Here is a 115,343-nt window from a genome sequence, read left to right on the forward strand (position 1 = left end):
CATAACGGGTGCTCGGGCTAACCTCTCGAAAACAATACGAAGCATAATCCGTGAATTATCATTCGTTCTTCAAAAGGGACTACAAGTCTCGCCTCGGCAGGGCGCCGGACCGGGGTTCGCCCCACTGGCCGCTGAGGGGGCTGGCGCTGGCCGCCGGCGTCGTGCTGCTCGGGGTGGTCCTGGCAAAAAATCAGGAGCATGGCGCGAACGCTCCCACGCAGCCGGTCGAGATCGCCCTGCCGGCCAGTGAAGCTCCGCATGATACCGAAAAGCAGGCCGCAGGCACACGCGTCCAGATGGCGCTCGCCTTGCCGGTCCCGGTCCGGGAGATCGATGCGCCCGCCCCGGCCATCGACGTGGAAGAGGCGCTGCAAGCCGAAGCGGCGGAGTGGGACGAGGTGGAAGTGCGCCGGGGCGATACGCTGTCGTCCATCTTCAGCCGGCTTGAGGTTCACAGCCAGCTCAATCCGATTCTGTCCCTGGGTGATGACGTGGCCATGCTGCGGTCCATCCATCCCGGTGAAAGGATCCGAGCGCTCAAGGACGACGGCCGGCTCAAGGAACTGGTCTATGAGCCGAATCGGACATTGCGTCTTCACGTGACCCGCGGCGAGGAAGGCTATGAGGCCCATGTGGTTGAGCGGGAGATGGAGATCCGGGTCACCCAGGGCATGGGCAAGATACGGAGTTCCCTTTTCCAGGCGGGCCTGGACGCGGGCATGTCGGACAACCTGATCATGTCCATGGCCAACATCTTCGGCTGGGACATCGACTTTGCGCTGGACCTGCGCGAGGGCGACCATTTCACGGTCATCTACCAGCAGCTCTACCAGGACGGGGAATACGTGCGCGACGGCGCGATCCTGGCGGCCGAATTCATCAATCGCGGCAGTTCCTTTCAGGCCCTGCGCTACACCACTCCTGAAGGCGACACCGATTACTATTCCCCGGACGGGCGGAGCATGCGCAAGGCCTTCCTGCGCACGCCGGTGGAGTTCGCGCGCATCAGCTCCCGCTTCGGCACGCGCCGTCACCCGATATTGCACACCATGCGCCAGCATCGCGGCGTGGACTACGCGGCGCCCACCGGCACGCCCATCCGCGCATCCGGCGACGGCCGAATCGTGCATCGGGGCACCCGGGGCGGCTACGGCAAGACCATCATCATCCAGCACGGCCAGCAATACCGCACCCTGTATGCCCACATGAACGGCTACGCCCGGAATACCGGGGTGGGCAACCGCGTACGCCAGGGGCAGGTGATCGGCTATATCGGCATGACCGGCATGGCCACGGGTCCGCACCTGCACTACGAATTCCTGGTCAATGGCGTCCATCGCGATCCGCTCACCGTCAAACTGCCGGATGCGGATCCCCTGCCGGAGAAGTATCTGGCCGACTTCAAGGCCAAGACCGCGCCGCTGCTGTCCCAGATGGACATGTACCGCCGCCTGACCCTGGCCCAGGTCGAGCAATGACCCCACCGGGTGACGCCCCGTTCGTGGGGCTCATCTCCGGCACCAGCATGGATGCCGTGGATGCAGTGGCGGTGGACCTTGGCGAGCGTCGCCGCCCCAGCCTCCTGGCCAGCCTGAGCCATCCCATCCCCGAAGCGCTTCGTGCCGGGCTGCGCCATCTGGCCGACCCGCAGGCCGCCGCCACGGTTGACGAACTGGGCACCATGGACGTGCAGGTGGGAGAGCTGTTTGCGGAGGCGGCACTCCATGTGATCTCGGTAGCCGGGCTTGAGCCCGCCGCGATCGTTGCCATCGGCAGCCATGGCCAGACGGTGCGCCACCGGCCGGACTCGACCCCCCCCTTCACCCTGCAGATCGGCGATCCCCAGCACATCGCTCAGCGCACCGGCATCACCACGGTTGCGGAGTTCCGGCGACGCGACATGGCTGCCGGCGGACAGGGTGCACCCCTGGTACCTGCATTCCACCGCGCCGTGTTCGCTGCACCGGAGGAGGACCGCGCGGTGATCAACATCGGCGGAATCGCCAACCTGACGCATCTGCCGGCCCGGGGCACGATCACCGGGTTCGACACCGGCCCGGGCAACACCCTGATGGACCACTGGATACGCCGGCACCGACACCTGCCCTACGACAACCAGGGTGACTGGGCCCGCCAGGGCAAGGTCTCGAAGGCCCTGCTGGACGCACTGATGGCGGACGCCTATCTGCGACAGCCGCCGCCCAAGAGCACGGGTCCGGAACACTTCAGCCCCGCCTGGCTGGATGCGATCCTTTCCGGTGTAAAGGAACACCTCGCTCCGCACGACGTGCAGCGCACCCTTCTGGAATTTACGGCGCAGAGCATCACTGCGGCGCTGGCGTCCCACGCCAGCCCCGGTGCCCGCGCCCTGGTATGCGGCGGCGGTGCGCGAAACCGCTTGCTGATGGAGCGCCTGACGGCGCTGATGGCCGGACGCCGGGTCTCGGATACAGGGGATTTCGGTGTCGAGCCGGACTGGGTGGAGGCCGCGGCGTTCGCGTGGCTCGCCCGGGAGACGCTGGCGGGGAGGCCGGGGAATGTACCGGAGGTTACGGGCGCCCGTGAGGCGGTTGTCCTGGGGGGAATCTATCCGGGGAGATGCCAGGTGCAGGATACGGGATACAAGAAATGAAAAAGGGGGCTTTCGCCCCCTCTTTCGTCCCGCATCTTGTCACTGGCATCTGCGCCTGCTTACGCAGAGAACGACGAGCCGCAGCCGCAGGTGGTGGTGGCATTGGGGTTGCGGATCACAAACTGGGCGCCTTCCAGGCCCTCGGTGTAATCGATCTCGGCGCCCACCAGGTACTGGAAACTCATGGGATCGATCAGCAGGGTCACGCCACCGTTCTCCACCACGGTATCACCATCGTTGATGCTCTCGTCGAAGGTAAAACCGTACTGGAAGCCGGAACAGCCACCGCCGCTGACGAACACCCGCAGCTTCAGGGCACTGTTGTTTTCCTCCTCGATCAGAGTCTTGACCTTGGAGGCCGCCGAATCCGTGAAGATCAGCGGGCTGGGCATGGTTTCGTTTGCGGTTTCAGTTGCACTCATGGGCATACTCTCCGAACGCGGTTCTGTTCGATGTCTGATGACCTAAATTAGCATTTGTTGACCGAGACAGTCAAGAATTCGCCCGGGACACATCGGGATCGTCGGGGCCCGGTTCACCCGGCTCAGACGCCTTATCCGCGGACCGGATGTACTCCAGACGCGGCTTCTCGTTGGAGCGTTTGATTAGGCTCCCGTTCACCTCGGCACCCATGGCCATCTCGATCAGGTGGTAGTAGACACTGCCTGTGATTCGCGCCTTGGAAGCAAGTTCCATCCGATCCGACGCATGCACGTCGCCCTCAACCGTACCGTTGATGACCACCCGGGGCACATTCACCTCGCCCTCGATCCGGCCGGTTTCATTGAGGATGAGGATCGAGGAACGCTCGGCGTCGTCCGCATAGACATCGCCGCGAATCGTCCCTTCCACGTGCAGACCGCCCGAGAAACGCACATTGCCCTCCACGGCGGTGTACTGTCCCACCAGCGTATCCACCTGTGCGGACCCGGATTTTCTTCGTCTTCTCAACAAGATACACCCCCCGTTTTACCTATTGAGCGCGGTATCCCACGCATAATCCTGCTCGACCTGGCGGGGAGAATCCCCCTCCGTGCGCACGACCACCCGCACGGAACGCGGCGTCACGCCCGCCGGTACCCGTATGCGGCCCTCCAGGTTCTGGAAATACCGGAACCCGAATCCCTGACTGCCCTGGAGCCCCTCTCCCAGATCGGCGCCCCGCAACTCCACCCGGGACGCACCCTGACGGCCCACCAGAGCCAGTTCCAGCGTGCCTTCCACAGTACCGCTGCCGCGGATCTGTGTGAGGACCACCCGATAGACATACTCCCCGTCCCACCCGACGGGCTCAAGGTCGAGACTGTAAATATGCAGACCCGATTCCATGTCCTCCGGCGATACGATGCTGCGGTAGAAGGTGAGTTCCTCCTGCATGGCCCGGTACCGCGTCTCCATGTCGCCCACGGACTCCCGTACCCGCCGGGCCGTCTCCTCGGCGATCAGCTGATCCCGTTCCAGCCGGGCATTGCGCTGCAGCAACTCACGGTGGCTTCGTTCCAGGGCCGAGAGACGCCGCTGGAGATCCCGGGCTTCATCACGGGCCGTGGACCCTCCATCGCTGCCCATGGTGTAACCCGCCTGGTAAAGTGCCCAGCCCCCGGCGGCCAGCAGCGGCACCAGCACGAGCCAGAGCAGGATCCGCCGGAAGGGACGGTGATAGTGAACCCGATATGCCCCGGACCGGCCTCTCATCGCGTCAGGGCAGTACGGCGATACCGTCCAGGCCCGTCGTCTCCGCCAGCCCGAACATGAGGTTCAGGTTCTGAATGGCCTGGCCCGAGGCACCCTTGACCAGATTATCGATCACGGAGAGCACGACCACGGTATCACCGTCCCCGGGCCGGTGGACCGCCACACGGCAACGGTTGGTGCCGCGCACGCTCCGGGTTTCCGGGTGACTGCCTGCCGGCATCACATCCACGAAGGGTTCATCCCGGTAGCGTTGCTCATAGACCGCCTGAAGGTCCGCCCCGGAATCGGACAGGGTGGCATAGAGCGTGGCATGGATACCCCGGATCATGGGGACCAGATGGGGCACGAAGGTCAGGCGAGGCGCCGCACCCGCCACCTCGGCGAGCGCCTGGAGAATCTCCGGCAGGTGGCGGTGACCGGCCACCCCGTAGGCCTTGAAGCTCTCGCTCGCCTCGCACAGCAACGTGCCGACCTGGGCCTTGCGTCCGGCACCGCTGACCCCGGACTTGGCATCCGCCACCAGCCGCCCGGCGTCCACCAGCCCCCCCTCGAGAAGCGGGACGAAGCCCAGGATGACCGCAGTCGGATAACAACCCGGCACGGCGATCAGACGGGCGTCGGGAATGTGCGCCCGGTTGATCTCCGGCAACCCGTAGACGGCCAGATCCAGCAATTCCGGGGCACCATGGGACTGGCCGTACCAGTGTGCCCAAAGATCCGGATCCCGGAGGCGGAAGTCGGCGGACAGATCGATGACCCGGGTCCCCCGGGAGAGCAGTTCCCCGGCCAATCCGTGGGCCACCCCGTGAGGCGTGGCGAAAAACACCACGTCGCACTCGCTCAGGCGGCCCGCATTCGGCTCGGTAAAGGCGAGCGATGTGTGCCCCCTCAGATTCGGAAACAGGGTGTCCAGGGCCTCGCCCGCGTTGCCCCGGGAAGTGACCACCACCGGTTCCACCTCCGGATGGGTGAACAACAGGCGCAGCAGTTCCACGCCCGTGTAGCCCGTCGCACCTACGATACCTGCCCTGATCACTTCAATGTCTCCGCCAGCTGTTCCGGATATGCATCAATGATGCAGGCTGTGGAATATACCCCGATTGCACGGCCTCGCGAAATCCACCCGCCCCTGCCGGAGGCCGCAACTCGCCGTTCACGGAACGTGTGCCCCTTGATCCTGCAACGAACTTTCCTTAACGGCGCCCGCTCCAACGGGTATGATTCCCCGCTGATCGTCAGCCCGGCCCAGGAAACCTGGAAGCAATGAAGACCCGCGACATCCTTGCAATCGCCATCGTGGCGGCCCTGATCGGCGGGGGGCTGTATCTTTGGCTTGCCCCGGAGGGTATGCGCACCGCGCCTGAGGTCAGCCTCGGCACACTGGACGGGGACACGGTCTCCATCCACGGTCTGCGCGGTCAGCCGATTCTGCTCACGTTCTGGGCCACCACCTGCGTGAGCTGCATACGCGAAATGCCGCACCTGGTGGAGTTGTACGAGCGCTACAACGCGCGGGGACTCGAGGTCATCGGCGTGGCCATGTCCTACGACCGCCCGGACCACGTGATGGAGGTGGCCCGCGCCCGCGCCCTGCCATACACCATTGCTCTGGATACGGAAGACAAGGCCGCCCGGGCCTTCGGCAATATCCGTCTGACCCCCACCTCGTTCCTCATCTCGCCGGACGGTCGCATTGTCTACCAGAAGCTGGGGGACATCGACTGGGCCGCGGTGGAACGCAATCTCGAGCGCTGGCTCTGAGATCGGCCGGCATGAGTACCCGACCATGACCGCTTACCTATGGGCCAAGTCCCTGCATGTGATCTTCATGGTGACGTGGTTCGCCGGCCTGTTCTATCTGCCGCGCCTGTTCGTCTATCACGCCGAAACCCCGGACGCCGCCGGAAACGAGCGCTTCAAGGTCATGGAGCGCAAGCTCTTCTGGGGCATCATGACCCCCGGCGCCGTGATCACCACCCTGTTCGGGCTGTGGCTGATCGCCATGAACCCCCAGGCCTACCTCGCCGGCTGGATGCACCTGAAGCTCCTTCTGGTGCTCCTGCTGATTGCCTATCACGTCTGGTGCGGCCTGCTGGTGCGCGACTTCAGGCTGGACGCCAACCGCCACACCCACCAGTGGTACCGGTGGTTCAACGAGATTCCCGTGTTCATGCTGGTGGGTATTGTCGTGCTGGTGATCGGCAAGCAGGTCATCCCCGGACTGATCGCCATGGGGGTGGTGCTGGGAATATTCGCGGTGTTCGCGCTGATGCAGCGGCTCAAGTCGTAGGAGCGGCGACCCCGCCGCGAACAGCGGTGCCTCTCCCCACAACGGCGTTCGGCCCGGGGTCGGGCCTCCTACAGGTCAGGTTTTGCCTGCCCGCACCAGGCCGCCCAGTCCGGCCTGCACCAGCGCATTGTTGAGCAGGGCACGGATCGCCTCCGGCTCCTCCATCTCCATGCACTGGGCCAGCAGTTCCCGGGCCCGCTCCCGGGAGAAGCTTCGGATCACCCATTTCACCCGCGCCAGAGAGGCCACGTTCACGCTGAGTGAGTCGATGCCCATGCCGATGAGCAGAATGGCGGCTGCCGGATCGGCGGCCATCTCCCCGCAGATGCTCACCGGCTTGCCAGCCTTGCGGGCGCCGTCAGTCACCTGCTGCAAGGCACGCAGCACCGACGGATGCAGGGCGATGTAGAGTTCCGCCACCCGGGCATTGTTGCGGTCCACCGCCAGCAGATACTGGATCAGGTCGTTGGTGCCCACGGAGAGAAAATCCACCCGCCGGGCCAGGGCCTCGGCCAGATACACGGCCGAGGGGACTTCAACCATGACGCCCACCCGGGGAAGGGGGATGACGTAATGTTCGTCCAGCAACTCCTCCCGGGCACGCTGCAGCAGACGCTGGGCGGCCTTGAGTTCGCCCAGGGAACTGATCATCGGGAACAGGATATTGAGATTGTTCATACCCTGGCTGGCACGCAGCATGGCGCGCAGCTGCGTGAGGAAGATCTCCGGGTGATCCAAAGTGATTCGGATGCCGCGCCAACCCAGGAAAGGGTTGTCCTCCTTGACCGGAAAGTACGGCAGGGCCTTGTCACCGCCGACATCCAGGGTGCGCAGCGTCACGGGTCGCGGGTCGAAAGAGGCCAGGATCTGGCGGTAGATGCCGATCTGCTCCTCCTCGCTGGGGAATCGGTCGCGCACCATGAACGGCACTTCGGTGCGATACAGTCCGATACCGTCGGCGCCGGACTGCTTGGAGGGGTTGATATCCGCCAGCAGACCGCTGTTGGCATAGACCGGGATGATGATCCCGTCCTGGGTCGTGGCCGGTTCCAGGGCCAGGTTGCGCAGGCCCTCGGTGAGTTCGCGCTCCTCATCCACCAGGCGCTGGAACTCCTCGCGCAGTTCCCGGCTCGGCTGGATGAAGATCTGGCCGCGGTAGCCATCGACCACAACCTCGCGGCCCTCCAGCCGGCCCACCGGCAGGTCTGACACGCCCATCACCGCCGGGATACCCATGGCCCGAGCCAGAATCGCCACGTGGGAGGAGCCCGTGCCGCGCGCCGAGACCAGGCCCGCCAGTCGCTCCACGGGCACCTCGGCCAACTGCGTGGCGGTCAGATCCTCGCCGATCAGGATGGTCCGCTCGGGGAACTCGTCGGGCGTGCGGTGGCTGGATTCGAGATGGGTGAGGATGCGCCGGCCGATATCGCGCAGATCCGAGGCCCGCTCCCGCAGGTACGGATCATCCATCTCCTCGAAGGTACGGGAATTCTCCCGGATGGTGTCGCGCAGCGCGGCGGGCCCCCAGCTGCCCTCCTGGATGCGCTCCACGGTACGCGTGAGGAGGCTGTCACTGTTGAGCATCATCACGTAGGCATCGAACAGCAGGCGCTCCTCTGCCGGCAGCACCCCCGCCATGCGCTCCTTGATCTCCCCCATCTCCTCCTGAACCCGGCTCACCGCCGCCTTGAAGGCCTTGATTTCCGCCTCCGCCGAGACCACCGGTTCCCGATCCGGCACGGCTTCCAGATCCGCCGCCATGTAGGCCACCACTGCCATGCCAAGCGCCACGCCGGATGCGCCGGGGATGCCGGTGATCTGCAGATTGGACTGGCGCTGGCGCCCGCGTCCGTGACCCACCTCGCCGGTGAGCTCCGCGTGGCTGATGGCGCCGGACAACTGTGCGGCGAGGGTGATGAGAAAGGCCACATGCTGGTCATCGAAACGCCGCCGCTCGCCCTGCTGCACCACCAGCACACCCAGTAGCCGCCGGTGATGGATGATGGGCACGCCCAGAAAGGCGTGGTAGCGCTCCTCGCCGGTCTCCGGGAAGTAGCGAAACAGGGGATGGTCCGTAGCGTTGTCCAGGTTGACCGGTTCGGCCCGCTCGGCCACCAGACCCACCAGACCCTCACCCAGGCCCAGGCGCACATGGCCCACGGAATCGGGATTGAGGCCCTCCGAGGCCATGAGGAGCAGGTGCTGCCGGTCGGGCAGCATCAGGTAGACGGAACACACATCGATGGACATCGCCTGCTTGACCCGCTGGACGATGATATCCAGTGCCTGGGTCAGATCCTCGGCGGCGCTGACTTCCTGAACGATGCGTCTGAGTATGTCAAGCATGAGGACCCGCCCGCCCGGACCGGCCCGGAGACACTATGGATGCGGGCTCCCCCCGGCAGGGAACCCGCAATGCTGCAAGCGGTTCGGTCAAACGCCCTCCCCCCGGCGGGAATCGTTCCAGCGTTGCCGGCCCGGGACACCCTCCGGAAACAGCAGAGGGGCCAGTTCGTGCAGGGCCCTGCGGTATACATGACGCTTGAAAAACACCACCTCGCGCATGGGGCGCCAGTAATCGACCCAGCGCCACGAGTCAAACTCCGGCGTCGGCACCGCATCGAGCCGCACGCAGGTCTCGTCGCCGACCAGACGCAGCATGAACCATATCTGCTTCTGGCCAATGCAGACCGGATTGGAACGGCGTCGGATCAGGTGCTTGGGAAGGCGATAACGCAACCAATCCTGGGTGCTGCCGATGACCTCCACGTGCTCCCGCTGCAGGCCGGTTTCCTCGGCCAACTCGCGATACATGGCATCCAGCGGCCGTTCATCGCAACGGATACCTCCCTGCGGGAACTGCCAGGCCTGCTGGCCGATACGCTTCCCCCAGAAAAGGCGTCTGTCCCGATTGCTCAGGATGATGCCCACATTCGGTCTATATCCATCACAATCAATCACTTACAAAAGCCACCCATGACCCCCGGTATGTTTTGCATTGTTCCACAACCCCGCAGCGCGGGCAAATCTCCCGACCTCACCCGGCAGGCACGATCCGATACAATGCCCCGCGTCCCCGATACACAGACACAGGAGACCCCGGTGACACTGGCCATCTTCGACCTGGACAACACCCTCATCGCCGGCGACAGCGACTACGAATGGGGCCGCTTTCTGACAGACATCGGTGTCGTGGACGCCGATACCTACCAGGCCACCAACCGGGTGTTCTACGAGCAGTACAAGGCCGGCACGCTGGATATCCATGAATTCTGCCGCTTTGCCTTCAGGCCCCTGGCCGAACATGACGTCGAGACCCTCCATGGCTGGCGGAACCGGTTCCTGACCGAGCGCATCGAGCCTCTGATCCTGCCGGCGGCCGAAGCGCTCCTGGCAAGGCACCGCCAGGCCGGCGACACGCTGCTCATCATCACTGCCACGAACCTGTTCATTACCGAGCCCATCGCCGAACGCCTGGGGGTGAACGACCTCCTGGCCACGGAACCCGCCTTCCGGGACGGGCGCTATACGGGGGAACTTCAGGGGGTGCCCTGCTTCCAGGGAGGCAAGGTGACGCGGCTCGAGGCCTGGCTCCGGGAGCACGGGGAGAACCTGGATGGCAGCTGGTTCTACAGCGACTCCCACAACGACATCCCTTTGCTGGAGCGTGTGGACAACCCGGTCGCGGTGGACCCCGACGAGGCCCTGGCCGACCACGCGGCGGCGCGGGACTGGCCCATTATCTCGCTGCGCGAGAAGTAGCAAGTAGCAAGTAGCAAGTGGCAAGTGGCAAGTGGCAAGTGGCAAGTCCCGTAGGATGGGTCAAGCGAAGCGGACCCATGCTGAACGGACGGTGACGAGTAGCATGGGACGAGCCCCTGTCACTTGTCACTCGCTACAGACCCTCTCACTCCTGACGCCGCCGTCCGCATGGGTACGCTTCGCTTTGCCCATCCTACGGTCTGGCCCATTATCTCACGGCGCGAGAAGTGGCAAGTGGCAAGGATAAGGCATCCTCACCACTTGCCACTTGCCACTGTTCCTACGCCCTGCGGGCGTAGAAGTTCACACCCTGAATGAACAGATCCTTCGCCACCTTGGCCTCAGCGGAGGTATCGCGGAAGCAGTCGAAACGCTGCACCACCCGTCCGTCCACCAGGCCCGCCTCAGAGGCCAGAGTTGCGATCTCGCTCTCCACCATGGCGCCGGCCACGCAGGCGGCCCACAGGTCCGGATTCTCCCGGGCGTCCAGGGTCAGTTCACGCTGCACCACCACGTCGGCCAGGAACAGCCGTCCGCCCGGCCGCAGCACCCTGGCGATCTCGCGAAACACGCGGGTCTTGTCCGGCGCGAGATTGACGACACCGTTGGAGATCACCAGGTCCACGCTCCCGTCGTCCACCGGCAGGCTCTCCATGTAACCGGCACGGATCTGCACACGGCCGGAAAGCCCGGCCAGTTCCGCAGAGGCCTGCGCACAGGCACGCATCGCCGGGGTCATGTCGACGCCGATGGCGCGCCCCCTGGGGCCCACCTGGCGTGCCGCGAGCAGCAGATCCATACCGGCACCGCAGGCGTGATCAAGCACCGTCTCCCCCGGGCAGGGACCGGCATGTTCCCGGCGCATCCCCGGCACGGCGGCAATCACCTTACCGATCTGCAGCGGGTTGCCCACGCCCGCGAAACGCGCGGTGCAGGATTCAGGCAGTTCCGCCAGTTCCGCCGGGTCATAGCCCAGGTACTCGCTGGCATACCGGGCTCCGCGGTGAAAGTGAAAGTCGCCGCGAGGATCACGGGCCACGCGATCGTAGGTACGAAGCACTTCCTCGCGCAGATGTTCAACGTCGAAATGGATGGGGCTTGTGGCAGCCATGGTTGCAGTCCTCTTTCAAGTGAGAAGTACGAATCGGGAAGTAGGAATGGGGGCCGGCCGGGGGCCGGCCCCGTACGTCGTCAGGCCGTCTCGACGGCCGGATCCTGCGGCTTGCGCCGCCCGCGGATGCGCGGGATCAGCATGGGCACCCGGCGCCGGTAACCGGCGTACTCCGGATGCGCGTCCATCAGGTCACGCTCCTCCAGTTGAATGGCGATCAGGATGTAGGCGGTGGTCATGACCGCGAACACCAGATGCGCCGCCGTCATGACGGGCGTGGCCCAGAAGGCGAACAGCCAGCCCACATAAAGGGGATGACGCACCATCCGATAGAGCGCCGGGGTCTTGAAGGTCAGCGGGGTGTAAGGACGGCCGACCAGGTACAGCCACACCTGGCGCAGACCGAACAGATCGAAGTGGTTGATCAGGAACGTGGCGAGCAGCACCAGCAGCCACCCGAAGGCATAGGCGCCGTACAGCAGCCCCTGGCCGACCGGGTTATCCACCTGCCAGATCACGCCGCCCATGGGCTCCCAGTTCAGGAACAGCACGATCAGTGCAATGCTCGAGATCAGCACGTAGGTGCTGCGTTCCGCCGCCTTCGGAATGTAGCGGGTGATCCAGCGCTTGAAGGCCGGCCGCGCCATGACGCTGTGCTGCACGGCGAACAGGCCCAGCAGGGACAGGTTCACCACCAATGCGATCCACAACGGCACGGTTGGCGTTCCGTCGATGGTGCGCGGCACGACCAGATCGCCCACGAAGCCGATCGCGTACAGGAAGGTGGCAAAAAAGATGGCATAACAGGTCACCCCGTAGCCGAATACGAGAATGCGCTTAAGCATGATTGAATCCTCCATCACCTGGTTTTCCGGAACCGCGGGGAATCCACGCTCCGTTGATGGAGAGTCTGGGCCACGGGTGTATCGGCCCTGTTGCGGAAGTGTCGGAGGATTGTTGCCGGAATGTCGTTTGCTGTGAGGAGACAGGAGGAAAGTGCCAACCGGTAGGATGGGTCAAGCGCAGCGGACCCATGCGGAAGAGGCCGTGACAGGAGACAGAAGATCGTGACGAGTGACCTGTCAGCCCGTCACTTGTCACTCGTCACCGTGCGCTCAGCATGGGTCCGCTTCGCTTGACCCATCCTACTGCCACTGGCCACTCGTGACCGTGCGCTCAGCATGGGTCCGCTTCGCTTGACCCATCCTACGGTCACTGATGGTGACGACGGGTGAAGGCAAGGGGCGCCCCTTCTATTCGCTCGTCACTGGTCACTGACCTCCCTGGGCATCGCCCAGCACATCCCGCAACACCCGCCACAGCACATGGATATCCACGGGCTTGTGCACCAGAGCGCGGATGCCGGCCCCTTCGAGCGTATGCCGGGGCAGATCCTCGCTGTAGCCGGTGTAGAGCACCACGGGCAGGTCGGGACGATGGTCCCGTGCCCAGGCCGCCACCTCGAGCCCCGACAGGCCCGGCATGGCACGATCGAGCAGTGCGGCATCGAAGGCTTCGCCTGCCTCCAGCATCTCGCGCGCCTCGACCCCGTCATGGGCCCGCGCCACCGTGAGCCCCCAGCCGCGCAGCAGCTCCTCCACGAATGCCCCGGCGGTGTCGTCATCGTCGGCCAGCAGCATCCTGCCCCGCAGGCGGGGAGGTGTACGGCCGGCCATCGGCGCAGCATCCGCCATTGCCACACTGCCCGCCCGCGTCTCCGGTGCCAGCGCGGGCAGCAGGACCCTGAACTCGGCCCCTCTCCCCGGCGCTGTGATCAGTTCCACGTGACCACCGTGCTCGTGCACGATCCCGTGGACCGTGGCAAGCCCCATGCCGCTGCCCTGCCCCACGCCCTTGGTGGTGTAGAAAGGGTCGAAGATCCGATCCAGATGTGCGGGTGCCACACCGGGACCCTCGTCACCCACGGACAGTTCCACGAAATCCCCCGAGACAGGCTCCCGGCATGACGCGCACACGCCTTGCGCAGCGTCGCGACCGCGTAACCGCACACGGATTGCGCCGTGCCCCTGCATGGCGTCCCGGGCGTTGATGCACAGGTTCATGAGCACCTGTTCCACCTGAACGGGGTCCACCCGCACCGGCGGTACGTCGTCAGCCAGTTGCGTGTTGAGGGACACCGTGGCGGGCAGAGTGGAGCGCAGCAGTTTCACGGCTTCCCTGACCAGGGGGTTCGGATCCAGGGGACGCGGATCACCCCGTTGGCCACGGCTGAACGTCAGCATCTGCTGGATCAGGTCGCGGGCGCGCAGCGCAGACTCCGAGGCCCGTTCGAGATACTGGACCAGACGGTCATCACCGGCGCACGCGGCACGCTCCTGGGCCAGGACAACGTATCCCATGACGCCCGTAAGAATGTTGTTGAAATCGTGGGCGATACCGCCGGTCAGATGGCCGATGGCCTCCATCTTCTGTGCCTGACGGAGCTGCGCCTCCAGTTGTGCCCTTCCCTCCTCCGCCAGGCGCCGCTCGGTAATATCGCGCAGGTAGCCGATGAACAGATCGCCTTCGGCGGAACGCACCACGTCGATGGCCAGTTCCGCGGGAAATTCCGTGCCGTCCGCACGTTGGGCCGTGATCTCCACGCGTCGCCCCAGGTAAGGCCCCTCGCCGGTTTCGCGAAAGCGCATCAGGCCCGCTTGATGTTCCGCACGGAATCTTTGCGGGATGATCAGTTCGGCAAGCACCTGCCCCATCACGTCGTCGCGGCGCAGCCCGAAGCACTGCTCCGCGGCCGGATTGAACTCGGTGATGCGGCCCTCGACGTCCATGCCGATGATGCAGTCCAGGGAGGCCTCCACCGTCGCCCGCAGCCGGTCCTCGCTGCGTCTGAGGGCCACCTCTCGCTCCTTGCGTTGGGTGATCTCGCGGGTGATGGCCACAATGCGGTCCACGCCACCCAGGTGGATGCGCTTGAGCCAGACCTCATCCCAGTGCAGCGAACCATCGCGATTGCGCCGGTGCCATTCGAAGCACATCGGCTCCCCCTGCCGCGCCCGGTCCATCAGGCGTGCCGCCTCCACGCCCGTGTAGGGCGGGACACCGGAACTGAGTTGATCCACGCTGATCCGGAGCATCTCCCCGCGGCTGTAGCCCAGCGCCTCACACGCCTTTGGGTTGACGTCGACGATGGCACCGGTATCCATGTCGTGGACATAGATGGCATCCTCGCTGGCTTCGATGATGGCCCGGTAGCTGGATTCGGAGGCGCGGCGCGCCTCCTCTGCCGCGATACGCTCCAGTTCCGCCCCTGCCCGCACGGAGAAGATGCGCAGGATGGATTCCGTGAACGCCGCATCCGGCAGGGGCCCCCGGTGGAGCACGGCGACGAGCCCGGTGGGATCCCCCGAGGAATCGAACAACGGATAGCCCGCGTAGCTCTCCAGCCCGAACTCCCCCAGCAGGCCGTCCCCCGGGAAGCGTGTCTGCAGGTCGTCCGGGATGTATTGGAAGCTGCGCCCCACCACGTGGGCGCAGGGCGTACCCTCGAGCGGGTATTCCAGGGGGCCCACCTGCTCACCTTCCAGGCAGGCCGCGAGCGCCTGGATGCGCACCGGTTCACCCGGCAGGCGCTTGCCCACCAGGGCCATGTCCACGCCCAGGGTCTCGGTCAGCGAACAGGCGATCTCGGCGAGCACGTCGCCGCTGCCGGCAGCGGACACGTCCAGGGCCACCTTGCGCAGGGCCTCTTCGATGCGCTTGCGGGCCGTGATCTCGGTGGACATGCCGCAGACGGCATAGACCCGGCCGTCGGCATCACGCATGGGGAACTTCAGGGAGATGAAACTGTGCGCCCCGTCGGGAAGCTCGTAGGTCTCCTCGAACTCCACCGGCTCGCCGCTCGCCAGCACACGCAGGTCGTTCTCCCGGAAATCGGCCGCCATGGCCTCGGGCACCACTTCGGATTCCAGGCGCCCGAGGACGTCCGAGGCAGGCCGGCCGACGATCTGCAGGAACCGGCGGTTGACCAGCAGATAGCGGCCCTCGCGGTCCTTGACGAAGATCACCGCCGTGCTGTTATCCAGGATCTCCTGGAACGGCGTTCCCTGTTCAATCAGGGAACGGAACCCGGCATGGGGATCGGAGACGGCCATGCGCTCATCCTGTTCGGTTCGGTATGCCCATGGCCGGAGTCTATCAGCGGCTTCGCGGCCCGCACGCCGGGGCTACAATTGCGCAACATTTGAAACAGGCGGTTTACGCGGGTGGCCCGGCCGGTTCCGGTACGAACATGTAACCCACACCGCGCACCGTGCGCAGCACCCGCGGATGCTCCGGGTCCTGCTCCAGCTTGCGCCGCAGACGGGTCATATGGATGTCGATGCTGCGGTCGGCAGGATCCCATTCCCGGTTGCGGGTCAGTTGCATCAGCTGGTCGCGTGACAGCGGCCGGTTGGGACGCCCGGCGAACACGCTCAGCAGATCGAACTCCATGGCGGTCAGCGGAAGCTCGGCGCCTTCGGCGTCGAGCAGTTGGCGGGTGTCAAGGTCCAGCCGGCAGCGGCCCATGACCACGCGTCGCGTGGACCCGGCGCCCGGCGAAACCGCGGACGACACCACCCCGCGCTGATAGCGCCGCACCACGCTCTTCAGCCGCGCGCGCAATTCCCGGGGATCAAAGGGTTTGGTGATGTAGTCGTCGGCGCCCACTTCCAGGCCGACGACCCGGTCCACGGTCTCACCGGCCCCCGACACCATGATGATGCCCAGATCGAACTGCTCACGCAGGTAACGGGCCAGGGACAGGCCGTCCTCCCCCGGCAGCCCCACGTCCAGCAGCACCACCTGGGGCCGCTGTTCCAGCATGAAGCGCCGCAAGGCGGTACCGCTGTCGGCCTCGAACACCGCATATCCGTGCGCCGACAGATAGTCGTTCAGCAGGGCGCGCACGTGGGGATCGTCGTCCACGACGAGGACGGTCACCGTGTCTTCGGACACCTCGAATACCTGCCTGGGGTCTGGGGAATATGCTGAAATATAGCAAGGAAATCCGCGGCAGGTCCCGATCAGCCAGGCGGACCGGAAGGTCCGGGTTCTTCCCGGCAGCCCGCCGCCGCGGTCAGGCAAGCGCCCGGGCGATCTCCAGCACACGGCGCCCCGCCGGCGTATCCGCCACGCCGGCCGCTTCGAGTGCCGCGGCATAGCCTTGAAAGAACACCGGCAGGACGGCCAGAAGCTGCCGCTTGCGCAGGCGGCCGACACCCCGGAGGGACCACATGGGACGCAGATCGTTGTTGTCCAGGGCGTCGCAGACCCTTACTCCCCACCCGGCGGTGGTGGTGTCCCACACGTGATGACGCACCACCAGGCGATAGACATGCTCCGCGTTCATATCGGCCATGCCGACCCCGGGGCCCAGGTATTCGATCTGCAATGCCCCGGCCAGCCGCGTCATTTCCATATCCAGGGCTTCCAGGGCCTCGTCCAGTTCCCGGGTGACGGATACACCGGGGTCGCGGACCAGCCGGGCGAGGGTCTCCAGGGGATCACGGCGCAGTCGCTCGGGCTGCGCCCCTGCACTCACAGTTCCACCATCTCGAAGTCGTCCTTGCTGGCACCGCATTCCGGGCAGGTCCAGTCATCGGGCACATCGTGCCATCGGGTCCCCGGCGGAATGCCCTCGTCGGGCCAGCCCTTGGATTCGTCGTAGATGAACCCGCAGATGACACATTGATAAGTCTTCACGGAAACGCTTCTCCCTGTTGACTGGCGGCAGAGGATCAGTGCGGCCGATGATACACTTGAACAATAGCAGGACCCGGAGCTTAGCATGAACCAGAACGACGCTGTCCCGGTGGTCATGACGCTGGCCGGCAACGACCCTACCGGCGGAGCGGGCATCCAGGCGGACATCGAATCCATCATCAGCATGGGCTGCCACGCGGCGCCGGTGATCACCGCGCTGACGGTTCAGGATACCGGACAGGTGATCGGTTTCGCCCCCGTGGAAGCAGAGCTGATCATCCAGCAGGCGCGCGCTGTGCTGGAAGACATGCCGGTGGCGGCGGTGAAGATCGGCATGGTGGGCTCCATCGAGGCAGTTCAGGCCATCCACACCATTCTCGTGGACTACCCGGACCTGCCCGTGGTGCTGGATCCGGTGCTGGCCTCGGGAGGCGGCGCGGAACTGGCCGACGAGGAAGTGATCGGCGGCATGCGCAGCCTGCTGCTTCCCCTGACCACGGTACTCACCCCCAACAGCCTGGAAGCCCGCCGTCTCGCACCGGAATCCGACAACCTGGACGCCTGCGGCATGTCACTGCTGGATCAGGGCGCGGAGTTCGTGCTGCTCACCGGCACCCACGAGAACACGCCCCAGGTACGGAACGTGCTCTACGGCAATCACCGCAAGCTCGAAACCTTTTCCTGGCCCCGCCTGGAGGGCAGCTATCACGGATCCGGCTGCACCCTCGCCTCCGCCATCTCGGGCCTGATGGCACAGGGCACCGAACCGCTCTCGGCCATTCACGAGGCCCAGGAATTTACGTGGCAGGCACTCAACCACGGCTACCGTATCGGCATGGGCCAGCGCCAGCCCAATCGCCTGTTCTGGGCGAGTCCCCGAGAGGGCAATGACCACTCGAACTGATCCGCTGCACGGCCTGTATGTCGTCACTCCCGACCATCATCCGGAACCCGGGTGGCTGGAGAGCAGGGTGGATGCGGCGCTGCGCGGCGGAGCCCGTCTGATCCAGTACCGGGACAAATCCGGCGACAGGCGGCGCCGGGAGCGGGAAGCCGGCGCGTTGCGTGCATTGTGCACAAGGCATGGTGCCTGGCTGATCGTCAACGACGACGTGGAACTGGCACTTGCCGCGGGCGCCCATGGTGTGCATCTGGGCCAGGACGACATGCCGCTCAACGAGGCCCGCCGCCAGCTCGGGGACCGGGCCATCATCGGCATCACGTGCCACGACCGCCTGGATCTGGCCATCGCCGCGCAACTGGACGGCGCCGATTACGTGGCATTCGGCGCCATCTACCCCTCCCCCACGAAGTCCGCCGCCGTACGGGCTCCGCTTGCGCTCATCGCCCAGGCGCATGAAACCCTGGACATCCCGATATGCGCCATCGGCGGCATCGACGCAGACAACGCCCGGGCCGTGATCCGTGCCGGAGCGGATATGGTCGCGGTGATCAGCGGGGTGTTCGCCCGGCCGGATCCTGAGGCCGAGGCAAGGAGGCTTGCGGCCGCTTTCGGAACTTAGAGGCCAAAGGCAGGATCCGCCCCTGGTTTTCACTTGTATCTTGTATCTTGTATCTTTGTCTCTGGTATCCGATCTCAAAACCTTCACAGAAGCTTCCCCAATGACCCGTTCCCACGACCTCTTCAAGGCCGCCCTGACACACATCCCCGGCGGCGTGAACTCACCCGTGCGCGCCTTCAAGGGCGTGGGCGGCGACCCGTTGTTCATCGAGCGCGCCGAGGGCGCGTATCTCTATGATGCCGACGGCAAGCGCTATATCGATTACGTGGGCTCCTGGGGCCCCATGATCGCCGGTCATGCCCATCCCGAGGTACTGGAGGCGGTGCGCGAGACCATCGCCCACGGGCTCTCCTTCGGTGCCCCCACGGAGATCGAGATCCGCATGGCGGACCGGGTGTGCGAGCTGGTGCCCTCCATGGACATGGTGCGCATGGTGAACTCGGGTACCGAGGCCACCATGAGCGCCATTCGCCTGGCCCGCGGCTTCACCGGCCGCGACAAGATCATCAAGTTCGAGGGCTGCTACCACGGTCACGGGGACTCCCTGCTGGTCAAGGCCGGTTCCGGCGCCCTCACCCTGGGCGTGCCCAGCTCCCCGGGCGTGCCCGCGGCACTCGCCGAACACACCCTGACACTGGCCTACAACGACCTGGACCAGGTGCGCGACACCTTCTCCCACGTGGGCGGCCAGGTGGCCTGCGTCATCGTCGAACCCGTGGCCGGCAACATGAACTGCATTCCACCGGAGCCCGGCTTTCTGGAGGGGCTGCGGGCATTGTGCGACGAGTACGGCGCGCTGCTGATCTTCGACGAGGTGATGACCGGCTTTCGGGTGGCGCTGGGCGGCGTCCAGGCGCTCTACAACGTGAAACCGGACCTGACCACGCTGGGCAAGGTGATCGGCGGCGGCATGCCGGTGGGGGCCTTCGGCGGGCGGCGCGAGGTCATGGAACAGCTTGCCCCGCTCGGTCCCGTCTACCAGGCGGGTACCCTTTCCGGCAACCCGGTGGCCATGGCCGCGGGCCTGAAGACCCTGGAACTCGTCTCAAGCCCCGGTTTCTACGACCTGCTGGGCGAGAAGGTGAACACCCTCGTCGACGGCATCCTGGCCGCAGCCCGGGATACGGGTATCCCGATGACCGCGAACCGGGTGGGCGGCATGTTCGGGCTGTTCTTCACCGACCAGCCGCGGGTGAGCAACTTCTACCAGGCCACCCAGTGCAACCTTGACCGCTTCCGCCTGTTCTTCCACGAGATGCTGGAGCGGGGCGTGTACCTCGCGCCATCCGCCTACGAGGCCGGTTTCGTCTCCAGCGCCCACAGCCAGGGCGACCTGGATCAGACCATCGAGGCGGCCGCGCGCTCGCTGAACGAACTGGCGGGTTGAAGGCAAAGCCTTGACGCAAAGACGCGAAGACGCAAAGGGTTCGCAAAGAAGACTTTTGATTTGACTTCTGAACCTTTGCGTCTTCGCGTCTTTGCGTCGCGGTTTTGCAGTTTCCAACAACACGTCGTCCATCACTACAACGGGAGCAACGCGTGGAAGCATGGCTGGCCTACCTGGCGCTGGGGGCGGTGGCGGGCGTAATGGCCGGCCTGCTGGGCGTGGGGGGTGGACTGCTCATCGTACCGGTGCTGGTGTGGCTGTTTATCCGTCAGGGCGTGGATCCGGCGGCGATCACCCACCTGGCCATCGGCACGTCTCTGGCCACCATCGTGCCCACGGCCATCGCCTCTGCCCGGGCACATCACCAGCACGGCGCGGTGCGCTGGGATCTTGTCACCCGTCTGGCACCGGGTGTGATGCTGGGCGCCCTGGCCGGCGCCACCCTGGCGGAGATCCTGAGCTCGGACGCCCTGCGCCGGGTGTTCGGTGCCTTCGAAATCGTCCTGGCCGTCTACATGCTGATGAACATCCGCCCGGCGCCGCACCGGCCCCTGCCAGGCACCGCGGCACTCACCGGCGGCGGCGGCGTCATCGGCCTCGTCTCCGCACTCCTGGGCATCGGCGGAGGCTCGCTCACCGTGCCCTATCTGGTGTGGTTCAACGTGGCGGTGCGTCACGCCATCGGCACCGCGGCCGCCGTCGGTCTGCCCATCGCCCTGGCCGGGGCCGGGGGCTTCATGATCCACGGCTGGCAAACTCAGGGCCTGCCGGCCTGGACCGCCGGCTACATCCACGGACCTGCCCTGGCAGGCATCGCGCTGGCCAGTTTCCTCACCGCCCCCATCGGCGCCCGGCTCACGCACACGCTGCCGGTACCGCTGGTGCGCAGGCTGTTCGCGCTGCTGCTGATGGTGCTGGGAATCAGGATGCTGGTTTGAAGGCGAACTCATAGGTCAAGGTTCAAGGTTCAAAGTTCAAGGTTCAAAGGGGAAGGCGCTGACCCTCCCACTGCGACAAGTCGAAGCCACCGTCTCGCCTTTGAACTTTGAACTTTGAACTTTGAACTCGTGAACCTTGAACTTTGAACCTTGAACTCGCCTCACCCCACCCACCCGTACCACAGCGGCAAAGTCACCAGCGACAGCGCCGTGGTGACGGTCACCGCCGCGGCATAGACCGAGGTGTCCAGCCGGTAGCGGTCGCAGAACACCAGACCCAGCACCATGCTGGGCATGGCCGCCTCGAGCACGGTGGCCACCCGCATGTCCCCTTCCAGGCCCAGGGTGTGGGACAGGCCCAGGGCCCAGAGGGGCATGGCGAACAACTGGACGACCACCACCGGCAGCAGCATCGCCGCATAACCCACGCGCCAGGATCGGAACGACAGGGCCAAGCCCAGGGAGAAGAGCATCAGGGGCGTGACGCCGTTGGCGAGCATGGAGAACAGGGTCTCGAACCAGGGCGTGAGCGGCACCTCGGCCAGATTGAGGCCGATGCCCGCCAGCGCGGCCCAGACGGCCGGCACGCGCGACAGCGTGGCCAGCGGATGGACCGGCAGGTCACCGGGCTCACCGTAATGGCGCGCCACCAGCAGGCCCACCGTCATCAGCAGCGGCAGACAGCCGAACAGGTCGTACTGGATGGCCACGGATCGGCCCAGATCGCCGAACAGGCTCTCCAGCACCGGCAGGCCCAGGTAGACCGCGTTGGGAAACGAGGCCGTGAGGATCATGGCCCCGGTGACTGCGCGATCCTGCCCGCATGCGCGACAGATCGTCCAGATGAGCGAGATCGACACCAGGATTGCGCTGGCGGCCACCGCCGCGATGCGCAGCGAATCCAGCCCCAGCGGCGCCCGCCACATGACCATGAGCACCAGCGCCGGCAGCAACAGGTGATAGACCACGTTGGTGAGCACCCGCCGGGTGGCGTCGGCATCCAGCCCGGCCGGTTGCACCAGGCGCCAGATCACGCCGCATACGATAAGCGCCGCCATCTGGCTGGTCACGAACAGCATGGTTCAGGCCCCGTCGTCGAGAGTACCGCGGCCACCGACTTTCGACCGGGAAGGCCCCGAAAGCAAGGTCAGGAGCCCGACCGCACAGGTCGCCAGGGTATGCGCCAGGAGCACAAAGGGAATCTTCAGAGAAAGAACCCCGCGCTCTTCGCGGTCGGCTTTCCGGGTGTGGCGCCCGCTACGATCAGCCCTGGCCTTCGCGCTTCTGTGCCTGCTGCTGCCTGATCTCCTCGTGCACCTTGGCCATGTCGAGTTCCCGCACCTTGCCGATCAGGTCCTCGAGCTGGGAGGCCGACAACATGCCGGGCTGGGCGAAGATGACCACCTGTTCCCGGAAGACCATGAGCGTGGGAATGGACCGGATCTGGAAATGACCGGCCAGGGCCTGTTCCTCTTCCGTGTTGATCTTGGCGAATACCACGTCGGGGTGATTCTCGGAAGCCGCCTCGAAGATCGGGGCGAAGGCGCGGCAGGGCGCGCACCAGGGCGCCCAGAAATCCACGATGACGATGTCGTTGCCGGTGATGGTGGACTCGAAGTCCGCCTGGGTCAGTTCAATAACGGCCATGAATTTTTCCGGTGGGGATGAATGTGGGCGTCAGCCGGGTCAGACACCCGTCTGAGCGAACATGATACCTTACCAGCCCACCACCTTGCCCTGTCAAACCTCGGAACCAGGCAGCGCGTCACGCCAGGTTGAGCATGGCGTCCCGCAGAATGAACAACCGTGACAGCGGGTCGTCGCTTTCCAGCATGCGCTGCTTGGCCTCGAGATTGACGGGCAGCAGTTCACCCAGGCGCGCGCCCACCCAGGCCGCGTTGCCGGCATCCCGGGGAAGATCGGCGTAGGGCGGGCCCAGTTCGGAAAGCAGTCGATCCAGCAGGGTGACCAGATCCAGGAACTCCTCGGGGATCGCCGCCGCGGACGGCTCCGGCAGATACTCCACCTCGGCCATGAGCAACCGGTCGGGCTGTACCCAGGTGCGCAGAATGCGAAAGCGCTCCTCGCCCCGGGCGGTAATCCCCAGCAATCCGTCGGCGCGGCCCTCCCAGTCGGCGATCACTGCGCGCGTACCCACCGGATGGACCTCGGCCGCGGGGCCCACTTCGCCCCCCTCGCGAATGGCACACACCCCGAAGCCGGTGTCCGTGCGCAGACAGTTGCGCACCATGTCGATGTAGCGCGTCTCGAAGATGCGAAGCGGCAGAACACCACCGGGGAACAGCACCGTGTTCAGCGGAAACAGCGGGAGCGTGCTCACTCGCGCGTATCCTCCGCCCCGCCCCAGCGCCGGATCAGATCATTGGGCACCTGCAGATGATCCAGTACGCGGGACACCATGAAATCCACCAGATCGTCCACGCTTTGCGGCTTGTGATAGAAGGCCGGGTTGGCGGGCATGACCACCGCGCCCATGCGGGAAAGCCTGAGCATATTCTCCAGATGGATCTCGGTGAACGGCGTCTCGCGCACCACCATGATCAGGGGACGGCGCTCCTTGAGCACCACATCCGCCGCACGTTCCATCAGGCTGCGGCTGGCCCCGGAAGCCACCGCGGAGAGGGTCGCGGTGGTGCAGGGGCAGATCACCATGGCATCGGGTGGCGAGGAGCCACTGGCCAGGGGCGCCGTCCACTGTTCCCGGTCATAGACCCGCAGACGGCCCTCCGGGACCTCGTAACGCCCGGTGAAATAGCGCTCGATCTCCGCCACCCGGCCCGGCAGTGAGAGTTCGGTCTCCATGCCGATCACCACCTGCGCCGGGCGCGAGAGCATCAGCGACACGCGCACGTCCGCTTTCAGGAGACATTCCAGCAGGCGCAGGCCGTACTGGGCCCCGGAGGCGCCGGTCATGGCCAGGGCAACGGATTGTGGGGGACTCGCTTTCGGAGGCATGAAGGTTCCCTGGTTCACGGGCCGCGAAAGGCCCGCCGCTCTCAAAGATAGGCAATCAGGCGCCCGCTGACCAGCACGCCCAGCCAGCCGAGCATCGACACAGCCGCCACCGCCCTGGCGCGCCGTGGCGCCGGCGCCAGACGGTTCCAGCGGTACAGATGCCGCAGGCACCATCCGTGGAACAGCAGCGCGTTCGCGCCGGCCAGCAGCACCAGCCCCATCTTGACCCAGAACACCGTCTGCATGCCGATGCTCGCGGCCTGGGTGGCCAGCAGCATGACGCCGGTGACCACCGCCAGGCCCATGCCCAGCCACGCGGCGGGCAGCAGCAGGCGGCCCGCGTCATCCACCGCCAGGTCGCGCTGGCGGCCCAGGACCCGCGCGTCGAACAACAGCACGGAGATCAACACCAGGGCAAAGCCCAGGATGTGCACAACCTCCACGGCGGGGTAGAGCCACAGGGATTGACGCATCAACTGGCCGAGACCGCTTTCCTCCAGCCGGATGAGTACCTCGGGCGCGTGTGCCTCCATCAACGCAGCTCGATGGTGTCGTCACCCACGATGACGCGTTCCACGCGAATCTCCTCCTCATCCTGTCGATGGGGATGTCCCACGACGGTCACCTGCGTGCCCTCCGTGACCCGCTCCGGGGAAAGGCCGCGGTTGCGCGTGCGCGTGGGCGGCGCCAGCACCACGCGCCACTGCTTGTCGCCAGTATCCAGCACAAGCTCGGCATGAGGCCATTCGAAGACCGCCGAGACCACCGCGCCGGTCAGAGTCAATTCCCGGTCGCCGTCGTAGCTGCTCCAGCCATGATGGGCCAGTGCCTGGGAGGCTCCCAACAAACCCAGGACCACCAGAAGTCGAAATGCATGCCGTGTCATCAGATCACCTCCCGTCCACGCTCCCGCGGCTTCCGGCGCCACGCCATCCGACCGCAGCGACGACCGACCGATTCTGCGCCGGGACCACCGCCAACATGGGAAATGTAACACGCAGGCATCTTATGGCTGAACGTCAACCGCCCGCGCGGGCATGTCGGCGCACACGTCGGTGGGTAGCACGAGGCGGCCATGGGTGCGGGAACCCATACCCGTGTCTTACGCCAGGCACGATCGACGCATTACCTCGCAGAACGGGCTCAGCAACGCCGGATCGTAGCAGCGGGCGTCATTCTCCATGAGCCGCAGGGCTTCATCGGGGGACACGCTCTGATGGTACGGCCTGTCCATCGTCATCGCATCGAAGGAATCCAGGATGCGCACGATCCTGGCAAACAGGGGAATGGCTTCCCCCTTGAGGCCCTCGGGATACCCCGATCCATCAAAGTTCTCGTGATGAAAGCACACGATCTCGGTGATGCGGGGATCCAGATCCAGCGGCGCCAGCAGATCACGGCCAAGCCGGGGGTGCTCCATGACCAGGGAAAACTCTACGGCGGTCAGCCGGGCGGGCTTGTTCAGGATGTGGTCGCTCAGGGACAACTTGCCGACATCATGCACCCGCGCGCCGAAGCACAGCAGGTCCGTCTCCCTGGACGAATACCCCAGGTGCTGTGCCAGGAGCGCGGCACTCTCTCCCAGATTATCGTGGTGTTCCGCCAAGGCGGGATCACGGCCTTCCACCATGCCCGCCACAAACTGAATGATCTTCTTCATAGCCAATTCCATTCCCTTTTTGTTGTTTTATAGGGAATAGTGCCATATTTCGGACGGCCAAAACGATGTCCGGTGCGGCTGCGGCGATCGGTGGTCTCCCGGGACCAATCGGCTGCCACCGCCCGGAAGGACCAGTGCACCCGTAGGAGCCCGGTCCTCCGGGCGATCGGGGTTCAGCTTCGGCAGGATCGCCCAGGGGACTGGGCTCCTACGGGGCGGGGCGTCCGGTAGGAGCCCGGTCCTCCGGGCGAAAGGGTTCAGCCCGGGCAGGTGGTCATCGGCTGATGAGGGTCCGGTAGTTGGAAACCTGTTCACTCAATCGGTTGACGGCCTCACCATGCTCATCGGCCCGGATCTTGATCTCCATGCCCACGGCCTGGCCCATGGCTTGTCCACCGTGTGTTGCGGCCGCCGCACACATGGACGACACAACGGCTTCCGGCCAGGCCAGCGCAGGATTGTACGTAATCCCTTCCGCAACGCAGGCACCCAGCGCCCCGACAGCGGTTGTTCGACATCCGAGCAGGACGCCATAGTTCTGGGTCGTGCCGTCACCGGAACAAACACAACTGGCGCTGACGGGTATGGACCCTCCGGGGCAAACCGCTTCCGCGATCCCGATATCGAATTCAGCCCCGTCCACCGGAAAGATCGCCAACTGCGTGATGGACTGGTCGGTTTTCTGTTTCAGGTGCTGGAAGTTCTGGTTCACATCCGCCGCCCGTGCCGGCTGGCCGGACTGGAAGATATGCGGGACTTCAGCGTACGCGGCCCCCGCCAGACAGAGCAGTGTGATAAACATCAATTTCCTCATGATTGCATTCCTCCGATTCAGTGCCAATTGTGCTGATCCCACGCCCCCTGATCCCATACCAGGGATTCGGCACCGGGGTCGGGGGGCATCGGGTCAGAGCCGCCGCTGCCGCCGCCGCCGCATGCGACGAAAAGCAGCGCGATCGACAGCAACAGGAAACATCGGACTTTCATGATGGTCGCTCCTCCATTCAGGCGTTCGCCCTCGCGGCACCGGAAGCCCTCCACGGGGAGATCGCTGGACGATGATTGCCCGGGACGCGGCCCTGGCGAAGACGGGCACGCCAGTACACGCAAGACCCTGCCGAGCCTTGCGGGCGAACTTGCGCTGGATGCCGGTGATCGGTTCAGGTGCCACGTGTTCCCTCCCTGGGCAGTTGTCGTTCAAGCGGCGCCCGTGGGGACCTGTGGGAACACATCAGCCTGCCGGGTGGTTCGCCGCTTTCCAGGCAGGTTGTAACACCCCCGGTGGCTCAGAGATTGAGCCTGCACGAAACGGAGATGTGAATCGGGGGGAGATAGTGATGGGAAACGGGTATCCTTGTTACGCGCTGGATTCGGGAGGTATCCGAACCGCTGTCCTATGCCACGCCCGGCCGCATCCTCAAGGTCCGGGTCATGTCGGATGATCTGGATGAGGAGATCCGTCTGCCGGTGCAGACATACGCCTGAGAGCGCCCCTGATGGGCCGAGCCACTGCGTCTCATCTACTTCCAGTCCAGCAGCGGAAGCCCGGCACCGATTCGAAAGTCCATGTGTCGGCTTTCCCTGATAACACCTGCCTCCACAAGAAAGGTGCGCTCTTCCTCATACCAAGGGTTGTATCCATCCCGAAAATCGATCAATTCGCCGGCATGGGCCCTGATCGTGCCCGTATACCAAGCGGCATGAATGGGATCATCGCAGGTCATTCGACACATGCCCTCGAGACCCAGCAGATAGAGCAGTGAATCCCGTATCTCCCAGGTGCCGAGATATCTCCGCCAGCACGCGGTAGTAAATACGGCGCCGGGTGCACCTTGGCTGCGTGCGAGGTCCCAATCAATACGTTCGATCCAGGGATGATTCTCGGGGATCACGAGCTCGTCCATGCGCATGGTTCTGCCCGCAATGATAAGCGTCTCACGGTGCTGGATCGTCATGACGAACCCTCACATCAGGCCTATGCACAAAGATCGGGGAATAGTGAAAGCTGGTTCCGACCCTTTCCCGCTCCTGCCAAGAGTGAAACAACCTCGCTTCCGGACATGATCGGGGTGCGGGTCAGGGCTTCGGCCAGGATCGTGACGTAATGCCATACATTCGGTGACATGAGGTAGTCACTCACATCATCAACCAGGGACTGATAGTGGATCGCGTTATGAGATAAGGCCGCCTCCATATAGGTCAGGAGCGCCGCCACCTTGTCGAGATCAGCAGAGCCCCCGGCCTCAAAGAGATCCCGTGCGCGCGAGTACTCCTGATCGGCGATCGGCCCGGCCAGAAGAATCCGGATGGTATCCAGCAAACGACGAATCACATGCGGATCCTTGCGTTCTCCCTGAGCCGAGAGCCAGACAGGAGGCCCGGACCGTTCCTCACGCGTATTGCCGGAACGTGGTGAAGTCACCGCCACTTCCTTCAATCGCCGTCCAACCAGGAGTGTCATGACGGCGTGACCGGACTCATGGAACGCTACTTGCTCGACGGAGCGCCTGTCCTCCCACCCAATCGAGGCCAGCCATCGGGTCTCGGATCGCGCACGGAAATCTTGCGCTACCCCGCGGTAAGTCATTCTCCCGCCCGCCGAATATCTGGATTGACGTCCACAGATCATCCCTCAGTCCGCGACATCCCACGGCCAGGGCGTTTACCTGGTCTGGATCTTCCCCAGACTTGCGTAATAGCAGGTAAACCTCCGGCGGCAGCTCCGCCCGAAGCTGCCTGGTCAGTCAGCCGATCCATGTCAGTCGGAATCGGATATCTGTTGACCCCTCGGCTCCGACCGCCATATGACCCATCCATCGCACCGCCCCTTCCACTGCCTGCATGCTCAGTCGTCCGAGCCGCCTTCTCCCCTGCGCATCGCCAGCCTGGCCATGCGGAGTTCACCGTAAAGATGCCTCATCAATGCCTCCCTGACGTACTCGCTCAAGGTCATCCCGTGAACAACCGCCAATGCGGTGAGCTGCTCCTTGACTTCCTCGGGCACGGACGTCTTGACCTCATGCGTACATTTGCCGAGCGGATTCGAGTTTCCTCCACGTGAGAAGCGGATATCCGGATCATCCATATCTTGCCTTCCATTGTGACTGCCCATCGACCCTTGGGCAGATTGCTTTCCTATCACCCGTCCGACCTTAGCCAAGGCAAGCCAGAAAGCCGAGGGCGAGAATAGGGCCTGAAAACGTCGTATCGACGACAACCATACCATCAGTAACCCAGAGAGAATCTCCTCGACGTCCCCGGTGGCTTCGATCATCACATAGGTTCCATGGATATCCGCGCGATAATCTCGGCTCATGTAGGAGCCCGGTCCTCCGGGCGATCCTGCCCAAAACCAAACCCCGGTCGTCCGGGCGAACCGATTATTGTCGACGCACGCTTTCCATTCGAGACGTTCAAGAATCAGAGAACCTCCTGGGCAGCTTCGCATCCTCTGTGCCCTCAATATGCTTTCGCCGGCACTAAGCCTTCCACAAGGTCTTGCCTTCATCCGCGAGCCGGTGCATACGCAACGGCGACGCCATGATGTTGCCAATGCAGGTCAGGCCGTCCAGATGGTCCAAGGGCAGCGGGAGTCATGATGTAGAGGGTATTGGGTAGCGTATACATGGCAAGGCGCATACCAAGGGGTGCTTCAATGAGGCCGTGGCGTTCTGCCACGGAACACACCAAGCCCAACTAATCCGGCACCCCTACGGACACGCTTCAATGAGGCCGTGGCGTTCTGCCACGGAACACCGGGCCGGTGGCCGGTGACCTGCATGGGGTCGACGCGGCTTCAATGAGGCCGTGGCGTTCTGCCACGGAACACTGTAAATCCTTGCTCCATCTCGGCTCTGACGATCATGCTTCAATGAGGCCGTGGCGTTCTGCCACGGAACACGGTGGAGGTGGCATTTATGGAAGTCTCCGGCCGCCGGGCTTCAATGAGGCCGTGGCGTTCTGCCACGGAACACGCTGCCGGACGCCGGCCCGCGGGATGCCCTTGCCCTCGCTTCAATGAGGCCGTGGCGTTCTGCCACGGAACACGCCTGCAGCTATCAGATCGCATCTGGCGCCTGGACCGGCTTCAATGAGGCCGTGGCGTTCTGCCACGGAACACCGGACAGGCTTCCGCCTGGGTCGTTCAGCCGTGTCGGGCTTCAATGAGGCCGTGGCGTTCTGCCACGGAACACCCGGAAGCCTGGCCCGCGCCATCAAGGGCTTCTGCCACGCTTCAATGAGGCCGTGGCGTTCTGCCACGGAACACAAACTCGCCCAGTACGGGCTGCATGTGACACAGCCGGCTTCAATGAGGCCGTGGCGTTCTGCCACGGAACACTGGGCTGGGGGCACGAAGATAAATATTTCAGCCGGCCCGGCTTCAATGAGGCCGTGGCGTTCTGCCACGGAACACAAATCGTGTTCACTGACTGGACCCGGAACTACATCTTGCTTCAATGAGGCCGTGGCGTTCTGCCACGGAACACCTGCTGTCCCGGTATTCCACCGACAAGACCATCGCGCTTCAATGAGGCCGTGGCGTTCTGCCACGGAACACGATGACTTACTACAACCCCACGGCCGAGGATCTCGCGCTTCAATGAGGCCGTGGCGTTCTGCCACGGAACACGTTCAAGTCACTCAACCACATGCACGTGGACTTCTTTGCTTCAATGAGGCCGTGGCGTTCTGCCACGGAACACGACGTTGGTGTTCGCATCGTCGGGCTCCTCCACCGCGACGCTTCAATGAGGCCGTGGCGTTCTGCCACGGAACACCGGGCGCTTGCAGTGGGGGCATTTCGGTGGCCCGGAGGCTTCAATGAGGCCGTGGCGTTCTGCCACGGAACACACCACCAGATCCCGACGCGACGTAGTTGCTGTGCGTGGCTTCAATGAGGCCGTGGCGTTCTGCCACGGAACACCTTGGGCTTGGGCCTCTGATCTGCTTCTACGCCACGGCTTCAATGAGGCCGTGGCGTTCTGCCACGGAAGACCCCGCCGGAGGAACCGATGCCGAAGCCTGATGATCCGCTTCAATGAGGCCGTGGCGTTCTGCCACGGAAGACACGTTTCGCCTGATTAAAGCACCGGTCTGGCGCCGCGTGCTTCAATGAGGCCGTGGCGTTCTGCCACGGAAGACCACCCCGCACCATGCGGGCATGAGCCGATTCCGCCCCGCTTCAATGAGGCCGTGGCGTTCTGCCACGGAAGACGAGCCGGTAGACCGGCCGTGGGTCCGCGGCCCGCAGCTTCAATGAGGCCGTGGCGTTCTGCCACGGAAGACGTCATCCTCCCGCTGCGCCTCTGCTATCCGTGTTACGCTTCAATGAGGCCGTGGCGTTCTGCCACGGAAGACGCTACCACGACGCCGAATCCGCCCGCGCCCACTCCCTGCTTCAATGAGGCCGTGGCGTTCTGCCACGGAAGACGTCGTCCAGGTAGGGCAGCACCGCGCGCCGGTTGTAGAGCTTCAATGAGGCCGTGGCGTTCTGCCACGGAAGACGGGGATGCGCACCGTGCGCCGGGCCGGCGCGGCCGTGCTTCAATGAGGCCGTGGCGTTCTGCCACGGAAGACACCACGCAGCCACCTCAATGGCGTCCACGTCGCCGCTTCAATGAGGCCGTGGCGTTCTGCCACGGAAGACGCCGTAGCCGTCTGCGCAGTTGCCGTGATAGATGCGCTTCAATGAGGCCGTGGCGTTCTGCCACGGAAGACCCAGACCCACCGGGGCATGGGCGCCAGCCTGCCGGCGCTTCAATGAGGCCGTGGCGTTCTGCCACGGAAGACGAAGCAACGAGAGCCAGGAGGACCAAGGCATGAACGGCTTCAATGAGGCCGTGGCGTTCTGCCACGGAAGACGTGGAGTGGACGGAATACGGCCTCGAGGCCGTGCGGCTTCAATGAGGCCGTGGCGTTCTGCCACGGAAGACGCGCTGTCGGTGCGCAGGATGAGGCCGATGTCGTCGCTTCAATGAGGCCGTGGCGTTCTGCCACGGAAGACGTGGAGATCCGGTAGATGAATGCCTTGACCAGCAGGCTTCAATGAGGCCGTGGCGTTCTGCCACGGAAGACGCGGGTCGAGTGGGTTTTTCATCCTTTGACGGTCTGGCTTCAATGAGGCCGTGGCGTTCTGCCACGGAAGACGGTACGTCATCGTGGGGATTTGGTTGTTGTTGAGCGCGCTTCAATGAGGCCGTGGCGTTCTGCCACGGAAGACATGGTATCCGGCTGACGCCCGACAACGCGGTTGATCTCGCTTCAATGAGGCCGTGGCGTTCTGCCACGGAAGACAAGGGCGGCGCGCGCGCTGGAGTAGTTGGTCTTGGAGCTTCAATGAGGCCGTGGCGTTCTGCCACGGAAGACCACACCGCGGACTCCATCCGCGAGGGTCTGCGCGCGCTTCAATGAGGCCGTGGCGTTCTGCCACGGAAGACTCCGCGGTCGATGGGCTGGATCTGTCGGGGGGCACGGTGCTTCAATGAGGCCGTGGCGTTCTGCCACGGAAGACAGCATGATCCGGGGTCTTTCAATTGGCTAAGATCGGAACGCTTCAATGAGGCCGTGGCGTTCTGCCACGGAAGACTATTCGGGCGGACTGATCCGTCGTCGCCAACGGAAGGCTTCAATGAGGCCGTGGCGTTCTGCCACGGAAGACGCGAGGTGGTCCAGAGGCCGGTGACCGTCTGGAGCGGGCTTCAATGAGGCCGTGGCGTTCTGCCACGGAAGACGATGCCCTGCTCAGTCACATAGTCGCCACCGCCGGCGGCTTCAATGAGGCCGTGGCGTTCTGCCACGGAAGACGAGTAAGCAAGCCGCCTACCGCGCCACAGACGGCACGCTTCAATGAGGCCGTGGCGTTCTGCCACGGAAGACCTCGAAGCGCTGGCCGGTTTCCGGGTCCATCACTTCGCTTCAATGAGGCCGTGGCGTTCTGCCACGGAAGACGTGTCAAGATGCGTGCGTGCCGCATTCAGTCGCCCATAAGCTTCAATGAGGCCGTGGCGTTCTGCCACGGAAGACCTGATGGCTTCGGCAAGCTGTTCGCGAAACTCGTCGTTGCTTCAATGAGGCCGTGGCGTTCTGCCACGGAAGACCACTGCCATTACTGCGATTCCCCGCACTTGGCCGGCGCTTCAATGAGGCCGTGGCGTTCTGCCACGGAAGACGTAGGCCCCCCCGACCCACGTCGTCGTCGGCATGGCCAGGCTTCAATGAGGCCGTGGCGTTCTGCCACGGAAGACGTCTCGACCGGAGAGGAGTCGATCACCTGCTACATGCTTCAATGAGGCCGTGGCGTTCTGCCACGGAAGACAGCGCACCCGCACGGGCCTGGGGGCTGCCCCGGAAGGCTTCAATGAGGCCGTGGCGTTCTGCCACGGAAGACGGAGGGTGACGTAAGTCATTGAAAAATGGCGCGCCCGGCTTCAATGAGGCCGTGGCGTTCTGCCACGGAAGACGCCGTGGTGTTCCGCGCCCGCTTCTCCATCCCCAGTGCTTCAATGAGGCCGTGGCGTTCTGCCACGGAAGACCAGACGCTCGGAACGGAATGGGGCAGGGACCTCGTGCTTCAATGAGGCCGTGGCGTTCTGCCACGGAAGACACGCAGCGCGTACTATCATATGACCACGGTCGGGGAGCTTCAATGAGGCCGTGGCGTTCTGCCACGGAAGACCCGCGGCTGTCGGCGTGATGCTGATCATCGAGGGGATCAAGCTTCAATGAGGCCGTGGCGTTCTGCCACGGAAGACCGCGCTCGTCGGTGGGTACCAGGAGAGCTGCGTAAAGCTTCAATGAGGCCGTGGCGTTCTGCCACGGAAGACCGCGCTCGTCGGTGGGTACCAGGAGAGCTGCGTAAAGCTTCAATGAGGCCGTGGCGTTCTGCCACGGAAGACGTCAGCGCCCGGGGCCTGGACAAGATACTCCAGACCCTGCTTCAATGAGGCCGTGGCGTTCTGCCACGGAAGACGCGTGTCCCAGGGTTTCATCGGGTGTTTCCTCCTACGTGCTTCAATGAGGCCGTGGCGTTCTGCCACGGAAGACAATAATCATCAGAACCACCTCCCAATAGCAACCAGCCGCTTCAATGAGGCCGTGGCGTTCTGCCACGGAAGACCCGCCTGTGGCCTCGGGGAATGCCTCTGCCTCGTAGAGCTTCAATGAGGCCGTGGCGTTCTGCCACGGAAGACGCACCGACACATCACGCCGGTTTCCGGGTCGGTCCAGGCTTCAATGAGGCCGTGGCGTTCTGCCACGGAAGACGCCACGGACGGCGCCAGACAGGAGGATACAGATATGGCTTCAATGAGGCCGTGGTGTTCTGCCACGGAAGACCCGATGAAGTCGTGGCGCGAGCTGAACTGTTCCATGTGCTTCAATGAGGCCGTGGCGTTCTGCCACGGAAGACTCGGTTGTCAGCGCCGACCATGTGGGTGCAGTCGAACGCTTCAATGAGGCCGTGGCGTTCTGCCACGGAAGACAGGTGCTGAACGGCGCGGGGCTGGTACGGGCGGGGGCTGCTTCAATGAGGCCGTGGCGTTCTGCCACGGAAGACGGCGCCCAACGGGGAGTCCGACAACTCTGTGCGCGTGCTTCAATGAGGCCGTGGCGTTCTGCCACGGAAGACAAGTCGGCCAGACGCCGAGCGATCTCGTGGCGATCACGGCTTCAATGAGGCCGTGGCGTTCTGCCACGGAAGACCCTATATCCTTGCTGCCGACTATGTCGCCGACCCCGCTTCAATGAGGCCGTGGCGTTCTGCCACGGAAGACTCTCTGGTGGACGCAGGCTGGCGAGCGCCACAACACGCTTCAATGAGGCCGTGGCGTTCTGCCACGGAAGACGCGGACTCCGTCGGACTGGTTGGGCAGCTCAACGTCGCTTCAATGAGGCCGTGGCGTTCTGCCACGGAAGACACCGATCGTGGACGGAGATTGATCTGGAGCATGCCGCGCTTCAATGAGGCCGTGGCGTTCTGCCACGGAAGACCATGAACCCCAGCGATTGGGGTGAGATCGAGCGGCTGCTTCAATGAGGCCGTGGCGTTCTGCCACGGAAGACACAGACCACCCAACAGGGCACCACCGATCCCGCCCAGCTTCAATGAGGCCGTGGCGTTCTGCCACGGAAGACGGTATCTCAAGGATCGAGGTTTTGACGACAAGGAAGTGCTTCAATGAGGCCGTGGCGTTCTGCCACGGAAGACCCAGAGGCTTGGCGGGTCCCCTTTCTCCAGGGGGCAAGCTTCAATGAGGCCGTGGCGTTCTGCCACGGAAGACGAGACAATCGGGGATGTCACTGGTTCCGCATATCACGCTTCAATGAGGCCGTGGCGTTCTGCCACGGAAGACGTTTCAGATCGACCTCGATCCCGATGGCGAGAAAGGCTTCAATGAGGCCGTGGCGTTCTGCCACGGAAGACGACGGCGCCGGACGATTACGAGCATATCTGGGGCGGGCTTCAATGAGGCCGTGGCGTTCTGCCACGGAAGACCCTCGCTGTACCACTTGACCACGCCGTCGGGGCCGAAGCTTCAATGAGGCCGTGGCGTTCTGCCACGGAAGACCCTTGTGATCTGCGATGCGCGCCTTGACCGCGGCCTCGCTTCAATGAGGCCGTGGCGTTCTGCCACGGAAGACACCGACAGTCGCGCCCCTTTTCCCGCCGATCATGCCACGCTTCAATGAGGCCGTGGCGTTCTGCCACGGAAGACGCCGCGTTCGATCACGAGATCAGCGGTCGGGCGCCGACGCTTCAATGAGGCCGTGGCGTTCTGCCACGGAAGACCTCGCAGTGCGCGCGCTCGTATTCGAGTTCCGGGGTGCTTCAATGAGGCCGTGGCGTTCTGCCACGGAAGACCGCGGATCTCGCCTGGCGGGACTGGCCGCGGGACAGGGCTTCAATGAGGCCGTGGCGTTCTGCCACGGAAGACGACCTGATTCGGCGGCGCATCAATGCGGCCAGGGAGGCGCTTCAATGAGGCCGTGGCGTTCTGCCACGGAAGACTCATTAACATTTTCCAATAATCAAGAAGTTGCCGTAGCTTCAATGAGGCCGTGGCGTTCTGCCACGGAAGACGACACGAGAGCAGGCGCAGCGGCAGGCGGATGTGCTGCTTCAATGAGGCCGTGGCGTTCTGCCACGGAAGACAGCCCTCGCAGAGGTGCAAACGAAACGGGGCCCAGAGGGGCGATTTTCGAGCACTCCCGACTTCCACACGAATCCATACATCGTCGGGCTCCTGCAAGGACCGGACAACCAGCATTTTAGTCCGAGTTTTCAAAGAGCTGAAGCGCTTCGAGCGCTGCCCGGGGTTACTCGAACCACAGCAGCACTCGAATGGCTTCGGCGCGCGCCACCATGACTCACGCCATCCACAAGCCTAGATGATGACAGGCTCTCTGGGAACCGGTGCGAAATCCTTTCCCAGGCTGACCACTCGGGGCGCAACCTTGTCCGCCAACCCCACGTCAAGGATCACGATGTGATCCTGCTCATGGTGGATGATTCCGTCCAGAAGAGCGATCAGTTCTGCATGGCGCTGCCGGCTCATGCGGCACTGGAAGACCGATAGCTGAACCCATTCACCGTAACCGCGCATCAAACGGAACACCCGGCGCCAACGCTTCTGGTCGCTGATGTCGTAGGTGACGATATAGAGGTGTTCGTCCATGGACGTCACCGGGTCGTGAAGTTCGGGTAGTCCGGCAGCTCGCCGAGAAGGTAGCGGGCGAGCAACCTCCCTTGCACTTCCAGAAGACGGCGATAACTGACACGGTACCCGAACAACGGGTGCGTGATCTCGTGGCTCATGCGCCGCTCGAAGGTTGCAATGAAACGCTTGCGTCCATCGTTGGTGAGGGAGACGCTGCCAGCGACGCTCTGGAAATCCGATGGGCGCACTTCACCGTTGTTGATCGCCTGAATGACACAGGAGTCCGCGATCAAGGGCCTGAACGGTTCCATCATGTCCAGTGCCAGGGCAGGACGCCCATAACGCGGCTGGTGATAGAAGCCGCGATACGGATCGAGGCCTACAGCGGAAAGCGACGCCGTCCAGGCGCGTGTCAACAGGGCATAAGCATAGGACAGCAGCGCATTGACCGGATCCGTGGGCGGGCGCCGGTTGCGTGTGGTGAAATCGAAGGACAACCCGGGGTCCGCGTCGTTGGGCTTCAGGAGTTGAGAGAAGGCCCCGAAATATCGCGATGCTGCCGCCCCCTCGATACCAAGCAACTCGGAAATGCCGGATACACGACGCGCCTTGCGAAGATCCACCTGAAGTCCGTCCATCAGATCCACGGGCTTCTCCTCCCCCTTCCAGTTGCGGCGCAGCAACGTTCGGCAGTTCTGAATCTTTGCCTCCACCAGCCCCTTGGCGATGTGCAGGCACTGGTGTTCCTCGAAACTTGCCTTGTACTGGGCGGAGCGGATCTCCACATTCTTGTGGCCGGTGCCCACCGTATGCCCCATGAACCAACCGCCGTAGGAATGCCAACTGACGGGAATCTCCCGCTGCATCAATTCCTGAAGGCACGGGGTAGTGATGTACACGTTGCCCATGACAATGACCTGGGATACGTCGAGCAACCGCACCGACTGCACCTTCTCGTCGTCCACCGTGACTTCCAGTGTCTCGCCCCGTTTGGCCAGCTTGGCCCCACGGGCCTGGATGTAAAGCGGCAGGGCCTCGTCCCTGGCCACGGCCAGGGGGCGGGGCGGTGTCTGCTCGTGGCGAATATAGTTGACCTCGTCGGGCAGACAGATGCCCACCAACGAGCAGCGCGGGCATTTCGGGCTGTCCTCCAGGGGGGTCGGGATCTGTCCGCCCGCGGCGACGAAGCGCAGACCGTTGATGGCGTTGAGCGTCAGCCCGCGCAACTCCTCGTCGAAGGGCACACGCACACGCTCACGGGATTCGGCAAAGTACAACTCACCTTCCTCGCAGGTGTAACCATGCTCCTCCAGGATCATGCCCTGCACGCAGAGTTGCACGCGTTCCGGCTCGTAGGCCCCCTTGGCCACATGAGGACGCTTGCCCCGCTTGTAATCCACCGGCGTGACGCGGTCGCCTTCGCCTTCCAACAGATCCATCCGGGCGATCAGGCCCAGACGGTTGGACGACAACGTGATTGAACGGGCGTGGTAGCGCTCACCCTCCTCCGCCACGGCAGCCGGAGGAAGGTCCCCGGCACGCTTGTCCACCCTGCGGTGCCGATAGCGCCCCTCCACGGTATCGGCCGACTCGGACCACTCCCCCTGCACCCATTCCAGATACGCCAGACGCGGACAGTACTGGTATTCATTGACCATGCGCGCCGGCAGCATGGGCATGTCCCCCGACAACTCCGGGAACGGAAGCGGCAGATCGGGCTGCTGCTGATCCTCCATAGCGGCTGGCCTCCCAGTTGCGAGCATCACAAGAACAAACTACATTATGTAATACATTTGGTAATACGAGATAAAGCACATGCCTGCAATCAGTCTCCGCCTCCCGGAAGAGATCGAGGCACGCCTCGCCGAGGAGGCCCGTATCGAAGGTCGGCCCCGCTCCGAAGTGGTGCGCGAGGCGATCGCCGAGTACATCACCCGCCGGGAACGGGAGCGGTTCATGGCGGACATGGTGGCCGCTGCCAATGCCCTCGCCGGAGATCCCGATGCCCTCGAAGAAATGCGAACCCTGGCGGAGGACTCCATCGAAGCAAGCAACGAGGCGCTGGACATCGCCGAGGAACGCAAGCCCGGCGAACCCTGGCCCGAGGAAACCGGCGATAAGTGGTGGCGCTGATGCGCCGCGGCGAGGTCTGGATCGCCAACCTCAACCCCAACAAGGGGGCAGAGATCGGCAAGGCCCGCCCCGTGATCATCCTGCAGGACAATGCGCTCCTCGACAGCCGGTTGCGCACCGTCGTGATCGTTCCGCTGACCACCCAGTTCCGTCCGGCATCGGCCCCCATACGCATCGCAATCAACGCCCGCGACCGCCTGCGCAAGGACTGCTATGCCATGACCGAACATCCGAGGACCATCGACCGCAGCCGCTTCAGTGAAGGGCCCTTGACCACACTCACAGCGGATGAGTTGGCCGGCGTCGAAAAGAGCCTCAAGGCGGTTATGGGGATGTGGTAGTCAGACGACACAGCCCCGATCCGCGTTCACCACATAAGGGCTCGCGCGCTCCTCCACGGTCCAGCGGATACAACGGGCGGTGCGCGGCCCGATACCATCCACCTCCTTCAACTCCGCGTCACCTGCCCGGATGACGGCCTCGACGGAACCGAACCGATCGAGCAACCGTGCCGCGCGCTCTGCCCCGACCCGGGGCAGGTAATGATGATTTCATGCCATGTTGGCGTTCATACAGCGCGATCCGTCACGGTGGAACAAGGCACGAAAACGCCCAGCCCGAAGTGGCAGGCGAAGCCGAGGGCCAGCGGGCCTTGCACCGGTTCTGGAAACGTCAGGCGCCAGAAGCTGCCGAGGCGATCGGGTTGCGTGAGCCCACGGCGGCTGCGGAAGCGCCGGAAATGTATGGGGCGACGTTTCCGGTTCTTTCCCACCCCAACCTCGTTAAACGGTTCCAGAATTATCGGCTCGGGCAAGTCGCGTTCGCGGCATTCGCGTTTGATCTGCGCCGGGATATCCAAACGCTTCTTTACATGCCAGGGATGGAGATACGGTGTGATGGATTCCCAAACCTCGCTGGGTTGTGTCAGGACGCTCGCGATTTCAGGGCGACCGATGCTTTCAATCACGAGGCGCCACTCGCCGCCGTCGCGGCTCCAGAGTTTTCTGACGCCTTCGACGATCCGCTGCGCTTCAGGCCGCATGCCGTCGGGAACATGCAGCAGTACGCGATCGATGTGGCCGTCGCGGTTGCTGTCCCAGGGAAGGTAAAACGCATGGCGATGGCGATTGCCTTCGGGCATGTCGTGACCGGAGAAAATGGCGGGCACCTTGTCTTCACCGCATGCGCGCTTGGCCTGACTCATGACGGCCATGCGCATCAGTTCGCCGATGCGTAACGCGTCCTCCACTTTAGGCAGGGGCTTGCCAACCAAGATGAAGCTTGCGCTGGTGGCGTCGGGAACCTCGATATGGGGCGTGGCGTAACGTGGCCGCAGCGCATCGATGGGGCGCAGGTAGCTCGTTTTACGCGCTGCGGGCGGCTGGTTCCAGCCCTGCTTGCGCAGGTCGGCCGTGTCCAGGCTGAGCGCGTCAAGCAATTTGTCAGGAAGCGTCCCGGCCAGCTTCTTCGCCGACCTTTTGTCGGCAAGAAACCCCTGGCGCTGCGACTGGTATTCGGCCGGCGGCAAGGGGGCATAGAGGGTGACCATCTCGCCCTTGAGTTCGCCGGTCTCGGTATCCAGCTCCGGTGTGCCCGGTGTGCAGTTAATCACCGGCGCTTCGGTGAGGCGCTTGGCCTCCACCCAGGACTCGGCACGCCCGAGGTAGCCCATGACGGACAATAGCTCATCGAGTAGCTCACGCTGGTCGTCGGGTAGTTCGACATTCGGCCAAACCACGGTCAGCGGCTCATCGCGGTTGACGGCCGTGAAGGCATCGAAGACCAGCGACGTCTTACCGGCGGCAAACTGCGGCATGTAATGGCGGGTATGGCTGTGGCTTGCCGCGGGCAGGGCGTATTCCGGCAATTCCTGCGCCAGCGATTCAATCAGGCCCAGCAGCGTGGATTCGCCATGCTTTCCGCTGTGCTTGACCTTGTGATGCCAAGTGGCGATCAGCCCGCGCAGGATGCGCCACGGTTCCGGCGGCCAAGCCACGGCGCCTTCGTTGACATGCCGGTCCCAGGGCGTGGCGTGGTAGCGCCCGGCGGGAAAGGTGAAGGATAGTGCAAGCATGGTTCAATCCTCGCCGTCTTCGTTCTCGTTGCTTCCTTAGTCAGCGCGATCTTCCGCTTTCTTGCCCTTCTTCGCCCTGCCGCCGCCGGTGTACGTTACCGTCGTGACTTCAAACCTAGAATCGGGTTTGGCGGCGTTGATCAGGCCTGGAAGCGCTTGTTCCAGGTCGGACAGAGAGGGGAGATCGAAGCCTGCCGGACGTTGAATCTCAATTCCTTTGCACTCCAGATCGCAGGCCGTGCGCAGGCGCAGGCCGTATTCGAGGAATGCACGCATCTTATAGAGTGCGAGTGTGACCAATAAAGTGTAGACCGACTCAGCTAACCCGTACCCACGCAGTTGAGCGAGGTCGAGATTGAAATAAGCGCAAATCTCGGGCGAGACGAATTCGTCGCGGGCGAAGGGCACGTTGCCATAACCCTCCTTTGCACTCTTACCCTCGCCTTGGCTCCCAGGCTGCACGATGTCATTTTTCACTCCACCGCTTGAAGCAACTTTGGTGTTGCTAGCCTCGATGAATGCGGACAACGCGCGTGGTAGCCGTAGCCGACCGCCTGCAAGATCGCTTTTCGCCATAAACACGCCATGCAAGAGAGCGTTGACGTCCAGCGTGAGCAACACCGAAGCCAACTTGCGGAGATCGACTATTCCCTTGTCCATTGCCGCAAGCTCAGTTTTGAGTTTGTCGAAAACTGGAGTGTCTTTACCATTCTCCCCAACTGCCTCTAGGACATAAGGAGAATTAATCCGGTGCGCCTCCAGTACAGAGTTGGTCAGCGGCTTGCCGTCCTTGTCGTTGACCTTGATGACGGACAGGCCCTTGAGCGGCTTAACCCAGTCGTTGGCCACCTTGTCCCAGCACACGGCCTCCATACGGTTGGCCATGCTCTGGGCGGATTCCACCAGCAGCATGGGCGTACCGTCAGGACCTTCGTACTGGGCGGCACCGATTTCGGGAAAACCAGTGGGCTGGAAGCGCGTCCCCTGCAGGGGCTTCAACTTGGCGCGAAACAACAGGCGGGGGGCATTCTCGAGCGCGGAAAGATCGAAGCTCATAATGTGTCTCCTTAGTAGTTTTGTTTCAAGCTGTTTCCGTTTCTCGCACCCGTTTGTTGAGAACACTGTCCGCTAGGGCACCAATAGCGCCATAACGCAGTGGAATCAGCAACGCGGCGCTGGCACGCAGCGGCAGAATGCTGTCCTCGCTAGGGAGGGCGTCGAGGCCGACGAGAGGTGGGATCCCTGAAGTGCGCAATCGACGCCATGCGGTCTGTACCGCCCGATTGCCGTGGTTGCCCGCGGCGAGCTGCGCCAGCATGCCGGCGGGCACATTCAGGCGCATGTTGTCGGGCAGCAGGCCCAGCGATCGCAGGATGCGATCGGGCGTCAGGCTCAGTTTCAGCAGGGCGAAGGCTGCGGGAACGGCGCCCGCGCCTGCCCCGCGCTCCAGATCCTGCGGGATCTCGCAGAGCGAAAGCCCCGGCAGCAGCGCCGCAATCCGCTCATCCATGGCGTCATCGCGCAAGAAGGTGCTGACGTCTTCCAGCGTGACGCCGGCAGCACTGTCGAGCGGTTTGTCCTGCATTTCCAGTTTTTCAGCGAGCCATAAACGGCGTTCAAGCAGGGAGCACAGGGTGTCGATCAATCGGCCCTTCTGCCCAGTGTAGATGCGGACTTTCTCCTTGACTTCAGAGTTCATCCATTGGTTGTACCTGCGCTGTACCGGAAAAATCTGGGCACGCAGCGGCAATGGCTCTTCACCCACGCCACGCAGCCCGGCCAACGCCTTGGCAATACGAAAGGAGGGCGTGCCGTCGTCAGCGGCTGTGACCCATTGTTCGGAAAGCCTGGGAATGGGCAGCACAGCTTCATGCGCCTTGGATCTGCTCGACAGGGCAAACTGGATCCTTCCAAGCAGAACCAGCAGCGATTGCGCCCCTGCCTTGTCCGGTTCGCGGCCCGAGAGAGCGAAAAGCCTGTCTTCCAGTCTCTTACGCAACATCAGGAAGCGGTTGGCGGTGTTGTCGCCTTGCGCAAAATTGCGAAATGCATCGAGCCAGCCGTAACGATTCAGATCGGTCATGACCCAGTTGTCATGGGCCACTTTTGGCACCTCGAACCGGCCCAAGTGCGTTGCCACGTAATAACCTTGTCCCCGCCGCTCATAGAATCCAAAGCGGTTAAAAGCGGATATGCCGCGCTCAGTGCCGAGTGACGATACGGCTTGTAGCATGTCGATGCCGCTATGTGCCTGACGTCTGCCCTTGGTGACGCGGCCTTCTGCAAGTAACGTGACCACCTCGGCAATCGTTGCTGCACCATTCCAAAGGGGCAACCAGAGTTCTGGTCGCGCGCTCTCTCTCGACGCCAGGCTTCCGCTGCCCGCGAAGCTTGGTGCCACGGCAAAAGGAAAGCTCGGTCGGCCGGATGCCGTTGATTCGAGTCTTTTGGTCGTGAGCGAAGCAAACAGAATCGCGCCTTCAATGGCAAGCACGCTGTCCCAGATATTTCCGCTTGATCCACCCTCGAAGCCCACGCTCATGTTTGCACCGCCCGTTGCGAACGTGTCGAGAAATCCAATGTTCGACGAAGACTTGCGTGGGACGGTGTCTGCAAACAGGCTATTGCCAAGTAGGCGGGTGGCCAGCGATGTTGGCTCGTCCGTATTCTCGTCGATCAATTCAAGCAGGTAGCCGACGTGATTAATGGAAAAATCCATGCTGCCTTCGTTCCCGCCGGAGCCGAGCAGCGGGCCAGGTGTTCGCTCATCGCCCGCCAAGGCAAAGCATGCGTCGATCCATGGCAGTACGGCGTCGTCGAGTTCGTTGCGAAGTGCGCGCAACAACGCGTTTTTGAAATCGGCTTCCTGGCGCTTGATCGCGGACAGATGGTCGGTGCCTGCCTGATCCAGCTTATTCGCCTTCTTGAGTGCCTCCAAGCGTTTGCGATCCGTGCGGGCCTGATCCAGCTGTTGGATCATCGATACGTTCCGGATCGCAGAAAAAATCTGTTGATACAACTCGAAGCGTTTTCCGACAGCATTCTCGATGCGCCCGAGGATGATGGCGCCTTTGCGCTTTGAGTCTTGTCCGTCATCACCCTCAAGGAAGCCTGCTCGGCCGCTCCAAGGTGAGATGATCGGCGTCGGAGCATACTCGTGCAGGAAGAACCGTTCGATAGCTGTACGATCCAGTGCAGTGCGTATCACAAGGCGGTCGCCGCGCCAGAAGCCACGCGCCTGTGGATCGCGGGCCGACAGCAGGCGCAGAACGCCCAGGGCCTTGAGGTAGTTGGCCAGCGGCGTGGGTGTGCAGCCGTCGAGCACGATGTCGTGAGGCGAGGTATCGGTGCGGTAATCTGCCCGTGGTTCGTGTACACCTGCGGCTGCGCCATGTACTGCTGCCTGTCGCGGCATGGTTTGCAGGCGTTCGGACAGTACCGTCAGTTGGTCCAGCGCTTCCAGGCGCTGGCGGACGTTTATGCGTTTCGCCTGCCGGAGTTGCTCGCGGCGGGCGCCATCGAACGTGGTCTTGCTCCAGTCGATGGGGCGTTCGTTGTCACTCATCGGGGTTCTCCTGCAGCCACTGGAGGTGCTGGATGTCGTCAAGGTCGCGAGGGCGGCCGGCCGCCTGTTTCATGCGGATAAGTGTGGGGATGGACACGAATCGAACATTGATGCCCGGCAGCAGTTCGCCTCGCATGGCGATGTCATACTCATGTGCGAAGTCGAACGGTTCGTACACGAACACGTCCACCGAAGTACCGGGGAAGGCATCGCTCTGGAAATTTAGCACTTGCATGCCTTTGTCTTCTCGCCAGCGTTGGCGTTGCTCGGGCTGCGCGAAGGCCTCCGCATCGATCGGTACGGTCGGTCGATAGCCGGTCCCGGCCAGGGCGTTGAAAGCCTGGCGGATATTGCCGGCATCAAGCGCGATCACCAGGTCGATATCCATGGTGAGGCGGATGTAACCGTGCGCGTTGACGGCGAGTCCGCCGGCCACGAGGTAGCGTACTCGCGCGGCATCCAACGCCTTGGCGACCGCATCGAAGGCGGCAAGCTTCATGGTTTCTGCTCCTCGGCCGAGGCGCGCCAGTCGGCCAGCCGCACCAAAGTTTCCAGCCAAGCCAGCCGGAAGGGGCCGTGGTGGTCCAACAGTTTCAGGGTGCGCTCGGTCCACGATGGTCCCTGTTCGCCCTCGCCGATCTCCATCAACGTCAGTTTGAGCGTGGTCTCGCGGCTGTGCTCGCCGTCGAAATCGAGTGCGGGTAGGGTATCGCCTTCCCAGACACCGCGGGCGAAGCGCTTGACGCCATCGGCCGCTTCCTCTGTGGGCATGGCACGCAGGCTCATGCGTACCTTGCCGTGGTGAGCAGCGATCAGATAGGCGACGAGGTCGGCACGCTCATCGCCGTCCTGTTGATCGAGCCAGGCGAGCATGGAGGCTAGCTCGTGACGAAAGTACGGACGTTTATGGCGCATCGGTCCTGGACAGTCAGATTTAGCCAGCAGTTCATCGTCGATGGTTCCCTTGCAGCGATACATAGACTTTTGGAATATCGCGTGTGCCTTACCCAAATCGTGCCAACGACCGGCTATGACGACCACTTCTGTGTGCGCCGTCTCGTTCACCTTCGCGCACAGTTCGGCGGCATGCCGAGCGACATGACCGAGGTGCTCGGGTAGCGCTACGGGCTTGGGTTGTTGCGAGCGCCAATCCTCGCTCATGGCGTCGTGTGGCGAGCGTGTTTCAACCGATATTACAGGGACTGGCGGCTTCTTGAGCGCGCCGTCGAAGCCGATCGCCTCGTCGTAACCCCCGTCGGCGGCGCGGAGCAACAACACCATGCCGGGGCGCGGATCGCGGGCCAGCTTGGTCCAGTGCTCGTCGAGCGCGTCCCAGCGCCAAAGCATGGTGTCCTTGCGTTTAGTGAACTCCATCGCCTGTCCAATAGATACCGGGCACAGCTCTCGGCGATCCGCCCTTCCCTGGATGTCCGGGGTATTGGGATCGTCTTTGAAGTCGCGCCAGAACACTTGCACGCCGGGCGTACCGGTGTCGCGGATGTAGTCGGACACGTCCACGTCGAAACCGGACAGGTCGGGGTCGGTATTGAATAGATCCAGCAGATCCTTACGACGCGGCACAGAGGTCAGTGGACGGGTTTCCTCAACGGCCGGCAAGTCCTGCGGACTGGCGCTGGCCAAACCATTCAATTTGCCACGTGCAGTCGCCAGTGCCTCATGTGTGTAGGGCAGTACATCGGCCTCATCCTCGATATCCAGCCACAGGATGCGTGCACCGTCCTGATTGTTCTCGCCATAACGATTGCAGCGTCCGAAGCGTTGCACCATGGAAGCCCAGGGCGCCAGTTCTGTCACCAGGGTCTTCGAAGAAATGTCCACGCCGGCTTCGATGGCCTGGGTGGCAACGATAATGCGGTCGGCGCCATTCTCATCGTGCAGACGACGCGCCTGCTCAGTGCGCTCAGCGGCACGGAAACGGGCATGGATCAGCAGATCAGCCTTGTCCGGACGGCTGTCGCACAACAACCGGAATAGTTGCTGCGCCCGTTCGACACGATTCAGGATGACCAGCGTCTGCGCCCTTGTGTCGTGGGCTTCCAGCACCAGATTGCAGAGATTTTCAAGATAGGTTTGCAGCCCCGCCTTGTTGCCGGCATCTTTCGACAGCGAAACCGGTGCTTTAGCAATCGATTTCACCGCGCGCAGCCGGTCACCAGCCTGCCTCCGGTCTTCATTACCGATCGCGCGCGTGGTGAGCGAATCCATGTGGCGATGAAGGTCCACCGTGTCCAGCCAGTCGCGATTCAGAGTAGCGGATACCCAGAGCGTGCGACTGTTCTTGGCGAGCGGGAAATCACGGCGAAATGCTTCCAGTTGTGCCGACGTGGCCAGCCCCGCACCCATCAACTGCACTTCGTCGAACACCCAGCATGCATCGTTGTGCAGCAGCGCGAAGTGGATCGGCCATTGATAGCGGCTCATGCCGTAGCCTCGCATCAGGGCGCGCGAAAGCAGCATGTCCTGTGTGCCGACGAGAATGGCGTCATCTTCGGGATAGCTTGTCCATTCTGCCTTGCGGATATCCTCTTCGCCTCCCATCAGGACGTTGACGCTGACCTTGCCTTCACCCGGCCTGCCGGAGAGATCGAGCGCCTTCAGCCAGCCTTCGATATTGGCGACCGTCTGCTCTACCAGCACGCGCATCGGCAGGCACCAGATCAGGCGGCGGGGAGTTGCCTCGTCACGCAGTTCGCGGCGTTTATAAAGCCAGGCCAGCGTGACGGCGGCGGTCTTGCCCAACCCGGTGGGCACATTGAGGGTGTCGGGCCACGAGGCCTCGGCGAGCCTGGCCTGATATGGGAAGGGCTCGAAGCCGGCTGCCTTGCTGAAAAATTCACTGTAATCCATGGCCGAGTCCTGATTGCAATGAGGCCGGGGATAGATCCCGGACAAAATACAACTATTTCAATGAATTAATAAACGACTCACATGCTTCAATGGGGACTCGCCAACGTCTCGGGCCCAGCCAGATCATGTGAAGCAGTTGCGTTCCCGAGGACTTTGCCCACGCCATCGGGCGCGGGACTGATTCACGGACTCACCTCCAGATACACGTCCAACCCCACACGCTCCCACGGCCAAGGCCCTTCACCCAGATGCGCGATGCGCCCCGTGAGCCGCTCTCCCCGATCCATCATCTGACTGACCGCCGCGTTCTCCCGGCGCGGCAGATAGCCGAGCTTCTCTCCCCGCCAGTCCACCCGTACGGCACTCGGGTCGAAGCGATTGCCGGGCTCGCGCACGAGCTTGACGGGCTGGCCCGGGCGCAGTCGCGGCCACAGGCGTTCGCCTTCGTGGAACTGGAACCCGGCGAGCGGGGAGCGCTGAACGAGGATTTCCCAGGGTGCGGCCTTGCCGATCACCGGGACGCCCGCTCCCGCAAGACCCAGCAGGGCCTTGAGGAAGCATCGGCGCGACGCCACGGTTGTCGGTTCAGATGTCACGTGTTCCCTCCCTGGGTCAGGTGTTGTTGAAGCGGCGCCCACGGGGCGCCCTATGGGGGTGTGGGGCAACGGCCTGCCGGGCTCTCTCCCGTTGTCTCGGCAGGTTGTACCACCCCCGGTGGCTCAGAGATTGAGCCTGTGCCCCGTCGGGCCCCTTGCATCGCGGCGGGGGCGCCTCATGGCGCGTTTCCGTAACGCATGACGGCCTGGCGCAGGCGCCCCGCCACTTCGGCACGCAATGACTCGGGGGCCACCACCTCCACCTCGGGTCCGTACTTGAGGATGTCCATCATCAGTTCCCTGGGGTCGGAGTACGGCACCTGGAGTTCGTAGGTCTCGCCGTCCCAGCGGCCGATCTGGTCGGGGTGCCAGGTCTCGTCGGCCACCCAGCGGGCCCGCTCGGGGGTGAAGCGCAGCACGGCCCAGTGGCGGGCGCTGCCCGTGAAGATACCGAAGCTGGCGCCCAGGTAGCGGTCCAGTTCGGCGGGATCGATGTGGCGCAGCGTGCCCTGCCCCGGCGTGGCCTCTCGGATGCGGTCCAGGGAGAAGGTGCGCAGCGCCCCGGCCTGCCCGCACCAGGCGATCAGGTACCAGTTGTCCCGGTAGTGCAGCAGGCGGTAGGGGTGAACGGCTCTTCGGGTGGGCTCGTCACGTTCCCGGCCGTGGTAATGGATGCCGAGCGGCAGGCCCTCCAGGACGGCCGCCGACACCTGGCCGAACAGCCGGTCATCCACCCGGCGGGGTGCCATGGGCTGGAGACGGACCCGCTGGCTGACGGTCTCGGCCGGGTGGCCGCCCTCCTCCAGCAGCTTGCGGATACGCGCCTTGAGGGGTCCGAGGCTGGGGCCCAGCAGGCCCGGCTGGACGGCCTCCAGCAACTGTTCGGAGGCCAGCAGGGCATACAGCTCGGAGGCATTGAACCACAGGCCCGGGAGCTCGAATTCGGGGGCGTCGGGATCGTATCGGTAGCCGTTGAGGTCGCGGTCGTAGGGCAGCGGCGCACCCATGAAGTCGCGCATGTAGGCGATGTCGCGGATCACGGTGGCCCGGGATGCGCCCAGGTCCTCCATCAGGCCCGCCAGCGGCACGGGCCTTCGGCTACCCTTGAGCAGTCCGTGAATCCGGTAGATGCGCTCCGCGCGGTTCATGCGTCCTGCCTCCCCATCGACCACCTTTCTGCAGGGCGGTCGTGACCACAATGACTGTGAGGATAACACCGGGATTGGGGAAGGGCATCCCCGGGGATCGGTGCACCGGGGGAAGAACGAAGGCCGGGTGAAGAAAGTGGCCGGATTGAACCCCGGGCGCGGGGCGCGACCCTGACTCAGTCGCCCAGGGCCGCCAGCAGACGTTCGTGCAACCCCCCGAAACCGCCGTTGCTCATGATCAGTACATGGTCGCCGGGCCGGGTTTGTGCCAGCAGCGCGGTCAGCAGGTGATCCGTATCGGGGCAGGCGATTCCATGATCCAGGACGCCCAGCACCTCCGCGCTGTCCCAGCCCAGGTTGTCGGGGGCATGCAGGAACACCCGGTCGGCGGCCTGCAGCGCGCCCGCCAGGCGGTCCCGATGCACACCCATGCGCATGGTGTTGGAACGCGGGTCCAGCACCGCGAGAATGCGCGCGCTGCCCACGCGGGCACGAAGGGCCTCGAGGGTGGCGGCTATGGCCGTGGGGTGATGGGCGAAATCGTCGTAGACGCGGATGCCGCCCCGCTCGCCAAGCAGCTGCATGCGGCGCTTGACGTTGTGGAATTCGGTCAGGGCACGAATGCCGACGTCCACCGGCACGCCCGCGTGGCGCGCCGCCGCCAGCGCCGCCAGGGCATTGGCCGCGTTGTGCCGTCCGATCAGGTCCCAGACCACCTCGCCCAGGGGCTCGCCCCCCAGGCGCACCTGGAAACGGCCGGCGTCGGGTTCCACGAGCGCTGCCTGCCAGTCGGCCGCGCCCGTGACCGAAAAACCCTCCCGCGGTGTCCAGCAGCCCAGGCCCAGCATGCGCTCCAGATTGTCGTCGTCGGCGTTGTGGATGATGAGCCCTTCCCCGGGGACGGTGCGCACGAAATGGTGGAACTGCCGCTCGATGGCGGCCAGGTCAGGGAAGATGTCCGCGTGGTCGTATTCGAGATTGTTCAGCACGGCGGTACGGGGCCGGTAGTGGACGAACTTGGAGCGCTTGTCGAAGAAGGCGGTGTCGTACTCATCCGCCTCCACCACGAAGAACGGGCCGCCGCCGAGGCGCGCGGAGACACCGAAATTCTCGGGCACGCCGCCGATCAGGAAACCGGGCTCCAGCCCCGCGTAATCCAGGATCCAGGCGAGCATGCTGGCAGTGGTGGTCTTGCCATGGGTGCCGGCCACCGCCAGGACCCAGCGGCCGCGCAGCACGTGCTCGGCCAGCCACTGGGGTCCGGACGTGTAGGCAAGGCCGCGGTTGAGCACATGCTCCACCACCGGATTGCCCCGGCTCATCACGTTGCCGATGACCACCTCGTCGGGCCCGGGGTCCAGATGTGCCGGGTCGTAGCCCTGGTGGACGCGGATGCCCTGCTCGGCCAGCAGCGTGCTCATGGGCGGATAGACGTTCTCATCGCAACCGGTGACCCGGTAGCCGGCGGCGCGCGCCAGCAACGCGATGCCGCCCATGAAGGTGCCGCAGATGCCGAGGATGTGAATGTGTGTCATGACAGCAGACCCGCGCCCAGAACCAGTTCGACGATGGCGGTGGAAAGCACCAGGTAGATCATGGCCAGCACCACTCCGAAACTCAGGCGATGCAGCGACAGCGCATGCCTCAGCACGTTGCCGTAGGCGGCCAGCAACCAGCCCAGCACCAGCAGGTAGGCGAGCCCCGCCAGCGCCGGGGTTTCGCCGGAAGGCGGGGCGCCCCGGGCCACCGCATGCACCAGGGGCAGAACCACGATCCCCAGCACGGCACTGATCCCCACCAGACCCGTATAGGTCTGCAGGAAGCGCTCCGGGTGGCCGCGCACGTGGAGGGCGAGATGCACCGCCACCCCGAGCACGGCCAGCTCCGCCAGCGTCTGCATCACGGCATTGCCGGGCGGATAGAAGGACAGGCCCACCAGGGTGCCGACCACGCCGTAGAGCGCCGCCACCATGAACAGCAGCGCCCGGGAGGCCGGCAGGTCCTGGGGCCCGATCTGCAGCAGGGTGAGTTGCAGGAAGGGTCGAATGGTGGCGTACATGAACGGGATTCCGTGAACCGGTCCGGAATTGCGGCCGGGCGTCCGGCCGCGATGGTTTGCGGCCCGAGGGATTCGTGCAAGCATATCATGAAGCCTGCTGCCCAGAGCCCCGCATGCGCCGCCCGTCACTGCTCAGGAAATACCGCCCGCCCTTCCCGGAACGGGGTCCGCACCAATACCGCCTGCTTATGGACGGCGAGACCTTCCTCCCCGCGATGCTGGAGGCGATCGACGGGGCCCGGCTCTACCTGATGCTGGAGCTTTATCTGGTCGAGGACGGGCAGTGCGCGGGGCGTTTCGTGAACGCGCTGAGCGGCGCGGCCGCGCGCGGTGTGGACGTATACATCCTGCTGGACGGCTACGCCGGCCGCGGTCTGTCATCGGCGCACCGCCGGCAACTGGCGGATGCCGGTGCGCGGCTGGCATTTCACAACCCGCTCGAGTTGCGCCGCTGGCGCCTGGCCCTCTGGCGGGATCACCGCAAGCTCCTGCTGGTGGACGGCGAGACCGCCTACGTGGGCGGCATGGGCATTACCGATGATTTCGACCCGCAGGTACGGGGGGACGCGGCGTGGCATGACTGCATGCTGGCCGTGGAAGGTCCCTGCGTGGCCGACTGGCAGCAGCTTTTCGCATCGGAGTGGCGGCGCTGGGCCGGCCATTGCGAACCGCTGCCGCCCACGCCCGCGCCCGGCGATAGCGGCATGACGGACGGACAGGTGGCGGGGGCGCTGCGCCACGGCGGAAGGACGGTCATGAGTTCGGTACTCGCCGCCATCGTCCGTTCCCGCCGGCGGGTGTGGATCGCCACGGGCTATTTCGTCCCCACCCGGCGCCTTCGGCGCGCGCTCGTGCGTGCCGCCCGGCAGGGGGTGGACGTCAGCCTGCTGCTGCCCGGCCCCGCCACCGATCACCCCGCCGTCTGGCATGCCGGCCGGCGATTCTACGGGCGCCTGCTGCGCGCCGGGGTCCGCATCCACGAGTATGCACCGCGTTTCATGCACGCCAAGATGGTGCTGTGCGACGACTGGGCCAGCGTCGGCTCCAGCAACCTGGACCACTGGACCCTGCGCTGGAACATGGAGGCCAATCAAAACGTGATGCGCGCGGACTTCGCGGCCGAACTGGCCCGGGTGTTCGAGGCGGATTTCGCCCAAAGCACCCTCTGGACCCGGGAGCAGTGGAGCGCGCGCGGACGATGGCAACGGTTCAAGGAATGGCTGTTCGGCACCCTGGACGACTGGCTGGTGCAGATCAGTTACCGCTACAGGCTCAGGATGAAGGACGAATGAAGTGGGAAGTGTGAATTGGGAAGGGCGAATAAAACCACCCTCTCCCTCGCTTGCGGGGGAGGATCAGGGAGGGGCCTTCCCACTTCCCAATTCACACTTCCCACTTCAAAAGCGCCTCACTGCCGCTCCTCTTCCCGGCGTTCCTCCGCCTCCATCGCCTCCATTTCCTCCAGCTCATCGAACAGATCGGCGCCCCAGTCCCGGCCCGGGACTTCGCCGTCGTGGATCAGGTACTCCCGGCGATCCAGGTAGAAATTGCGCAGGGCGATGTATCGGTCGGGGGCGATGTCCTCAAGAACGCGTTCGGTACTGAGGAATCCGGCACGGGTGTCCACGATCGACACACCGGCCGCGATATTCCGGCGCCCCCGGTTGTTGTGGTAGTAGAGCGGATTGGTTCGCGCGTCCACGTAACGGGTGGGGGTGTCGCGTACCGTGCTCGGCCCCAGGAACGGGAGCACCACGTAGGGGCCCGGGGGCACGCCCCAGTAGCCCAGGGTCTGGCCGAAATCCTGGTTGCTCTTGGGGAGGTCCATGTGAGTCGCCACGTCGATGGCACCCAACAGCCCGAAGGTGGTGTTGAACGCCAGGCGGCCGAAATCGTTGGCCGCGGCATCGAACTTGAACTGCAGCAGATTGTTGAACAGGTTGGTGACGTCACCCAGGTTGGCGAAGAAGTTGCCCACGCTGTTGCGCACGGGTCTCGGGGTCACGCGTACGTAACCCACCGCCAGCGGACGGATCACCGCCTTGTCGGCCGCCTCGTTGAACTCGAAGACAGCCCGGTTGAAACCCTCCCACGGATCACGCGGATCCCCGGGCTCCTGGGTCGTGGCACAGCCCGGGAGAACGCCCATCACGACCAGCACGAGCGTGACGGCTGCAGAGGATCTGAAGAAGTTCATGGAAGGACATTTCCTTGTGGCCGGTTTGCGGAAGGGCCGGTCTATTGTGAATGGATCTGCGTACGGTTACGACCCCCCTGCTTGGCGGCGTAACAGGCATCGTCCGCCGCCTTGAGCACCGCCTCCAGGCCGCCACTGTGACGATCGACGGCCACCAGCCCGATGCTGAGGCCGATGCGGAATTCACGGCCTCCGTCCCGGTAGACATAGGCGCGCACGGCCTCCTGAAGCTTGTCCGCCAACTCGACTCCGTCCTGCAGACTGCAGTTCAGGGCGAGAACGCCGAACTCGTCGCCGCCCAGACGCGCCACCGTGTCGGTCGAGCGCACCTGGCCTTCCAGGATATCGGCGATCTCCTTGAGCACGTGGTCTCCGGCCATGTGGCCCAGACTGTCGTTGATGGCCTTGAACCAGTCCAGATCCATGTACATCAGTATGTGGGTCTGACCGCCACGGGCGCTGCCCTCAACCGCCCGGGACAGGCGCGCCTCGAACTCCCGGCGATTGACGAGCCCCGTGAGGGAATCATGGGCCGCCTGATACCTGAGCTGGCGCGTCAGCGTGCGCAGCTCGGTGACATCGTGAATCACCAGGGCGCAGCCGGACACCCGGGATTTGCCGGCACGGATGCTGGACGTGGTGACCTTGACGGCGTACTCCTTGCCGCCCGGGGCGATCAGCAGTCCCTCCACCGTACGGGGTCTCACCTCGCGCATGGACGCACTGTGACGCGCCAGATTGACCAGCTCGCGCCGATCCGACTCCCGAACCAGTTGAAAGACCTGCCGGTAGTCCCGGCCGACGACGTCCTTCAACCGGCATCTCCCCATCTGCTCAGCCACCGGATTCATGTACTCGATCAGGCCCCGGGTATCCGTGGTCACCACGGCGTCGCCGATGGACTGCAGGGTATTGGAGAGGCTCGAACGCGATACCGCCAGCCGCGCGTTGAGCCGGAGCACGAACGTCAGGAAGGCGAGCAGGAGCAACAGGACCATGGCGCCGAACCAGGGTCCGTAGACCGACATCACCTGCCGCAGGGTCAGGTCCCCGTCGCTTTCGTACATGCCCACCTGGAGTTCCCGCATCAGGGCGTGGACCGGCTCGTAATCCAGGGGAATGGTCCAGCCCATGAGGCCGGCCGCATCGGCGGCAGGGTGTTCGACCGGCAGTTCCAGGAGCGCCAGAAGGACCTGCCTGGCAAGACGCTCATCCACGTGATGATGGACGGCAAGCGGCCATTCCGGGTAGAGCCGTGTGCTGTGAAGAAACGGGAAACCCGCGGTCTCGCGGGCACCCACCACGCGAAACTCACCGGGCTCGACGAGACCTTCCGCGATCCACTGCTCCAGCAGTTCCGTGCGGAACGTACCCGCGTCCGCATCGCCGCTGCGTACCGCCTCCAGGATCAGGTGCACGGGAAATCCGGTGAACGAAAGGTGCTCGAGATCCTGCCATGGGTCGATTCCCTGGGTGCGCAGTTCGCGCCAGGCCATCCACCAGCCGCCGAAGGCCTCCGGATGAACGGCGGCAAGACGCCTGCCGCGCAGGTCCTCCAGGGTGACGAGATCATCGCGATCGGCGCGGGTGATGATCACCGCGCCGAACCGGGTCGAGGGGCCGGTGGGCCTGCGGGTGACCATGGTGGCGATACGGGTGATCCCGTAGCGCTGATTGAGCGCCACGTAGGACCCTGGCGTCGTGATGACGAACTCCACCGCGCCGCGGGCGGCGGCCTGGTCGATGGTGTCGTGGGTCAGCGGCAGGATCCGAAAACGGGTCCGCGGTATCCGCTCGCCCAGGTAGTCGGCCGTGGGCGCCCACATGCGCTCGGTCTCCTCGAAACCCCGGAAGGCCAGCACGCCGATGCTCACCTCGCGGACACCTTCGCCGGCGTCGGCAGGCACCGGCGGCACGAGCCCGGCAAGGACGATTACGGCCATGACGCCGGCGTGCAGCAGCGCCCTCAAGCGATGGCCCTCCGGATGTCCATGCCGCCGGGGTCAGCGCCCCCGTTGTGCCGCGATGCGCATGCGCAGGGCGTTGAGCTTGATGAAGCCTTCGGCATCCTTCTGGTCGTAGGCCCCGGCATCGTCCTCGAAGGTGGCAATTGAGGCGTCGAAAAGGTTGTCGCGTTCGGACTTCCGACCGGCCACGATGACGTTGCCCTTGTAGAGCTTGAGCCGCACCACCCCGTTGACGCGGGTCTGGGAGGCATCGATCAGCGCCTGCATCATGCTGCGTTCCGGGCTCCACCAGTAACCGTTATAGATGAGGCTCGCATAGCGCGGCATGATCTCGTCCTTGAGGTGGGCGGCCTCCCGGTCCATGGTGATGGACTCGATGGCCCTGTGGGCCTTGAGGAGGATGGTGCCGCCGGGCGTCTCGTAACAGCCGCGCGACTTCATGCCCACGTAGCGGTTCTCGACGAGATCCAGGCGGCCGATGCCGTTGGCACCGCCCAGTTCGTTGAGCTTCGCCAGCAGCGTGGCGGGGCTCATGGCCTCGCCGTCCAGGGCCACCGGGTCGCCGCGCTCGTAGGTGATCTCCACGTAGGTGGGCTTGTCGGGCGCCTTCTCCGGGGAGACACTCCAGCGCCACATGTCCTCCTCGGCCTCGAACCACGGGTCCTCCAGCGGGCCGCCCTCATAGGAGATGTGCAGCAGGTTGGCATCCATGGAATAAGGCGATTTCTTTCCGCGCTTCATTTCCACGGGAATGCCGTGCTGCTCCGCGTAGGCCATGAGCCTGTCGCGGGAATTCAGGTCCCACTCGCGCCAGGGGGCTATCACCTTCACACCGGGCTTCAGCGCGTAGGCACCCAGTTCGAAGCGCACCTGGTCGTTGCCCTTGCCGGTGGCACCGTGGGAGATGGCGTCCGCGCCGGTCTCGTTGGCGATCTCCACCAGGCGCCTGGCGATCAGCGGGCGGGCGATGGAAGTGCCCAGCAGGTACTCGCCCTCGTAGACCGTGTTGGCGCGGAACATGGGAAACACGAAGTCGCGCACGAACTCCTCGCGCAGGTCCTCGATGTAGATCTCCTTCACGCCCATGGCCTGTGCCTTGGCGCGGGCCGGCTCCACCTCCTCGCCCTGGCCGATGTCGGCGGTAAAGGTGACCACCTCGCAGCCGTAGGTGTCCTCCAGCCACTTGAGGATCACGGACGTATCCAGCCCGCCGGAATAGGCAAGCACCACTTTCTTCACGCCATTGGACATGGGGAGACCTTCAGGGAATGTTGGGGACAAGGGGCGAAATTATACGGAAACGGGCGCCGCAGATTAAGGATGCGCCGTGGCCGGGCGGATGGGGGGCACGGGAGCGTTCTATTGCCCGGCAGGATGGACAGGCAAAAAGCACTTTAGAATCATGCGAATCCTGTCATTGCTGCCCAAGATTCCTTTAGTCCCCGGTGTGGCCCGATGATCCATTCAGGGTCTCGATCGGGCGGGGACGATCCAGCACATAGCCCTGGGCGAAGTCGATGCCCAGCGTCTTCAGCTGCTCGATCAGGGCATCTGACTCGGTGCATTCCGCCACCGTGCTGATGGACATGGCACCGGCAACGAGATGGATCGCCTCGGCCACGGTGCGGTTGACAGTGTCGTCGGTCAGGGACCGGATGAGCGCGCCGTCCAGCTTCACGAAGTCCACCGGCAGGGACCTGAGATTCGAGAACGCCAGCGCCCCCCTGGCGAACTGATCCAGGGCGACCCGGCATCCGAGTTGCTTGAACTGCGCAATCTGTTCACCGGCCATCCTGATGTTCGCCATGGCGGCCGATTCGGGAACCTCCAGGCAGATCATCCCGCCCGGTACCCCATGGCGGGCGAGCAGATCCTGCAGGTACCCGGGCAGCAGCTCGTCGAAAAAGGATATGGCCGAGAGGTTCACGGAGAACAGGGGCGCTTCTGCCGCCGTTTCCCCGCGCGCGGCGATCGTGGCGATCACCTCGCGCAGCACCCAGCGATCGATGGTGGGCATGAGATTGCACCGCTCGGCCACCGGAACGAACGTCGCCGCCTCAAGAAGCCCTTCTTCCGGATCCTCCAGGCGCAGGAGGATCTCGTAGTGGTGTCTCGCATGCTCTGCCTCGACCAGGGGCACAACGCTCTGGTAATAAAGACGAAAGCGCCCCTCGTCCAGGGCGCGGGTGAGGCGCGACATCCAACGCATCTCGTCGTGATGCCTGGTCAAGCCGGTGTCCTCGGCATCAAACAGTTCCACGCGATTGCGCCCCCGCTCCTTGGCCAGATAGCAGGCGGCGTCCGCGGCGTTCAGGGCCGCATCTGCGCTCTCCATGGCCGCGGTGAGGGGAACGACGCCGATGCTGGCCCCCACCGAGAAACTCTGCCCCTTCCACAGGAACTGATAATCGCTGACCGCATCGCGCAACTCCAGGGCGATGCGAACGGCCTGCTCCGACGGACAGTGCTCGAGCAGCACGCCGAACTCATCGCCGCCCAGACGTCCCAGGGTGTCGCGCTGGCGCATGTGCCCCTGCAGCAGCCTGCTCAGCCGGCGCAGCAGCTCGTCGCCCGCGGCGTGGCCGCAGGTGTCGTTCACCACCTTGAACCAGTCCAGGTCCATGTAGCACAGGGCATGCTCTCCGCCGCCTGCGTTCACCCCGCGCAGACTCTGACCAAGGCGGCGTTCGAACTCCTGGCGGTTGACCAGACCGGTCAATGCGTCGTGGGTGGCCTGCCAGGTGAGCTTCTTCGCCATCTCGTGGTGTTCCGTGACGTCGCGGAACACCAGCACGGCCCCACTGATGCACTCGCCCTCGCGCAAGGGGTAGGACGAGACATCCGTCGTGAACGTGGTGCCATCCTTGCGCACGAGCGGCTCGATCATCCCGCGCCGGATCACGCCGGAACGCACGGCGGCATCGATGGGACATTGCGAACCCTCGCAGGCCTCGGCTGCCGGACTGCCCGGCTCCCCGCAGATGCGCAGCGGCCGGCCGATCAGTTCTTCTTCGGCGTAGCCAAACAACTCGAGCGCCGCTCCGTTGACGAATGTGCAATTCCCATCCATGTCCACACCCAGGATGCCGTCGCCGGCGGATTCCAGCAGCAGGCGGAAACGCGCCTCACTGGCACGCAGGGCCAGCTCGACCTCCCTGCGCTCACCGATCTCGTCGACCAGATTGGCATTGGCGGACCTGAGCAGTTCCGTCTGCTTCTCGAGATCCCCGGTGCGCCTGGCCACCAGTTCCTCCAGGCGTTGGTGGTGGTAACGCAGCTCTTCTTCCGTGCGCTTCTTCTCGGTGATGTCGATCAGCACCCCCTGCAGGAACAGCGACTTGCCGTTTCCATCCTGGACGATGCGCGCCTCGTCCAGCATCCAGCGCGTCTGCCCTTCGCGGGTCACGATGCGGTATTCGCAGCGCAGCGGGATGCCCTGTTCGTAGCTTGCGGCGTATGCCTCATGCACCGTGCTCCGGTCCTCGGGGTGGATCAGCTTGAGCAACCCCTCGGTGTCTTCCAGCCATTCCTCGGGCGAGTAGCCCAGGCGTCTGACCTGCGGACTGATGTAGAGCAGCCGCCCCGGCACATCCAGGGCGGCGATGTAGGTGATCGCCGGGATCTGCTCCACCAGGGTGCGGAACTTGGCCTCGGCCGCGCGCTTCTCGGTACGCAGGCGCTGCTCGCGCAGCACTCTCTCGATGACGGCGGGCAGCAGTTCCAGGTACTGACGCTCGCTGTCCTTGACCAGATAGTCATGGGCGCCGCCTCGCATGGCCTCCACCGCCACGCCCACGTTGTCGGTCCCGGTGAGCATCATCACCGGCACGGGCGGCTCGCCGGCCTCGCGCCCGAGTTCGGCGAGAAACTCCAGACCGCTCATGTCCGGCAGGTGGTAGTCCAGCAGGATCAGGTCCGGAGTCTGTCGCAGCGCGAGCTGCAACCCCTGGCGGGCGGTCTCGGCTTCGATGAGTTTGAAGTCGTAGTCGGGATGGTTCACCAGCGCCCGCCGGCAGGCCAGGCGATCGACTTGGTCATCCTCCACCAGCAGGATATGTACGGGGGCTCTGTTCATGACTCACTCCGGCAGCTCGCTGATGGTCCAGTAGGCATCGATGGTGCGCATCATGTCGACGAACTGGCCGTAGTCCACCGGCTTTCGCATGTACCCGGCGACCCCGAGATCAAAGCTCTCGACCTTGTCACGCTGCTCCTCGGAGGTGGTCAGTACCACCACCGGGATACGCCTGAGGTGCATGCCGTCGCCCTTGATCTCGCGCAGGAACTCGATGCCGCCCATGACGGGCATGTTGAGATCGAGCAGGATCAGGCACGGCCGGGTCGAGGCGGGATCCTTCAGCCAGGCCAGCGCCTGCTCGCCGTTCTCCATATGCTCGACGGGATTGGCCACGTGCAGCTCCCTGAGCGCCCGTGTCACGGTCATGGCGTCGATGCGGTCGTCCTCGACCAGCAGGATTGGCCTGGCATTGCTCTTCATGGGTGCTGCGCTCCTGCGCGATCGGGCGGTCCGGACTTGGACAGGGTGAAGAAGAATGTGGCGCCCTCGCCCGGTGTGGACTCAACCCACACCCGACCGCCGTGCAGTTCGACGATCTTCCTGACCAGAGCGAGACCCACGCCGGTACTCTCCTTGCGGTCACGCGGCGTGAGCACCTGGAAAAGCTGGAAGATGCGCTCCTGATGACGGGGCTCGATGCCCGGGCCGTTGTCGGTCACACTGAACCGCCAGTGGTCCCCGTCGTCCGCACAGGCGACACGGATGCTGCCCTCCGGTTTGTCCAGATGCTTGAGCGCGTTGCCGATCAGATTCTGAAAGACCTGCTGGAGGCGTACGCGCTCTCCGATCACGCTAGGCAGCGGCCCCTCCACCGTGACCTGCACACCGGCGGGCGGCGCAAGCAGGTGTACCACCTCGGCGGCGAGGGCGTCGAGATCCACATCTGTGCGCATCTCATGGACGCGCCCCACCCGCGAGTATTCGAGGATGCCGTCAATCAGCGCATCCATGCGCGTGACACGGCTCTTCATCAGGTCAAGATACTCCCGCCCCTGGTCATCGAGCCTTTCCGCGTAGTCGCTGGCGAGCCAGTCGGCCAGCGAACCCACGCCACGCAGCGGCGCCTTGAGATCGTGCGAGACCACGTAAGCGAAGTTCCTGAGTTCCTCGTTGGCGTCGTGCAGTTCGCCGATCAGCCGGGCCTGGCGTTGCTCGGCGCGCTTGCGCTCCGTGAGGTCGTGGAGGATCCCGGTGAACAGACGCCGCGCGCCGAGTCTCACCTCGCTGACGGCAAGGCTGATCGGGATGGTGCTGCCATCCTTGCGCAGGGCGGTCACCTCGCGCCCGCTACCGATGATGCGGGCTTCGCCCGTATCCAGGTAACGCCTCAGATAGCCGTCGTGCCGGCTGCACTCCGGCTCCGGCATGAGCCGCGAGACATTGCCGCCGATCACCTCTGCCGCCGGATAGCCGAACAGCCGCTCGGCGGCCCGGTTGAAGCTCTCGATGCGGCCCTGCGTGTCGATGGTGACGATGCCGTCAGCGGCGGTATCCACGACCGCGCGCAGCCGCTCCTCGCTGTCGCGCCTTTCACTGCTCTCGCGGCGGATCTGCAGGTGCAGGGCCGTCAGGCTGGCAGCCACCAGTACGAGCAGCAGGCCGAGCATGGTGAGCGTACTGTGCGCACCTGCCTGTGCCGCCTGCTGGCGCTGCTGCAGGCGAGCGCTCAGCTCGCCCTGCATGAACACCACGTGTTCGCTGACTCTGTGCATCTCCTCGCGCCCCGGACTTGCGGCGAGCTGGCGCTGCCCCGCCTGAAAGCCGCGGGTCCGGCGCACCTCCAGCACGTGGTCCAGCAGGGCCATCCGGACGTCGATGCGCCGCTCCAGCTCGTCCAGGTGAGCGCTCAGGTCGGCATCATCGCCCAGCAGTTCCCTCAACCCTGTCACCTGCGCATGCATCCGGGCCATGGCCTCATGGCGCAGCTCGAGGTACTCGGGGAGCCCCAGCAACAGGTAGATGCGCTGATGACTTTCCGCCTGGTTCATCAGGGAGTAGACCGCTTCCAGGGTCGTCAGGGCCTTCTGGGAACGGGCCACGGCATCGCTGGTGTCAATGAAACCGACCGTGGTGCGGTACAGGCCGGCACCCACCACCGCCAATACCGCGACGGAGAGCGCAAACCCGGCAAGCACTTTGGATTCGATCTGCCACTGCCTCATCAGACACCGTGTTCCGTTTCAGGCCCGGAGACGCATGGCACCGCGCCGCCCACCGGACACACCCCGTGCACACGCGGCGCGACGCCGCCTGGCCGAGGCGGAAGATGGGGCGACAGAAAAGGAGTGAACGGGCGATACGGGCCATCACCGGAGCGACGGTTCGCCGGGGGTCCCCGCCGGAATCGAGCGATCAGACGTACCCGTCTCTGGCCCCTCGCCGGGGCCTCGCGGGCGTGGCATTGCGTCATGCTTGAGTCCTGAGCTTCTAATAGCCGGATGAGCCCTCTCAAAGGCAGTATTGCAGGGCGAGCGCCCCCCGGCAACCTGCGCGCACCGGACCGATCGCCCGCGGGAGCGGGCTCCTACAAGGGAGCGCATCCTCCGCCGTGGGGGCCCGGTCCTCCGGGCGATGGGCCACGTGCGCTGATCGCCCGCGGGAGCGGGCTCCTACAGGGGGGCGCATCGCCGACCGTGGGGGGGCGGTCTTCCGGGCGATGGTCGACGTGCGCTGATCGCACTCGGCGCCATCAAACCGCGGCCAGCAAGGCTACTTACGCCTGGGCGCAATGATGTCCGTGACGCTGCCGTGGGCCACCTCGGCGGCAAAGCACAGGGTCTCGGAGAGCGTCGGATGCGGGTGGACCGTCAGGCCGATGTCTTCCATGTCCGCGCCCATCTCCAAGGCAAGCACCGCCTCGGCGATCAGCTCACCGGCGTTGGGGCCGACGATGCCGGCACCGATGACACGGCCGTGCTCGTCGAACAGCAGCTTGGTCAGCCCGCTTTCGCCGCCCACGCTGATGGCCCGGCCGCTGGCGGCCCAGGGGAACACGCCCTTGGTGTACTCGATGCCCTGGTCCTTCGCCTCGGTCTCGGTGAGCCCCATCCAGGCCACTTCCGGATGCGTGTAGGCCACCGACGGGATGGCCCGGGCGTCGAAGTGGGACTTCTCCCCCGCGGCCACCTCGGCCGCCACCTTGCCCTCGTGGGCGGCCTTGTGGGCCAGCATGGGCTGGCCGACGATGTCGCCGATGGCGAAGATGTGCGACACGTTGGTGCGCAGTTGTTTGTCCACCTTGATGAAGCCGCGCTCGTCCACCTCCACGCCGGCGGCCCCGGCGTTGATATTCCCGCCGTTCGCGCTGCGGCCCACGGCCACCAGCACGCGATCGAAGGTATCCGTCTCCGGAGCCTTGCCGCCCTCGAAACTCACCTTGATGCCCGACTTTGTCGCCTCGGCCTTCGCAACCTTGGTGCCCGTGTAGATGGCCTCGTAGCGGCCCTTGATGCGCTTCTCCAACGGCTTGACCAGGTCCCGGTCGGCGCCCGGCATGAGATCGTCGAGGAGTTCACACACGGTCACCTTCGACCCCAGCGCATCGTAGACGCAGGCCATCTCCAGGCCGATGATGCCCCCGCCCACCACCAGCAGGCGCTTGGGCACATCCTTGAGCATCAGCGCGTCGGTGGAATCCATGATGCGTTCGTCGTCCCAGGGGAACCCCGGCAGCTTCACCGCCTGTGAACCGGCCGCGATGATGGCCTGCTCGAAGCCGATCACCTGTTTGCCGCCCTCGCCTTCGACCTCGAGGCTGTTGGGCGAACTGAATTTCCCGACACCCTGCACGACGCGCACCTTGCGCTTCTTCGCCAGCTGCTTGAGACCGCCGGTGAGCTTGCCCACCACGCCGTCCTTGAAGGCGGCCAGTTTCGGCAGGTCGATCTTCGGCTTGCCGAAGTCGATGCCGTGCCCGGCGAAGGCCTCGGCCTCCTCGATCACCTGTCCCGCGTGCAGCAGTGCCTTGGAGGGGATGCAGCCCACGTTGAGGCATACGCCACCGATCTCCGGGTAGCGCTCCACCATGATCACGTCGAGGCCGAGATCGGCGGCCCGGAAGGCCGCCGTGTAGCCGCCGGGTCCGGAGCCGAGCACCAGCAGCTGGCAGCTCATGTCCGTGTCGGCGGGCGCGGCCGCAGGCGTCGGGGCGGCTTTCTTCTTCTCCGCGGCCGGGGCGGCCTCTGACTTCCCGGCGGGTGTCTCCTGGCTGCTTTCGTCCTTCCCTTCGCCCTTGCCACCCTCATCCGCATCCATGTCCAGAATCGGATCGCCTTCGGACACCTTGTCGCCCTTCTTGACCTTGAGCGCCTTGACGGTGCCACCCCGGGGCGCAGGGATGTCGATGCTGGCCTTGTCGGATTCCAGGGTGATGAGCGGGTCCTCCGGTTTGACCGTGTCACCCGCCTTCACCAGGACGTCGATGATCTCCACGTCCTTGAAGTCACCGATGTCCGGTACCTTGATCTCAACCACCTTGCCCATGGAAAACTCCAATTGTTCGTTTGATGTGCCCCGGCCCTTGGGCCGTCGACATATCCCGTAGGAGCGGCGACCCCGCCGCGAACGCCCATGCCGCGGGGCGCCGCCTCCTTTCGGCCCGGGGTCGGGCCTCCTACATCCGCCATCCCAGGCACCGTAGGAGCAGCGACCCCGCCGCGAACGCCCATGCCGCGGGGCGCCGCCTCCTTTCGGCCCGAGGTCGGGCCTCCTACATCCGCCATCCCCGGCACCGTAGGAGCGGCGACCCAGCCGCGAACCGTCCTTGCCTGGGGCGCCGCCTCCTTTCGGCCCGGGGTCGGGCCTCCTACATCCGCCATCCCAGGCACCGCAGGAGCGGCGACCCCGCCGCGAACGCCCATGCCGCGAAGCGCCGCCTCCTTTCGGCCCGAGGTCGGGCCTCCTACATCCGCCATCCCCGGCACCGTAGGAGCGGCGACCCCGCCGCGAACGCCCATGCCGCGGGGCGCCGCCTCCTTTCGGCCTGAGGTCGGGCCTCCTACATCCGCCATCCCCGGCACCGTAGGAGCGGCGACCCCGCCGCGAACACCCATGCCGCGGGGCGCCGCCTCCTTTCGGCCCGAGGTCGGGCCTCCTACATCCGCCATCCCCGGCACCGTAGGAGCAGCGACCCCGCCATGCCGCGGGGCGCCGCCTCCTTTCGGCCCGGGGTCGGGCCTCCTACATCCGCCATCCCAGGCACCGTAGGAGCGGCGACCCCGCCGCGAACGCCCATGCCGCGAAGCGCCGCCTCCTTTCGGCCCGGGGTCGGGCCTCCTACATCCGCCATCGCCGGCACCGTAGGAGCGGCGACCCCGCCGCGAACCGTCCTTGCCTGGGGTGCCTCCTCCATTCGGCTTCTTGTCTCTTGCCTCTTGTATCCTGCATCTTGCGCCTTCCTACAAAAGCATCCTGCGCATGTCCGAAAGCCGGCTGCTCAGGAATGTCATGAAACGCGCCCCCAGGGCGCCGTCGACCACCCGGTGGTCGTAGGACAGCGCCAGCGGCAGGATCATGCGCGGATTGAACGCCTTGCCGTCCCACACGGGCTGCATCTTGGCCCGGGAGACACCCAGAATGGCCACTTCGGGCGCGTTGATGATGGGCGTGAACGAAGTGCCGCCGATGCCGCCGAGACTGGAGATGGTGAAGCATCCGCCCTGCATGTCGCCGGGCTTGAGCTTCTTGTCACGGGCCTTGGCGGACATTTCCTGCAGGGCCCGGGCGATGTCCACCAGACTCATGCGGTCCACGTCGCGGATCACCGGCACCACCAGACCGTCCGGCGTGTCCACCGCCACGCCGATATGGTAGTACTGCTTGAGGATCAGGTGCTCGCCGGTCGAATCCAGCGATGCGTTGACCCGGGGGTATTCCTTGAGCGCCGCGACCACGGCCTTCATGAGGAAGGCAAGAAAGGTGATCTTGACCCCTTTCTCCTTGTATTCCTCGCTCAGGGATTTGCGAAATTCCTCCAGTTCGGAGATGTCCGCCTCGTCGAACTGCGTCACGTGGGGGATCGTCACCCAGTTGCGGTGCAGGTTCTGCCCCGTGAGCTTGTTGATCCTGGTGAGCGCCAGGGATTCCACCGGTCCGAACTCGCCAAAATCGATCTCCGGCATGGGCGCCACGCCCAGGCCGCCGCCCTGGACCAGGGCACGCTTGACGTAGCCCTGCACATCCTCCTTGAGCACCCGCCCCTTGGGACCGCTGCCGTCCACCTGCCCCAGGTCCACACCCAGCTCGCGGGCAAATCGACGGACCGCCGGCGAGGCGTGGGCCTTGCGGAAGCCCTCCTCGTTGACGATGGATGCGGTGGGGGAGGGGCGCGGGCCGCCCGGCGCCGGGCCGGGCTTGCCGGCCGGTGCCGCTGGTTCGGGGGGCGCCTGCCGGTCCGTTGCCTGTTCGGATGCGGGCTCGGGTTCTTTGCCGGACGCCTCCGGTGCTTCAGATTCGGCATCGCCGGCCTCACCATCCTGCCGGCCTTCTGCGGCCTCCATGTCCAGCACCGGATCGCCCTCGGAGACCCGGTCGCCCTTCTTGACCTTGAGCGCCTTGACGACCCCCGAGCCCGGGGAAGGGATATCGATGGAGGCCTTGTCGGACTCCAGGGTGATGAGCGGGTCCTCGGCCTTGACCGCATCGCCCGCCTTCACCAGGACGTCGATGATCTCCACGTCCTTGAAGTCCCCGATATCCGGGACCTTCACCTCAACCACGTTGCCCATTTCGCAACTCCAGTGTCTTGTATTCTGTCCACGCGCGGTGCCCGTGCCGTAACCGGGGCCGCGCCCATGAACGGGCTCAGGCCCTCAGCGGGTTGGGCCGGCTCACGTCGACCTTGTACTTGCGGATGGCGTCGGCCACCTTGGAATCGGGGATCGCCCCCTCGTCGGCCAGCGCCTTGAGGGCGGCCACGGCCACGAAGTGCCGGTCCACCTCGAAATGGCGTCGAAGCGCCGAACGCAGATCCGAGCGGCCGAATCCATCGGTGCCCAGAACCACGTAACGACCCGGCACCCAGGCCCTGATCTGGTCGGCATAGCCCTTCACGTAGTCGGTGGCCGCCACCACGGGGCCCTGCCGGTCCTTGAGGCACCGGGTGACGTAGGGCTCCCGCGGACTGGCGTCCGGGTTGAGCATGTTGTGGCGGTCACAGTCGCGCCCTTCCCGGGCCAGTTCGGTGAAACTGGTGGCACTCCAGATATCGGACTCCACGCCGAAGTCCTTCCTGAGCAGTTCGGCGGCGGCGATGACCTCCTGCAGGATGGTGCCGGAACCCATGAGCTGCACGCGCAGCTTCTTGGGGCCGCCCTTGCGCAACAGATACATGCCCTTGATGATCCCGTCCTCGACGCCCTCGGGCAGGGCCGGGTGGGCGTAATTCTCGTTCATGGTGGTGATGTAATAGAAGACGCTCTGCTGCTCGGCGTACATGCGCCGCAGTCCGTCGTGAACGATCACCGCCAGTTCGTAGGCGAAGGTGGGGTCGTAGCTGATGCAGTTGGGCACGTTGGCGGCCATCATCAGGCTGTGACCGTCCTGATGCTGCAGGCCCTCGCCCGCCAAGGTGGTCCGCCCGGCGGTGGCGCCGATCAGAAAGCCCCGCGCCTGCATGTCGCCGGCGGCCCAGATGAGGTCTCCCACCCGCTGGAAACCGAACATGGAGTAGAAGATGTAGAACGGGATCATGTTCACGCCGTGGGTGGAATAGGCGGTCGCCGCCGCAAGCCACGAGCACGTGGAACCCGCCTCCGTAATCCCCTCCTCCAGGATCTGGCCCTGCTTGTCCTCCTTGTAATACATCACCTGGTCGCGATCCTGAGGCTGATAGAGCTGACCCACGGAGGAATAGATACCCAGCTGTCGGAACATGCCCTCCATGCCGAAGGTGCGCGCCTCGTCCGGCACGATGGGCACCACGTGACGCCCGATCTTCTTGTCGCGGGCAAGCAGGGTGATCATGCGCACGAAGGCCATGGTGGTGGAAAGCTCGCGATCACCGCTGGACTCGAGCATGCCCTCGAACACGGACAGCTCCGGCGTGGCCAGCGGCGCCGCCGAGTGCTTGCGCACCGGCAGAAACCCGCCCAGGGCCTTTCGCCGGGCATGCATGTACTGCATCTCCGGCGCATCGTCGTCCGGCTTGATGTACTCGCCGTTTTCCACCTGCTCGTCGGTGAGCGGGATATTGAAGCGGTCGCGAAACGCCTTCATGTCGTCCACGTCCATCTTCTTCTGGCTGTGGGTGCGCATCTGGCCCTCGCCGGCGGCGCCCATGCCATAGCCCTTGACCGTATGCGCCAGGATCACCGTGGGGCCGTCCGTGTACTCCACGGCGGCCTTGTAGGCGGCGTAGACCTTGTAGGGGTCGTGCCCGCCCCGGTTCAGACGCCAGATGTCCTCGTCGGTCATCTTGGCCACCATGGCCTTGAGCTCCGGGTACTTGCCGAAGAAGTGCTCGCGCACATAGGCGCCGTCCTTGGACTTGTAGTTCTGGTAGTCGCCGTCCACGGCCTCCATCATGCGCTGTTGCAGCAGCCCCTTGGTGTCGCGGGCCAGCAGCGGATCCCAATAGCTGCCCCACAGCACCTTGATCACGTTCCAGCCGGCACCGCGGAAGATGGCTTCCAGTTCCTGGATGATCTTGCCGTTGCCGCGCACCGGCCCGTCCAGACGCTGCAGATTGCAGTTGACCACGAAAGTGAGGTTGTCGAGCCGCTCCCGGGAAGCCAGGGTGATGGCCCCCAGGCTTTCCGGCTCGTCCACTTCGCCATCGCCCATGAAGCACCAGACCCGCCGGTCCCTGGTGTTGGCCATGCCGCGGTCCTGCAGGTATTTCATGAACCGGGCCTGGTAGATGCTCATGATAGGACCGAGACCCATGGACACCGTGGGGAACTGCCAGAAGTCCGGCATCAGCCACGGATGCGGATAGGAGGACAGGCCCTTACCGTCCACCTCCCGGCGGAAATGATCGAGCTGCTCTTCGGTGAGCCGGCCTTCCAGATAGGCGCGGGCGTACATGCCCGGAGAGGAATGTCCCTGCACGTACAAGAGGTCACCGCCGTGCTCGTGGGACGGCGCGCGCCAGAAATGGTTGAAGCCCACGTCATAGAGGGTCGCCGCCGAGGCGAAGGTGGCGATATGGCCGCCCAGTTCGGCACTGATACGATTGGCCTTGACCACCATGGTCATGGCATTCCAGCGGATATAGGAGCGAATGCGGTGCTCCAGGTCCCCGTCACCCGGGTATTCGGGCTCCAGGTGCGGCGGGATGGTATTGACGTAGGCCGTGTTGGCCGAGTACGGCAGGAAGGCGCCGGAGCGGCGGGCCTGATCCACCAGCCGCTCCAGGAGGTAGTGCGCCCGTTCAGGCCCCTCCGCCCGGATGACCGCCTCCAGGGCGTCGAGCCATTCCTGGGTTTCCTGGGCGTCCAGGTCCTGCATCTGATTCTGCTGCTGCGTCATACCAGCCTCACGGGTCCAGGCCTCCGCCCTGCTCATCCACTGCCGGTATCCACGTCATCATCGCCATCACGTGTGCGCAGTAAAAGGGGGGAGATTCCTGATATGTTATAGATTCGGTCGGGCGCAGACCCGGTTGCACGGGCCGCAATGGAGTTCATTATCTTCAAGCCTGGCGTCAGGCAGGTCAAGGCAAAAGGCACCGGCAGCAAATGTTGATCACGGCCGCAAGGCACAGAAAAGCCACAGGAATACCCCATGACATCCGTACAGACACTGACCCTGCGGTATCCGGACGACTGGCATCTGCACCTGCGCGACGGTGACGCGTTACCCGCCGTCGTGCCGCATACCGCACAGCGGTTTGCGCGGGCCATCGTCATGCCGAACCTCAAGCCGCCGGTGACCACCACGGAACAGGCGCTCGCCTATCGTTCACGCATTCTCGCCGCGGTGCCGCACGGCGCGGCCTTCACACCGCTCATGACGCTGTACCTGACGGATGACACAACGGCGGACGAAATCCGCCGCGCCAGGGACAGCGGCATCGTATACGGCGTGAAGCTCTATCCGGCCGGCGCCACCACCCACTCCGATGCGGGCGTCACCCATGTGCGCCATGCCTATGCCGCCCTGGAAGCGATGCAGCAGGCCGGACTGCCCCTGCTGGTGCACGGGGAGGCCACCGATCCGGACGTGGACGTGTTCGACCGGGAAACGGTGTTCATCGAGCGGACCCTGGCGCCGCTGATGAAGGACTTCCCGGGCCTGAAGATCGTGCTCGAGCACATCACCACGGCCGATGCGGCGGCCTTCGTGCGCGAGGGCGGCGAGCTCCTCGGGGCAACGGTGACGCCGCAGCACATCCTGATGAACCGCAATGCCCTGTTTCAGGGCGGGATCCGTCCCCATCACTACTGTCTTCCGGTGCTCAAGCGCGAACGCCATCGCCAGGCCATTATGGACGTACTGGCCGAAGGTCATGCACGTTTCTTCCTGGGCACCGACAGCGCACCCCACCCCAGGGGCGCCAAGGAATCCGCCTGCGGCTGCGCCGGCATCTACAGTGCCCATGCCGCCCTGGAGCTCTATGCCGAGGCCTTCGAGGCGGCCGGCGCCCTGCAGCATCTGGAGGCGTTTGCCAGCCTCAACGGCCCGCGCTTCTACGGCCTGCCCGAGAACGAGGGGACCCTCACCCTGGTGCGGGATCCCTGGGAGGTGCCTCAGGCGTATCCGCTGGGCGGGGACACGGTGGTGCCATTGCGGGCGGGGACACACATTGCCTGGCGACTCAAGTGAAGTGGGAAGTGGGAATTGGGAAGTGGGAGGGGTGGGTGTCCGCGGATGGAGATGACAGCCTTTCAGGCCCTTCTTCCCATTTCCCAATTCCCACTTCCCACTTCACCTGTATTACCCTACCGCCCCATGACCAACGCACCCGACTTCCAGCCCATGGGTCACCGCTTTCGGGGATTTCTCCCCGTGGTGGTGGACGTGGAAACCGGCGGATTCAATCCGCAGTCCGATGCACTGCTGCAGGTGGCCGCAGTGCTGCTGCGCATGGACAGCGAGGGCCGCCTGTACCGGCACTATACGGTCGCCCGGCACGTGCAACCCTTCGAGGGCGCCAACATGGACCCGAAGTCCCTGGAGGTGAACGGCATCAACCCCTTCCACCCCCTGCGCATCGCGCACCCGGAGAAGGACGCCCTGGCGACGGTGTTTCGCTCCATCCGAGAAGAAATGAAGCTTAACGCCTGCAAGCGGGCGATCCTGGTGGGACACAATGCCGGGTTCGATCTCTCTTTCATCAATCAGGGTGCCGAGCGCGCCGGACTGAAACGCAACCCGTTTCACCCCTTCAGCAGCCTGGATACCGTGACCCTTTCCGCCATGGCCTTCGGGCAGACGGTACTGGCCAGGGCGGTCCAGGCCGCCGGCATGAAGTGGGACAACAGTGAGGCCCACTCCGCCGTCTATGACGCCGAGAAGACCGCGGACCTGTTCTGTCACGTCCTCAACCGCTGGGGGCCGATCCTTCAACCGTCCGTCGATACGCACATGGACAGTGGATAACCGGGACGTTATAAGACGCTTGGAGAACGGGTCGCCGGCATAAATCGCACCTGTGCCGCATCTCCTCCGGGGAGGAAGGTGCATGGGCAATGCGGGCACCGCAAGCTGACCAGATAACACTTAGCGACGGGGTTGATCAGGGAATGGTCGAAGATCTCGCCATCGTCATTGTCGACGATATGCAATACAGCCGCGCGGTGCTGCGCACCACGCTCAACCGCATTGGCTACACGGACGTGCGCATGGCCGCATCGGCTTCCGAGGCCCTCGTCATGATGAGCGACCGCCGGGCGGAAGTGGTGCTGGCCGACTGGGTGATGCCGGAGATGAACGGTCTGGAACTGACCGCCGAAATCCGCCGGAAGGACGAGCAGCGCAGCCACTACACGGGGATCATCCTGTTCACCGGCAAGGAAGGCGACGAGGCCATGATGGAAGCCTTCCGCCATGGGGTCGACGATTATCTCACCAAGCCGGTCAACCAGATACAACTGGCCGCCCGGCTGTTTGCGGCGGGCAGGGTCGCCCGCCTGCAGAACAAGGTACTGGAAACCTCAGCCGCACTGAGCGCCACCAACCACCAGCTGGAATTCCTGTCCACCACGGACCCCTTGACCGGGCTGCCGAACCGACGCGCCATGGACAAGCGTATGGAGGCGGCGATCATGGAGACCTGCAGCCGTGGAGGCGCATTGTGCCTGGGCATCCTGGACGTGGATCATTTCAAGCGCATCAATGATCTCCACGGACACGACGTGGGCGACGAGGTGCTCATCCTCATCGCCCGGCGCATGCGGCTCGCGCTTCGCCCCATGGACATGGTGGCGCGTATGGGCGGCGAGGAATTTGCCCTGGTGGCCCACTTCCATAAGTCGGAAAAATGCGATCCCGCGATCTTTGAACGGGTGCGACAGACCATCAGCGATGAACCCATACCCATCCCGGAAGGCGGCATCACCGTGACCGCGTCCATTGGCGTATGCTGTTACCAGCATGGCGAGGAGATGCCAACCATCCAGACCATGACCCGGCTGGCCGACCAGAACCTCTACCGGGCCAAGTCGGAGGGAAGAAACAGGGTCGTTGGGTAAGTGGGAAGGGTGAATTGGGAGGTGCGAAGTTAAAGCCTTTCAGTTCCCACTTCCCAATTCACACTTCCCACTTCGATTACGCGCTGTTGCGCTTGGCGCTCGCCTCATCCACCATCTTCTTCAGCTCGCCGCTCTGGGCCAGCTCCAGGGTGATGTCACAGCCGCCCACCAGCTCGCCGTCGATATAGACCTGCGGGAAGGTCGGCCAGTTGGCGTACTGGGGCAGGGCCTGCATGACCTCCTGGTCGGCGATCACGTTCACGTAAGCGAACTCCTGCCCGCACTGCTTGAGCGCCTCGACAGCGCGGCTGGAGAAGCCGCACATGGGGAACTGGGGGGTGCCTTTCATGAAGATGACCACCGGGTGGCCTTCCACCTGCTGTTTGATGCGTTCAAGCGCTTCCACGTCTTCTGACCTCGCAAATCAATTCAATGTATTCGTTTGCCTAGTTTATACCCCGCCCCCCGGCAAATAAACGGCCTGCAAAAGGGGGCATTGGCAAGACGGCCACGCGACGAGCGGCTCGCGGGACCGCGCGGCAGGTCTCCGGTCCCCGGCGCGGGCAAGGTCCCGGGTGCGGCATAATGACGATCAGGAGGCCTGGGCCGCCAGCGCCTCCTTGAGATAACGGCTGGCGGCTTCCGGCTGTCCGCGTTCCGAGAAGAACCGCGCCAGCACCCGCGCCGCCGCCCGGGCAAATGTCTTGTCGTAAGCAGCCACCCGCTCCAGGGCGACGACGCCCTTTTCGTCGCCCCGGGCAAGGAGATAACGGCCGATGCGCAGATTCAACTCCGCGTCGGGCACACCCATGGTCAGCAACTGCCGGTACACGGTGCATGCCTGGGCGCCCGGCAGCAGGCGTTCGGCCAGGGCCGCATAGCCGCGCGCCTCCTGCACGCTCAGGGGACCCCCCTTGGCCTTTTCGGCCAGCGCCCGGATGCGCCTGAGCGAACGCTGCCTGCGCTCGTAGCGCTCCCTCCAGGCCGGCATGATGCCGCGAAACCACAGGCTGTCCATGTGCCTGACCCGGGCCGCGAGGGAGGCCCCGAGGTAATGGCCTGCTGCGGCTTCCTCCAGGGGTCCGGGCACAGGCGCAACGCCATGACCGATGTGATCCAGCCGGGCCCGCAGGCCCGGAAGCTCGCCGCGCCCCGAATCGGCCTCCGACAGGACCCGGTCGAGCCACTGCCTCGCTTTCTGCGGACCCAATGCCCGTATCGCGGCCGTCATGCGCGCAAAGGGGAAGTTGCGGGGCTGCGGGGACGCCGGCTGGTCCGGCTGCAATCGCGGCCAGAATGCCTCATCGAGATAGCGCTGCCGCAAGATGCTCGCAGCCAGGGCTTCCGCCACCTCCTGGTCGTCGATGACGGTCAGGACGCTGGCGTCGGCATCCAGTTCGGCCTGGCGGGCCGCACGCCGGGACAGGCGGCGCAGCAGCGGCACGTACCATGGAAAGAACGCCCGGAGCAGCCAGGACAGGGGCCAGGGCGCCGACGCCGCGTCCCGCCGATACCGGGGCCAGACGCGCGCGAGCACGTATACCCAGTTCCCGGGCCTGTAGTGCGGGGCGGCGAGTTGGCCGATGCGCCGGGCCATCAGCACCCGTGCCTGCTGCGGCGACAGACTCAGCAGGACCGGCAACCCGACCATCAGCGTATTGGTGAACACGAAGGGATAGCCGAATCGCGGCGTACGGATCATCTCCACCTCGAAGCGCTCGGAGAGCACGATCCGGTGCACCGGCGCGGCGCCGCAGAGCCGGCGCAGCTCGTCGACGGTGTCGAAAAGCGCCGGGGCCTCACCCGGTTCCAGCACCTCCGCACCGGGCAGCGTGAAGCGCAGGCGCGCAATCTGCCAACTGACCAGACCCAGCAGCGCGATGAGCACCACCACCCCCGCCAGCATGGCCCAATCAACGGGATCGGCGAGGCCTGCCACCCGCCCGGGCAGGCCCGCCAGCAGCAACAGGGCGACAAGCGGGAAACTCAACAGGTACAACTGCCCCAGGGCCGAAAGGCCGATGTTCAGCCCCATGTGCGTTCTGGGCCATCGGGTGACAAACCGATCGATCGCGCGTCGATATCCGCGCCGGATGCGCGCCCTGACCAGGGACGGCCGCGCACGGCGAAGCCTGCGCCTCAACTGCGGGGTCATGTGGATACCCGCTCCCCTGTTCTCGTGATTATTGTCCGTGACACTCTAGCCACGCCCGCGGCGCGCGGATGTTAAGGACTTCACACAAGAACGCGTGCACACAGGAACCGTCCACTTGGACGGTATAAAAAGCCGGGTGAACGGTCAGTCCAGATTACGTTGCAGCCAGAACTCCAGCAGGGCCAGATGCCAGAGCTTGCTGCCCTGAATGCGGGTGAGGTGGGATTCGGGGCTCGAGAGCAGGGCTTCCACGTAGCCGCGCTGATACAGCCCCCGTTCCCGGCAGGCCCGGGAGTCCAGGATGTCCCGCATGAAATCCAGGAACTCGCCGCGCACATACTTCAGTGCCGGCACCGGGAAATAGCCCTTGGGCCGGTCGATTACCGCGTCGGGAAGACGGCCCCGGGCGATCTGCCGCAGGGCGTACTTGCCGCCGTCACGCAGTTTCAGATCCGGCGGCATGGCCGCGGCCAGTTCCACCAGTTCCTGGTCAAGGAACGGCACCCTGGCTTCCAGGCCCCAGGCCATGGTCATGTTGTCCACGCGTTTGACCGGATCATCAACGATGAGGGTGGTGACATCCAGGCGGAGCACCGCATCGATGAAGCTGTCCGCGCCGGGTGCGTCCAGCAGTTCCGCGATGAGTGCGGCCGTGTGATCGCCGTCCACCAGGCCGGGGGCGATCATGCGCGCATACTCGTCGTGGTCCCGGTCGAAGTAGTGACGCCGGAAGCGGTCCACGCGGCTTCCTTCGGACTCCTGCGCCATGCGCGGATACCAGAAATAGCCGCCAAATACCTCGTCCGCCCCCTGCCCGGACTGCACCACCTTGACGTGCTTCGACACCTGCTCCGCCAGCAGGTAGAAGGCCACGGCATCCTGACCCACCATGGGCTCGGCCATGTGGTCCACAGCCTCCGGCAGGCGGGTGAGCACTTCCGCATTGGGCACGTGAAAGCGGAAATGCTCGGTGTCGTATCGCGCGGCCACCGGATCGGAATATTCGAACTCGCTGCCCTTCTCCTCGGGCTGATCCTCGAACCCCACGGTAAAGGTCTTCAGGCCCTGCACACCGCATTCCGCGAGCAGGGCCACCAGCAGACTCGAGTCCAGCCCCCCAGAGAGCAGCACGCCCACGGGGACATCGGCGATCTGCAGGCGGCGTTCCACCGCCCGGCGCAGGCTCTCGTGCACCGCCTCGATCCACTCCGCCTCACTGCGCGGCCCGGCGGGCCGCGAGGCATCGAGCTGCCAGTATCGATCGAGCCGGGCACGACCGTCCGCCTCCACCGTCAGCGTATGTGCCGGCGGCAGCTTGCGAACGCCGCGGAACAGGGTGCGGGGGGCGGGCACGACGGCGTGCAGGGTGAAGTGATGATGCAGTGCCACCGGATCGATGGACGTGTCCACGCCCCCCGCCTGCAGCAGGGCCTGTGAATTGGAAGCGAACCGGAGACGATTCGCGTCCTGGCTGTAGTACAGGGGCTTGATGCCCATGCGGTCGCGGGCCAGAAACAGGCGGCGGTTGCGCAGATCCCACACGGCGAAGGCGAACATGCCCTTGAACCGGCGCACACAATCTGCGCCCCATTCGGCGTAGGCCTTGAGGATCACCTCGGTATCACCGGTGGAGAAGAACCGGTGGCCGCGCCCCTCGAGCACGGCACGCAGGTCGCGGAAATTGTAGATCGTGCCGTTGAACACCACGGCGAGCCCCAGCGCGGGATCCAGCATGGGCTGGTGGGCACGTTCCGACAGGTCCAGGATGGACAAACGCCGATGACCGAACGCCAGCGGGCCATCGCTCCAGGTACCCTCGTGATCGGGTCCGCGCCGCTCCAGCCGGTCCAGCATGCGTCGCAGGGACGCCAGCTCCGGGCGCGCGTCGTTGAAGTTCAGTTCACCGCAGATGCCGCACATAAGGGCAGTGGCAAGTCTCAAGTGGCAAGTGGCAAGGAAGTGCGAAGTGGGAATTGGGAAGTGGGAAACGAGATGCCGGAGCCGGGCATTGCGATTCCCGCCACATGCACATGAGGGACCATTCTAACAAGACCCGGCCACAAGCGCGTGGTCCGTTCCCGTTTCCGCCGTTCAGCTTTTCGTTCTCACTTCCAAATTCACACTTCGCCCTTCAGGAGGCGGCTCCACACCCGCCTCCGCCCGGGGTCTCCAGGGTCAGCACATCACCCGGGCGGACATCCATACTCACCTTCGGCGGCAGGATCACGTTGTTGAGACAGTTGATGCCGGGGGCGCCGGAGGCGCCGCCGTGCAGGCCCCAGGGGGCGCGGCGTCGGCGCTCGGTGAGCAGGGTGAAACGCGCCGGGGCGAGAAACTCGTAGCTGCGCACCAGACCGTCGCCGCCCGATCGCAGGCCCGCCCCACCGGAACCGCGGCGAACCGAATACTCGCGCACGTGAATGGGGTAGCGGGATTCCAGCACCTCGATGGGCGTGTTGCGGGTATTGGTCATGTGGGTCTGGACGGCCGAGAGACCTCCGCCGTGGCGCCCGGCGCCCATACCGCCACCCAGGGTCTCGTAGTAACCCCAGGGATGTGCACCCGCCGCGCCCATCGCGACGTTGTTCATGCTGCCGTGGCTGGCGGCGGGGATGCGCCCCGGCAGCGCATCGGCCAGGGCGCCCAGCACCACGTCCACGACCCGCGTGCTGGTTTCCACGTTGCCGGCGGCCACGGCAGCGGGACGCAGGGCATTGAGCAGACAGCCCTCGGGCACGGTCATGCGCACCGGCCGGAACGTGCCGGCGCAGGCGGGTGTCCGGGCCGGCATCAGGCAGCGCATGGCGTAGAGCACGCCGGCCGCGGTGACGGACAGGGGGCAGTTGATGTTGCCCGCCACCTGGGCGGCAGTGCCCGTGAAATCCACGTGAACATGGTCGTCGCGGCGTTCGACGGCCACGCGGATGGGGATGTCCTCGTGCCCCAGACCGTCGTCGTCCATGAAATCCTCGAACTCGAAGCGGCCCCCGGGGATAGCGCCCAGGGCATCCCATGCGAGGCGTGCACCATAGTCGTTCAGCTGGTCGACGGCGGTGCGCCATGCCTCCTCTCCCATGGACTCCACCAGCGCTGCGAGACGTTGCAGGCCACGCCGGTTGGCGCCGATCTGGCCGGCGAAATCGCCCTGGGCATCGCGCGCATTGCGGGTGGCTTCGGTGACCTCGGCAAGGCGTTCCCGATTGACCACGCCGCCTCGCACCACGTGCCCCGGCGGAATCAGGATGCCCTCCTCGTGCAGGCTTCGCGACAGGGGCATGGACCCGGGGGATTCGCCGCCGATGTCCGCATGGTGTGCCCGGTTGGCCACGAAGGCCACGAGCCGATCCTCCACGAACAGGGGCGCCACCACGGTCACATCCGGCAGATGGGTGCCGCCGAGGAAGGGATCGTTGAGCATGACCATGTCGCCGGGCGACCACCGGATCCCCGCCACGATGCCGCGCATGGCATGGGCCATGCTGCCCAGGTGAACGGGGATGTGCGCAGCCTGGGCGCACAGTTCGCCCCGCGCGTCGAACAGGGCGCAGGAAAAGTCCAGCCGGTCCCGGATATTGGGAGAGAACGCGGAACGGGCCAGTTGCACACCCATCTCCCCGCACACGGAATCGACGCGGCTGGCGAACAGGCTCAACTCAACCGGGTCAAGACGAGAAGCCACGGGAACGGCCGGTCCTCAAAACAGGATGATCATGAAGGATTATTGCATTACGAAGAGTGCCTGTCCTATCTTTACGCCCTTACTCGGAAATTCGACCAGCCGCTTTCAGGCGGAAAGCGGCCGTTCCACTCACGTCACCCAATGAGAAAGGAGAATCCCCGATGGCACATGAACTGCCTCCCCTCCCCTATGCGAAAGATGCACTGGCCCCGCACATCTCCGCGGAAACGCTGGAATTCCATCACGACAAGCATCACGCCACCTACGTCACGAACCTGAACAAGCTGATTGCCGGCACCGAGTTCGAGGACCTCTCCCTGGAGGAGATCGTGAAGAAGGCCCCGGCTGGCGGCATCTTCAACAACGCCGCGCAGGTGTGGAATCACACGTTCTATTTCAACTGCATGGGCCCCAACGGGGGCGGCGAGCCCGGCGGCGCGCTGGCCGACGCCATCAACAAGGCCTTTGGATCCTTTGCGGAGTTCAAGGACAAGTTCAATGCCTCGGGCGCGGGCAACTTCGGTTCCGGATGGACCTGGCTGGTGAAGAACGCCGATGGCAGTGTCGAGATCGTCAATACCAGCAATGCCGCCACGCCGCTCACCGGCGACCAGGTCCCGCTGATGACCGCCGATGTGTGGGAGCACGCCTACTACATCGACTACCGCAACGCCCGGCCCAAGTACCTGGAAGCCTTCTGGAACGTGGTCAACTGGGACTTCGTGGCCAGCAACTACGGCTGAATGCCCCGTGGTTGATCCCGGAACCGGGCGGGGGTGAACCTGCCCGGTTTTTTTTTGTGCCTGCCCGTTTGCGGGACACCGTCGTTTTCCGGCCTGTCGACCTTCCCGAACCCAACCCCCTTTCGCCCGGAGGACCGGGCTCCTACGCGGCCTCGATCCCGCCCCGTGGGAGCCCGGTCACCTGGGCGATCCTCTCCTACCCAAGCCCCTTTCGCCCGGAGGACCGGGCTCCTACGCGGCTACGATCCCGCTGTAGGAGCCCAGTCCCCTGGGCGATCCCGCCCAAGCGAAACCCCTTTCGCCCGGAGGACCGGGCTCCTACGTGGCCTTGATCCCGCCCCGTAGGAGCCCGGTCCTCCGGGCGATCCTGCCCAGCCCCCTGGACCAATTCAACGTCGCCGGCAAGGGTTTTTCATGCGAAACCTCGAAGAACCCTTTTTGCTGTGTCCCTTCGTGTGCTTCGAAGCAACCCGCGTTTCAGGACGCCGTTGAACACAACCTAATCACCGGTATAATGAAATCCGATGCGGCAGCCCCTATCGCTGCCGTTTTTGTTTCCCGGTCGTCCTTTCACGGAATCACCCATGTCGGATGCGCTGATGCACAATTACGGCCGCCAGCCCGTCGCCTTCGAACGCGGCGAAGGCGCGTGGCTGTGGGACACGGAGGGCCGCCGTTACCTGGACGCGCTGGCCGGTATCGCGGTGTGCGGTCTGGGTCATGCCCACCCGGCAGTGACCCGCGCCCTGTGCGACCAGGCAGGCACCCTGGTCCATACCTCCAATATCTACCGCAACCCCCTGCAGGGACAGTTGGCGGAGCGCCTGTGCACCCTGACCGGCATGGATCGGGCCTTCTTCTGCAACTCGGGTGCGGAGGCCAACGAGGCAGCCATCAAGCTTTCGCGCCTGCACGGCCACGCGCGCGGCATCGATGCGCCCGCGGTGATCGTCACCGAAGGCAGCTTCCATGGGCGCACTCTGGCCACGCTCACGGCCACCGGCAATGCGAAGATCCAGCGGGGCTTCGAGCCGCTGGTGCCGGGTTTCGTGCGTGTGCCCTACGGAGATCTGGACGCCATCGCCCGGCTTGCGGATCAACCCGGCATCGCCGCCGTGCTGGTGGAACCGGTGACCGGCGAGGGGGGCATCCGCATCCCTCCTCCCGGTTACCTGAAAGGCATCCGTGAACTCTGCGACCGCCATGACTGGCTCATGATGCTCGACGAGATCCAGACGGGCATCGGCCGCACCGGCGCATGGCTCGCGTGCCAGCACGAAGGCGTGCTTCCCGACGTATTGTCCCTGGCCAAGGGGCTGGGCAACGGCGTGCCCATCGGCGCGTCACTGGCTCGCGGCAAGGCGGCCGAGCTGTTCACGCCGGGCAGCCACGGCACCACCTTCGGCGGCAACCCGCTGGTCTGCCGGGCGGCCCTGGCCGTGCTGGACACCATGGAACGGGAAGACCTTCCTGCCCGGGCCGCCCGCACGGGCAGTTACCTGCTCAACGGCTTCCGGGATCGCCTGGGCGGACAGCCCGCGGTCCGGGAGATTCGCGGCCTGGGTCTGATGATCGGCATCGAACTGGACCGCCCCTGCACGGAACTGGTGGGCCGAGCCCTTGAGCGGGGCCTGCTCATCAACGTCACCGCCGAGCGCGTCATCCGCCTGCTGCCGCCCCTGATCCTGTCCACTTCCGAGGCGGACATCCTGCTCGAGACACTCACGGGTCTGGTGGAGTCCTTTGCCGCCGGAAAAGCCTGAACACGGAGGCCTTCATGACCGTGCGCCATTTTCTTTCCCTGCTCGACCTCAGTACCGAAGAGTTGCGTGGCCTGATTGCGCGCGCCATCGAACTCAAGCGGCTGCATCGCAGCGGCACGGAACACGAATCCCTTCGGGGGAAAGTGCTGGGCATGATCTTCGAGAAATCATCCACCCGCACCAGGGTGTCCTTCGAGGTGGGCATGATCCAGCTCGGGGGACAGGCCCTGTTCCTCTCGCCACGCGATACCCAACTCGGACGCGGTGAGCCCATCGAGGATACCGCCCGGGTGCTGTCCCGCATGGTGGACGGGGTGATGATCCGCACGTATGAACACGAGAAGATTGAACGCTTCGCCGCCCACTCCCGCGTGCCGGTGATCAATGGACTGACGGACCTGGAACACCCCTGTCAGCTGCTGGCGGATCTGCAGACCTGGTTCGAACACCGGGGCGACATCACCGGCCGCGTCGTGACCTACGTGGGTGACGGCAACAACATGTGCAACAGCTACATCAACGCGGCGCAACTACTGGGATTCACGCTGCGCGCCGCCTGCCCGGAGGGTTACGACCCGGATCCGGAGCTGGTCCGTGCGGCCGGCGACGCGGTGAGCGTGGTGCGCGATCCCGCCGAGGCGGTGCGCAACGCCGACCTGGTGGTCACCGACGTCTGGGCCAGCATGGGTCAGGAGGACGAGCAGACCGCACGCAGGCAGGCCTTCACCGACTACGTGGTGGACTCGGCGCTCATGAAACGGGCGAACCCCGAGGCACTGTTCATGCACTGCCTGCCCGCCCATCGCGAGGAAGAGGTGTCCACCGAGGTGCTGGAAGGCCCCCAGAGCGTCGTCTGGGACGAGGCCGAGAACCGCCTTCACGCCCAGAAGGCCCTGCTCGAGTTTCTGCTCACCTGAGGAAGGGATTGCCGTTGAGACTCGGGAAAGAATAACGGACAGGATTAGGCTTTTGTGAACCTCTGCGGGCATGAATCCCCGATGGATGACGTTGATCTTTCAAACCCGGAGCTTTATCTCAACCGTGAGCTGAGTCTGCTGGCGTTCAACCAGCGCGTGCTGGATCTGGCCAAGGACGCCTCCATACCCCTGTTGGAGCGGCTGCGTTTTCTGTGCATCTCCAGCACCAACCTGGACGAGTTCTTCGAGGTCCGGGTGGCCGGACTCAAGCAGCAGGTGCAGCTGGGCGTGAATACCCCGGGGCCGGACGGCCTCTCCGCCGCCGAGCAGCTCGCGCGTGTCGGCACCCGGGCCCATGCGCTGGTACAGGACCAGTACCGGACCCTCAACGAGGTCCTGATCCCCGCCCTGGAAACCGAGGACGTGCGCTTCCTGCGCAGGACGCACTGGAATGCCGAGCAGGCCGACTGGGTCAGGGAGTTCTTTTCCCAGGAATTGCTGCCAGTGCTTTCGCCGCTGGGCCTCGATCCGGCACACCCGTTTCCGCGCATCCTGAACAAGAGCCTCAACTTCATCGTCACTCTGGAGGGCAGGGACGCCTTCGGCCGGGAGAGCCGCATGGCCGTGGTGCAGGCGCCCCGCTCGCTGCCGCGCATCATCCGGGTGCCCCGGGAGATTGCCCGCGGCGACTACGACTTCGTGTTCCTTTCCTCCATCCTCCATGCCCACGTGGGCGATCTCTTCCAGGGCATGAAGGTGACGGGGTGTTACCAGTTCCGACTCACCCGAAACTCGGATCTTTTCGTGCGCGAAGAGGAGATCGATGATCTGCTCATGGCGCTGGAGGGCGAGCTGCCCCAGAGGAACTATGGCGAGGCCGTGCGCCTGGAAGTGGCGGACAATTGTCCCGACGACACCGCGCAGTTTCTGCTGCGCCAGTTCAAGCTGGACCCGGAGGATCTGTTTCAGGTCAGCGGGCTCGTGAATCTGAACCGCCTGCTGGCGGTGCACGACCTGGTGGAGCGTCCGGATCTGAGATTCCCCGCCTTCACACCCTCCCTGCCTCCGGGTCTGTCCGCCGGCACCGATATCTTCCAGACCGTGCGCCGGAACGATGTGCTGCTGCACCACCCCTACCAGTCGTTCATGCCGGTGGTGGAGTTCCTGCGCCAGGCGGCCGGCGATCCGGACGTGCTGGCCGTCAAGCAGACCCTGTACCGCACGGGACTGCGTTCCCAGCTTGTGGACATCCTGGTGGAGGCGGCGGAGAACGGCAAGGAGGTGACCGTAATCGTGGAACTGCGCGCCCGGTTCGACGAGGCGGCCAATATCCAGCTGGCCAACCGCCTCCAGGATGCGGGCGCTCACGTGGTCTATGGCGTGGTGGGCTACAAGACACACGCCAAGCTCGCCATGGTGGTGCGCCGGGAAGCGGGCCGGATCGTGCGCTACGTGCACCTGGGCACCGGCAACTATCACATGGGCACCGCGCGGGCCTACACGGACTTCGGCCTGCTCACCACGGAAAAGACCATCGGCGAGGATGTCCACAAGGTGTTTCAGCAGCTCACGGGACTCGGCCGTGTGTCAAAGCTGAAGAAGCTCCTGCAATCCCCCTTCACGCTGCACTCGGGCATGCTGGAGCGCATCGACCGGGAAGCGGAGCACGCGCGCGCAGGCCGACCCGCGCGCATCATGGCGCGCATGAACTCCCTCATCGAGCCCCGGATCATCCAGGCGCTCTACCGGGCCTCCCGGGCGGGCGTCAGGGTGGATCTGATGGTGCGCGGCATCTGCGGCCTGCGTCCGGGCATCCCCGGGGTATCGGAAAACATCCAGGTCCGTTCCGTACTGGGCCGCTTCCTGGAACACTCGCGTGTCTTCTATTTCGAGAACGGGGATGAGGCACCCGAACTGTTCCTGTCGAGCGCCGACTGGATGCCGCGCAATTTCTTCCGGCGGGTGGAGGTGGCCTTCCCCGTCACCGACGACACGCTGCGCAAGCGGGTCATGCAGGAGGCCCTGCTCAACTACTTCTCCGACAACACCCAGGCCTGGGTGCTGCAGAAGGACGGCGGTTACCGGCGGATCAAACCGGCGGCCAACCAGAAGCCGCGTTCCGCACAGAACGAACTGCTGGCGCAGTATTCGACCATGTAGGTTGTCGAGGACTGGGGGTCAAGGTTCAAAGTTCAAAGTTCAAAGTTCAAAGTTCAAGGTTCAAGGTCAGTGGAAGGATCAAGCCTTGGCACCGCTTTGAACTTTGAACTTTGAACTTTGAACCTTGAACCCCTTCACTCAACCTTCAGCTTCACCCCCGCCGGCTTCAGATACTCCTTCTCCCGTTCCAGGTCCGCCCGCGTCAGCGGATGCGTGTCGAGCCAGCCCGGGGAGAACACGAGCTTCAGGCCGTTGGACGTGGCACTCGCCGATTGCAGGGCCGGGGGCGTATCGCCTCGGCTCCTGCGCAGCAGCACCGCCAGACGCAGCAGTACCGCCAGGCGCACAAGGCGCAGCTGCATGTCTCCCGACACGGACTGTCGGATCAGCCCGACGCGGAACTTGCGTCGATGGTTCAGCACCAGCAGCGACAGCCACTGCTGGCCCTGGCGCGAGTACCCGGCCAGATCCGCATTGGCAAGCAGGTAGGCACCATGCTTGTGATAACCCGCGTGGGAGATGGAAAGCCCCAGTTCATGGAGCCGCGCCGCCCAGCCCAGGGTATCGGCGGCGTCCTCGTCCATGTCCCACGCCTCGGCCACGTACTCCAGCAGTGTCCGGGCGGTGGATTCGACACGGAGTGCGTGGTCCGTATCCACCTGAAAGCGGTGCATGAGCCCGTCAATGGTCCTTTCACGCACATCCTCGTGGCTGATGCGCCCCAGCAGATCAAAGACGAGCCCTTCACGCAGCGCGCCGTCGGATACCTGCATGGTGTCTATGTCCAGGGCCTCGAAGATGGCCAGCAGAACCGCCGCCCCCCCGGGAAACACAGGCTTTCGATCCTCGCCGAGCCCGGCCAGTTCCAGTTTCGAAAGATCACCCGCCGCAATCATGGCCTGACGCAACCGCCGGAGCCCCTCCAGGGTGATGCCGCCCCGGGACCAGCCCTGTTCATGCAGCACGCGCTCCACGGCCAGCAGCGTCCCCGATGCGCCCAGCGCGCTCTCCCAGCCCAATGCCGCGTAATGGCGTTCGACCGGCTGCAGTTCGAGGCGCGCGGCAAGATCCGCCGCGCGCCATCCGGTCTCCGTGATACGGCCCTCCGGGAAATAGAGCTGTGAGAAGCGCACGCAGCCCATGTAGAGACTCTCGCCGTGGATCGGCTCGAAGCGCTCGCCGATGATCAGCTCCGTACTGCCGCCGCCGATGTCCACCACCAGGCGCCGGCCGCCGTCATCGGAAAGGGTGTGTGCCACCCCCAGGTAGATCAGGCGGGCCTCCTCATGCCCGCCGATCACCTCGATGGGATGGCCCAGTGCGGCGGCGGCGCGTTCCATGAACTGCGCGGCATTGGTCGCCTTGCGCAGGGTGTTGGTGCCTACCGCACGCACCGCCCCCCGGGGCAGATCCCGCACCCGTTGCCCGAAACGCTCAAGGCAGGCCGTGGCCCGGTCCATCGCCTCCGCCGTAATCCGGTCACGCCGGTCCAGGCCGCCGGCCAGACGCACGGTCTCACGAAGGCGATCGAGCATGTGGACATGGCCATCGCGCACCTGCGCCACGATCATGTGAAAACTGTTCGAGCCGAGATCGACGGCGGCAACGGTCTCGGGCGGTTTGAGGCGTCGGATCATGCGGTCACCGGGACAGGACGACTCGTTGATCAACCTTCAGTGGACAGCGCCCCGAAGCAGCTGCCGGGGGCGGGGCGGGATCCCTGGATCCTGAAGATCGGAGCAGCATCAGAATTTGCGCAGCTGTGCCTGAGACATGAGCCAGAGGATGGTGCCCCGCCCTTTCCCGGGCGTCCCGGCGAAATACACCGCGCAGGCCGCGCCTTTCTTGATTTCCACCAGTGACGTGGCGCTGTCGGCACACAGCCAGGCGATCAGGCGGGACAGGTCCGGTTCGTGGCCGACGAGCATCACCACGCCGCCGGAACCGGAAAGCGTGTGCGCGAGCCACTGAGTGAGCTCGGCCGGATCACCCCCGGGGGCCAGTTCCACGGCGCGCTCCACGGTGCCGTGGTCCAGCTCGCGCGCCAGGATGCGGGCCGTCTGTTCAGCGCGGGTACAGGGGCTGGTCAGGATGCGGTCCACGCCGTCGATCAGTTCCCGCATACCCTTGGCCGCGCGCTTCATGCGCTTGACCCCCTGCGAGGTGAGAGGACGGTCGCAGTCAGGCGATCCCGTGCCCGCGGCGAACGTACCCGGGTCCTCTGCCTGACCGTGGCGGACGAGGATCAGGGTGAGATCGCGGGGTGTTTCTTCGCCTGACATGGTAGCCCCTGATAAAGGCTGAGCGAACACTCAGGATACAGTGCGACGGAGAGGGGGGCCGGGGCAAGTGGCGGAACCCCATTCTTCGACACGGTCAACACTGCTGCCGCGCCGAAACGCCAGGACCCATTGAAGCAGTATCGGCGTGGATCCCCCGTGACGCACGGGGCGAAACAGGGTTCGAGCGAAAAACCCGAAGGGGCGCCGCCGGGATGCGGCACCAGCACCCGCCTTCACCCCAGAAACCCCTTCAGGATGAAAAAGAACACGATCGCCAGAACCGCGCCCGCGGGCAGCGTCACGATCCATGACAGGAAGATGGTGCGCACCACCCCCATGTTGATGGCCGCGATACCGCGGGCCATGCCCACGCCCAGAACGCCGCCCACCAGGGTATGGGTGGTGGAGATAGGCAACCCGGTCCCGGAGGCCATGACGACGGTGATGGCGGCGGCCAGCGTGGCGGCGAAGCCGCGGCTGGGGGTGAGCTGGGTGATGCCGGTGCCCACGGTGGCAATCACCTTGTGGCCATAGGTCACGAGCCCCACGACGATGCCCAGCCCGCCCAGCAGCAGAATCCAGATGGGCATCACCGTGCGCGCATCCACCACACCCCCACTCTGCACCACGCTCACCACCGCCGCCAGCGGACCCACGGCATTGGCCACGTCGTTGGAACCATGGGCGAATGCCATGGCGCATGCGGTGATCAGCATCAGCACCCCGAAGACCTTCTCCACGTTGGTGTAGTGGAAATCCCGGTCCGCTCCGGGGTCGAACTTCTGGCGACGAATGGCATGCACACCAAACGCCGTGACCACCAGGCCGATGCCGGCGGCAATGGCATAGGTTTCAAACGTCGAGAACTCGAGTCCCAGGTGGGTGAGCCCCTTGAACAGTGTGACAAGGGCGGTGATGAAGGCCGCCAGGAAGATGTAGCCGGGGACGAAACGCCGGGCATTGGCCAGCGGATCACGGGTATCGAGGATCAGGATCTGCACACTGCGAAACAGGGCAAACGCAATGCTGCCCGCCAGCAGAGGCGAGACCACCCAGGACATGGCGATTCGACCCACTTTGGACCATTCCACCACCTCCACGCCGATCCCCACGGCGGCGAAACCCACGATGGCGCCGACGATGGAATGGGTGGTGGATACCGGCCAGCCGAATCGTGATGCGATCAGCAGCCACGTGCCCGCCGCCAGCAATGAGGCCAGCATGCCGAAGATGAGAAGTTCGGGGTTGCCCGACATGAAGGCCGGATCCACCATGCCGCTGCGAATGGTCTGAGTCACCTCGCCGCCGGCCAGCCAGGCCCCGGCAAACTCGAAGACCGCGGCGATGATCACCGCCTGACGCAGCGTGATCGCCCCGGACCCCACCGACGTGCCCATGGCATTGGCCACGTCATTGGCTCCGATGCCCCAGGCCATGAAGAAACCGAACACACAGGCGAGGATGATGAACAGCGTGCCGTATTCCAGCATGAAGAACCCTTCGACGAGTCGGTGACGGGCGGTGCGCCGGCCTAACGCGCCAGCATCAGTTGCAGGCGGCTTCCCACCCGTTGCGCCTCATCGGCCAGGTCGCCGATGTTGTCGATGATCCTGTACATGAACATCACGTCCACGGGAAACAGGTTTGCCTCCTGCCTGAACAGGGTCTCCCGTATGCGCCGCTGGATGGCGTCGGTATCCTGTTCGATATGATCCAGCTCCGCAAGCATCTCGTTGACCACATCCACCTCGTGCCCCCGGAAACCGGCCTCCACCAGTTCGTCCAGCTCATGGACAATGCGCCCTGCCTGATGCACCGCATCGATGCAGCGCGCAAGATAGTTCTGGAGATCCTGGGTCATGTTGTCGGGGAAGCGCATCCTGCGGCCGAGAATCAGGCCGGCGATATCCTTGGCGGTGTTGGCAATCCGATCCTGGACCGTGAGCACCTCGAGCACGTCACGTCGTGACATGGCGAGCATCATGCCCTTGGGCAGCTGCAGGCGCAGCTCCTTCTTGAGCGAATCGGCCTCGCGCTCCAGGGTGGCGATCTTCTGCTGCTGGGTCCCGGCCTTTTCCCAGTCGCCGCTGCACACGGCCTCGAAAAACATCGGCAACTCGGCGACACAGACCTGCACCTTGTCCATGTGCGCCTGGAGCGGACGCACCGGGGATCTGCCGAACAGGTCATAGACGAAATTCTTGGTGAACATGGCCAGCATCCAGGAAAGTAACCTGGCTCCTATTGTACCCAAATCGGCCGGCTTCAACGGAGTTCGTACGGGTGGCCCGCGGGCTGCGGCGAGCACCGGCAGATCCGCAGCCCGACACGTCCATTGCCTGGCCGCCCCTGATACCGCGCACACGGGCATCGAACGGACGAATTACAGGGGCCGGACCCGGGACCGCAGCGACAGTCGGGCGTGAACCAGGGAGAAATAGCCGTTGTCCGGCTCGAAACGGGACATGGACTCCAGCCCGGCCTCCCCAAGCATGGCCTCCAGGGTCTCGGGGGTGAACTTGCGGCTAATCTCTGTGAGGATGGACTCGCCGGTTTCCAGTTCCAGGCGCTCATCGAGGCGGGTCAGGTGAACGGTCTGGCGGATACTGGAGACCAGATGCATCTCGATACGCTGGCACCCGGCATTGTAGAGGGCCCGGTGCATGAACGCATCGGGCACGAAATCAGAATCCAGTTCTCTGTTGAGCACCTCGAGCAGATTGAGGTTGAAGGCCGCCGTAACCCCCTCGGCATCGTTGTAGGCGGCCTCCAGAACGGCCGGTGACTTGACCCGATCAGCGCCCAGCAGGAGGCTGTCTCCGGAATCCATCAGGGCCGCCAGTTCGCGCAGGAATCCCACCGCCTCGGCCGGTTCGAAGTTGCCGATCGTGCTGCCCAGAAAGACAAACAGCCGCCGCCCGCCGGGCCGCGGCATGCCGGACAGCCCCCCCAGATAATCACCCACCAGGGCGTTGACCCGCAGGCCCGGACGGGCGGCCATCAGCCGGGCCGCCGCCTGGCGCAGCATGGGTTCGCAGACATCAAAGGGCCAGTACTGGCAGCCATGCAGTCCGGCCCGGTCCAGGGCGGCCAGCAGGTGCACGGTCTTGCGTGAGGCGCCGCTGCCCAGTTCGATGATGTGATCCGGACGGGCACGGGCGATCACCTGGCCGGCGCACGCGGCCAGCAGGGCGTCTTCGGTGCGGGTGGGGTAGTACTCGGGTGTATCGCAGATACGATCAAACAGGGCCGAGCCCCGTTCATCGTAGAAATACTTGGGCGGCAGACTGCGGGGCCGCACGAGAAGCCCGCGGCGCACGTCCTCCTCGAGGCCCGGCACCGGACGCGCGGCCGGCACCCGCATGCAGCGGAATCGTTCGTCCGTGTCGAGTCGCGACAAGATCTGGTCCATGATGGGCACGTGCGCCGGGATTTCCCAGACGCTAACATGATCCACATACCGGGGAAACCAAAGCCCCCGACACTTCAGGGACATGCCATGTGCAGACACGCCGCGTACCTGGGACCGGAGATCGCCCTGGCCCAACTCCTGCTGACCCCGTCCCACAGCCTCGAGGTACAGGCCTGGGCGCCGAAGGAACTGCGCTATGCACGGCTCAATGCCGACGGCTTCGGGTTCGGCTGGTACGGGGTCCACGATGGCGCCGTTCGCTACGTCAATGATATGCCCATCTGGTCGGATGTGAACCTGCCCACGCTGGCGGAGAACCTGCAGAGCGACCTCTGGATCGCGGCCGTACGCAGCGCCACGCCCGGCCTCGGCAGCGGACCCGTCAATACCCAGCCCTTCGCGGACGGAGATTACCTGTTCTCCCATAACGGCTATCTGGAGGGTTTCGTGCAGGAGGTGCGACCCGAGATGCAGCGATGGCTTTCGCCGGAGGTGGAGTCGGCCATCATCGGTACGACCGATTCGGAGTACCTATTCGCAGTGGTGCGGCAGCTCCTCGACGAGGACGAGGACCTGCCCCTCGAAGCCGCACTGGGCGAAGCGTTCAACCTGGTGGGCGAATGGGCCGGCGAAGGGGCCGCACTGCTCAATGTGCTCATGAGCGACGGCGAACGCATCTATGCCACCCGGCACGCCATCAACCATGAGTGCCCAAGTCTCTACTACATCACCGATGACGACGGGTTTCCGGAAGGCGCGCAACTGGTCGCCTCCGAGCCCCTGACCGAGACCGGCCTCTGGCGCGCCGTGCCGGAACACCACGTACTGATCCTGGACCCGGACGCCCCCCCGGAACTGCTGGCCCTGTGAGCACCTCTCTTGTCACCCTGACGCGGCTGCGCGCGGTACAGCGCCGCATGCGGGCACTGATCGAACCCCTGGATGACGACGGATACCGCCTGCAGTTTCACCCGGACCTGAGCCCGCTCGGCTGGCACCTGGGTCACTGCACCTTCATCGAAAATCACTGGCTGCGCACGGTGGTGCTGGGCGATGACCGCCTGACCAGCCCCCTGCACGATTACTACACGCCCGAACGGAACCCCAAGCCCCGCCGAGGACCGCAACTGCCCGACAAGGCACGGCTGCTCGAGGAAGTCTCGCGGCAGCAGGACGACAACGTGCTGCTGCTCTCGGGCATGGCCGAGGCCCTGCCCGCGCATCCGCTGCTGGAGGACGAGTACCTGGAGCGTTTTCTCATCCAACACCATTGTCAGCACTACGAAACCATGCTCATGGTGCTCAACCAGCGTATGCTCGCCGGCCCGGCCGGCGCGTTCCGCCCCGAGACGCACCTGTTTTCCGATCCGGCCCCTGTAGCACACACGCACGTCCCCGGGGGGGACTTCAGCGTGGGTGGCGAGCCGCCCCAGGCCCTAGACAACGAACTGCCGGCTCACCGGGTGCAACTGTCCGCCTTCGAGCTCTCCACGCGCCCCGTCACCAATGCGCAGTACCTTCACTTCATGGAGCGTGGTGGCTACCGGGACCCGGCGCTCTGGGACGCGCCGGGCAGTGCATGGCTTGCCGAGCATCCCGTTCGGGCGCCCGATCACTGGCGCCAGGACAAGGAGGGGGCCTGGTACGGGATCGACGAGAACGGCCCCCACGATCTGGACCCCGGGGCGCCGGTGCACGGCTTGTCACGCCATGAGGCGCGTGCCTACGCGTGTTTCGCCGGCGCCCGCCTGCCGCACGAGCATGAATGGGAGGCAGCCTGCCGCCTGGGGCTGATGCAAGACAGCGGGCACGTGTGGGAATGGTGCGAGAATGCCTTTTATCCCTACCGGGGCTTTCGCGCCTCCCCCTATGAGGCATACTCGCTGCCCTGGTTCGACGGGCAGCACTTCACCCTTCGAGGCGGCAGCCGCCACACCCGCCGTGACGTGCGAAGGTGCAGCTTTCGCAACTTCCACACGCCCGACAAGAAATACGTGTTTGCGGGAATCCGGCTGGCGTGGTGAAGGGCGAATCAAGGGTCAACATTCAAAGTTCAAGGTTCAAAGTTCAAAGTTCAAAGTTCAAGGGGAAGGTTGGGGCACTTCGTCGTTCCGGGTGGATTCGATCATCACGGGGGTCCATGGACATCTGCGCGACACGCCCCCGTAGAGGCCCAGCCCGCTAACGACTTGGCCGTCGCCGACCAAGGCATTCCACTCGAAACGCCGAAGAGCCTTGAACCTTGAACCTTGAACCTTGAACCTTGAACTTTGAACCTTGAACCTTGAACCTTGAACTTTGAACTTTGAACTTTGAACTTTGAACTTTGAACCTTGAACTTTGAACCTTGAATCCCAAGTGCCTCCACAATCCCTCACTGCTATCCTTGATTGATGCTGATCCTGCTGGAATATCTGGTCATCACCTTTCTCGCGGTGTTTGTCGTGGTCAATCCACTGACCACCGCCTTTGTGTTCATGGCCCTGCTGCCGCGGGCGTCGGACGAGAAGCGGCGCATCATCGCGGCACGCTCCACCAGGATCGCCACGTTGCTGTTCTTCGTGTTCGCCACGCTGGGCGGCATCATCTTCCAGCTCTTCGGCATCACCCTGGCTGCCTTTCGGATCGCGGGCGGCGTGATCCTTTTCGGAATCGCCATGAACATGATCCGCAGGCGCGGCGACGAGGACGAGGAGAAGGCGGAGGAGGCCAGGGCGGACAAGGCGCGCATCACCGATGACATCTCCGTGATTCCGCTCGCCATCCCCTTCATGAGCGGCCCGGGCGCCATCGCCACCGTCATGATCCTCACCAGCGAAGCACCCACCGTGTATCACACGGGGCTCGTCTACCTGGCGGTACTGGCCACCACCGTGGCCTGTTACTTCGCCATGATCCATTCGCGCCACATCGTTCGCTTTCTGGGCGATACCGGCAAGCAGATTCTCACCAAGATCTTCGGTCTGATCCTGGCCGTGCTGGCCATTCAGTTCATCATCAACGGCGCGAGTGATGCAGTCACCGGGTATATGCTGGACAAGGGGCTTCTGGATGGCGCGGTGATCGAGGACCCGCGCACGCCCTGACGGCTGTCAGTTGTCAGTTGTCAGTTGTCAGTTGTCAGTTGTCAGTTGTCAGTTGTCAGGAGATGAAAGCATGTGCTGGCGGGGATGCAAGGGAACTCGCTTGTCGATGAACGGTCTTTTGCGAAAGGCCCGATCAGCGCCCGGCCCTGACTTGCGGCCCCCCCTGCCACGAACCACGAACCACTGACAACTGACAACTGACAACTGACAACTGACAATGGACAATGGACCAGTAAGGAGAACCTCCATGGCTCACATGCTTCGCGGCATTCTGTTCGTTCTGCTGTGCCTGTCCCTGCCCGTTACCGCTCTGGCCGGTGACGACGGGGTACGCCTGAACCTGTCGGCGGTCAGCGAAAGGGAGGTGGATAACGACCTCATGGGCGTGACGCTGCAGGTGGACCGAAGCGGCGAGGACACGGCGGAACTGGCCCTCGCGGTGCGCGGCATCATGGAGAGGGCGCTCGACACCGGCCGCGCCTATCCGCAGGTCAGACTGCGCACCCCGGCCTATACCACCCAGCCGGTCTATGAACGCCGGGACGGAGAAACTCGGCAGACCGGATGGCGCATCACCCAGACCCTGGAACTGGAAAGCACGGACATGGAGGCGGCCACGGAGCTCACGGGCAAGCTGCAGCAGGGTGAGCTGCGGGTGATCCGGATGGCGTTCAGTGTGTCCCCGGAAAGCCGCAACCGGATTCGGCGGGAGTTGACCCATGAGGCCATTGACCTGTGGCGCGACAAGGCGGCCACGGCGGCCAGACGCATGCAGGCGAGTCACTGGGAGCCCGTGGAGCTGACCGTACAGGATGATATGGATGGCCCGCCCGTGCGCCCCATGGCGGCCCGCGCGATGGACGCCGTGGAGTCCGCACCGGCCGTGGAAGCGGGCACCTCGCGCGTCATCGTTCAGGTCAGTGGCAGCGCCCGGGCCCTGGGCGTGAAACGGCAGCCACTTCACTGACCGGCCAGTACCACGTCACGGCGGGTTCACCGCCGGGATATCGTGACTCCCGGGGCTTCACACGGAGAAGCGGGGTTCGGGGGCCGGCACCACGACGTTGCGCCCGCTGGACTTGGCCTGATACAGGGCATCGTCCACACGCTGGAGCAGCGCATCGGCGCTGTCCACACCGGGCGCCGGGGCGGCGTCCACCCCCAGGCTGACCGTGATCCGTTCCGGTCCCGCGCCGGCGATCTCCATGGACGCCACGGCGGTGCGCACACGCTCGGCGATTCCACAGGCCTCGGCCAGGCTCGCTCCCGGCAGCAGGATCATGAATTCCTCGCCTCCGTAGCGCACCAGCACATCACCTTCGCGCAGCACCCGCTGCGCGGCATGGGCCGTTTGCACCAGGATACGGTCGCCCGCCAGATGGCCCCAGGTATCGTTCACCGGCTTGAAGTGGTCGATATCGAACATGATCAGTCCCAGCGGCTCGCCGCTGCGCGCGCTGCGGGCGAACTCCTCCATGAGACGCTCCATGCCCATGCGGCGGTTGTAGCAGCCGGTCAGCGAATCCATGGCCGCGATGCGCCCCAGATGCTCATGGCTGAGGGCATTTTGAAGCGCGAGCTTGAGGCTCTGGCGGAAGAAGTCCAGCAGGCGGAATGTGTCCGGTGAAAAGGGTTGCAGCGAGGTCAGCACCAGCATCCCCATGGGCGCACCCTTGCCTTCCAGGGGCAGTAGCAGCATCTCCCGGGGTTGCGCCTCCGGCCGGCCCTTCAGCGATACGCCGGAGGGGGATGCCACCTGGCGTGACTTCAGGTTGCCGAGCGCTGCGCGCACGTCGCTGCGCCCCAACAGACCCTCCGGATCATCCAGGCCGTAGGCGGCAACACATTCCAGTTCCCCCTCCCGCACCACCAGGAGCGCGCCGGCCACCGCACCGGTGCGGGCCAGCATCACGCTCAGGGCCTCCCGACACAGGGGCGCCAGTTCCAGTTGCGAGGCCAGCGTGTTGGAGAAATCCCGTACCGATTCCTCCATCCGGCGGGCACTCACCAGCACATCGATAAGTCGGTTGAACGAATCCGCCGCCCGGCCCAGTGCATCCCGGGAGTCCACCGGCACGTGAAAACGATCCGCGTCCCGGTACGGGAGGCCCTTTACCACCTCGTCCTCGACCAGCACCTGGCGGAAGGCGTGCATGCCATCGGACAGCAGGTTGACCCGAGGCCGCACCACGTTGCAGACCACCAGGAAATTGAACGCCCCCACCATGAGGCCCGCACCCAGACAGGCCGCGTAGAAACTGGGCTGGTAGGCTAGGGACGGGGGAACGCCAAGCACCACCACGAAGGGCGGAAAGACCACCCCGGCAAACAGACCCAGGCCCACCATCCAGGTGGCCAGTTCGACGAACAAGCGCCGCTTCCCGGGGCGCTCCGCGGGCATCCGATCGCTTGCCGGACCCTCGGGCATGGTGCCATGCCTCCCTTGGTTTTGTGATGGCGCGCACAATGTTAGGGCATGGGCGGGAAAAATGCCCGCATGTTTCCGGCAAAACACACCATTTTTCGGGATCAATGGCAAGCGCCGCCACGGACAGGACCCCGCGGGCACGGTCACTCCCGTCCCGACGGGTCATCCCGGTACACTGCTGCCCATGGACCTGCCCACCTACTGCGAGCGCACGGCACACGGCCTGTGGGCCGAACCCTTCAATGCCGTCAGCAACGCGGCCTTTCTGGCCGCCGCCTGGCTGGCATGGCGCCGCTGGCGAGCCCATCCGCAGGCCTCCTGGCGCCATCAGCCCGACCTGGGAGGGCTCATCCTGCTGGTCGCCGCCATCGGTTTCGGCAGCCTGCTGTGGCACACCGTGGCACGGCCCTGGGCCTACTGGATGGACGCCCTGCCGATCATTCTTTTCATCCATCTGTTTTTGCTGAGTTTTCTGTGGCGGATGGCGCGGCTGTCGTGGCCCGCCATCCTGGCCGTATTCCTCGTCTACGAGGGGCTCACGCTGGGCCTGCTGCGCGTGGCGCCAGCGGGCGCGCTGAACGATTCGGTGGGCTATCTGCCGGTCCTGCTGTCCCTGTGGCTCATGGCCCTCTGGCTGAGGTTCCGTGCCCATCCCCTGGGGCACAGATTCCTGGCCTGTGGCGCGCTGTTCAGCGCCTCGCTCGGCTTCCGGATACTCGATCCCGCCCTGTGCCACGTGCTGCCGGTGGGGACCCATTTCCTGTGGCACGGGCTCAACGGCTGGGTGCTGTACCTGCTGCTGGCGGGCCTGATCCGCCACGGCATCCCGTCCACGGAGCGGCATCCGTGACGCCCGCGATCAGACTCCTGCAACAGGCCCGCGTCACGCACCGGGTACACGCATACGAACATGACCCCGGCAGCGCGTCCTACGGGCTGGAGGCAGCGCAGGCCCTGAACATACCCTGTGAACGGGTGTTCAAGACCCTGCTCGCACAGGACGCGGGGGGACGCCTTCTGGTGGCGCTGGTTCCCGTCGCCGGCCAGCTGGATCTCAAGGCCCTGGCCGCGGCCTGCGGTACGAAACGGGTCACCATGGCCAGACCCGAGGATGCGCAGCGGGCTACCGGCTACGTGGTGGGCGGAATCAGCCCGCTGGGGCAAAAACGGCGGCTTCCCCTCTGGCTGGACCGGTCCGCCCTTTGCCACGCCACCGTGTTCGTCAGCGCCGGTCGGCGCGGCCTGGAGATCGAACTGGCGCCCCGGGATCTGCTGGCAGTCACCGGCGGACAGGTGGCGGAGATCGTCCGGACCGGGTGACCCGCCACCCTACTCCGCCAGTTCCACCCGCAGACGGCCCTGCTCCACCCGCAGGTCCCGGACGCCTTCAGCAAAGGCCTGCCAGAACCCCGGTTCGCTGCCGTAGAGGGCGACAAGATCACGCCCCTTGAGCCCGCCCAGCCAGGCATCGGGCAGCGGGACGCCCATGATGCTCACCCCGCGCAGGACCACCACGGGCCGGTCGTTCATGTGCTGCAGGGCCAGCCCGGCATCCACCCGGATCACGCGCCCCGCCATGACGGGGAAGTCCGGGGGAAGGCTCACCAGCACCGTGGCCGACACCAGGTCGTCGGACAGGTGCAGCGCCACGCGGTCGGCCAGTTCGGGGCTGCCCGCGATCAGGCCGTTGAGTTCCCGCTGGGTAAAGTACAGCACCCGGGCGGCGGGGGCCTCGCCGTAGCGTTCCGGCACCGGACCCACGCCGGGATCCGCCGGGTCCGGATCCCGAACCTGACGCAGCTTGTCCTCCAGCACCTGCCGTTCCGGGGCGCTGAGCACCACCGGCTCCAGCGGTGCAGGGTACAGGTAGATGCGGGCCGCCCAGAGGGTCGCCACCGCGGTGATCAGGACCGCCGCCAGGAGCAACAGGAACACCTGGAGGCCTCCGAAACGCCGGGGTGATCGGGCAGCCGTGGGAGGGAGGGAAGGGTCGGGACTGGACACGGATTCCTGCTCGGAAGGTTGCGTCTGGGAGACGGGGAGCCCGGATGTGACCGGGCCCTCAGGGTTCAATGTAGCATTCCGCCGACCGGGCTGCCCGGGATGATCAGCGGCGTGACTGATACAGGAAGTAAAGCCCGAGCACCACGAAGGCCACGCCCACTGCAAGGGCCCCCGGTCCGGACATGGATTGGTATTCGGTGACCGCCGTGCGGCTGAACCAGATCTCGCCGGTCACCAGCACATAGCCGCCCACCCCCAGCAACAGCAGGCCCACCAGCACCAGGCCCATATCGGTACGTCGCCGTCTCATGGCCGCTCCTCCGGGCATGAACCCTGCCGTTCGCCATACGCGAACAACATGTTAAGCTTTCGTCCGGCCATCACAATCCGCGCCAGTGGGAAGAATGACCCGGTGCCGCGCGTCATTTTCCCATGAGTGCGCCCTTGCGCACGCCCCGCACTGGGAACAATGTGCCCGGAATGTGGCCTTACAGGACAGGTCCCGCGTCCGTGCCCCGCCGGTCCCCGGGTGTGCGCAGGCACATCCGGGCCTGAGGCGCCTGCGGCTGACGATCATCCCAACACAGGAGACATTGCATGGTCAAAAACGCCGTCATTCCGCTGCTGAGCTGTCTCATGGCCTTGTGGCTCAGCCAGGCCGCGGCAGGCGGCACCGGCAACCCGGGACTGGCCGAGCAGGTGGCCGCGATTCCCGAGTCGGATCTGATCGTCTTCAGCCCTGATGAACCCCGCTTCGCGGTAACCGTGTTCACCGACGTGAACTGTCCCTTCTGCCGCCGCCTGCATACCCAGATGGACGATTACATGCTGTTCGACGTGGAGATCCGCTATGCGGCCTTCCCCAACATCGACAATGCCCTGGAGCAGATGCACGCCGTCTGGTGCAGTGAAGACCGTAAGAATGCCATCACCCGCGCCAAGCGTGGCGAGATCATCGACGCCTCCGATTGCGAAAGCAAGGCGGTAGAGGCACAGATGGATCTGGCCCTGAAGCACCGGTTCATCGGCACGCCGGCCATTGTGACGCCGAAAGGCCGTATCCTCTACGGATATGTGGCCGCGGAAGACCTGGTCGACGCACTGGAACGGGAACGGTAAGGCGCCGGCCGGCACGAGATGTCCAGCCTCTTCGATCACATCCCGAAGGACCTGCCTGAAGAACACGTGGACACCCTGCTCGAGCACCGGGGTGTGCGGGTGGAGCGCATTGTCTCCCGGGGACACTCCACCCCCGAGGGCGTCTGGTATTGCCAGGATACGGACGAGTGGGTGCTGCTGGTTCAGGGTGAGGCCGCCCTGGAGTACCGTTCGCCCGAGGGGCACACCCGGCTCAGGGCCGGGGACTGGTTGTTCATCCCCGCCGGGCGACAGCACCGCGTGAGCTGGACGGCTCATGATCAGGATACGATCTGGCTGGCCCTGCACTGGACGGGCGACGTCGCGGGGCACGCAGCCGGCGGATTGCAGCCACCGCGTCCCTGACCTACCCTGTCAGACAATACCAGGCGAGCATGATCCGTTGCTGCCCGCCCAAGATGAACGGAGACGCCCATGCACTGGACGCGCATTCTCGGCATTGCCCTGCTGGTCGGCGGCGCCATCCTGCTCTGGATGGGGTTCTCCGCCACCGAAACGATCTCTGAAGATATTCGCCAGACCGTCACGGGCCAGTACTCCGATGCCACCACCGGTTATCTCGTGGGTGGTGGCGTAGCCGCGGCCGTCGGGTTGGTGCTCATCCTGTTCGGCGCCCGCCGCTGATGACAGCACACGCATTCCGCTCACCACACACGCACAGGAAACGGACACCATGGGCATCGAGATCAGCGGTCTGCTCGGCATCATTCTGCTCATTCTCAACATCTGGGCCATCGTCAGCACCTTATCCAGCACCGCGGGCGTAGGGCCCAAGGTGTTGTGGATCGTGCTCATCCTGATCCTGCCGCTGATCGGCTTCATTCTCTGGCTGCTGCTGGGACCCAGGGCCGCGCGTTAGTGTCGTGTCCCCCGGGCGATCCGGCCCACCCGGTGGATCGTCCTTCGCCCGGAGGACCGGGCACCTACGGGAAGGCCCCCGCAGTGCAGACACTCAGCCCGTCACAGCGAGCGGATCGGCGGCCGCAGCAGAAGGGTGGTGAGATACGCGGGCTAGATATTCCACTGCTCACCGCATCGGCGGCAAACCACGCGAATCCAGCCACCGGCTTCGTCATCGCCGGGTTCGCTGTTGTCCGCCGGCGACTGCCCGTGAGCCCTCACGTCGAAGGCACCATAGACGCCGCATTGCGGACAATTGGCCCGATCCGCCCTGCGCTGAGCCCTCTGCATGCCGATGCGGTAATGGGTCCAGCCGAACATGGCCACCATGGCGCCGCCGAACATCACCCCGTAGCGCTGCAGCCACTGCCAGAGAGTGCCGGGATCACTGAACATCTCGAAACCCACCGGGATGAGCACCAGACCCAGGATGCAGGTCACCAGATGCAGATGTGCGCGCATCAACACGCGCTCATGCCAGCGTATGAAACCGAGCCGGCTGATCTCGCCGGCCACACGCTCCGTGTTGTCACCCTGCTCGGCCATGTTCGTTCTCCATGCGCGCAATTCGCCGCATCCCGTGTCTATAGCCGACTGGAAGCCCGCCTGCCGAAACGCGCCCGCGGGCGTTGCAGGCAATCGGCCCGCCGGGCACACTGCCCTCATGTTGCATGTCGCTGATCATCCACGGCCCGCCCCATGATTCGGGCAAGGCTCGGCGCACTGGTACTCGTCGCGCTGGTTCTCCTGCCGCTGCTGGCATCCGGCCTGCACCAGCCGCACGGCGCCGATACCACGGCGGTGCTGTCCTGGCTCGCCCGCGCCACGGGCGTGCTGTCCCTGACGCTGATGCTGATGGCCGGTGTCCTGAGCATCCGGCTGCCCGGGCTGGATCCCTGGTTCGGCGGATTGACGCAGATGTGGTTTATCCATCACCTGATGGGCTGGTCGGGATTCATGCTGGCCATGATTCACGTCTGGATGGTGGCCGGCAGTGCCCTGACCCTGTCCCTGGACGCGGCGGTGCACAACCTGTTCCCGCCCCTGGCCTACTGGCAGGTCTGGGCCGGGTGGGCATCCCTTGCCGCCCTGCTGATCTTTCTGGCGCCCACCTTCAAGTTCTTCCATGAGCCCGCTTACCGGCGCTGGAAACGCCTGCACCTGCTCTCGGCGCTGGCCCTGCTGCTGGGCCTGGTTCACGCCCTCGCCCTGGGTTCCAGGCCCTGGCCCTGGCTCCTGCTGGGCACCCTGGCGCTTGCCGCCTACGTCTGGCGCAAGCTGCTCTCACCCCGTATCGCCCGCCTCGACTATCAGGTGGCGGAAGTGGAAACCCTGGGGTCCGGGATGGTGGAACTGAGCCTGAGTCCGGAAGGCGCGCCGCTTCGTCATGGTCCCGGCCAGTTTGTCTATCTCACGCCCCTGGACCCGACGCTGGCCGACGGGCGGGGCGAGGAACATCCCTACACCCTGAGTTCCGCCCCGGGCGCCCCCCGCCTGCGCATCGGCATCAAGGCCCTGGGGGATGCGACGCAGGCCATCCAGGACATCCGGCCGGGCAGCCGCATGCAGGTGGAAGGGCCGTACGGTGAGTTCCTCACCCCGCGCGATCCGGCCCGGCCGGCCCTGTGGCTGGGCGGCGGCATCGGCATCACACCGTTTGTTTCCGCTGTGCGCGCCATGGATGGCGGTGCGGCGGACCCGCCGGTGCACCTGTTCAACCTGGTGAACACGGATGCGGATGCCTACTACCGGCCTGAACTGGAACGCCTTGCGGAGGAGATCCCGGGGCTCACCCTGACCATCCACCGTTGGGAGCAGGATGGCGTGCTGGACATCGCCTATCTCGCGGCCCACTGCCCGGACTTCCCCCGGCGCGAGGTCTGGATCTGCGGCCCACCCGTACTCACGCAGCACCTCACGGCCATCCTTCGGGCCCAGGGTGTGCCTCGCAGACGCATTCATTCGGAGGCCTTCAACCTGCTGTGACCACCTACGGACGCATCGCCTACACCACCCTCGTGGCCTTCGCCGCCAGCCTCCTGACGCTGCTGGCCGCGTACGCCCTGTCTCCCGACAGGCCGCGCCCCGCCGCGCCGGCGCCGGAGGTGTCGCGGCAGATCGATCGCGACACGCTGGCCCGGCACGACAAGGCAGAGGACTGCTGGATGGCCATCCATGGCCGCGTCTACGATTTCACCGACTACCTGCCCGATCACCCCACCCCGATCCGGGTGCTGATCCCTTACTGTGGTACCGATGCAAGCGAGGGCTGGGACACCAAGGGCGTGAGCCGTCCCCACAGCCCTGCGGCCCACGCCATGCTGCCCGACTACGAGATCGGCGTGCTGGCGGACTGAATCAGGCAACGGCACCATGGAGATGCCGCCGGTCCTGCAGGGCGGAACAGACACAGCCGCACCGACCGACCCCGAAAACCGGGCTTGCGGGGCGTAGAGGACACCCGGACAACCGTCCTGATCAGGAGGCCCTGAACATCTCCGGCTCCAGGTGATGACGCTTGAGCAGCTTGTAGAACTCGGTGCGGTTGCGCCCGGCGAGACGTGCCGCACTGCTCACGTTGCCGCCGGTGATCTGCAACAACTCCTCCAGATAGTCCCGCTCGAAGCGATCCCGCGCCTCGGCCAGCGGCAGCACGCCACTCGGATCGGAACGCAAGGCACGCTGCACCAGGCTGGCGGGCACGATCTCCGTGGTGCTCAGCGCCGCGGACTGCTCCACGACATTCTGCAACTGTCGCACGTTGCCCGGCCAGGAAGCGGCCATGAGCGCCTCCATGGCGTCGGGGGCGAAGCCCTCGATGTGCCGGCCATTGCGCTCGTTGACCCGGGAAAGGAAATGGCGCGCCAGCAGCGGGATATCATCCCGGCGTTCGCGCAGCGGCGGCATTTCAAGGCGCACCACATTCAGGCGGTAATAGAGATCGGCGCGAAAGTCGCCCGTCTCCACGGCCTGTTCCAGATCCCTGTGGGTGGCGGAAATCACGCGAACGTCCACCGGCACCTGGTTGTTTGCCCCCACCGGACGTACTTCGCCTTCCTGCAATACCCGCAGCAGCTTGGCCTGGAAGGCCAGCGGCATGTCACCCACCTCGTCCATGAACAGGGTGCCGCCGTCCGCGGATTCGAACAGCCCCTTGCGGCTCTGGGTGGCCCCCGTGAAGGATCCCTTGCTGTGTCCGAACAGTTCCGATTCCAGCAGGGCCTCGGGAATGGAGCTGCAGTTGACGGCCACGAAGGGCCCGGCCGCCCGCCGGCTGGCCCGGTGCAGGGCGCGGGCCAGCAATTCCTTGCCCGTGCCGCTCTCGCTCTGGATGAGCACATTGGACTCGCTGTCGGCCACCAGTCGCGCCTGGCGCAGAGCCTCTTCCATGACCGCACTGCGACTGATGATGCCGTCGCGCCAGTCACCGGAGTCATCGCCCCCCTCACGCGGCTCGGCGCTCAGGCCGGTCAGGCGCAGGGCACGGTCCACGTAGTCCAGAAGCTCCTGGCTGTCGAAGGGCTTGGTCAGAAAACCGAACACACCCCGGCGGGTCGCCTCCACCGCGTCCGGGATGGTGCCGTGGGCAGTGAGGATGATGATGGGCAGCGCCGGATGATTCTTGTGGATCGCATCGAACAGCGCCATGCCGTCGATGCCGTCCATCCGCAGATCGGTGATCACCAGCCTCGGCTGGAACTGAGGCAACGCGGCCAGGGCCTGCTCGCCGCTGGCCACCGCCTTGATCTCGTGACCCGCCGACGCGAGGCGCATGGACAACAGGCGCAGCAGCCCTTCATCGTCATCCACCAGCAGTATGCGTGTCGTTTCACTCATCGTTCGTTTTCCAGGTTCGGGGCCGGGGTCCGGTCGCGGTCACGGATCTCCCGCTCAATGGCCTTGAGTTCTTCCAGTTGTTGTTGCAATGCGTCGCGCTCGGAGCGCGCGTCACTCAGACTCGCCCGCAGGGCCTGGCGCGCGAGAAGCTGATCCCGCAACAGGTTGGCCAGCAGGTTTCCGCCGTGGGAAGACGCCTCCCGGGACAGATGGGCCTCCAGCAGTTCCACGGCACGGGCGTTCTCCCCCGGGTCGTCAAGGGCCAGGAGCAGTAATGCCTGGCGGAGCGGTCCGGAGCCGGGGGACTCGAGCGCATCGCGCAGGGCCTGTTCCCCCTGATCCGACAGGGCCGCCACCTCATCCATGAGCTGACCCAGCCCTCTGGCATCCAATGCCGCCAGGCGGTCGTCCGCAAGGCAATGCATGGTTGGAGGGTCCGTATCCTCCACGTGCAACGGACAAGGCTTCGCCACGGGGCGCGCGTCCTGAATCGCCGCACAGGCACCGATCAGGACGGACACGAGCATCACCATCCCTGCCATCCGCACTTGACGGAGACGTGCGTTCATACGACCTCCGCTGGATCATCGTCTTGGCCCGCCGCCTCGGGCGGCGCCAGCCAGACCCGCGGCAGCAGCAGGCGCAACCGCGCGCCCCACTCAATGTCCAGTACCTGCAATTGCCCGTTCAGGGCCCTGGCGTACTCTCGGGCGATGGAAAGTCCCATGCCGCTGCCGCGCACATGGCCACGGTGACCGCTGGGACCGGTGTCACCCTGGTAGAAGACCTCGAACACCCGTTCCCGTTCCTCCCGGGGAATACCGGGGCCCTGGTCGCTGATCTCCACGAAGATCTGATCCCCGAACTTGCCCGTCTGAATGCGCACGGCCGAGTTCTCTACGGTGAACTTGATAGCATTGGACAAGAGATTATCCAGAATGACCCTGATTTTTTCCCGGTCCGAGTTCACTGTCTCCCCGGACAGCCCGAGTTCGAGCCGGACGCCTTTGCTTCGCGCCGCCAGCTTGTGCTGCTCGACCAGATCCGTGATCAGGGAGTCCAGATCGATGGGCCGGGACTCGATGACCGGCAGGGCCGTGTGAGCGACACTGAAGCTGATCAGGTCCTCGATGAGGTGCTGCAACTGAACGCTGTTGTCGCGCACGATTTCCACAATCTCTCCCTGCTGCGGTGTCAGGCTGCCCACCACCCGGTCCGTGAGCAGTTCCGTACCCTCGCGGATATTCGTCAGTGGCGTCTTGAGCTCGTGGGAGATATGGCGCAGAAAGGTGACCTTCTGCTCTTCCAGCTCAACCAGGCGCTGCCTGAGCCAATCCAGCCGCGCACCCAGCTCCGAGAGGTCATGGGGCCCGGTGATGCGGATCGGGCGGTCGAACCGACCGGAGCCCAGGGTGTGGATGGAGCGGTTGATCTGACGCAGCGGCCGCAGGATCAGCACGGTGAACACCACCACCAGGACCAGGACCGCGGGGATGAGTGCGGAAGCCTGCCAGAGCAGTTCCTGGCGCACCTCGGTCGCCTGCGCCTGCATGGCCTCGACCTCCCGGGATACCGCCCGCGTACTCTGCTGAAACACCCCGCGCGCCAGCTCATTTAGGGCAGGGAAACTCTCCAGCACGGCACGCACTCCCTCGCTGCCCGGCGCTTCGGTCTTCAGGGCCTCGAAGGCATCGGCCTCCCGGCGTTCGAGAAGTCGCAGCTCCTCCCATACCGGCGTGCCCAATTCCAGCCCGTACATTCGCGCAAGCGCCTCCCCGAGGCTTTCACGCCGGCTGGCGTAGGCCTCCAGCAAGGCCGTGTCGCCCAGTACATGGTACTGGCGCGCATGGCGCTCCAGGGCCGTCACATCTTCCATCAGCGTACGGCTCGCCTGGATGGCCTGCACGGCGTCCAGCACGGCCTGCTGCCCCTGGTGGGTCAACCTGTCCACGGAGATCAGCGCCGTGGCCAAGGCAAAGAACAGGGGCAGCGTCACCAGGGAGAATCCCAACAGGATCAGCTGAAGAATGGTGAGTGAACGATAAAAGGACAGCGGCGCGGCCACGATTCGCGAACTTATAACAAGGGGCCGCCACAGGGTCAAACGGGCGCCCGGTCCTCCCGCCTGTTGTGTCCCGAATCTGGTCACGGATGGAACATCGCTGATCGTGCAGGACAAAAATGACCCGGCCCATCCCGACAAACCTCATCGGGGATGGGCCGGGCCCTCCTGGAAGAACCGATTCCCGACGCATCCGGATGCACCTCGCGGTTCAAACCGGACGGTGTCGGTTGATGGCATCCCTGGGGAGATCAGCCGATGATCGTCCCGCCACGCTGCGGACGGTCGTGGTCCTCGTCCTTCTCCTCCTCGTCCGCATCGTGCATACCGCTCAGGTGCAGGGTGGACTCACCACGCTGCGGGCGATCCTTGTCCTCGTCCTTCTCCTCCTCGTCCGCGTCATGCATACCGCTCAGGTGCAGGGTGGACTCACCACGCTGCGGGCGATCCTTGTCCTCGTCCTTCTCCTCCTCGTCCGCGTCATGCATGCCGCTCAGATGCAGGGTGGACTCACCGCGCTGCGGGCGATCCTTGTCCTCGTCCTTCTCCTCTTCGTCCGCATCGTGCATACCGCTCAGGTGCAGGGTGGACTCACCGCGCTGCGGGCGATCCTTGTCCTCGTCCTTCTCCTCCTCGTCCTCGTCGTGCCAGGTGCTGAGCTGCAGAGCATCACGGGTATCCATGTGGTCGCGGGTTTCCTCGTCCTTGTCCTTGTCGTCCTGGCCGTAGCCAATCAGCGCGGCGGAGGCCGAACCGGCACCCAGGGCGCCGGCCGCGATCATGGCGATCAGCAGAGACTTTACGGAAGTGGGTTTGTTCATGACATTAACTCCTGAATGATCGTTGCTTGGTTGAGTGGCCCCCTGTGGCCGGAGGCCCTACGCTTGCGTCGACTTCAATCAGGGTAATGCGACGACCATGCCATCCACGAAAAACATATATTTTTCAGCATCTTGCCCACAACACCCCCGAAGCAGGCACCTGTCCGGATGTCGCTTGCAGGCGACAGATCGCCGGACCGCATCTCGCCAACATCCTGATAAGGCTCACATTCCCGACCGTCGCCTGAAGGAGACAACCGGCCTGCAACGTCGGGACACCCTGACACACCCTGACCGGTTCTCCGGGGGGTGGCGCAACAGTCCCGCGACACCGTCATTCCACCGGTCAGCGCGTCGCACGAGGTAACCGGATCGGATCGTTGCCGTCACGAAAGCCCCGGCTGCGGCGGGGTTGGCTCGATCAAGGCGGTGATCTGACCGCCTCCCGGGAAGGCGATCGGGACATCCCCGGTTGTGCGTCGAAGCAGGTCTCTCCGCAGCCTCCCTCCCTGCAATTCCTGGCATGCTTTGTGCTGCATGTCATGGCATGTGGATCGAGCGCTTACACAAAGGCAACCACCGGGGGACGTCCAGGCGAGACGCCCCGCCAGCCCGGGAGAGGGCTGGCGCCGGTGCCGATCCCAAGGTCCGGACCATCCGCGGTTTGCAGGGATGTGCGAACCACGCGGTCCTGTCGGCGGGTCCTCCCCCCCTCTCTGGGCCCCTCCCTGGCCCTCCCCTGCCCGCCGAGCCGTCCCCCCCGACGGCGCTTGGGCCGGTCACCCGCCATGAGGGCGGGTGACCCGCTCTTTTTTCTTGTCACACACGCAAATTCGAGAGGCGGAACGGGAAGACACCGTTCGCCAACCATCGGGAAACATTCAGAAAACCAAGGAGATCCTGTATGAAACCGTTCAACCTGCCCGCTACCGTCAAACCCCTGGGCCTGGGTGTCCTGCTGACACTGACCCTGTTGGCCGGGTGTTCGGAGAGCGGCCCCGCCGAAGAGGCCGGCGAGCGCATCGACGATGCCGTGGAAGAGGCCGGGGAGCGCATTGAGGACGCCACGCGGGAAGCAGAGGACGCCATCGACCCGCCGGGTCCCGCCGAGCGTGCCGGCCGCCAGTTCGACGATGCAATGGAGCGGGCCACCGGCGACTGACGCCGCACCCCGCCGGATAAGCGCAACCCCAATACGCCACTGTGCAAGGAGGCCGTCATGCTCAGCCGGGTACTGATCTTCTTCATCCTCGCCATCATTGCCGCCGCACTCGGCCTTTCGGGAGTGGCGGGCGCGGCATCCTGGGTGGCACAGGTGCTCTTTCTGGTGTTCCTGGTGCTTCTGGTGGTGGCAGTTGTCACCGGCCGGCGGGTTCCGTAGCCGCCCGCCGGTCCCGGTCACCACCGCTTGACCCCACCCGCTGGAAACCCGGGTGGTCGAACAGGAAGGCAGCCTATTGCGATGACCCGCCATCGGCGCGGTTGCGCCATTGCTGGAACTGGGGTTGCTCCACGTAGCCCTTCTCCAGCACGTAGCGAAGCCGCGCGACGATGTTTGCCGTGACACGGGGCGTGGCCTCCTCCACGGCCGTACCGCCGGCATCGATCAGCAGTTCCGAGTCGGCGCGCACCACCTCCTCGCCATTCTCGTCGAAAAAGAGCAGCGCCGGGGCGTGTAGCAATTCCAGCCGATCCGCCCATGCGGCGGGGGTGCTGGTTGTACCGTCCGGGAGCACGATGGATGTGGTCGCATCAGTGGCGTCCAACTGAACCGCATGGAAACGGGCCACCCTCTCGCGTACGGCCGTTTGCGCGAGGACCGTGCGATGCAACCGTAAACAGGCTGCGCAATCCGGCCGCTCGAAAACCACCAGCAGCGGCCGGTCCGCGGGCTGGCGCCGATCCAGGTCATGAGGCGGTGCGGCAAACAGCTCGGGGTCATGCACGATTGCGCCTTCGGCTGCGCGATCCGCTGCCTCCCGTTCCGCCAGGTACTCGCGCAGGCTCTGGCGCCCGTCGCGCCCCTCCTCCAGGTAATCCAGTGCGACCCGAAAGCGCTCCGGCGGCACATAGCCCACGAGACGCAGGCGCAGGGCGCCGTCCTCCCCGTAGAAAGCCAGGGTCGGAGTGAACCTGGCCTTCTCCTGGACGGCGAAATCCTTGGTCCAGTGGGATCGTCCCTGGAAATCCAGGAGCTGGTCGTCGCTCAGCACCTCCAGGCCGATGACATCGTAGCGGGCATTGAGCCGCGCCACGATGTCCTCCTCCGCGAACGTGGTCTCCATGAGGGCATGGCAGTAGCTGCAGGTGCGGGTGCCGAAATACAGCAGCACGCCCGCCTTTCCTGCGGCCAGTGCGTCATCGAGATCCGCCCGAAGGTCCAGGAGGCTCTCCTTGAACCAGGGCGGGTGCACGACTTCCACCTGGCCACCGGAACCGGGCTGTGCCCCGGTCTGCGCTGACGCGGGCACTGCGGGCACAAGTGCCAGACAGAGCACCACCGCAAGCGCGCGTCCCGAATTCACGATCGACAACATGGCCATGGTCTCCCGAGGCTCAAAGGGGGCGGGCCCGATGCCATGCCCCCGGATCCTCCATCATAGCCCGAGGGAGGCCCGTGCGTGACCGATCTCGGCCCGACCGGCGCCGACCTCCCCCACGATCGCCAGAAGCGTCCCATAGTGTTCCCGTGCGCGTTCGGCCAGACCGGCCTGCTCGGCGGCCCGCGCGGCGCCGTACAAGGCGCGGAACCGGTTGGGCTCCTTGCCCGTCACCGACTCGAACTCCCGCAACGCCGCCGCGGGATCACCCATCTCCATAAGCATTTCGCCCAGCAGTTCCCTGGCCGGTGCCACGGGACCCGGCGTGACCACGTTCTTCTCCGTGGCGTCCTCATGATCGGCGGCGGCACGCAGTCGTTGCAGCGCTTCCGCGTCGCGGCCCTCGGCCCGTGCGATCCAGGCCTCGATGATGCCTTCCTGTATCAGGCTCTGGTCCGCCCAGTAGCGTTGCCCCGCCGCGAGCATCGCCTCGCGCAGCCCGGCCAGGCGTTCCAGCTCGATTCGGGCCGCCGTGGTGTCACCGACTCGGGCGGAGCCAAGGCCCCGCCCGAAGGCATTGACCGCTTCAGCATTGGGGAAACGTGCCCAGGCAAAGTCGGGCTCCGAGGGCGAGAGTTCGATCCCTGCGGCGTCGACCCAGCGGCCGCGCTCCAGCGCGTGTCTCACGGGGATGGCCGCGATGGCGTAGGCGATGCCCAGGTTCTCGTTGCGGATCTCGCGCAGCGCTGCCACCTCCTCCACGATCTGCATGGCCTCTTCGTCCCGTCCCATCTGCAGGTACGCGTAGGTCAGGTAGTCCATGGCGTGCAGGCGCCCCCGCAGCTCGCCGGCGGCCTTGGCCGCGGCCCGGTTGGCGTCGATGGAGGCCTGCCAGTGACCGAGCCGGGTGAAGATGTGCGACGGCATGTGCAGGGCATGGGGCGCGCTTTCGGCCACGGCGGCGTAACGCTGCGCGGCGGGCAGACCGAGGTGCGCCAGCGGCGGATAGTCGTAGCTATGGATCAGGTAGTGCGCGACACCGGGGTGCTGAGGATAGCGTTCGAACAGCGGCTCCAGGATCGCCGCCGCCTCGCGCTGCCCGGCGTAGGTCTTGTCGGTCGGGTCGACGGTGGCGCTCAGCGCCAGGGCATGCAGGATGCTCGCCTCCACGCCCTCGCGATAGCGTGCCGCCAGCGCACTCATGGCCTGCGTATAGGCAGTGGCCCGGGCCTTGTGCTCGACGGACTCATGATCCCGGTAGAAGCGTTCCATTGCGGCGATGTAATCGCGCTCGCGCTGCGTCTTCGCGTGTGCAGCCCGGGCCTGCTCGACCATCGCCAGCCCCTCCGCGAGGTTCCTGCCCCGCAGCGGCCAGATGAAGGGGTTGTCCATCAGGACCAGGGCGTGACCCCAGTAGGCCATGGCGCAGTCAGGGTCGGCGGCCAGCACCGCATCGAAGGCCTTCTTCGCCTCGCGCCAGTGGAAGGAGTGATACAGCGCCATGGCGCGGTCGAATGCCTGCCCGGCCTGCGCATTGCAGGACACGGGGAAGTGCACGCTGCCGAGTACTTCCGTGTCGCCGCGGGGCGTTGAGACATCGGCCGTCGCGGACGCGACGAGCATGATCAGGGCGCACGCCGTGCCCAGGGCGCCCGTGGTGAATCTTCTGGTGTTCATGACAGGTTCCTCCTCGATTCCGTCGTGCCCTTGGTTCGGCACGCCCCCAGAGTGGAGGGGGGCGAACGGCGGGACGAGGGAGGATTACCCGTGGGCTTGTGAACTATGCACAGCGCGCACTGCCTTACCAGGCGCGGGGAAAGCGCTCCGCCAGGACCATGCGGCCGCTGTCCATCTGCACGTAGCCGCCGCGGACGAGATCCCCGAGGATGCGCGTCACCATCTCCCGGGAGGCGCCGATGCGGCTGGCCAGTTGCTGGTGGGTAGGGCGAGGGTCGATGACAAGCTGTCCGTCGTGCCGCTCCGCCAGCGTCATCAGCAGCCGGGTCAGGCGCCCGTAGACATCCTGCAGTGACAGGGACTTCACCTGCTCGGTGAGCCGGCGCACCCGCCCGGTCAGTTCGCTGATGAGGGCGAGCGCGATTCCGGGATGGTCCTGCAAGCAGCGCAGCAGGTCCTCACGCCCCAGCATGGCGAGGCGGGTGCGCTCGAGGGTCATCACGGACGCCGAGCGCGGGGCCTCATCGAACAGGGACATCTCGCCAAAGTACTCGCCCGAACCCTGGGTGCAGAGCAGGGCCTCCCGGCCCTCTTCGTCACTGGTGAACACCTTCACCCGTCCGTCCAGGATCAGGTACAGGGAACGGGTGTCGTCACCCTCGCTCACGACCATCACGCGCGCCGGGTAGACCTTCGTGTGCAGGCACGCCTCGAGCGCGGCACGCGCCTGCCCACCAAGACCCGCAAACAGGGGGAATTCCTCGATCACGGGAACGCTCCGGGACGAGGGGCGCGCACGACACCCGCGGGTGCCGCGCACGGGATCCGGCGACGGGGCACTCCGCGCATCGCCGGGCCTACTCCGGGATCCCGGCCTTGCGCAGGCCTTCAATGTACCACTGCAGCGTCTCCGGGCTTCCGAAGGACTCCGAGGTGATCCAGTATCCGATCGAGAAGCCAGGGCTCAGCATGCGGATCTCCTCCGCCACCCAGGCCGCCTCGTCAAGCCGCCCCTGCCTGCCATAGGCGGCTGCCAGCAGCACGTGGTTCTTCAGGTGGGTGTGATGCTGCGCAACGGCCTTTGTAAGCTCGCGAACCGCATCGTCATAGCGCTCCAGGAGTATGTAGGCGCTGCCGATCACCGTGGCGTACAGGGCGGAATAGTGGGGATTGAGCCGTACGGCGCGCTCCATGTGCTCCAGCGCCTGTTGAGGCTCGCCCATGGCAACGAGGATGAGCGCCACCAGCCCGTAGCCTTCCGCGAAGTTCGGATCGAGCGCGGTGGCATAGCGGGCCTGCGCCAGCGCCTGCTCGAACTCCCCCACGTGCAGCAGCACGTAGCCCTGCACCCACCGGACCTGGGGGAGGGAATCGTCCAGGACCAGGGCGCGATCGGCCAGTTCCCGGGCCATGCTCAGCGATGCACCCCGGTCGGCACTCCAGCCCCAGCGAGAGTCCCAGGCGTGGGTCAGAGCGAGCGCCGCCGGGGCGCGGGCGAAGCCCGGGTCGAGTTCGAGCGCGCGCTCGTAGTGCGCACGCGCGCGGGCATTGCCCTCGGCGGTGAACTCCTGGAAGTGCCACTGCCCCTGCAGGAAGTGGTCATAGGCCTCCAGGTGGACCGTGTAACGCCGCGCCAGTCGCGCCTGCTCCGCCTCGGTGACGGTGACCTGGAGCGCGCCGACGATCTGCTCCGTCACCGCATCCTGCAGGGCGAACACATCCTCCAGCGCGCCGTCATAGCGCCCGCCCCATATCTGGCGGCCGCTTTCCGTTTCGACCAGTTCTGCCGTGATACGCAACTGCCCGCCCGCCCGCCGTACCGTGCCCTGCAACAGATAGCTCACGCCCAGCCGGCTGCCGATCTCCCGGGGCGACACGTCAGCCGTCCGGTATGCGAAAGCCGTGGTGCGCGCAATCACCAGCAGGCTCGAAAGGTTGGAAAGCTCGGCGGTGATATCGGCGGTGATTCCGTCGCTGAAGTAGTCCTGTTCCGGCTCGGGACTCAGATTCCGGAAGGGCAGCACGACGATCGCCGGTCCGCCGGCCAGGGTCGCCGGGGTGAGCACCGTCTCCCGAACCGGCCCGGGCGCACGCAGCACGCCGACCATGAGCACGATGCCGAGCAGTCCGGCGATGACGATGAATGCAGTGAGAGAATGTCGGTGCAGATGCAGCCTGCGCGCAACCGGGCGCGACGACGGGTCCGCCTCTACCCGGTAGACCTCAACGGGCTCGGCCATGTTCTTGACGCGACGCCGCCCCATGGGCACGTAGCCGAGATCGAGCCTGTGGTGCACCTGGTTGTAGACATCCCCGGAGATGCAGATGCCACCGGGCTCCGCCAGTGCCTCCAGGCGCGCGGCCAGGTTCACCCCGTCGCCGTAGACCGCGCCCTCGCCGCTGAGGATGTCGCCCAGATGCACGCCGAGCCGGAACGCCATGCGCCGATCGGCCGGCAGGTCGGCGTTGCGCCCGCCGAGTTCGCGCTGGATCCCGACCGCGGCGCTCAGGGCCTCCACCACACTGGGAAAGGCGGCCAGGACACCGTCGCCCGCGGTGTCCACGACCCTGCCCCCATGCCGGGTCACGTGCCGGGAGATGACCTGCCGGTACTCGGCAAGGCGTCCGACAGTGCCCTCCTCGTCCTCGCGCATGAGCCGGCTGTAGCCGCTGACATCCGCGCTCAGGATGGCCGCGAGGCCGCGCACAAGCGCCGGGGCCCCGGGCGACTCCCGGGCGCGGTCGGACGCGCTCCCGTCCTCCCGGGACGGGTCGAGCCCTTCCCGCAACCAATGTTCGGGACTGCCAACCATGAGCGCCCCCGAGGTCCTCGACCCTGCATCGCGCAGTCCGCACCAAGGTGCCACGGCAGGCGAAACACACGTCCATGCCTGCGAAGCATCCTGCACCCGGCGCCGGTCCCTTGGGGTCAACGCCGCCTACTGAGTTTAGTCCAGCATGTGCATATATCACATCCGGCCACGGGCATCCTCCCTCGTCCCCCCGTTCGCCCGCCTCCACTCTGGGGGCGTGCCGAAGCAAAGGCTCGACGGAATCGAGGAGGAACCTGCCATGCGTATCAGACCCTTCCCGGGATCAGCACCCCTTGCCGCGCTGATCGCTGTCATCGCGTTGCTGCCTGCACCGGTGGCGGTCCCCGCGGCCGTGTCGGAGCCGGTGCTCCCCCCGGATCGGTTGCGGTTGTTCGACGCGCCGATCCCCGGTGATGCGCGCCGTGAGGCTACGCACCACGCAGCCTACGGGCTAGCACCCCCCGCTGAACGGACGGACCCGGAGACCTTCACGGGCCCCGGATTCACCGGCCACGCGCCACCCGGCGCCCACTGGAAACCCGACATCGGCCGGTCATATCTGGCGTTTACCAGGGCGACTCCGGAGGCGATTGAACTGGCCGCACGCGGCCAGACCTTCGTCATCATGATCACCCTCACGGACGCCGCGTATGCGCGGGGGACCACCGCAGAAAGTTTCCCGGAGGCCTTCGAAACCGAGACGAGGCGGGCAACCCGCGGCCGCTTCCGGCTGGTGGACATCACCGCGACACCCCGGGCAAGCGCCGGGAATCGCTGCGTGGACTACGCACTCCGGATGGGGGAGCGGGACGACCCGGATCTGCCCGGTGCAGAACTGGTGATCGAAACGAGAGGGGTTGCCTGTCTCGAGGCATCCTCGACCTTCATCGTCAATGCCTTCTACAGCGAGCGCAGGCCAAATGGCACACCGACGATGGTTGACGCGAAGCTCCGGGGACAGGGAGAGATGTTCCTGCGCAACCTGATCGTCCATCCGGAGTACGCGCGATGATCGGGGCGCAAAGTCAACCACCCGACACGCAAGCGCACCCTGCAGGGACTGCGCCCCGAATGTGCAGATATCACAGGCTCGCACGGCAGCACTCCCTGTCGGTGGCCCCCGTCGATGACCAGACTGCTATTGCATGCCGGAGGACGCAGGGGACCACCGACCGGCAGCTCACGGACCTCGTCGGATTGACCTGGACAGCTCTTACCTGCGGATACCTTCGGGAATCGGAAGCCCGACAAAGGAGGACGTCATCATGAATCGCAGACACTTTCTGAAACACACGGTCACCGCCGCGCTCGCGGCCGGGCTTGTCCCGGCGCTGCTCAGGCCTTCACGGGTGATGGCCGCTTGGCCCCGGGAGGCCTTCATGGCCCAGGATGCGGCACTCGCCTGGCGCACGCTCGCGGGAAACACCGAGGCCGAGTTGAGCCCCAGGGTGATGCTGGACACACCGGCGCGCGTGGGCAGCGGTGCGCTGGTTCGTGTCGGTGTTGCCACCGACCTCGACGACGTGCAGGGCGTCACGCTGATCTCGGACCCCAACCCCTTCCCCCTGGTGGCGAACTTTCGGCTCTCGCCACGGGTCCGGGGCCCCATCGTCACGCGCATCCGCATGGGCGGAAGCGGCAACGTGGTGGCCATCGTATCGGCCGACGGAAGGTACTTTCGTGCACAGAATACCGTGCAGGTAGCCACGGGAGGATGCTGACATGCAGAGCAAGATGCGTGCTGAGTTGAAGGACGGTTTCACCGCCGTCGCGGTGCTGATCAGTCACCCCATGGAAACCGGCACCCGGAAGGACCCCGTGACGGGCCTCACGGTACCGCGACATTTCATCGAGGAGATCCGTTGCGACCATCTGGGCGAGACCATCCTCAGTGCCGACTGGGGCTGGGGCATCTCCACGAACCCGCTTTTGACCTTCCAGTTTGCCGGAGGGGCTGCGGGCGATCCGGTCACCGCCCGTTGGAGAGACAACCTTGGTTACAGCGAGATCATTGAGGCGCGGATCGAATAGCCAGCACATGCCACAGGCCTCGCTGGTTCGGCGCCGGCGCGGTCATGGATCATGCGCCCGTCACGCCTTACAATGCCCCTTCAAACCGCAAACCGCCGGATCAGTCATGTCCAACTCATTGCGCGACCAGTTGCTGAAGTCCGGGCTGGTGGACGAGAAGAAGCTTCGTCAGGAGCGCCAGAACCGCAAGAAGCCCAAGGGCCGCAGGAACGGGGCGAAGCCCGCGGTTCAGGATTCCGCGGCGCTGCAATTGCGCGAGCGCCAGGCCCAGCGTTCCCGGGAACTGAACCGCAAGCAGCAGGAGGCGGCGGAACGCAAGGCGCGCGCCGCCCAGATCCGCCAGATCATTCTGGACCAGCGATTGCCGCGCGAGGACGGCGACCAGCCCTATCACTTCCAGCATGGTGACAAGGTCCGCTCCATCCATGTCACCGGCGAACAGCGGGACGGCCTGGTGCGCGGGCAGTTGGGGATCGTGACGCTGGCGGGCGGGTATGAACTGCTGCCGCGGGACGGGCTGGAGAAGGTGCGTGAGCGCGATGCCGGGCGCGTCGTCGTATTCAATGAACCGGACGGCACGACCGGGACACGACCCGACAGGGAAGACGACCCATACGCAGGCTATGAGATCCCGGATGACCTCATGTGGTGACGCTCCGGAAGAAACCCCGGATGTCGACTGGGCCGGCGAGCGCCGCCGGCAGCGATGGCGGCTGCTTGCCCTGGGTATGCTTGCGATCGTCGTCATCGCGCTCGCGGTCTCTCAACCCGTGGCGGTGGCTGACGCCCTGGCCTGGGGGGAGGCGCTGGCACCGCACCCGGCCACCATCCCGCTACTGATCCTGCTGCAGGCCCTGCTGCTGTCGCTGGCCCTGCCGGGCACCCTCATGCTGTGGATCGTGGCTCCCTTCTATCCGCCGCTGGCGGCGGCGGCGATCCTGACCGCCGGCAGCACCCTGGGTGCGCTGGGCGCCTATTACACGTCGCGCTGGCTGGGCCGGGCCTGGCGACCCGGCCCCACCGGACAGCGGGTACTGAGGCTGCTGCGCCGCAAGGGAGACGCCTGGACCCAACTGACCCTGCGCGTCCTGCCCGGCTTTCCCCACTCGGTGGTGAACTTCGGCGTCGGCACCCTCGGCCTGCCGCTGGGCGGGTACCTGCTTGCGGCCGCAGTGGGCCTGGGGGCCAAGTGGGTGGTGTATGCCTATGCGGTCCAGACACTCATG

103 protein-coding genes, 1 pseudogene and 1 CRISPR repeat array (1 of these 105 cut by a window edge) are annotated in these 115,343 nt (G+C 65.1%); of the genes and pseudogenes, 38 read left to right on the top strand and 66 right to left on the bottom strand.

The window, feature by feature from the left end:
- The first annotated feature begins 50 nt into the window (after positions 1–50).
- Together THITHI_RS0106180 and THITHI_RS0106185 are read left to right on the top strand one after the other, a co-directional pair.
- Entirely contained in the window at positions 51–1,478 is a 1,428-nt protein-coding gene (locus THITHI_RS0106180; RefSeq protein WP_018232201.1) for a peptidoglycan DD-metalloendopeptidase family protein, read from the top strand.
- Positions 1,475–2,632: an anhydro-N-acetylmuramic acid kinase gene (locus THITHI_RS0106185; protein WP_018232202.1), complete on the top strand. Its 1,158-nt coding sequence runs from the start codon at positions 1,475–1,477 to the stop codon at positions 2,630–2,632. The genes THITHI_RS0106180 and THITHI_RS0106185 overlap by 4 nt, the downstream gene beginning before the upstream one ends.
- Positions 2,633–2,691: 59 nt before the next feature.
- Here THITHI_RS0106185 and erpA read toward each other — a convergent pair whose 3' ends face one another.
- From erpA to argC, 4 genes are all read right to left on the bottom strand, one after another.
- Entirely contained in the window at positions 2,692–3,054 is a 363-nt protein-coding gene (gene erpA, locus THITHI_RS0106190) for an iron-sulfur cluster insertion protein ErpA (protein WP_026186105.1), read from the bottom strand.
- Between the two features lie 70 nt (positions 3,055–3,124).
- Positions 3,125–3,583: a bactofilin family protein gene (locus THITHI_RS0106195; RefSeq protein ID WP_232199388.1), complete on the bottom strand. Its 459-nt coding sequence runs from the start codon at positions 3,581–3,583 to the stop codon at positions 3,125–3,127.
- 18 nt (positions 3,584–3,601) lie between these two features.
- Complete coding sequence (locus THITHI_RS0106200) at positions 3,602–4,327, bottom strand: DUF6776 family protein (protein WP_018232205.1); 726 nt, start codon at positions 4,325–4,327, stop codon at positions 3,602–3,604.
- A gap of 4 nt (positions 4,328–4,331) precedes the next feature.
- Positions 4,332–5,363, bottom strand: a complete 1,032-nt coding sequence (gene argC / locus THITHI_RS0106205) for an N-acetyl-gamma-glutamyl-phosphate reductase (RefSeq protein ID WP_018232206.1) — start codon at positions 5,361–5,363, stop codon at positions 4,332–4,334.
- A 227-nt stretch (positions 5,364–5,590) separates the two neighbouring features.
- On the opposite strand from argC, the gene THITHI_RS0106210 reads away from it, so the two are divergent.
- Together THITHI_RS0106210 and hemJ are read left to right on the top strand one after the other, a co-directional pair.
- Entirely contained in the window at positions 5,591–6,088 is a 498-nt protein-coding gene (locus tag THITHI_RS0106210; protein WP_018232207.1) for a peroxiredoxin family protein, read from the top strand.
- A gap of 25 nt (positions 6,089–6,113) precedes the next feature.
- The gene (gene hemJ / locus THITHI_RS0106215) at positions 6,114–6,617 is read left to right on the top strand and encodes a protoporphyrinogen oxidase HemJ (protein ID WP_018232208.1); all 504 of its coding nucleotides are present in this window, start codon (positions 6,114–6,116) and stop codon (positions 6,615–6,617) included.
- A gap of 75 nt (positions 6,618–6,692) precedes the next feature.
- Here the strand turns inward: hemJ and ptsP are convergent, their stop codons facing one another.
- Both ptsP and THITHI_RS0106225 read right to left on the bottom strand, forming a co-directional pair.
- On the bottom strand, positions 6,693–8,963 hold the full coding sequence (gene ptsP / locus THITHI_RS0106220) for a phosphoenolpyruvate--protein phosphotransferase (RefSeq protein WP_018232209.1): 2,271 nt from the start codon (positions 8,961–8,963) through the stop codon (positions 6,693–6,695).
- 87 nt (positions 8,964–9,050) lie between these two features.
- Positions 9,051–9,578: an RNA pyrophosphohydrolase gene (locus THITHI_RS0106225; protein ID WP_026186106.1), complete on the bottom strand. Its 528-nt coding sequence runs from the start codon at positions 9,576–9,578 to the stop codon at positions 9,051–9,053.
- 141 nt (positions 9,579–9,719) lie between these two features.
- Between THITHI_RS0106225 and THITHI_RS0106230 the strand changes: the two genes are divergently transcribed.
- Positions 9,720–10,379, top strand: a complete 660-nt coding sequence (locus THITHI_RS0106230) for a histidinol-phosphatase (protein WP_018232211.1) — start codon at positions 9,720–9,722, stop codon at positions 10,377–10,379.
- A 280-nt stretch (positions 10,380–10,659) separates the two neighbouring features.
- On the opposite strand, the gene THITHI_RS0106235 is transcribed toward THITHI_RS0106230, so the two are convergent.
- The 6 genes from THITHI_RS0106235 to THITHI_RS0106260 all read right to left on the bottom strand — a co-directional run bounded on the left by THITHI_RS0106235 (position 10,660) and on the right by THITHI_RS0106260 (position 17,193).
- The gene (locus tag THITHI_RS0106235) at positions 10,660–11,490 is read right to left on the bottom strand and encodes a methyltransferase domain-containing protein (protein WP_018232212.1); all 831 of its coding nucleotides are present in this window, start codon (positions 11,488–11,490) and stop codon (positions 10,660–10,662) included.
- 80 nt (positions 11,491–11,570) lie between these two features.
- Positions 11,571–12,335: a methanethiol S-methyltransferase gene (gene mddA / locus THITHI_RS0106240; protein ID WP_198005582.1), complete on the bottom strand. Its 765-nt coding sequence runs from the start codon at positions 12,333–12,335 to the stop codon at positions 11,571–11,573.
- Between the two features lie 426 nt (positions 12,336–12,761).
- Positions 12,762–15,602, bottom strand: a complete 2,841-nt coding sequence (locus THITHI_RS0106245; protein ID WP_018232214.1) for a hybrid sensor histidine kinase/response regulator — start codon at positions 15,600–15,602, stop codon at positions 12,762–12,764.
- A 103-nt stretch (positions 15,603–15,705) separates the two neighbouring features.
- Positions 15,706–16,446 carry a response regulator gene (locus THITHI_RS0106250; RefSeq protein ID WP_018232215.1) on the bottom strand — a complete coding sequence of 247 codons (741 nt, stop codon included), beginning with the start codon at positions 16,444–16,446 and terminating at the stop codon, positions 15,706–15,708.
- Between the two features lie 121 nt (positions 16,447–16,567).
- Positions 16,568–16,990, bottom strand: a complete 423-nt coding sequence (locus THITHI_RS0106255) for a hypothetical protein (RefSeq protein WP_232199451.1) — start codon at positions 16,988–16,990, stop codon at positions 16,568–16,570.
- Positions 16,991–17,028: 38 nt separating this feature from the next.
- Positions 17,029–17,193, bottom strand: a complete 165-nt coding sequence (locus THITHI_RS0106260; RefSeq protein WP_018232217.1) for a rubredoxin — start codon at positions 17,191–17,193, stop codon at positions 17,029–17,031.
- An 85-nt stretch (positions 17,194–17,278) separates the two neighbouring features.
- On the opposite strand from THITHI_RS0106260, the gene thiD reads away from it, so the two are divergent.
- The 4 genes from thiD (at position 17,279) to THITHI_RS0106280 (ending at position 21,041) form a co-directional block, all read left to right on the top strand.
- Entirely contained in the window at positions 17,279–18,097 is an 819-nt protein-coding gene (gene thiD / locus THITHI_RS0106265) for a bifunctional hydroxymethylpyrimidine kinase/phosphomethylpyrimidine kinase (RefSeq protein WP_018232218.1), read from the top strand.
- Positions 18,081–18,716, top strand: a complete 636-nt coding sequence (gene thiE, locus THITHI_RS0106270; protein WP_026186107.1) for a thiamine phosphate synthase — start codon at positions 18,081–18,083, stop codon at positions 18,714–18,716. The genes thiD and thiE overlap by 17 nt, the downstream gene beginning before the upstream one ends.
- 100 nt (positions 18,717–18,816) lie before the next feature.
- Complete coding sequence (gene hemL / locus THITHI_RS0106275) at positions 18,817–20,103, top strand: glutamate-1-semialdehyde 2,1-aminomutase (RefSeq protein ID WP_018232220.1); 1,287 nt, start codon at positions 18,817–18,819, stop codon at positions 20,101–20,103.
- A 152-nt stretch (positions 20,104–20,255) separates the two neighbouring features.
- Positions 20,256–21,041 carry a sulfite exporter TauE/SafE family protein gene (locus THITHI_RS0106280; RefSeq protein WP_018232221.1) on the top strand — a complete coding sequence of 262 codons (786 nt, stop codon included), beginning with the start codon at positions 20,256–20,258 and terminating at the stop codon, positions 21,039–21,041.
- Between the two features lie 161 nt (positions 21,042–21,202).
- On the opposite strand, the gene THITHI_RS0106285 is transcribed toward THITHI_RS0106280, so the two are convergent.
- The 14 genes from THITHI_RS0106285 to THITHI_RS0106350 all read right to left on the bottom strand — a co-directional run bounded on the left by THITHI_RS0106285 (position 21,203) and on the right by THITHI_RS0106350 (position 38,068).
- On the bottom strand, positions 21,203–22,120 hold the full coding sequence (locus THITHI_RS0106285; RefSeq protein ID WP_018232222.1) for an AEC family transporter: 918 nt from the start codon (positions 22,118–22,120) through the stop codon (positions 21,203–21,205).
- A 184-nt stretch (positions 22,121–22,304) separates the two neighbouring features.
- Positions 22,305–22,688 carry a thioredoxin gene (gene trxA / locus THITHI_RS0106290; protein WP_018232223.1) on the bottom strand — a complete coding sequence of 128 codons (384 nt, stop codon included), beginning with the start codon at positions 22,686–22,688 and terminating at the stop codon, positions 22,305–22,307.
- 118 nt (positions 22,689–22,806) lie between these two features.
- Positions 22,807–23,382 carry an LON peptidase substrate-binding domain-containing protein gene (locus tag THITHI_RS0106295; RefSeq protein ID WP_018232224.1) on the bottom strand — a complete coding sequence of 192 codons (576 nt, stop codon included), beginning with the start codon at positions 23,380–23,382 and terminating at the stop codon, positions 22,807–22,809.
- Entirely contained in the window at positions 23,379–24,017 is a 639-nt protein-coding gene (locus tag THITHI_RS0106300; protein WP_033337096.1) for a UbiX family flavin prenyltransferase, read from the bottom strand. The genes THITHI_RS0106295 and THITHI_RS0106300 overlap by 4 nt, the downstream gene beginning before the upstream one ends.
- A gap of 41 nt (positions 24,018–24,058) precedes the next feature.
- Positions 24,059–24,550: a hypothetical protein gene (locus THITHI_RS0106305; protein WP_018232226.1), complete on the bottom strand. Its 492-nt coding sequence runs from the start codon at positions 24,548–24,550 to the stop codon at positions 24,059–24,061.
- Positions 24,550–24,903 carry a DUF6152 family protein gene (locus THITHI_RS0106310; protein ID WP_018232227.1) on the bottom strand — a complete coding sequence of 118 codons (354 nt, stop codon included), beginning with the start codon at positions 24,901–24,903 and terminating at the stop codon, positions 24,550–24,552. Before THITHI_RS0106310 ends, THITHI_RS0106305 begins: the two co-directional genes overlap by 1 nt.
- A gap of 216 nt (positions 24,904–25,119) precedes the next feature.
- Entirely contained in the window at positions 25,120–25,677 is a 558-nt protein-coding gene (locus tag THITHI_RS0106315) for an HD-GYP domain-containing protein (protein ID WP_018232228.1), read from the bottom strand.
- Between the two features lie 274 nt (positions 25,678–25,951).
- Positions 25,952–26,479: a hypothetical protein gene (locus THITHI_RS0106320; protein ID WP_156820487.1), complete on the bottom strand. Its 528-nt coding sequence runs from the start codon at positions 26,477–26,479 to the stop codon at positions 25,952–25,954.
- A gap of 29 nt (positions 26,480–26,508) precedes the next feature.
- Positions 26,509–26,664: a hypothetical protein gene (locus THITHI_RS20565; RefSeq protein WP_018232230.1), complete on the bottom strand. Its 156-nt coding sequence runs from the start codon at positions 26,662–26,664 to the stop codon at positions 26,509–26,511.
- A 533-nt stretch (positions 26,665–27,197) separates the two neighbouring features.
- Positions 27,198–27,632: a hypothetical protein gene (locus tag THITHI_RS0106330; RefSeq protein WP_018232231.1), complete on the bottom strand. Its 435-nt coding sequence runs from the start codon at positions 27,630–27,632 to the stop codon at positions 27,198–27,200.
- A 20-nt stretch (positions 27,633–27,652) separates the two neighbouring features.
- Complete coding sequence (locus THITHI_RS20140) at positions 27,653–28,306, bottom strand: M50 family metallopeptidase (RefSeq protein ID WP_083908671.1); 654 nt, start codon at positions 28,304–28,306, stop codon at positions 27,653–27,655.
- Between the two features lie 216 nt (positions 28,307–28,522).
- Positions 28,523–28,993 (bottom strand): hypothetical protein, encoded by a 471-nt coding sequence (locus THITHI_RS20990; RefSeq protein WP_232199389.1) that lies wholly within the window; start codon positions 28,991–28,993, stop codon positions 28,523–28,525.
- Between the two features lie 333 nt (positions 28,994–29,326).
- A CRISPR array of direct repeats spans positions 29,327–35,827; the repeat unit is 36 nt; unit sequence GCTTCAATGAGGCCGTGGCGTTCTGCCACGGAAGAC.
- 232 nt (positions 35,828–36,059) lie between these two features.
- The gene (gene cas2, locus THITHI_RS0106345) at positions 36,060–36,350 is read right to left on the bottom strand and encodes a CRISPR-associated endonuclease Cas2 (RefSeq protein ID WP_018232235.1); all 291 of its coding nucleotides are present in this window, start codon (positions 36,348–36,350) and stop codon (positions 36,060–36,062) included.
- A gap of 5 nt (positions 36,351–36,355) precedes the next feature.
- Positions 36,356–38,068 carry a CRISPR-associated endonuclease Cas4/Cas1 gene (locus THITHI_RS0106350; RefSeq protein WP_018232236.1) on the bottom strand — a complete coding sequence of 571 codons (1,713 nt, stop codon included), beginning with the start codon at positions 38,066–38,068 and terminating at the stop codon, positions 36,356–36,358.
- Between the two features lie 79 nt (positions 38,069–38,147).
- Here THITHI_RS0106350 and THITHI_RS0106355 point away from each other — a divergent pair, with 79 nt between their 5' ends.
- Both THITHI_RS0106355 and THITHI_RS0106360 read left to right on the top strand, forming a co-directional pair.
- Positions 38,148–38,465 (top strand): ribbon-helix-helix protein, CopG family, encoded by a 318-nt coding sequence (locus tag THITHI_RS0106355; RefSeq protein WP_018232237.1) that lies wholly within the window; start codon positions 38,148–38,150, stop codon positions 38,463–38,465.
- Positions 38,453–38,806, top strand: coding sequence for a type II toxin-antitoxin system PemK/MazF family toxin (locus THITHI_RS0106360; protein ID WP_018232238.1), 354 nt, complete (start codon positions 38,453–38,455; stop codon positions 38,804–38,806). Before THITHI_RS0106355 ends, THITHI_RS0106360 begins: the two co-directional genes overlap by 13 nt.
- On the opposite strand, the gene THITHI_RS20145 is transcribed toward THITHI_RS0106360, so the two are convergent.
- From THITHI_RS20145 to THITHI_RS0106410, 10 genes are all read right to left on the bottom strand, one after another.
- Positions 38,807–39,004 carry a helix-hairpin-helix domain-containing protein gene (locus tag THITHI_RS20145; protein WP_269646189.1) on the bottom strand — a complete coding sequence of 66 codons (198 nt, stop codon included), beginning with the start codon at positions 39,002–39,004 and terminating at the stop codon, positions 38,807–38,809.
- Between the two features lie 29 nt (positions 39,005–39,033).
- Positions 39,034–40,539, bottom strand: coding sequence for a type I-G CRISPR-associated protein Csb2 (csb2, locus tag THITHI_RS0106370; RefSeq protein WP_018232240.1), 1,506 nt, complete (start codon positions 40,537–40,539; stop codon positions 39,034–39,036).
- 36 nt (positions 40,540–40,575) lie between these two features.
- The gene (gene cas7g, locus THITHI_RS0106375; RefSeq protein ID WP_018232241.1) at positions 40,576–41,595 is read right to left on the bottom strand and encodes a type I-G CRISPR-associated RAMP protein Csb1/Cas7g; all 1,020 of its coding nucleotides are present in this window, start codon (positions 41,593–41,595) and stop codon (positions 40,576–40,578) included.
- 25 nt (positions 41,596–41,620) lie between these two features.
- On the bottom strand, positions 41,621–44,104 hold the full coding sequence (cas8g1, locus tag THITHI_RS0106380) for a type I-G CRISPR-associated protein Cas8g1/Csx17 (protein ID WP_018232242.1): 2,484 nt from the start codon (positions 44,102–44,104) through the stop codon (positions 41,621–41,623).
- Positions 44,097–44,603 (bottom strand): nucleotidyl transferase AbiEii/AbiGii toxin family protein, encoded by a 507-nt coding sequence (locus THITHI_RS0106385; RefSeq protein WP_018232243.1) that lies wholly within the window; start codon positions 44,601–44,603, stop codon positions 44,097–44,099. The genes cas8g1 and THITHI_RS0106385 overlap by 8 nt, the downstream gene beginning before the upstream one ends.
- Entirely contained in the window at positions 44,600–46,972 is a 2,373-nt protein-coding gene (locus tag THITHI_RS0106390) for a CRISPR-associated helicase/endonuclease Cas3 (RefSeq protein ID WP_018232244.1), read from the bottom strand. The genes THITHI_RS0106385 and THITHI_RS0106390 overlap by 4 nt, the downstream gene beginning before the upstream one ends.
- 182 nt (positions 46,973–47,154) lie before the next feature.
- Positions 47,155–47,568, bottom strand: a complete 414-nt coding sequence (locus THITHI_RS0106395) for an HIRAN domain-containing protein (protein ID WP_198005584.1) — start codon at positions 47,566–47,568, stop codon at positions 47,155–47,157.
- Positions 47,569–47,744: 176 nt separating this feature from the next.
- The gene (locus THITHI_RS0106400; RefSeq protein ID WP_018232246.1) at positions 47,745–48,716 is read right to left on the bottom strand and encodes a helix-turn-helix transcriptional regulator; all 972 of its coding nucleotides are present in this window, start codon (positions 48,714–48,716) and stop codon (positions 47,745–47,747) included.
- Between the two features lie 176 nt (positions 48,717–48,892).
- A complete protein-coding gene (gene mpl, locus THITHI_RS0106405; RefSeq protein WP_018232247.1) occupies positions 48,893–50,251 on the bottom strand; it encodes a UDP-N-acetylmuramate:L-alanyl-gamma-D-glutamyl-meso-diaminopimelate ligase in 1,359 nt (452 codons plus the stop codon).
- A complete protein-coding gene (locus THITHI_RS0106410; protein ID WP_018232248.1) occupies positions 50,248–50,775 on the bottom strand; it encodes a hypothetical protein in 528 nt (175 codons plus the stop codon). The genes mpl and THITHI_RS0106410 overlap by 4 nt, the downstream gene beginning before the upstream one ends.
- A gap of 113 nt (positions 50,776–50,888) precedes the next feature.
- On the opposite strand from THITHI_RS0106410, the gene THITHI_RS0106415 reads away from it, so the two are divergent.
- Entirely contained in the window at positions 50,889–52,067 is a 1,179-nt protein-coding gene (locus tag THITHI_RS0106415) for a phospholipase D-like domain-containing protein (protein WP_033336914.1), read from the top strand.
- Positions 52,068–52,183: 116 nt separating this feature from the next.
- Here the strand turns inward: THITHI_RS0106415 and THITHI_RS0106420 are convergent, their stop codons facing one another.
- From THITHI_RS0106420 to aceE, 9 genes are all read right to left on the bottom strand, one after another.
- A complete protein-coding gene (locus THITHI_RS0106420) occupies positions 52,184–52,972 on the bottom strand; it encodes an MlaA family lipoprotein (protein WP_018232250.1) in 789 nt (262 codons plus the stop codon).
- A gap of 41 nt (positions 52,973–53,013) precedes the next feature.
- Positions 53,014–54,942 (bottom strand): diguanylate cyclase, encoded by a 1,929-nt coding sequence (locus THITHI_RS0106425; RefSeq protein ID WP_018232251.1) that lies wholly within the window; start codon positions 54,940–54,942, stop codon positions 53,014–53,016.
- Positions 54,943–54,975: 33 nt separating this feature from the next.
- Positions 54,976–56,190, bottom strand: a complete 1,215-nt coding sequence (locus THITHI_RS0106430; RefSeq protein WP_018232252.1) for an argininosuccinate synthase — start codon at positions 56,188–56,190, stop codon at positions 54,976–54,978.
- 184 nt (positions 56,191–56,374) lie between these two features.
- A complete protein-coding gene (locus THITHI_RS19740; RefSeq protein ID WP_018232253.1) occupies positions 56,375–59,014 on the bottom strand; it encodes an EAL domain-containing protein in 2,640 nt (879 codons plus the stop codon).
- Between the two features lie 3 nt (positions 59,015–59,017).
- Positions 59,018–59,437, bottom strand: a complete 420-nt coding sequence (locus tag THITHI_RS0106440) for a response regulator (protein WP_018232254.1) — start codon at positions 59,435–59,437, stop codon at positions 59,018–59,020.
- Positions 59,434–61,179, bottom strand: coding sequence for a sensor histidine kinase (locus THITHI_RS19745; protein WP_018232255.1), 1,746 nt, complete (start codon positions 61,177–61,179; stop codon positions 59,434–59,436). The genes THITHI_RS0106440 and THITHI_RS19745 overlap by 4 nt, the downstream gene beginning before the upstream one ends.
- A 547-nt stretch (positions 61,180–61,726) precedes the next feature.
- Entirely contained in the window at positions 61,727–63,499 is a 1,773-nt protein-coding gene (gene lpdA, locus THITHI_RS0106450; protein ID WP_018232256.1) for a dihydrolipoyl dehydrogenase, read from the bottom strand.
- A 914-nt stretch (positions 63,500–64,413) separates the two neighbouring features.
- The gene (aceF, locus tag THITHI_RS0106455) at positions 64,414–65,742 is read right to left on the bottom strand and encodes a dihydrolipoyllysine-residue acetyltransferase (protein WP_018232257.1); all 1,329 of its coding nucleotides are present in this window, start codon (positions 65,740–65,742) and stop codon (positions 64,414–64,416) included.
- Positions 65,743–65,818: 76 nt separating this feature from the next.
- Positions 65,819–68,485: a pyruvate dehydrogenase (acetyl-transferring), homodimeric type gene (gene aceE, locus THITHI_RS0106460; protein ID WP_018232258.1), complete on the bottom strand. Its 2,667-nt coding sequence runs from the start codon at positions 68,483–68,485 to the stop codon at positions 65,819–65,821.
- Between the two features lie 255 nt (positions 68,486–68,740).
- Between aceE and pyrC the strand changes: the two genes are divergently transcribed.
- The 3 genes from pyrC to THITHI_RS0106475 all read left to right on the top strand — a co-directional run bounded on the left by pyrC (position 68,741) and on the right by THITHI_RS0106475 (position 71,649).
- Entirely contained in the window at positions 68,741–69,781 is a 1,041-nt protein-coding gene (gene pyrC, locus THITHI_RS0106465) for a dihydroorotase (RefSeq protein ID WP_018232259.1), read from the top strand.
- 126 nt (positions 69,782–69,907) lie between these two features.
- A complete protein-coding gene (rnt, locus tag THITHI_RS0106470; protein ID WP_018232260.1) occupies positions 69,908–70,558 on the top strand; it encodes a ribonuclease T in 651 nt (216 codons plus the stop codon).
- A 143-nt stretch (positions 70,559–70,701) separates the two neighbouring features.
- Complete coding sequence (locus THITHI_RS0106475) at positions 70,702–71,649, top strand: GGDEF domain-containing response regulator (RefSeq protein ID WP_018232261.1); 948 nt, start codon at positions 70,702–70,704, stop codon at positions 71,647–71,649.
- A 76-nt stretch (positions 71,650–71,725) separates the two neighbouring features.
- Here THITHI_RS0106475 and grxD read toward each other — a convergent pair whose 3' ends face one another.
- The 4 genes from grxD to THITHI_RS0106495 form a co-directional block, all read right to left on the bottom strand.
- Positions 71,726–72,055, bottom strand: coding sequence for a Grx4 family monothiol glutaredoxin (gene grxD, locus THITHI_RS0106480; protein WP_018232262.1), 330 nt, complete (start codon positions 72,053–72,055; stop codon positions 71,726–71,728).
- A 186-nt stretch (positions 72,056–72,241) separates the two neighbouring features.
- Positions 72,242–73,804, bottom strand: coding sequence for a M48 family metallopeptidase (locus THITHI_RS18570; RefSeq protein WP_033336915.1), 1,563 nt, complete (start codon positions 73,802–73,804; stop codon positions 72,242–72,244).
- 144 nt (positions 73,805–73,948) lie between these two features.
- Positions 73,949–75,724: an N-acetylglutaminylglutamine amidotransferase gene (locus THITHI_RS0106490; protein WP_018232264.1), complete on the bottom strand. Its 1,776-nt coding sequence runs from the start codon at positions 75,722–75,724 to the stop codon at positions 73,949–73,951.
- 211 nt (positions 75,725–75,935) lie between these two features.
- A complete protein-coding gene (locus THITHI_RS0106495; RefSeq protein WP_033336916.1) occupies positions 75,936–77,483 on the bottom strand; it encodes a hydantoinase B/oxoprolinase family protein in 1,548 nt (515 codons plus the stop codon).
- A gap of 161 nt (positions 77,484–77,644) precedes the next feature.
- Between THITHI_RS0106495 and THITHI_RS0106500 the strand changes: the two genes are divergently transcribed.
- The 4 genes from THITHI_RS0106500 (at position 77,645) to ppk1 (ending at position 83,066) form a co-directional block, all read left to right on the top strand.
- Positions 77,645–78,226: a superoxide dismutase gene (locus THITHI_RS0106500; RefSeq protein ID WP_018232266.1), complete on the top strand. Its 582-nt coding sequence runs from the start codon at positions 77,645–77,647 to the stop codon at positions 78,224–78,226.
- A gap of 584 nt (positions 78,227–78,810) precedes the next feature.
- Complete coding sequence (locus tag THITHI_RS0106505) at positions 78,811–79,989, top strand: acetylornithine transaminase (RefSeq protein ID WP_018232267.1); 1,179 nt, start codon at positions 78,811–78,813, stop codon at positions 79,987–79,989.
- A gap of 14 nt (positions 79,990–80,003) precedes the next feature.
- On the top strand, positions 80,004–80,906 hold the full coding sequence (gene argF, locus THITHI_RS0106510; RefSeq protein ID WP_018232268.1) for an ornithine carbamoyltransferase: 903 nt from the start codon (positions 80,004–80,006) through the stop codon (positions 80,904–80,906).
- An 81-nt stretch (positions 80,907–80,987) separates the two neighbouring features.
- A complete protein-coding gene (ppk1, locus tag THITHI_RS0106515) occupies positions 80,988–83,066 on the top strand; it encodes a polyphosphate kinase 1 (protein WP_018232269.1) in 2,079 nt (692 codons plus the stop codon).
- 134 nt (positions 83,067–83,200) lie between these two features.
- Here ppk1 and ppx read toward each other — a convergent pair whose 3' ends face one another.
- The 5 genes from ppx to egtD form a co-directional block, all read right to left on the bottom strand.
- Complete coding sequence (gene ppx / locus THITHI_RS0106520; protein WP_026186113.1) at positions 83,201–84,703, bottom strand: exopolyphosphatase; 1,503 nt, start codon at positions 84,701–84,703, stop codon at positions 83,201–83,203.
- A 108-nt stretch (positions 84,704–84,811) separates the two neighbouring features.
- Complete coding sequence (gene sixA, locus THITHI_RS0106525; protein ID WP_018232271.1) at positions 84,812–85,348, bottom strand: phosphohistidine phosphatase SixA; 537 nt, start codon at positions 85,346–85,348, stop codon at positions 84,812–84,814.
- Positions 85,349–85,581: 233 nt separating this feature from the next.
- Entirely contained in the window at positions 85,582–86,835 is a 1,254-nt protein-coding gene (locus THITHI_RS0106530; protein ID WP_026186114.1) for an inorganic phosphate transporter, read from the bottom strand.
- A gap of 44 nt (positions 86,836–86,879) precedes the next feature.
- Positions 86,880–87,560 carry a TIGR00153 family protein gene (locus tag THITHI_RS0106535; protein ID WP_026186115.1) on the bottom strand — a complete coding sequence of 227 codons (681 nt, stop codon included), beginning with the start codon at positions 87,558–87,560 and terminating at the stop codon, positions 86,880–86,882.
- A gap of 171 nt (positions 87,561–87,731) precedes the next feature.
- Entirely contained in the window at positions 87,732–88,760 is a 1,029-nt protein-coding gene (egtD, locus tag THITHI_RS0106540) for an L-histidine N(alpha)-methyltransferase (protein ID WP_051079980.1), read from the bottom strand.
- An 87-nt stretch (positions 88,761–88,847) separates the two neighbouring features.
- On the opposite strand from egtD, the gene egtC reads away from it, so the two are divergent.
- The 4 genes from egtC to THITHI_RS0106560 all read left to right on the top strand — a co-directional run bounded on the left by egtC (position 88,848) and on the right by THITHI_RS0106560 (position 92,813).
- Positions 88,848–89,630 carry an ergothioneine biosynthesis protein EgtC gene (egtC, locus tag THITHI_RS0106545; protein WP_018232275.1) on the top strand — a complete coding sequence of 261 codons (783 nt, stop codon included), beginning with the start codon at positions 88,848–88,850 and terminating at the stop codon, positions 89,628–89,630.
- Positions 89,627–90,784, top strand: a complete 1,158-nt coding sequence (locus THITHI_RS0106550) for an SUMF1/EgtB/PvdO family nonheme iron enzyme (protein ID WP_018232276.1) — start codon at positions 89,627–89,629, stop codon at positions 90,782–90,784. Before egtC ends, THITHI_RS0106550 begins: the two co-directional genes overlap by 4 nt.
- 369 nt (positions 90,785–91,153) lie before the next feature.
- A complete protein-coding gene (locus THITHI_RS0106555) occupies positions 91,154–91,846 on the top strand; it encodes a MarC family protein (protein WP_018232277.1) in 693 nt (230 codons plus the stop codon).
- A gap of 247 nt (positions 91,847–92,093) precedes the next feature.
- Positions 92,094–92,813, top strand: coding sequence for an SIMPL domain-containing protein (locus THITHI_RS0106560; protein WP_018232278.1), 720 nt, complete (start codon positions 92,094–92,096; stop codon positions 92,811–92,813).
- A gap of 57 nt (positions 92,814–92,870) precedes the next feature.
- On the opposite strand, the gene THITHI_RS0106565 is transcribed toward THITHI_RS0106560, so the two are convergent.
- Positions 92,871–94,274: a GGDEF domain-containing protein gene (locus THITHI_RS0106565; protein ID WP_018232279.1), complete on the bottom strand. Its 1,404-nt coding sequence runs from the start codon at positions 94,272–94,274 to the stop codon at positions 92,871–92,873.
- 61 nt (positions 94,275–94,335) lie between these two features.
- On the opposite strand from THITHI_RS0106565, the gene THITHI_RS0106570 reads away from it, so the two are divergent.
- Together THITHI_RS0106570 and ybaK are read left to right on the top strand one after the other, a co-directional pair.
- Positions 94,336–95,124, top strand: a complete 789-nt coding sequence (locus tag THITHI_RS0106570) for a ceramidase domain-containing protein (protein WP_232199390.1) — start codon at positions 94,336–94,338, stop codon at positions 95,122–95,124.
- The gene (gene ybaK, locus THITHI_RS0106575; protein WP_018232281.1) at positions 95,121–95,594 is read left to right on the top strand and encodes a Cys-tRNA(Pro) deacylase; all 474 of its coding nucleotides are present in this window, start codon (positions 95,121–95,123) and stop codon (positions 95,592–95,594) included. Before THITHI_RS0106570 ends, ybaK begins: the two co-directional genes overlap by 4 nt.
- 9 nt (positions 95,595–95,603) lie before the next feature.
- On the opposite strand, the gene THITHI_RS0106580 is transcribed toward ybaK, so the two are convergent.
- Positions 95,604–96,209 (bottom strand): hypothetical protein, encoded by a 606-nt coding sequence (locus THITHI_RS0106580; protein WP_018232282.1) that lies wholly within the window; start codon positions 96,207–96,209, stop codon positions 95,604–95,606.
- A gap of 172 nt (positions 96,210–96,381) precedes the next feature.
- Positions 96,382–96,588 (bottom strand): hypothetical protein, encoded by a 207-nt coding sequence (locus THITHI_RS0106585; RefSeq protein ID WP_026186117.1) that lies wholly within the window; start codon positions 96,586–96,588, stop codon positions 96,382–96,384.
- Positions 96,589–96,875: 287 nt separating this feature from the next.
- Here THITHI_RS0106585 and THITHI_RS0106590 point away from each other — a divergent pair, with 287 nt between their 5' ends.
- From THITHI_RS0106590 to THITHI_RS0106605, 4 genes are all read left to right on the top strand, one after another.
- Positions 96,876–97,397 carry a DsbC family protein gene (locus THITHI_RS0106590; RefSeq protein WP_018232284.1) on the top strand — a complete coding sequence of 174 codons (522 nt, stop codon included), beginning with the start codon at positions 96,876–96,878 and terminating at the stop codon, positions 97,395–97,397.
- A gap of 18 nt (positions 97,398–97,415) precedes the next feature.
- On the top strand, positions 97,416–97,781 hold the full coding sequence (locus THITHI_RS18575; RefSeq protein ID WP_018232285.1) for a cupin domain-containing protein: 366 nt from the start codon (positions 97,416–97,418) through the stop codon (positions 97,779–97,781).
- Between the two features lie 69 nt (positions 97,782–97,850).
- Positions 97,851–98,060 (top strand): DUF3185 family protein, encoded by a 210-nt coding sequence (locus THITHI_RS0106600; RefSeq protein ID WP_018232286.1) that lies wholly within the window; start codon positions 97,851–97,853, stop codon positions 98,058–98,060.
- 49 nt (positions 98,061–98,109) lie between these two features.
- Positions 98,110–98,295, top strand: a complete 186-nt coding sequence (locus tag THITHI_RS0106605) for a PLDc N-terminal domain-containing protein (RefSeq protein WP_018232287.1) — start codon at positions 98,110–98,112, stop codon at positions 98,293–98,295.
- A gap of 152 nt (positions 98,296–98,447) precedes the next feature.
- Here THITHI_RS0106605 and THITHI_RS0106610 read toward each other — a convergent pair whose 3' ends face one another.
- Entirely contained in the window at positions 98,448–98,882 is a 435-nt protein-coding gene (locus THITHI_RS0106610; RefSeq protein WP_018232288.1) for a hypothetical protein, read from the bottom strand.
- Positions 98,883–99,035: 153 nt separating this feature from the next.
- On the opposite strand from THITHI_RS0106610, the gene THITHI_RS0106615 reads away from it, so the two are divergent.
- Both THITHI_RS0106615 and THITHI_RS0106620 read left to right on the top strand, forming a co-directional pair.
- Entirely contained in the window at positions 99,036–100,322 is a 1,287-nt protein-coding gene (locus tag THITHI_RS0106615; RefSeq protein WP_018232289.1) for a ferredoxin reductase family protein, read from the top strand.
- A complete protein-coding gene (locus THITHI_RS0106620) occupies positions 100,319–100,693 on the top strand; it encodes a cytochrome b5 domain-containing protein (RefSeq protein ID WP_018232290.1) in 375 nt (124 codons plus the stop codon). Before THITHI_RS0106615 ends, THITHI_RS0106620 begins: the two co-directional genes overlap by 4 nt.
- Positions 100,694–100,814: 121 nt before the next feature.
- On the opposite strand, the gene THITHI_RS0106625 is transcribed toward THITHI_RS0106620, so the two are convergent.
- The 4 genes from THITHI_RS0106625 to THITHI_RS0106640 form a co-directional block, all read right to left on the bottom strand.
- Positions 100,815–102,173 (bottom strand): sigma-54-dependent transcriptional regulator, encoded by a 1,359-nt coding sequence (locus THITHI_RS0106625; protein WP_018232291.1) that lies wholly within the window; start codon positions 102,171–102,173, stop codon positions 100,815–100,817.
- The gene (locus THITHI_RS0106630; protein ID WP_156820488.1) at positions 102,170–102,742 is read right to left on the bottom strand and encodes a hypothetical protein; all 573 of its coding nucleotides are present in this window, start codon (positions 102,740–102,742) and stop codon (positions 102,170–102,172) included. Before THITHI_RS0106630 ends, THITHI_RS0106625 begins: the two co-directional genes overlap by 4 nt.
- A complete protein-coding gene (locus THITHI_RS0106635) occupies positions 102,739–104,238 on the bottom strand; it encodes a sensor histidine kinase (RefSeq protein ID WP_018232293.1) in 1,500 nt (499 codons plus the stop codon). Before THITHI_RS0106635 ends, THITHI_RS0106630 begins: the two co-directional genes overlap by 4 nt.
- A 248-nt stretch (positions 104,239–104,486) precedes the next feature.
- A complete protein-coding gene (locus THITHI_RS0106640) occupies positions 104,487–105,056 on the bottom strand; it encodes a hypothetical protein (RefSeq protein ID WP_018232294.1) in 570 nt (189 codons plus the stop codon).
- 904 nt (positions 105,057–105,960) lie between these two features.
- On the opposite strand from THITHI_RS0106640, the pseudogene THITHI_RS0106645 reads away from it, so the two are divergent.
- Together THITHI_RS0106645 and THITHI_RS20150 are read left to right on the top strand one after the other, a co-directional pair.
- Positions 105,961–106,140, top strand: a pseudogene (locus THITHI_RS0106645) (hypothetical protein); the annotation flags it as partial.
- Between the two features lie 135 nt (positions 106,141–106,275).
- Entirely contained in the window at positions 106,276–106,437 is a 162-nt protein-coding gene (locus THITHI_RS20150; RefSeq protein ID WP_018232296.1) for a DUF1328 family protein, read from the top strand.
- 73 nt (positions 106,438–106,510) lie between these two features.
- On the opposite strand, the gene THITHI_RS0106655 is transcribed toward THITHI_RS20150, so the two are convergent.
- The 4 genes from THITHI_RS0106655 to THITHI_RS0106670 form a co-directional block, all read right to left on the bottom strand.
- Entirely contained in the window at positions 106,511–107,593 is a 1,083-nt protein-coding gene (locus tag THITHI_RS0106655; protein WP_033337102.1) for a thioredoxin family protein, read from the bottom strand.
- Positions 107,594–107,653: 60 nt separating this feature from the next.
- Positions 107,654–109,273 (bottom strand): tetratricopeptide repeat protein, encoded by a 1,620-nt coding sequence (locus tag THITHI_RS0106660; protein ID WP_018232298.1) that lies wholly within the window; start codon positions 109,271–109,273, stop codon positions 107,654–107,656.
- A gap of 124 nt (positions 109,274–109,397) precedes the next feature.
- The gene (locus tag THITHI_RS0106665; protein ID WP_018232299.1) at positions 109,398–110,042 is read right to left on the bottom strand and encodes a Crp/Fnr family transcriptional regulator; all 645 of its coding nucleotides are present in this window, start codon (positions 110,040–110,042) and stop codon (positions 109,398–109,400) included.
- An 88-nt stretch (positions 110,043–110,130) separates the two neighbouring features.
- A complete protein-coding gene (locus tag THITHI_RS0106670) occupies positions 110,131–112,086 on the bottom strand; it encodes an adenylate/guanylate cyclase domain-containing protein (RefSeq protein WP_018232300.1) in 1,956 nt (651 codons plus the stop codon).
- A gap of 259 nt (positions 112,087–112,345) precedes the next feature.
- Between THITHI_RS0106670 and THITHI_RS0106675 the strand changes: the two genes are divergently transcribed.
- From THITHI_RS0106675 to THITHI_RS0106695, 5 genes are all read left to right on the top strand, one after another.
- A complete protein-coding gene (locus THITHI_RS0106675; RefSeq protein WP_156820489.1) occupies positions 112,346–113,098 on the top strand; it encodes a hypothetical protein in 753 nt (250 codons plus the stop codon).
- A gap of 253 nt (positions 113,099–113,351) precedes the next feature.
- Positions 113,352–113,807 carry a thiosulfate oxidation carrier protein SoxY gene (locus THITHI_RS0106680; RefSeq protein ID WP_018232302.1) on the top strand — a complete coding sequence of 152 codons (456 nt, stop codon included), beginning with the start codon at positions 113,352–113,354 and terminating at the stop codon, positions 113,805–113,807.
- Between the two features lies 1 nt (position 113,808).
- Complete coding sequence (soxZ, locus tag THITHI_RS0106685) at positions 113,809–114,117, top strand: thiosulfate oxidation carrier complex protein SoxZ (protein ID WP_018232303.1); 309 nt, start codon at positions 113,809–113,811, stop codon at positions 114,115–114,117.
- 106 nt (positions 114,118–114,223) lie between these two features.
- Positions 114,224–114,769 (top strand): DUF2058 domain-containing protein, encoded by a 546-nt coding sequence (locus THITHI_RS0106690; protein WP_018232304.1) that lies wholly within the window; start codon positions 114,224–114,226, stop codon positions 114,767–114,769.
- A protein-coding gene (locus THITHI_RS0106695; RefSeq protein ID WP_018232305.1) for a VTT domain-containing protein crosses the window boundary here: on the top strand, positions 114,753–115,343 show its 5' portion. Its footprint extends 108 nt past the window's final position; the window shows 591 of its 699 coding nt (coding positions 1–591); it begins with the start codon at positions 114,753–114,755; the stop codon falls past the right edge of the window. Before THITHI_RS0106690 ends, THITHI_RS0106695 begins: the two co-directional genes overlap by 17 nt.

The sequence above is a fragment of the Thioalkalivibrio thiocyanodenitrificans ARhD 1 genome (assembly GCF_000378965.1).
Taxonomy (GTDB): Bacteria; Pseudomonadota; Gammaproteobacteria; order Ectothiorhodospirales; family Ectothiorhodospiraceae; genus Thioalkalivibrio_A; species Thioalkalivibrio_A thiocyanodenitrificans.

Excerpts from the sequence above, each read along its gene's own strand:
- egtD (WP_051079980.1), bottom strand. The coding sequence starts at position 88,760 with ATGGACCAGATCTTGTCGCGACTCGACACGGACGAACGATTCCGCTGC.
- egtC (WP_018232275.1), top strand. The coding sequence starts at position 88,848 with ATGTGCAGACACGCCGCGTACCTGGGACCGGAGATCGCCCTGGCCCAA.
- THITHI_RS0106560 (WP_018232278.1), top strand. The coding sequence starts at position 92,094 with ATGGCTCACATGCTTCGCGGCATTCTGTTCGTTCTGCTGTGCCTGTCC.
- hemL (WP_018232220.1), top strand. The coding sequence starts at position 18,817 with ATGACCCGTTCCCACGACCTCTTCAAGGCCGCCCTGACACACATCCCC.
- aceF (WP_018232257.1), bottom strand. The coding sequence starts at position 65,742 with ATGGGCAACGTGGTTGAGGTGAAGGTCCCGGATATCGGGGACTTCAAG.
- THITHI_RS0106615 (WP_018232289.1), top strand. The coding sequence starts at position 99,036 with ATGATTCGGGCAAGGCTCGGCGCACTGGTACTCGTCGCGCTGGTTCTC.
- THITHI_RS19740 (WP_018232253.1), bottom strand. The coding sequence starts at position 59,014 with ATGAACAGAGCCCCCGTACATATCCTGCTGGTGGAGGATGACCAAGTC.
- THITHI_RS0106675 (WP_156820489.1), top strand. The coding sequence starts at position 112,346 with ATGCGTATCAGACCCTTCCCGGGATCAGCACCCCTTGCCGCGCTGATC.
- THITHI_RS0106330 (WP_018232231.1), bottom strand. The coding sequence starts at position 27,632 with ATGACGATCCAGCACCGTGAGACGCTTATCATTGCGGGCAGAACCATG.
- THITHI_RS0106490 (WP_018232264.1), bottom strand. The coding sequence starts at position 75,724 with ATGTGCGGCATCTGCGGTGAACTGAACTTCAACGACGCGCGCCCGGAG.
- hemJ (WP_018232208.1), top strand. The coding sequence starts at position 6,114 with ATGACCGCTTACCTATGGGCCAAGTCCCTGCATGTGATCTTCATGGTG.
- THITHI_RS0106570 (WP_232199390.1), top strand. The coding sequence starts at position 94,336 with ATGCCCGCATGTTTCCGGCAAAACACACCATTTTTCGGGATCAATGGC.
- THITHI_RS0106505 (WP_018232267.1), top strand. The coding sequence starts at position 78,811 with ATGTCGGATGCGCTGATGCACAATTACGGCCGCCAGCCCGTCGCCTTC.
- THITHI_RS0106670 (WP_018232300.1), bottom strand. The coding sequence starts at position 112,086 with ATGGTTGGCAGTCCCGAACATTGGTTGCGGGAAGGGCTCGACCCGTCC.
- THITHI_RS0106440 (WP_018232254.1), bottom strand. The coding sequence starts at position 59,437 with ATGAAGAGCAATGCCAGGCCAATCCTGCTGGTCGAGGACGACCGCATC.
- THITHI_RS0106320 (WP_156820487.1), bottom strand. The coding sequence starts at position 26,479 with ATGTTTATCACACTGCTCTGTCTGGCGGGGGCCGCGTACGCTGAAGTC.
- cas8g1 (WP_018232242.1), bottom strand. The coding sequence starts at position 44,104 with ATGAGTGACAACGAACGCCCCATCGACTGGAGCAAGACCACGTTCGAT.
- THITHI_RS0106305 (WP_018232226.1), bottom strand. The coding sequence starts at position 24,550 with ATGGAGGCACACGCGCCCGAGGTACTCATCCGGCTGGAGGAAAGCGGT.
- THITHI_RS0106350 (WP_018232236.1), bottom strand. The coding sequence starts at position 38,068 with ATGGAGGATCAGCAGCAGCCCGATCTGCCGCTTCCGTTCCCGGAGTTG.
- THITHI_RS0106535 (WP_026186115.1), bottom strand. The coding sequence starts at position 87,560 with ATGTTCACCAAGAATTTCGTCTATGACCTGTTCGGCAGATCCCCGGTG.
- THITHI_RS0106585 (WP_026186117.1), bottom strand. The coding sequence starts at position 96,588 with ATGAGACGGCGACGTACCGATATGGGCCTGGTGCTGGTGGGCCTGCTG.
- THITHI_RS0106185 (WP_018232202.1), top strand. The coding sequence starts at position 1,475 with ATGACCCCACCGGGTGACGCCCCGTTCGTGGGGCTCATCTCCGGCACC.
- THITHI_RS0106355 (WP_018232237.1), top strand. The coding sequence starts at position 38,148 with ATGCCTGCAATCAGTCTCCGCCTCCCGGAAGAGATCGAGGCACGCCTC.
- THITHI_RS0106640 (WP_018232294.1), bottom strand. The coding sequence starts at position 105,056 with ATGAACAAACCCACTTCCGTAAAGTCTCTGCTGATCGCCATGATCGCG.
- trxA (WP_018232223.1), bottom strand. The coding sequence starts at position 22,688 with ATGGCCGTTATTGAACTGACCCAGGCGGACTTCGAGTCCACCATCACC.
- csb2 (WP_018232240.1), bottom strand. The coding sequence starts at position 40,539 with ATGCTTGCACTATCCTTCACCTTTCCCGCCGGGCGCTACCACGCCACG.
- THITHI_RS0106210 (WP_018232207.1), top strand. The coding sequence starts at position 5,591 with ATGAAGACCCGCGACATCCTTGCAATCGCCATCGTGGCGGCCCTGATC.
- THITHI_RS0106410 (WP_018232248.1), bottom strand. The coding sequence starts at position 50,775 with ATGTACGCCACCATTCGACCCTTCCTGCAACTCACCCTGCTGCAGATC.
- aceE (WP_018232258.1), bottom strand. The coding sequence starts at position 68,485 with ATGACGCAGCAGCAGAATCAGATGCAGGACCTGGACGCCCAGGAAACC.
- sixA (WP_018232271.1), bottom strand. The coding sequence starts at position 85,348 with ATGTCAGGCGAAGAAACACCCCGCGATCTCACCCTGATCCTCGTCCGC.
- THITHI_RS0106690 (WP_018232304.1), top strand. The coding sequence starts at position 114,224 with ATGTCCAACTCATTGCGCGACCAGTTGCTGAAGTCCGGGCTGGTGGAC.
- THITHI_RS0106680 (WP_018232302.1), top strand. The coding sequence starts at position 113,352 with ATGAATCGCAGACACTTTCTGAAACACACGGTCACCGCCGCGCTCGCG.
- THITHI_RS0106500 (WP_018232266.1), top strand. The coding sequence starts at position 77,645 with ATGGCACATGAACTGCCTCCCCTCCCCTATGCGAAAGATGCACTGGCC.
- cas7g (WP_018232241.1), bottom strand. The coding sequence starts at position 41,595 with ATGAGCTTCGATCTTTCCGCGCTCGAGAATGCCCCCCGCCTGTTGTTT.
- THITHI_RS0106300 (WP_033337096.1), bottom strand. The coding sequence starts at position 24,017 with ATGCCTCCGAAAGCGAGTCCCCCACAATCCGTTGCCCTGGCCATGACC.
- THITHI_RS0106385 (WP_018232243.1), bottom strand. The coding sequence starts at position 44,603 with ATGAAGCTTGCCGCCTTCGATGCGGTCGCCAAGGCGTTGGATGCCGCG.
- THITHI_RS0106655 (WP_033337102.1), bottom strand. The coding sequence starts at position 107,593 with ATGTTGTCGATCGTGAATTCGGGACGCGCGCTTGCGGTGGTGCTCTGT.
- THITHI_RS0106390 (WP_018232244.1), bottom strand. The coding sequence starts at position 46,972 with ATGGATTACAGTGAATTTTTCAGCAAGGCAGCCGGCTTCGAGCCCTTC.
- ptsP (WP_018232209.1), bottom strand. The coding sequence starts at position 8,963 with ATGCTTGACATACTCAGACGCATCGTTCAGGAAGTCAGCGCCGCCGAG.
- mpl (WP_018232247.1), bottom strand. The coding sequence starts at position 50,251 with ATGACACACATTCACATCCTCGGCATCTGCGGCACCTTCATGGGCGGC.
- THITHI_RS0106565 (WP_018232279.1), bottom strand. The coding sequence starts at position 94,274 with ATGCCCGAGGGTCCGGCAAGCGATCGGATGCCCGCGGAGCGCCCCGGG.
- THITHI_RS0106475 (WP_018232261.1), top strand. The coding sequence starts at position 70,702 with ATGGTCGAAGATCTCGCCATCGTCATTGTCGACGATATGCAATACAGC.
- argF (WP_018232268.1), top strand. The coding sequence starts at position 80,004 with ATGACCGTGCGCCATTTTCTTTCCCTGCTCGACCTCAGTACCGAAGAG.
- THITHI_RS0106590 (WP_018232284.1), top strand. The coding sequence starts at position 96,876 with ATGGTCAAAAACGCCGTCATTCCGCTGCTGAGCTGTCTCATGGCCTTG.
- THITHI_RS18570 (WP_033336915.1), bottom strand. The coding sequence starts at position 73,804 with ATGACCCCGCAGTTGAGGCGCAGGCTTCGCCGTGCGCGGCCGTCCCTG.
- THITHI_RS0106315 (WP_018232228.1), bottom strand. The coding sequence starts at position 25,677 with ATGAAGAAGATCATTCAGTTTGTGGCGGGCATGGTGGAAGGCCGTGAT.
- THITHI_RS0106415 (WP_033336914.1), top strand. The coding sequence starts at position 50,889 with ATGCGCCGCCCGTCACTGCTCAGGAAATACCGCCCGCCCTTCCCGGAA.
- THITHI_RS0106400 (WP_018232246.1), bottom strand. The coding sequence starts at position 48,716 with ATGAACCGCGCGGAGCGCATCTACCGGATTCACGGACTGCTCAAGGGT.
- THITHI_RS20150 (WP_018232296.1), top strand. The coding sequence starts at position 106,276 with ATGCTCAGCCGGGTACTGATCTTCTTCATCCTCGCCATCATTGCCGCC.
- lpdA (WP_018232256.1), bottom strand. The coding sequence starts at position 63,499 with ATGGGCAAGGTGGTTGAGATCAAGGTACCGGACATCGGTGACTTCAAG.
- THITHI_RS0106420 (WP_018232250.1), bottom strand. The coding sequence starts at position 52,972 with ATGAACTTCTTCAGATCCTCTGCAGCCGTCACGCTCGTGCTGGTCGTG.
- THITHI_RS0106555 (WP_018232277.1), top strand. The coding sequence starts at position 91,154 with ATGCTGATCCTGCTGGAATATCTGGTCATCACCTTTCTCGCGGTGTTT.
- ppk1 (WP_018232269.1), top strand. The coding sequence starts at position 80,988 with ATGGATGACGTTGATCTTTCAAACCCGGAGCTTTATCTCAACCGTGAG.
- mddA (WP_198005582.1), bottom strand. The coding sequence starts at position 12,335 with ATGCTTAAGCGCATTCTCGTATTCGGCTACGGGGTGACCTGTTATGCC.
- THITHI_RS0106200 (WP_018232205.1), bottom strand. The coding sequence starts at position 4,327 with ATGAGAGGCCGGTCCGGGGCATATCGGGTTCACTATCACCGTCCCTTC.
- THITHI_RS0106430 (WP_018232252.1), bottom strand. The coding sequence starts at position 56,190 with ATGTCCAATGGCGTGAAGAAAGTGGTGCTTGCCTATTCCGGCGGGCTG.
- erpA (WP_026186105.1), bottom strand. The coding sequence starts at position 3,054 with ATGAGTGCAACTGAAACCGCAAACGAAACCATGCCCAGCCCGCTGATC.
- THITHI_RS0106600 (WP_018232286.1), top strand. The coding sequence starts at position 97,851 with ATGCACTGGACGCGCATTCTCGGCATTGCCCTGCTGGTCGGCGGCGCC.
- ppx (WP_026186113.1), bottom strand. The coding sequence starts at position 84,703 with ATGATCCGACGCCTCAAACCGCCCGAGACCGTTGCCGCCGTCGATCTC.
- thiD (WP_018232218.1), top strand. The coding sequence starts at position 17,279 with ATGAACCAGAACGACGCTGTCCCGGTGGTCATGACGCTGGCCGGCAAC.
- cas2 (WP_018232235.1), bottom strand. The coding sequence starts at position 36,350 with ATGGACGAACACCTCTATATCGTCACCTACGACATCAGCGACCAGAAG.
- THITHI_RS0106285 (WP_018232222.1), bottom strand. The coding sequence starts at position 22,120 with ATGCTGTTCGTGACCAGCCAGATGGCGGCGCTTATCGTATGCGGCGTG.
- THITHI_RS0106605 (WP_018232287.1), top strand. The coding sequence starts at position 98,110 with ATGGGCATCGAGATCAGCGGTCTGCTCGGCATCATTCTGCTCATTCTC.
- THITHI_RS20140 (WP_083908671.1), bottom strand. The coding sequence starts at position 28,306 with ATGATCTGTGGACGTCAATCCAGATATTCGGCGGGCGGGAGAATGACT.
- THITHI_RS0106625 (WP_018232291.1), bottom strand. The coding sequence starts at position 102,173 with ATGAGTGAAACGACACGCATACTGCTGGTGGATGACGATGAAGGGCTG.
- THITHI_RS0106630 (WP_156820488.1), bottom strand. The coding sequence starts at position 102,742 with ATGAACGCACGTCTCCGTCAAGTGCGGATGGCAGGGATGGTGATGCTC.
- THITHI_RS19745 (WP_018232255.1), bottom strand. The coding sequence starts at position 61,179 with ATGAGGCAGTGGCAGATCGAATCCAAAGTGCTTGCCGGGTTTGCGCTC.
- THITHI_RS18575 (WP_018232285.1), top strand. The coding sequence starts at position 97,416 with ATGTCCAGCCTCTTCGATCACATCCCGAAGGACCTGCCTGAAGAACAC.
- soxZ (WP_018232303.1), top strand. The coding sequence starts at position 113,809 with ATGCAGAGCAAGATGCGTGCTGAGTTGAAGGACGGTTTCACCGCCGTC.
- THITHI_RS0106610 (WP_018232288.1), bottom strand. The coding sequence starts at position 98,882 with ATGGCCGAGCAGGGTGACAACACGGAGCGTGTGGCCGGCGAGATCAGC.
- THITHI_RS0106245 (WP_018232214.1), bottom strand. The coding sequence starts at position 15,602 with ATGGCCGTCTCCGATCCCCATGCCGGGTTCCGTTCCCTGATTGAACAG.
- rnt (WP_018232260.1), top strand. The coding sequence starts at position 69,908 with ATGACCAACGCACCCGACTTCCAGCCCATGGGTCACCGCTTTCGGGGA.
- pyrC (WP_018232259.1), top strand. The coding sequence starts at position 68,741 with ATGACATCCGTACAGACACTGACCCTGCGGTATCCGGACGACTGGCAT.
- THITHI_RS0106310 (WP_018232227.1), bottom strand. The coding sequence starts at position 24,903 with ATGACACGGCATGCATTTCGACTTCTGGTGGTCCTGGGTTTGTTGGGA.
- THITHI_RS20565 (WP_018232230.1), bottom strand. The coding sequence starts at position 26,664 with ATGAAAGTCCGATGTTTCCTGTTGCTGTCGATCGCGCTGCTTTTCGTC.
- THITHI_RS20990 (WP_232199389.1), bottom strand. The coding sequence starts at position 28,993 with ATGAGCCGAGATTATCGCGCGGATATCCATGGAACCTATGTGATGATC.
- THITHI_RS0106235 (WP_018232212.1), bottom strand. The coding sequence starts at position 11,490 with ATGGCTGCCACAAGCCCCATCCATTTCGACGTTGAACATCTGCGCGAG.
- thiE (WP_026186107.1), top strand. The coding sequence starts at position 18,081 with ATGACCACTCGAACTGATCCGCTGCACGGCCTGTATGTCGTCACTCCC.
- THITHI_RS0106660 (WP_018232298.1), bottom strand. The coding sequence starts at position 109,273 with ATGAACACCAGAAGATTCACCACGGGCGCCCTGGGCACGGCGTGCGCC.